Genomic DNA, 115,343 nt, shown 5'->3' with positions numbered 1-115,343 from the left:
GGCGGCGTCGGGGTCCACGGCGCCGTCCGCGATGACCTTGATGGCGACGCGCCGGCCGAGCCGCGCGTCGTGGGCCCGGTAGACGCAGCCCATCCCCCCCTGCCCGATGGCTGCCTCGATCGTGTAGCGCTCGAACGAATCGCCCGGCTTCAGCATGGCCGGCGCCGAGCGTAATGGATCCGCGAGGGCCTGGACAGGCAGCCAGGGCCGCGGTCGGCCCGGGGGCGCGCGCCGCCGACGGAAGAGGGGGTGAGCCGGCCGAAGCGGGCGCGCGGCGGCCGAGGAGGGCGCGAGCGGCGGGGCGTGAACTCCGCGGCTCACGGCGCCGCGGCTTGTGTAAGGTGGCGCCATGTCATCGCATCGAACGATGCTGCTCGGGGTCGCGGTCGGCGCAGCGGGCGGACTGACGGCGAACGCGGTCGCGGCGGGCTCCCCGGCGCTCACCTGGATCGTCGATCACATCACCTATCCGGTGGGCCAGATCTTCCTGCGCCTGCTGTTCATGCTCGTGCTCCCGATCCTGTTCTCGGCGCTCGTCATGGGCATCTGCGAGCTCGATCTGAAGCACGTCGGCCGGCTCGGCCTGCGGACGCTGGGCTACACGGCCGTCGTGTCGACCATCGCGGTGCTGATCGGCCTGGTCCTGGTGAACCTGATCCGCCCGGGCGACGGCCTGCCCGAGGCGGTCCGGGGCCTCGCGCACAGCGGGGTCAAGGCGGCGACCGCCCCGGTCGACACCTCGCCGGTGGGGATGATCATCGCGATGGTACCCGACAACGTCGTCAAGGCGGCGGCCGCGGGCGACGTGCTCGCCGTGATCACGTTCTCGCTGCTCTTCGGCCTCGCCCTGTCGCTCACCCCGACCGAGGGGGCGACGCGGCTCCGGGAGTGCATCCAGGGGCTGTTCGACGTCTCGATGCGGCTCATCGAGGGGGTGCTCCGGTTCGCGGCGATCGGCGTGGGCGCGCTGCTCTTCACGATCACGTCGCGCATGGGCATCGGCATCATGCAGCAGCTGGCGGCGTACGTGCTCACGGTGCTGCTCGGCCTCGGGCTGCACATGTTCGTCGTGTACTCGCTCTCGGTGCGCTTCCTCGGCGGGATGTCGCCGGTCGCCTTCTTCCGCGGGAGCCGGACGGCGATCGTGACGGCGTTCTCGACGGCCTCGTCGAACGCGACGCTGCCGACCTCGCTGAAGGTGGCCGAGGAGGAGCTGAAGCTGCCGTCGTCCGTGGCGCGCTTCGTGCTGACCGCCGGGGCCGCGATGAACCAGAACGGGACGGCGCTCTTCGAGGGGGTGACCGTGCTGTTCCTTGCGCAGGTCTACGGCGTCTCGCTGACCTTGGGGCAGCAGGCGATCGTGATGCTCATCTCGGTGCTCGGGGGGATTGGCACCGCGGGCATCCCTGCCGGCTCGCTCCCCGTGATCGCGATGATCCTGGGGATGCTCGGCATACCGCCCGAGGGGCTCGGCCTGGTCCTCGGGGTGGATCGTTTCCTCGACATGTGCCGGACCGTGATCAACGTCGTGGGCGACCTGGCAGCGGCGGTGTACGTGTCGCGGGATCAGCACCCGAAGCCGCAGGAAGAGGCCCGTGCGTGATCGGGCAGGGCCGGCGCCCGCGCGCAACGCTCGAGCCACCACCCCGTCACGTCCGAGCTTCGGGAAACAAAAAGGCGCGCGGCCGAGGCGCTGCCCCGGCCGGCGCGCCGATTCGCGAGGAACGCTCACGCGATCCTCAGGAGAACGACCCGTGTTCCGACCGATAACGACCGCTGGCCGTTGTCGTGGCGTAGGCCGAACGGTAGTCGGTGACGAGCCAGACCAGGCCGACGGCCACACCGGACACGAGATAGAAGTTCCTCGCCGCGGACACCGCATCGAAGTTGAACAGCCAGGGCGCCGCGACGAGGAACACGGCGACCGCGGCCTCGAGCGCTCCGTGGACCGGGAACGGGATGATCTTGGCGGCGCCCAGCGGATACGCGGTGAGCAGCGTCATGCCGACGTGCACGGCACCCAGGATGTAGCAGAGCGTCTCGGGGAGCCCGCCGAAGCCGAACAGCGAAGGGGCCAGCAGGAACAGAGCCGCAACAGCGTAATCGATATACCCATGAACTCGAGGCGACAGGATCTTCATGACCGACTCCTTGCAAACCACACGTTGTTTTGAGTGCCTTCGTCGGCCTGTGGAGTTGCAAGGCGCATGCCGCAGAGCGGCCCGGCGCAGAGGGAAGTCCTCCGCAGCGAGCTCAGCGGCCATTTCATCATTCCATCGCGCAGAGAGAAATTGTCAGCCGGCCTGTGCTCGTGCGCTGCGGCGGCGCTGGGCACAGCCCGCTCCGGGACACCCGGACGTCGCTGCCGCCTCATGGCTCGTCACCACGAGATCTCTTCGTGTGGCACATTGCCCCGACATGCGCCCACCCGCCACATGACACGGTGTCTCTGGGCGCTTCGTGTCCTCGGCGGAGAAGGCGTGGCGCCTCCGCGGAGGATCGGCGCGCGTCACCGGCAGGCCGGGACGCCGGCCGTCACTTCGCCGTCGGGGGCAGGAGCTCGGGATCGACGCGCGTCTCGAAGAGGTTCATGCGCCAGTCGAGGTGCGCTCCGTTCGTGCGGCCGGTCATGCCGACGGTCGCGACGACCTGCCCCTGCTTGACCTCGTCGTTCACCTTCGCGGCGAAGCCGTGAAGATGGATGAACGTGGAGGTCAGTCCGTGGCCGTGATCGATGATCAGGGTGTGACCGCTCAGCGGAAGGTTCTTCTCGACGAGCACGACCTTGCCGCAGGCGGGCGCGCGCACCGGCGTTCCGACGGGAGCCGCGATGTCCACGCCCCAGTGGATCCCGCCGTCGGTGCCGTTGAGCAGGCGCGGCTGGCCGTACCGCGAGGTGATCGGCCCCTTCGACGGCCAGATGAAGCCGCTCTTGTAGCAGTTCTTCTTCGTGTACTTGCTCCGGACGGCGTCGAGCTTCTTCTCGGCCTGCGTGAGCTTCACGCGGGTCGCCATGTCGAGCTTGACCGTGTTCTCCGGCAGGTTGTCGACCTTGTCGACCTCGAACGTGCGCTGTTCCACGTCGAAGACCTTCTCGAGCACCTGCCCGTCGTCGAACGTGATGGTCAGCTTCTCCTGCGCCGGCGCGTTGCGCGAGAAGGCGATCAGGAACTCCCCCTCGTCACTGACGGTCACGCGATGGCCGGGGAACGCCATCCGGCGCAGCTTGCCGTTCAGCTTGGCGCGCAGGAGCCCTCCCTGGACGGCGCGCCCCTCGACCGCGAGCCGGCTTTCGTCGGCCGCGGCTGGCCCGGCGTCGGCCGCACCCGCGCTCTCCGCCGGGGCCGCTCCCGTACCGCCGTCGACCGCGGCGGGCGCGGCCCCGGCATCGGCCGTCGGGGCCGGCGCGCTGGCCGAGGCGAGCGGGGCGGCGGCGGCGTCCGCTGCCGGATCGGCGGAAGCCTGGGCCCCCGCGGCGGGCGAGCTCGATGGAGCGCCGCGATCACAGGCGGCGATAGTGAGCAAGCTCACGACAAGAGCGGGAACGCGCATGGGCGCGATCGTGCCAGAGTTTGCGTACCTCGACGAAAAAATGTGGAGGTTGGCCATGCCGGCATGCGCCGGTGCGAACAACCGGAGGGCCGCCGCCCGGCGCCCTCGCTCGCGTCGGCGAGCGTGAGGAGCGGGGCCTGCGGCGGCCTCGCGAGGCCGCTCAGGGCGAGCGTGACGCGGCGGATCGGTGGGGGGCGGCGGGGATCAGTTGTCCACGCGAGGGGTTGTATCGTGGCGCGGCTGCGGTCGCGCCTGGGGGCGCGGCTGCCCCTGCGGCTGCCCCTGCGGCCGGCCCTGCGCCTGGGGGCGGGCGTGCCCCTGCGGCTGCGGCCGGCCCTGCCCCTGAGGCCGACCCTGCGGCCGGCCCTGCCCCTGCGGCCGACCCTGCCCCTGCGGCCGGCCCTGCGCCTGAGGCCGGCCCTGCCCCTGCGGCAGCGACGCGGGCCTGGGATCGGGCTGGAGGCCGGGGAGTCCGGGGATGGAGAGGAGCGGGAGGCGCTTCTGGATGAGGCGCTCGATGTCGGCGAGGAACGGGCGCTCCTCGCTGTCGCAGAACGAGAGCGCCACCCCCGACGCCCCGGCGCGCGCCGTGCGGCCGATGCGGTGCACGTAGCTCTCGGGGATGTTCGGGAGGTCGTAGTTGATCACGTGCGAGATGTCGTCGATGTCGATGCCACGCGCCGCGATGTCGGTCGCGACGAGCACGCTCGTCGTCCCCTGCTTGAAGCTCGCGAGCGCCCGCTCGCGGGCCCCCTGCGACTTGTTCCCGTGGATGGCGACGGCCTCGATGCGCGCGCGGCTGAGCTGCTGGACCACGCGGTTGGCGCCGTGCTTGGTGCGGGTGAACACGATCGCCCGGCGGAGCTCGGGATCCTTGAGCAGGTGCTCCAGCATCGCCCGCTTGTCGGACCGCTCGACGAAGACCACCCGCTGGTCGATGTTCTCGGCCGTCGTGGCGATCCGCGCGACCTCGACCCGCACCGGGCGGTTCAGGATGCTGTCGGCGAGCTTCTGGATGTCCGGCGGCATCGTCGCCGAGAACAGCAGCGTCTGCCGGCGCGCGGGCAGCATCGCGAGCACGCGCCGGATGTCGTGGATGAACCCCATGTCGAGCATCCGATCGGCCTCGTCGAGCACGAGCATCTCGAGCCGCCCGAACGGGGCGACGCCCTGCGAGCAGAGGTCGAGCAGCCGGCCCGGCGTCGCCACGACGACGTCGACGCCGCGGCGCAGCGCCTCCATCTGGGGGCGCTGCCCCACCCCGCCGAAGATGACCGCGGTCCGCAGGCCGAGGTGCTTGCCGTACGTGGTGAAGCTCTCGGCGATCTGCGCGGCGAGCTCCCGCGTCGGGGTGAGCACGAGCACGCGGAGCCCGCGCTGGGTCGGCGTGCCGGCCTGCGCGAGGCGCTGCAAGATCGGCAGGGCGAACGCGGCGGTCTTGCCCGTCCCGGTCTGCGCGCACCCGAGGACGTCGTTGCCCTCGAGGATGGGCGGGATGGCCTGCTGCTGGATGGGGGTCGGGGTGCTGTACCCCTCGGCCTCGACGGCGCGGAGCAGCGGTTCGATGAGCTTGAGATCGAGAAATTGCATGGACATCGGGCTCGTGGAGAGCCCCTCCTGAGCAAGGGCTGAGAGCGCCGCGGCACCGCGCCCTCCTTTGCAGAGGGTTCGATCACGGAGAGCTGCCGCCTTGCGCCCCCATGAAAGGAGGCTGCGAGGCCCACATGACAGCGACCGAGCACCGCGACCCGTGCCAGGTCAGTCCGAGGCCGCGACTCTAGTACGGTGTGGTGAGGAAGTCGAGGGCGACCGCGAGCCCAGCAGCGGGTCTTTGCGGCGTGCGACGCGGCCGGCGCGGCCGACGTGACGACCGGCCCCGCGCGCGCGGATCGGCGCCGCGCTGTGCGCGGAGCGGGTTCCGTGCGCTCGGCGCATCGTGCTACACCGTCGCCCGAGCCGGGGGACGGCAGCTCGCGTGCGCCCGCGTCGCCTCGCATCTTTCCTCCCTTTCGCAGCACCGCAGCACGCCAGCAGCACTCCATGGCCGAAACCGCCGAAGCCTCGAAATCGCCGGCCCAGGCCGGGCACTCCGCTCCGCGGCACCCCGGCGTTCCGCAACGCCGCTCGCGGCTGCGGCGCTGGGTCCTCGGCACCGTCGCCGTCTCGGCGCTCGCCGGCGTCGGGATGTGGATCGCGGTGCACCGCATCCCGTGGATGGGCCCGCTCGTCGCGAACGGCCTGCGCTCCGTGATCGGGGCCGAGAACGTGACCGCGCTCGAGGAGACGGCCTACAGCGCCGAGGATCGCGTCCACCGGCTCCTTCGCAGCAACGAGCCGCCGAAGACGTACTGGGAGGTGCCCGAGCAGGCGCCTGCCGCCCCCGCCGCCTCGGCGCACGCCGCCGTCGCCTCGGCGGTCGCTCCGACGGTCGTGGCGGCGGTGTTCCGGCCGAAGGACGTCGGCCCGTCGCACGCGGCCTGGCCGGCTCCCGGGGATGGACGGTGGGTGCCCATCGAGGATCGCGCTCGCCCGGGCGATCCGCCGCGCCTCTACAAGACGCTGATCCACCCGGATCCGCACCGCTCCTGGGCGGAGCTGTTCGTCGTGGCGGTCGATCTCGCGGGGGTCGACGTCCACCTCATGGCCGGCTCGCGGGAGCCGGCGGCGACGACCGAGGAGGGCAAGACCTACGAGCGGCTCGCGAAGATCCCGGAAGCGCACCACGAGCGGCTGCTCGCGGCGTTCAACGGCGGCTTCATGACCGAGCACGGCCAGTGGGGGATGCGGGTCGATGACGTGACCCTGGTGCGCCCCCGGGACAAGGGCTGCACCCTCGCGCTCCACCGCGACGGGCGGATGCAGATCGCGCCGTGGCCCCGGATGGCCGCCGACGAGGGCGGCATGCGGTGGTGGCGCCAGACGCCGAGCTGCATGGTCGACGAGGGCGAGCTCCACCCGCTGCTCCGCGCGCCCGAGGTCCGCAACTGGGGCGCCACGCTGGACGGCAACACGGTGATCCGCCGCTCCGCGGTGGGGCTCGACCGCGACGGCAAGGTCCTCTTCGTCGCCATCAGCAACCACACGACGGCGGCCGCCATCGGGCTCGGGCTGCGCCATGCCGGCGCCTCGGCCGTGGCGCAGCTCGACGTGAACTGGTCGTACCCGAAGTTCCTGAGCTACGAGCCCGGCGAGGGCGGGGCCCTCGCGCCGGTCGCGCTGGCGAGCGGCTTCGAGTTCTCGGAAGACGAGTACATCCGCAAGCGCTCCCTGCGCGACTTCTTCTACCTGACCCGCAAGGCCCCCGCGCCCCCCGCCGCGACGCCGTGACCCCTCGCGGCGCGCGGCGGTCCCCTCCGGACCGGGCCTCGCGCTGACGAGCACGGCCGGCCGGAGCTCGCGGGGCCCAGCCCCGCGGCGGCCAACCTGCCTGTGCCGAGCTCCTTCCAGGCGAGCTCCCCGAGGCTCATTGCGTCGAGCGCTCGACTTTTGCCACACGACAAGCCTCTTTACGAAGCGTGACTCTTTACGTTCAACGCGCCTCATTTTCCGGACGAACTTCGACAAAAGCAGCGGTATCCGCGATTGACAGCGCCAGGGAGTTCGATAGGTAACGACGCCTCACGGCGGACCCTATGCGTTTCTATGCAGACCTTCATGTGCACTCGAAGTATTCCCGCGCGACGAGCAGCGACTGCGATCTTGCGCATCTGAGCTACTGGGCTCAGCGCAAGGGCATCACGGTGATCGGCACGGGGGATTTCACGCATCCGGTGTGGATGGCCGAGCTCCGCGAGCGCCTCGTGCCCGCGGAGCCCGGGCTGTTTCGCCTGCGGGACGACCTCGAGCGCGCGGTCTCGGAGCGGCTCCCCGGCGCGTGCCGCGGGCCGACCCGCTTCCTCCTCTCGGTGGAGATCTCGACGATCTACAAGAAGGGAGATCGGACGCGCAAAATCCATCATCTCCTCTATGCGCCCGACTTCGAGGCGGCGGACCGGATCGTCCGCGCGCTCTCGAAGATCGGCAACCTGACGGCCGACGGGCGGCCGATCCTGGGGCTCGATTCGCGCCACCTGCTCGAGATCGTGCTGGAGTCGGGCGAGGGCTCGTACCTCGTGCCGGCGCACATCTGGACTCCCTGGTTCTCGGTGCTGGGCTCCAAGGCCGGCTTCGACGCGGTCGAGGAGTGCTATGGCGATCTCGCGCCGCACATCTTCGCGCTCGAGACCGGGCTCTCGTCCGATCCTGCGATGAACTGGCGCATCTCCGGGCTCGATCGCTACCGGCTCGTCTCCAGCTCGGACGCGCACTCGCCCGCGAAGCTCGGCCGCGAAGCCACGGCGTTCGACGCGCCGCTCGATTACTTCGCGATCCGGCGCGCCCTGGAGACCGGCCAGGGCTTCGGCGGCACGGTGGAGTTCTTCCCGGAGGAGGGCAAATACCACCTCGACGGCCACCGGAAGTGCAATGTCGTGCTCTCGCCGGCGGAGACGCGCGCGCTCTCCCTCGTATGCCCCGTGTGCGGGCACCCGGTCACCGTGGGCGTGCTGCACCGGGTCGAGGAGCTCGCCGACCGCGAGGAGGGCGTGCGACCCGAGGGCGCGAGCGCGTTCCGCAACCTGGTGCCGCTGCCCGAGGTGCTGGCCGAGCTGCACGGCCTGGGCGCCTCCAGCAAGGCGGTGCAGCGGAGCTACGACCGGGTGCTATCGCGGCTCGGCCCCGAGCTGTTCCTCCTCGGCGACGCCCCGCTCGACGAGATCGAGCGCGCCGGGACGCCGCTCCTCTCCGAGGCGATCGGACGGATGCGCGAGGGGCGCGTGATCCGCGACGCGGGCTACGACGGCGAGTACGGCGCGATCCGGGTCTTCCAGCCCGAGGAGCTCGCGCAGCGCCGCGGGGGCGGGCTCCTCTTCCAGCCCGAGCTCCAGCCCGAGCCCGCCGCGCCGGAGCCACCTCCGGCAGGGACGCGCCCTGCCGCCGGGGCGCGCGCGTCCGAGGCGCCGCGGCCGGGCCCGCGCCACGGCCGGGCCCCCGCCGAGCCGCGCCAGGGGCCAGCCAGCGAGGCCTCCCTCGGCGCGCCGCTCGAGGCGCCTGCGCCGGGCGGCGCGCCGCTGCTCGACGCGCTCGACCCGGAGCAGCGGGCCGCGGCGGAGCTCACCGAGGGCGCGGTGCTCCTCCTCGCGGGGCCGGGCACGGGCAAGACCCGCACGCTCACGCACCGGATCGCGCACCTCGTCCTGGATCTCGGGGTGCCGCCGGAGCAGTGCCTCGCGATCACGTTCACCCGCCGGGCTGCCGACGAGATGCGGGAGCGGCTCGGCGCGCTGCTCGGCGAGTCCGGCGGCCGCGTGCGCGCCATGACCTTCCACGCGCTCGGCCTCTCGCTGCTCCGCGAGAACGCGCAGGGCCCAGGCGGCGGTGCGCCGCCCCGGATCGCCGGCGAGCGCGAGCGGACGGCGCTGCTCGCCGCGGCGCTCGGCGTCCCGGAGCGGCGGGCGGCCCGGCTGCTCGCCGACATCGCCGCGCTGAAGCGGCGCACCCCGCGCCACGCCGACGCGCACCGGCCCCAGGAGGGCGCGCCGGCCGCCGGCGGCGAGGCGTGCGGCGAGATCGACCGCCACGTCGACCGCGCGTGGAAGGTGTACGAGGACGAGCTCGCCGCGCGCGGGCTCCTCGACCTCGACGACCTGATCGGCCACGCGGTCGTCCTCCTGGAGGAGCAGGGCGACGCGCTCGCCGCCGCGCGCGCGCGGGCCCGGTATCTCTCCATCGACGAGTACCAGGACATCGACGAGCGCCAGTACCGGCTCGTGCGCGCGCTGGTCCCTCCCGGCGGGAACGTCTGCGCCATCGGGGATCCGGACCAGGCGATCTACGGCTTCCGCGGCGCAGACGTGGGCTTCTTTTTCCGTTTTCAGCAGGATTTTCCAGCGGCGCACGTTGTGCGCCTGAGGCGGAATTACCGCTCGTCGCGTCCCATCGTCGAGGCGGCGCTCCAGGTGATCGCGCCCTCGCCGACGCTCGGTGCGCGGGAGCTCCTGCCGAGCGCGCCGGGCGCTGGGAGCGTGGAGCTCGTGGCGGTTCACGAGTCGCCCACGGAGGCGGCCGAGGCCGAGCGCGTGGTCCACACCGTCGAGCAGATGCTCGGTGGGTCCACGTTCTTCTCGATGGATAGCGGGCGCGTGGCCTCGCCTGCGCCGGGCGGCGAGTATTCCTTCTCGGATTTCGCGGTCCTCTACCGGACCGAGGCGCAGTCCGAGGCGCTCCGCGAGGCGTTTGCCCGCTCCGGCATGCCGTTCCAGCGGCGGTCCGAGCGCCGCGTCGCCGAGCGCGCGGCCTCCGAGGCGCTCGCGCGGGCGCTCGCCGACGCTCCGCCGGGGCCGCTCGCGGCGCGCCTCAAGGTGGCCGCGGCGGGGCTCCGGGAGGAGGTCGCGCAGCCGTGCCCGGGCGGCGCAACGCCCGAGGGGGCGGCCGCGGAGGGAGCGGCGGGCGCAGCGCGCCTCGGCGAGGCCGACGTCGATGCCGCGCTGGAGCTGCTCTTGCCGCTCGCGGAGCGCTGCGGAGAGGACCTCGCTCGCTTCTTGATCGAGCTCGCTGTGTGCGCCGAGATCGATACGTGGGATCCGCGGGCCGATCGCATCTCGCTCCTCACGCTGCATGCGGCCAAGGGGCTCGAGTTCCGGGTGGTCTTCCTGGTGGGGTGCGAGGACGGCCTGCTCCCGCTGCGATTCCCTGGCAGGGAGGAGACGGACGTCGCCGAGGAGCGCCGGCTCTTCTATGTCGGCATGACGCGGGCGCGAGAGCGGCTGTTCCTCACCCGCGCCATGCAGCGCGCGCGGCACGGCAAGGTGATGGAGACCGAGGTCTCGCCGTTCGTTCGCGAGGTCGAGGAGCGGCTGCTCCTGCGCGTCGGTCCGTCGCCGGAGGCGCAGAGAAAGCCGCGCGCGGGCGCCGACCGCCAGATGAAGCTGTTCTAGCCTGGCGCCGCGCCTACTTGGTCCCGCCGCCGAGCCGCTTCAGGCTCGCGCACGCCGCCTTGTCCTGGGTCCGCGTGCACTGGTCCGCGTAGAACGACCGCGCGCGCTCCTTGTCCTTGCGCTCCAGGAGCGGGCCGAGCGCATCGCACGCCCTCTTTTCTCCCCACTGCGTGCACGCCTTCTCGTAAAGCGAGAACGCCCGCGCCGGGTCGGCCGTCACCCCGTCGCCGCGCTGCCAGATCTCGGCGGCCCGCAGGCAGCCGCCCGAGCCGCACGCCCTCTCGTAGAGCGCCGCGGCGCGCGCCATGTCCTTCGGGATGCCGGTCCCCCTCTCGTACATCCCGGCGAGGCTCATGCACGCGTCGGCGCCGAAGCCCTTCTCCGGACAGCCCTTCTCGAAGAATGAATACGCCTTCGCGACGTCCCTCGGAACGCCGTCGCCCTCTCCGTAGACCGAGCCCGCGGCGTTGCACGCGCGCATGTCCCCGAGGTTGCAGCCGCGCTGGTACGCCGCGATCGCCTTCACCCCGTCCTTCGGCGCGCCCTGCCCCTTGCGGAGGATGTCGCCGAGATCGACGCAGTCCTCGGTCTCGCCCCCCTCGCACGCGCGCTGGAGCACGCCCACGGCCACCGCCACGTCCTTCGCCGCGAGCTTGCCCTCGACGAGCATCTTGCCCAGCGCGCTGCAGCTCGGCCCGTACCCGAGATCGCAGCCGCGCCGGAGGAAGGCGACCGCGCGCGTCGGGTCCTTCGGCAGCACCGCCTGCGGACCCTCGCTGAGGTACCACTCGGCCGCGCTGAAGCACGCCCAGCCGTCACCCAGCTCGCACGCCTTGTCGGCGAACTCGCGCACCTTCGCGCGCCCCGCGCCGTCCGGGGACACCTTGCCGCTCTGGATGTCGCGCAGCTGCTGCTTCGCCCGCGCGTAGCAGGCCTGCGCGATGCCGGCGCCGCAGGACTTCTCGAACAGGTCGGCCGCCCTCGCGTCGTCGCGCGGGAGGTCCTTGCCGCTCAGGTAGTGAATCCCGAGGTGATAGCAGCTGCCGACATCGCCCTTCCCGCACTGCGCCGCGCACGCGCGCGAGTCCGCGGGCTCGCAGAGGTGCGCGGGCGCGAGCGCCGGCGAGGAGCACTTCGCCCCGCTCAGCACCGTCCCGGTCAGGCATGGGCTCGACAGCTTCGGGAGCTCCTCCTCCGCCGCCTTCGCCGCCGGCTCGACCGTCGCTGCCTTCTTCGCGGCCAGCGGGACGAGCTCCAGGCGCAGCGGCGCATGGCAGCGCTCCGTGGGCGCCTGCGCGTTGGGCTTCGCGCCCCGGCACGCCTCGACCTCCCCTTCCCGGCTCGCGGTGCCGCCCTGGCTCGACGCCGTCGCAGGCCCGACCGCCGCGAAGACCTGCTCGACCGTCCGCGCCGCGCCCCGGCTGCCCGGCGCCATCGCGAAGGCCCCGAGGAGCGCGGTCCGCACGAAGTGCGTCGCGCCCTCGCAGCTGCCCGAGAGGTCCTGCGCCGTGGCCGCGATCACCGTGGTCGCCATCTTCCCCGAGGGCACGAGCGCCACGTCGATCGCCGCCGTGCCGCTGCCCTCGATCGCGGTGCTCAACGCCGGGGCGCCGAACGGGACATTCGCCTGCATCTCCGCAGGATTTGTTAACTGTATTACTTTCTCATTCCGGGTCACGCCGGCGTAGGAGTAGGTCCCTGGGAGCTTGCAGTGGGCGAGGAGGTTCAGCGTCGTGCAGTCGTAGGCGACGACGGCGACGCCTTCTTTCATCGCGAGTCCGAGATCCGAGCGGCGGGTCGTGAGCCAGTCGACGATGAGCGGCTCGGTGTGGCCGATGGCCGGACACCCGCCGCTGCTCGCGCTGTCGCTGCTCGCCGGCGAGGCGGTGGGCCGGGGAGGGTGCACCACCACCTCGGGTTCCAGGCCCGGTCCACAGGCCGTCGCTGCGAGCGAGAGCCCAACCACGCACAAGTCGAAGGCGCGCTTCATCGAGCCGACAGAACCATGAGCCGTGGGGTCCGGTCAATATGGCGAGCGCGGCCGCGCTCGCGACCACCGGTCACGCCTGCCACGCCGGGCTATGCTCCGCGCGCGTCGCCCTCGCCCGGAGCCTCCAAGAGCACGTCGAGGTCCCAGGAAGACCACAAGGACGACAAGAGAGCCTGAGCCTTGTAACTCCCCTGCTCAAGGAGCAACACCGGCAATCCCACGGTGGCGCTCATGCACCGCCGCTCTAGATGTCGAAGTCGAGGATGCTGGGCTCCAGCTCGGAGTCGCCGACGGCGGGCGAGCCCTGGGGCGGCGAGGCGACGCGCAGCCTGGGCGCCTCGATCGCCACGCGCTGGCCGCCGGCGACGCTCTTCGTCAGGAACACCGAGCCGCCCACCACGCTCCCCTGCCCCAGCACCGTCTTGCCGCCGAGCACGGTGGCGTTCGCGTAGATGGTGACGTCGTCCTCCACCGTGGGGTGGCGCTTCTGGCCGCGCGCGCCCCGCGAGTGCTGGGGCAAGGACAGGGCGCCGAGCGTGACGCCCTGGTAGAGCTTGACGTGCGCGCCGATGTCGGTCGTCTCGCCGATGACGACGCCGGTGGCGTGATCGATGAAGAAGCTGTCACCGATGTTGGCGCCCGGGTGGATGTCAGCGCCCGTCCTCGTGTGCGCCCACTCGCTCATGATCCGGGGCATGAGCGGGACGCCGAGCAGGTACAGCTCGTGCGCGACCCGGTGCACCGTCACGGCGAGCAGGCCCGGATACGCCAGGATGATCTCGTCCATCGAGGCCGCCGCCGGGTCGCCGTCGTAAGCCGCCTGCACGTCGAGCAGGAGGCGCCGCCGGACGTCCGGCAGCCTGCTCACGAACACGCGCGCCACGTTGTGCCCCCGCTGCCTGCACTTCGGGACGTCGAGGCGGCCCGCGTCCGTGGTCTCGTCCTGGAAGCACAGGCAGCGCTCGATCTGCCGCTCGAGCTTGTCCCGCAGCGTCGAGACCAGCGTGCCCACGTGGTAGAGCAGGTCCTCGTCCGACAGGTCCTGCCGCCCGTGGTAGCCCGGGTAGAAGATCTGGAGCAGGAGATCGATGACCTCCGTGATCTCCTGGCGCGACGGGGTGAAGCGCTTGTTGATGTGATGCCCGCGCGCGTCCTCCCGGTAGCTCGCGATCAGCGCATCGACGATGCCGTGCAGGTCGCCCGACGCCTGGGCAGGGGCAGGGGCAGGGGCAGCATCGCAGGTCTTGCTCACGTCGCCCTCACGAGGCCTTCATGGTCTCGATATCGGTGAACATGCCTTCGAAGAGGGGCCCCGAGAGGTACCGCTCGCCCGCGTCCGGCAGGATGACCACGATGGTCTTGCCTTCCCACTTGGGATCCCGCGCCAGGCGGCCCGCCGCGACCATCGCCGCGCCGCAGGAGACGCCGCAGAGGATGCCTTCCTCGCGCGCCAGGCGCCGCGACATGGCGATCGCCTCTTCGCTGGAGACCGCCTCGACCTGGTCCACGAAGGAGAGGTCGAGGTTCTTGGGGACGAAGCCGGCGCCGATGCCCTGGATCTTGTGCGGCGACGGGGTGAGCGGCTGGCCGGCGAGCGTCTGCGCGATGACCGGCGAGCTGACCGGCTCCACCGCCACGGTGTGGAGCGCGCGGCTCCGGACGCGCTCGAAGTAGCGGCTGACGCCGGTCAGCGTGCCGCCGGTGCCCACGCCCGAGACGAAGACGTCGACGTTGCCACCGGTGTCGTCCCAGATCTCCGGGCCGGTGGTGGTCTCGTGGATGGAGGGGTTGGCGGGGTTCTCGAACTGCCGCATCAGGACGTAGCGGCCGGGGTCCGAGGCGGCCAGCGCCTCGGCCTTGGCGATGGCGCCGTTCATCCCCTGGGGGCCCGGCGTCAGGAGGAGCTTGGCCCCGAGGGCCACGAGCACCTTGCGTCGCTCCATGCTCATCGTCTCGGGCATGCTGAGCACGCACTCGATCCCGCGCGAGGCGGCGGCGAAGGCGAGCGCGATGCCGGTGTTGCCGCTGGTCGCCTCGACGATCGCCTTGCCGGGGCCGAGCACGCCCCGCTGCTCGGCGTCCCAGACCATGGCCGCGCCGATGCGGCACTTGACCGAGTAGGCCGGGTTCCGCCCCTCGATCTTCGCCAGGACGGTGGCGCGGGCGCCGTCGGTTACCCGGCGGACGCGAACGAGCGGCGTGCGGCCGATGCTCTGGGTATTGTCTTCGTAGACGCGGGGGAAGTTGGTCATGGGGGCCGTGCTGGTGAGAGGGAGCAAGAGGAGACCCAGAGGCGCCCCGCGCTGTCAAGGTCCACGTGCGCCCCGCCTCCGTCGCGCCGTATTTCCAGAGCAAGGCGCGGCGTCACCGGCCGGCGCCCGGCGCGCCCCAGCGTCCGCTCGCCCGGCCGGCGCGCCGCGCTGAGCGCGATCCCTCGGCGGACCGTTGGACCCGCAACGGACCCGTTGGACGTCCAAGGGGCCGCTCGACCGGTGGACGTCAATCCGTTCATGGACAATTGGCATCGTGACGTGGAAGTGACGTGGAAGTGACGTGGAAGTGACGTGGACGACGCGAAGTGGCGTGGTCGCCTGAGCAAGTAAGGTGATTTCCTGAGGACTCGGTTAGCCATCTCCATGGGACCACGTCAGACCAGGTCCACCTTCTTGACGGGCGTGAATGCGAGCTTATCTTGGTCAATTTGGCTCTTGCCCTCCGTGGCATAGGCCTCGCATCATGCTTGACCATGTTCCCCGCTGAGCCCCCCCGCGCGGAGGTCCAACTGCTCGACGATGATGAACCCACTCTAATTTTCCGCCGTCCACCCAGGTCGTTTTCGGGCATGGCGATGCCGATCGGGGCGCCGGCTCCGGTCGTGGCCGCTCCGACGCGGCGTTCCACATCGCGCCTGATCGCGCTGAGCGCGGGGGCGGGCCTGGGCTTCGCGGCGGTGCTTGGCGCGGTCGTCTCGATGCAGCTCGGCGCGGCGGGCATCGATCTTCGCGCGGGGGCGGCGCTCCAGCCCGCCGCGGCCGCGGCGGCTGTCCTGCGCTCGACGGGGGCGGCGGCGCGGGTCGAGGCGAGGGCGGAAGCGGCTGCGCCGGTCCAGGCGAAGCTGGAAGCGGTTGCGCCGACCATCGATCTCGACGCTCGCGCCGACGCGACGCTGGATCGCGCGGGGGTGATCCCGATCCCTGACGGGATCATCACCCTCCCCGCGTCCTTCTCCTCGGCGGATGGGGCTTACGACCTGGTGGTCCATTTCCACGGGATCAACGATGTTGTCCACGCGGGGTACGAGCGCGCCGGGCTCAACGCGGTCGTGATGATCATCAACATGGGCATCAGCTCGGGGGCGTACGAGACCCGGTTCTCGATCCGCTCCTACCTGCCGGCGCTCCTCGCGAAGGCGCAGGCCGCGCTCGAGGCGCGCGGGCTGCGCGACGCCCGGCTCCGGCGCGTCGCGCTCTCGGCGTTCAGCGCGGGGTACGCCGCGGTCCGCGGGCTCCTGAACCAGCCCGGGTTCGCCGACAAGGTGGACGCCGTTCTCCTCCTCGACGGCATTCATACCGGCTACATGCCGCTCGACCACAGCCTGGACATGGAGCGTCTCAAGCCGTTCGGGCTCTTCGCCGAGCAGGCGGCCTCCGGCAACAAGCTCATGTCGATCACCCATTCGGAGATCACCCCGAACGGCGATTACGCCGGCACGCACGAGAGCACCGACGCGCTCCTCAAGCTCACGGGCGCGCAGCGCTCTCCGGGCGCCGGCGCCGATGCGCAGGCGGTCTACGACTTGACCGGGACGGCAGGCGAGGCGAAACCCCGGTTCGACCCGCTCTCCGAGGCGCACCGGGGTGCGTTCCACGTGCGCGGCTATCCCGGCACCCAGAAGCCAGACCACGTGAGACACCTGACCCGCATGGCGGAGACGGCCGTGCCCGATCTCGTCCGCCACTGGAGCGAGTCTCCCGCGCGGTGACGGGCGGAGAGCGTGTATTGAGCCCTCGACGAGCTCGGCCGCTGGCAGGATTGCAATCCGCGCGCCGGGTGCGAGGCAGCAAAGATGCGAGCGTGGCAGATCGCCTCATTCTGAGGCGCTCAGGCCGAGCTCAGCGGGACGTTCGGCGCCAGGGCGCAGACTGCATTCCGGTATCGAAGTTGCTTTGCCACCAAAAAAGGTGGTGGCGCGACGATGATCGAACAGAGACAGGCGCGAAGCGCGGCGCGGCGGACTCAGGACGAGCGACCCGTACCCCTGACGGCCCGCCGTAGACGCGGCGCGACCTCGGCGGACGTGGACAGCCAGCTCCTGTCCGCTGCGAAGGGGCAGGCGGACGGCGCCGCAGCGACGTCGCGCGGGACGCTCACCTACGCGGATGCGCTGGAGGGCGCCCGGAAAGGGCCCTTCCCGGACGAGGTCGAACCCCAGCTCGCGACCCTGGTCACGGGGCCGCCACCCGGCGAAGGGTGGCTCTACGAGGTGAAGCTCGACGGCTACCGCTTTCTCGCGCAGCTCCGCGGCGGCCGCGTGACGCTCGTGACCCGCGGCGGCCAGGACTGGACCGAGCGGTTCGCAGGCGTGCGCGATGACCTCACCCGGCTGCCAGCCCGGGAAGCCGTGCTGGACGGTGAGATCGTCGTCGTCGGGCGAGACGGCGTGACCGATTTCCAGGCGTTGCAGAACGCGCTCGGCGACGGGAATGACGGGCGCGACGGGCGCCTGATGTACTTCCTGTTCGACCTGCTCTACCTCGACGGCCGCGATCTCCGCGGCTGCACGCAGGTCACCCGCAAGCGCGCGCTCAAGGCGCTGCTCGCGGAAGCGCCGGAGGAAGGGACCCTGCGCTACACGGAGCACCTCGAGGAGGATGGCGCCGCGGTATTCCAGCACGCGTGCAAGCTCGGGATCGAGGGTGTCATCGCGAAGCGCCCGGAGGCCCCCTACCAGAGCGGGCGCGGGGACAGCTGGCTCAAGGTGAAATGCGGCAAGCGCCAGGAGTTCGTGATCGTCGGATTCACCGAGCCGACCGGCGCTCGCCAGGGGCTCGGCGCCCTCCTCGTCGGCGTGAACAGATCAGGCAAGCTCACCTACGCCGGCAAGGTCGGCACGGGCTTCACGAGCAAGACGCTCACGACCCTGCGCAGCCGTCTCGCGCCGCTCGAGCGCGCCAAGCCGGCCTTTCCAGGGGCGCCGCGCATGCGCGGCGTGCACTGGGTCGAGCCCAGGCTCATCGCAGAGGTGCACTTTGCAGCGTGGACACGCGACAGGCGGCTCCGGCACCCGTCGTTCGAAGGCCTCCGCGAGGACCGCACGCCGGAGTCGGTCATCGTCGAGCGCGAGCAGCCGCCGCCCGGCAAGGCGGCCGGCAGCGCGTCGAGCACGGCGGCGAGCGCGGCCAAGGGCCATGGGACGCGCACGGCGGGCGGCAGGGCGGCGAGCGCGGCGCCGGGCAAGGCCCCTCGCGCGGGCCGGGGCGGTGGCGCGGAGAGGATCGAGGTCGCCGGGACGCGGCTGACGAACCCCGACAAGGTGCTCTATCCGGCGCAGGGCATCACGAAGCTCGCCCTCGCCCGGTATTACGCGCAGATCGCCGAGCACATGCTGCCCTATGTCGCAAAGCGCCTGCTCACGCTGGTCCGCTGCCCCGCGGGCCAGGGTAAACCATGCTTCTTCCAGAGGCACGAGGCCGAGGGGCTCTCCGAGGCCATCCGGCGGGCGACCGTCGAGGAGGAGGACGGAAATCGCACGTATCTCTACGTCGAGAGCGCCGAAGGGCTCGTATCGCTCGTGCAGATGGGGGCGCTCGAGATGCACATCTGGGGGAGCCGCGTGGACCGGATCGAGCAGCCGGACATGATGGTCTTCGATCTCGATCCGGCGCCGGACCTCCCGTGGGAGCGCGTGGCGGACGCCGCGAGGACCGTGCGGCGCCTCCTGGAGACGCTGGGGCTGCGGAGCTTCGTCAAGACGACCGGCGGCAAAGGGCTCCACGTGGTGGTCCCGATCGAGGCGCAGCGGAGCTGGGCCGAGGTGAAGCCGTTCACGAAGGCGGTCGCCGACGCGCTCGTGCGCTTCGAGCCGGCGCGGTACATCGCGACGCTCTCGAAGGCCAAGCGCACCGGCAAGGTCTTCGTCGACTACCTGCGGAACGGGCGCGGCGCGACCGCCGTGGCGCCGTACTCGACCCGGGCGCGCCCCGGCGCAGCCGTCGCGACCCCGCTCTCGTGGGACGAGCTCGACGCGCCGCTCGATCCTGCCTCGTTCACCACCGAGACCGTGCCGCAGCGGCTCGCGTCCATCGCAGATCCATGGGCAGAGCTCGCGACCGTGCGCCAGTCCATCACCGGCGCCATGATGAAGAAGATCGGTATCTGACCTCCTCCCGACGTCCCCGACAAACCCAGGAGCCGGTGAGCACACCGAAGAAGAAAGACACAAGCGACACAGGGAATGTACATTCACTGATGTTCCGTTCAGCGGGGTCGTTCTATCGCAGCAAGGTGGCCTGCGCTTGGTTGACGGGGCCGCGAGCGCGCTGCATCGTCCCCTGGGTCTGCCATGGCCAAGAATCGGAACTCCAGCGCTCTGGCGGAAATTGCCGAGCGACTCCACCAGTTCGACGGTGAACCGCTGCGGGTGGCGTTCCTGGCGCGCGGCATCGATGCGCTCACCCAGGTGGCCGAGCGGCTCGATCAGAGCGAGCTTGGCGAGGTCGTCGCGTCGCCCAGCAACGCGGACGCGCTCGTGACAGCGCTCACGCAGCCGAGCGCCGTCGGCCTGTTCTTCGCCGCGGATCCGCTCACGCCGGCCCGCCTCCGCGGCCTCCAGGCGAGGGACGCGCTCCTCGCCGCCGAAGGGGGCACGCTCACGGCGGAGGAGCTCGGCGAAGGGCTTCACCTCTCGCCGCAGGCGATCGAGGCGCGACGCGCAGCCGGACGGCTGCTGGCCGTGGACATCGGCCGTCGTGGGCACCTCTACCCCGCATGGCAATTCGCGGACGAGGGCGTGCTGCCGGGAATGGAGGAGATCCTGGCCCTCCTCGACGAGCACCCCCCGCTGGCGAAGGTCCGGTTCTTCCTCTCCGGCAACCACCGCCTCGACGGCGATCGGCCGCTCGACCGGCTCCGCCGCGGCGACCTGGACCCGGTGCGGCTCGCCGCGCGCACGTTCGGAGAGCAAGGCGCGGCCTGAGAGCGCCGCCGTGCCGACATGACGACGACGCTCGGGCCGCATCCGGACCCGCCCCTCGACTTCGCGGCAAGGCCGCTTCCCGTCACGACCTTCCGGCGGTGCTGGTTCCGGATTCACTGGCTCGCGCGCGATCCGCTGCACTTCGGCCGCTCGGGCGACAACCGCTTCGACGCCCCTGCCGGCGAGTTCGGGGTGCTGTACGCCGGGAAAGACGAGCGTTGCTCCTTCATCGAGGTGTTCGGCCACGCGACAGGCGTGCGCCTCGTGGAGCAACGCGAGCTCGCCGCGCGCGGGCTCGCGTGCATCTCGCCGAGGCGTCCGCTGCGGCTCGTGAACCTCACCGGAGAGGGGCTCGCGCGCCTCGGGGCCGACGCCCGCCTGACCTCGGGCGAGTCCTACGGGGCCGCTCACCGGTGGGCGCTCGCCATCCACGACCACCCGAGGAGACCCGACGGCATCGCCTACGCCGCGCGCCACGACCCGAGCCGCGTCTGCGCCGCCCTCTTCGAGCGCGTCCGCGCGGAGCTGGAGGTGACCCGGCTCGGCTCCCTCGCGGATCCGGCGCAGGCGGCGCTCCTCGCCAGGATCCTGGGTGCGTACAAGTTCGGGCTCGTCTGAGCCTCGACGAGCGGACGGCGGCGCGGGGTCCCGGGGCGCGCTGCCGAGCGCGATGGCGGCGCCGGGCGCGGGGGCCACGCGCGCGTGCGCACCGAGCGCGCGTGCGCGCCGGCACAGCCGGTGCTTCCCAAGAAGGCAGGCGCGCTGCGGCGGCGTCGCGGCGGGCGGTGGCCACGGCGCGCGCGGCCGAGCGGCGGGGGGTCCGATGAAAATCAAGAATCTGCGGCTGGAAACAGGCTATCTCGTGGAGCCCATTCCACTCCAGAAGGGGATCGCGATTCACCAGATCCAGATCGCGACGATCGGCGAAGAGGGGTCGTGCCGGGTCCAGCTCTCGCTCGATTCCAACCGCTGCACGATCGACAGCTTCGGCGAGGCCAAGGCGTGCGTGCGGGTGGCGCCGACCCACCTGGAGGCGGACGTGGAGCTCCTCGAGGAGTGCGATGAGAAGCAGCTGCTCGCCCTCAAGTTCGAGGGAGGCAACGGGCCGGCGCTCCGGCTCGCGCTCCTGCCCCTCTGCAGCGCGGGCAAGCAGGCGATCATCGCGCGGCTCCTGGTCTTCGGGGAGACCGGCGAGATCAAGGCCATCCTGCCCATGCAGGGAACGTCGGCGGGCTGCGTGGTGGTCTGAGCGCGAGCGCGCGGCCATGGGGCGCGGCCGGCGCCCGGGGGAGGACGCCGTTCAGGAGCCGCGCCGGCCGCCGCCGGGCCCGAAAGGACCCGCCGGCCCTCCGGAGCTGCCGTCGGGACCAGCGCCGTACGGGCCGGGGGCGCCCGGCGGCGCGCCGTAGGCGCCCGCGGGAGCGCCGTAAGCGCCCGCGGGCGCTCCGTGGGCGCCGGGGGGAGCTCCGTGGGCGCCGGGGGGAGCTCCAGGGAAGGCGCCGTAAGCGCCCGCGGGAGCGCCGTAGGCGCCAGGGGGAGCCGCGGGGGGAGCGCCGTAAGCGCCGGGAGGAGCCCCGTAAGCGCCCGCGGGAGCGCCGTAAGCGCCAGGGGGAGCCCCGGGCGGCGCCCCGTAAGCGCCAGGGGGAGCCCCAGGCGGCGCCCCGTAAGCGCCGGGCGGCGCCCCGTAAGCGCCAGGGGGAGCCCCGGGCGGCGCGCCGTAAGCGCCGGGCGGCGCCCCATAGGCCCCCGCGGGAACGCCGTAAGCGCCGGGCTGAGGCCCTGGCGCCCCGTGAGCCCCCGGCGGGGGATAGCCCCCGAGCGCCGCCGCAGCGGCGGCCGGCCCCTGTCCGGGCGGGTACGCCGCCTCCATCGCGACACGGCGGGGATTGGCCGGGTCGTAGCGCACCGTGACGATGCACCCCGGCTGGATACGGGGGGCCGCCAGCACCGATACGAGCGCGACCGTCTCCACCTGATACGGCGGCATGCCCGGTGGCATCACCTCGAGGAGCAGCTTGAGGCTGTAGGAGTCCTGGGCGCCCATCGACACCTTCATGCCGGTCTCCTGGTACTGCAGCACACGCGCCGCGCACGGCACGCCGATTCGAAGCAGCTGCTGCTGCTCCCGCTGCTGGGCCCGGAGCGGTCCGAGGACCTTCTTCCAGACCCCCCAGAGGACCACCGCAGTGATCCCGAGCGGTACAACGACGCTGAACACAATGATCAGCAGGGTGGACGTCATCGGGTCAGCGTACCAGGCCGGCGCCCTTCCGCACCAGGGCGTCGACGCCCGTCACCGCGGGTCGCACGACCCGCGGCGGGGCATCCCGCGGAGCTCAGATGCAGCGGCGGTACGTGAGGGCATAGTCGATCCGGACCTGGACGTCTGTGGTGTCGTTCGTCAGCACCCCGGAGCCCGCCTGCGCCAGGCGGTTCGTGACATAAAGGCTCGTCTTGATGTTGAGCGGCCGCACGGTGCCGCAGTCGGACCAGACCGTGGTCGCGAACGTGTCCGTGCGCGAGAAATCGTTCGTGAACGGCCCGATCATGCTCCAGGTGAGCGGCCCCGAGGTGAGCGGCGAGCCCGAGAAATAATACGATGTCTCATGGAGCCCATGGACCCCCGGCTCCAGGTCGGCAAAGCCCCGGTACGTGGCGTCGAAGAGCGCCACCTGCCATCCCGGATCGAACCGAAGATCCACGGCCAGCTGGCAGAACGCGCGGTTCGCGGCGCGGGCGGTGCCCGGGCCGGCCTGCGCCTCGAACTGGTCGAAGATGACGGTCAACGCCCTCTGATCAGGCGAGATCACCCCCGCAGCGGAGCCGACGGGACATCCGCTGCCGGCATACGTGAACGACTCGATCCGCGCATTCTGCGCGAGCGCAGGAAAGGCGAAGAGAAACGCCGAAGAAAAGCCGAACGCCCATCGCAGCAACATGCTTGCCCCCCTTTTCATCTTCAGACGACATCGCGTCGCCGTCCGTCGGCACCCGCGCGCGCATCACCGCTGTCGCAGGCCAGCCGACATGTGTTGACGAGCATGCGATGAGGGCGCGCTCCGCGCAACCTGCGCGGGGCGCCCTCGCGCGGCGCCCGCGCCGCGGATTGACCGGAATCCATCGAGCGCCGTGAGGTCCGCGGGACGCGCGGACATTCGATGAGAACCCGGAGCGCAGGCGAAAGGTGGATAGACGATTCACTGTATTTCGAAGCCCGGGAGCGGCGAGGCAACGACGTTGAACACCGGGACGAAGAGCGCCGGGGTCGCGGCGAGGGCACCGGGCGCCATGGCGCCGTCGAGCAGCCCGCGGAGGAGCGCGGTGCGGGGGCGAAACATCGCGGGAGTCGACCAAATTCCGCGCAGAGCGGCAAGGCGTGCTCTCTGGGGCCAGGGCGGGCTAAGCTGCGACGCGGATGAGCGCGCTCCCTTCCCGCCGTGCGCTGGCCGTCGGAGCGGCGCTGATCGGCGGCGCGGCGCTCCTCACGCCGCTCGGCATCGCCTCGCTGCGCAGCGATCCGGCGGGGCGGGCCGATGCAGCGGCGGGCCCGGCAGCCGCGGCGCCCGGACCCACGGGCGCGGCGATGGCGCTCGCGGACGGCGGGGCCGGTCCTCTGGACGGCGACGCCGGCGCCCCGGCGGACGGTGGGGCCGGCCCTCTGGACGACGGCGGCGGGGACGCGGGCAGCGCGCCGTTCGAGAAGCCCGTGTGGTCCGCGACGTCGCGCGCGGCCACGTACGGAGGGCTCTCGAGCGACGCCTGCGACCGGGAGATGAAGCGCCGCGGGATCCCGCACGCCCCGGCGGCGCGCGGCGCCCCGCTCGTCGACCGGCCGGTCCGAATCACCGGCGCGCTGCACGGGGTCACGTTCCGCGGCGACGGGGTGGCGAAATCCAGGTCGATCTCCCCCTTCGACATCGCCGATTGCCGGCTGGTCCTCGCGCTCGACGATCTCGCCGCCTTCCTCGCGACGCGCGGGATCATCGAGGTGGTGCACGTCAGCATGCACCGGCCCGCTCCCGCCGGCACGGCCGCGCCGAAGCCGAAGCCGAAGCCGAAGCCGAAGAAGGCGCAGAAGGCGCCCGCGAAGTCGCCGGCTGGCAAGAAGGCCCCGAAGGGCGCTGCCAGGGCGGCGAAGCCGGGCGCGCGCGCCCCGGAGAAGCCGGCGGCCGCGCCCGCGCGGCCCAGTCAGCACGCCCTCGGGCTCGCCATCGACGTGGCGGCGTTCATGAAGGCCGACGGCGCGCGGCTCGACGTGAAGACCGACTGGCACGGCGCCATCGGCGCGCCGCCGTGCGGCCCCGGGTCGGAGCCGAAGGAGCCGAGCCCTCATGCCATCGAGCTGCGGGAGATCCTCTGCGCCGTTCACACGAGCGGGCTGTTCAACGTCGTGCTCACCCCCAACGCGAACGAGGCGCACGCGGACCACTTTCACTTCGATATCAAGCGCGAGGCACACTACTTCCTGCTGGAGTGAGCCGCGCTGCGCGGGGGCGGCGCCGTTGCCAGGAGAGCCAGGACGTCGTCTCTTCCGGCTCGGCGCTCACACCGTTGCCTCTCCAGAGGCCGTGGAGAGCCCTCAGTACTGCGGATGGAGCGCTATCAGCTCCGCGATCTCGTCGAGCTCCGGATCGCCGCTCGGGTTCGCCGCGAGCACCTGATCGCGCGCGGCGCGCAGCACCTCGCTCGAGTTGCTCTTGAGCGCCTCGGCGTAGGCCACGATGGCCTTGCCCTTGACGAGCTGCTCCTTGCTGCCGGCGGTGAGCTCCGCGAGCGTCGCCTGGCGGCTCGCCTCCTTCGGCTCATGGGTGAGCGGCGTCTGCCAGCGCGCGCGCACGGTGAGGGCATCGGCGTCGTTGATCACGCCGGGATCGCACCCGCGCACGAGCTGGTTGAAGATCATCGCGTCGCCCGGCGCGAGGTGCTGCGGCTCGATCTCCTCGGGGTTTGTCGAGTACTCCTCGCCGTAGAACTTCTCCATCTTGAAGTACCACGGCAAGGTGAGCTCCACCTGCACGCCGCGGGCGGCCACCTCCATCACCTCGTCGAACCGATCCCGGAACATGTGGAACGCCTCGTCCACGTCATCGAGGTAGACATAGGCGCCGCGACCCTTGTCGGTCACGGTATCCATGAGCCGATCGTTGTAACCCGGCGCCGGCCCCGCCCCCACGCCGACGAGGTAGATCGCCTCCTTGTCGGCGTCCTCCGCGTGCCGCGCGATGAGATCCGCTGAGGTGACCCCCACGTTGGCGCCGCCGTCGCTGACCAGGATCACCCGGTTGATCCGGTCAGCCTCGTAGTGCTCCTGCGCGAGCCCATACCCCACCCGGAGGCCACTCTCGAGATCCGTGCCGCCGCTGGCGGCGAGCTCGTCGGCCGCCTCGAGCAGCGCCGGATCGTCCGGGCCGCTCACCACGTGACCGCTCAAGATCACCGAGTTCTCGGTGTTCCATGTGACCATGTTCACGACGTCGCCCTCGGACGGAGTCGTCGGCCGACACGTACAGGACCACGGGCTGGCTCGAGTCGAGCCCCTCGCAGGTGAACGCCGGGGGCGCGCCGGCGTCCTCGCCCGGCAATGGCTCCGGGGGCGGCTCGGCCTGGGCTCCATCAGCGGAAGAGCCGCCGCCCGCGCCCGCGCCCGCGGTCGCGAAGCCGGTGCCGGTGCTGGTGCCGGCACCGGCGCCGGCGCTGGTGCCGGCGCCGGCGCTCGCGACGCCGTCGCTGCGGGGCGGCTCCGGGGCGGGCTCTTGGTTGCCCAGGATCCCCCCCGAGTCGGCGGCATCCTCCCCGCTGCAGGCGGCGAGGCCTGCGCCGCCGAGGAGGGCCGCCGACACGGCATGAAGACAGAGAGATATCGCAGCGGGAACGGTTCGCACAGGCATCCTCCTCCGCGATGCGACCGCACCGCGCGCGGGGCGACCCGCTGAGCAACCTGGATGCCGCACGCGCGGCGCCGTCCCGACGACGCCCCGCTCCGGAACGCCGCCCGCCCCAACGCGCCGGATCGCACGGGCCACGCAGCCCAACCACGGTCACCAGCGCTCGGTCACCAGCGCTCCGATGGCACAAATACCATGACAGCGTTGTCCGGTTCGCGTCCCAGCATGGCGCACGCTGGCGTCATCGGACCCACACCGAACGCGAAATGGGCTTCGCGGGGCGCCATGCGGCCGCCCACAACGAAGTTGTGACCGGTGTGCAATCTGGACAGACGCGGCGCTTCGTGCGAATTCTTGAAGAAGAACATGTCGATCAGGTGTCGCAGCCATGTTCGCGTCTTGTCCGCAGGCGAGGTCCACTGGGAGGAGTGGAGCGCTGCCCGGAACGGCGGCGCGGGCAAGCGCCCCGTGGTCCTCGTACACGGCCTGTCGGATAGCTGTCGGACCTGGAACCGCCTCGCGCCCGCGCTTGCGGCCGGCGGGCGCCGCGTCATTGCGGTCGACCTGCCCGGCCACGGGCACTCGGCCCGCCCGGACGCTCCCTACACCGTCGCCTGGTATGCGGGCGTGGTCGCGGAATGGATCCGCGCCCTCGGGCTCGGCGATTTCGATCTGATCGGGCACTCGTTCGGCGGCAGCATCGCCATGTGCGTGGCCGTCGAGCGGCCGGGGCGCGTGCACCGCCTCGGGCTTGTCGCCGCGGGCGGCATCGGGAGCGAGGTCGCGCTGCCGCTGCGCTTCGCCGCGGTGACAGGGCTGCTGGAGCTGGCCGTGCCGGTGCTGATGGGGGTCGGCACCCACGCGGGGATGCTCGTGCTCGGTGGCAACTTCAACGCGGACGAGCGCAGGCACCTCGCCCGGGTGAACGCGCGGCCCGGCACGGCGCGCGCCCTGTCGCGCACGCTCCGCCACGCGATCGATCTGCGCGGCCAGCGCGAGCACCTCATGGACATCGCGCACCGGATCCCGGAGATACCGCCTCTCGCCGTCTACTGGGGCGACCGCGACCCCGTGCTCCCGGTGCGCCACGCGGCGGACATCGACCGCTACCTGGAGGGCGTGGCGGTGCGTCGCTACGCGAAGGCGGGGCACTACCCGCACCGGGAAGCGGTGGCCGACCTCACCCCCGATCTCCTGCGCTTCCTCGACGAGCCTCGGCCTGCGCCGCGCCTGCGCGCCGGGGCACGCGCGCCCCGCGCGGCGGTCGCGCCGCAGGCCAGCCCGCGGTGGCAGCCGTGGGCGGACGCCCCGGTCCGGCAATGGGCGACGCGGACGCTCTCACCGCTGCTCCGGCAAACACCGCAGCAGGACGCCGCCCACTCGGCCTCTCCCGCCGACCTCGGGAGCCGCCCGCCGCCCGTCCCCTGCTGACGCCGCGCGACCCCGCCGGCGCGGCGACGGCGGCGCGACCCCGCCGGCGCGGCGACGGCGGCGCGCCCCTGCCGGCGCGGCGACGGCGGCGCGCCCCTGCCGGCGCGGCGACGCCCCTTCCCTGTTGACGCACCGCCCTCCGGTGCGGTTCTCTCGGGCGCAGGTGCAACTCGAATGTGAGACCTGCGGCGCCTCGCTGCGCGTCGAAGCGGACCAGCGGACCGCGGTGTGCCCCTACTGCGCCTCGCCGGCGGTGGTGGAGCGCGCGCCGTCGAACGACCGGCCGTCGCCGCACTTCGTCCTCGGGTTCGCCATGACCCGGGAGAGCGCGCAGGGCGCCGTCACGGCGTGGCTCGGGAAGCGGAGCCTCTTCGCGCAGTCGAGCGTCAAGAGGGGGACGATCGACGCGATCCGCGGCGTCTACACGCCCGCGTACCTGTACTCGGCGATGGCGCAGACGCGCTACGCGGCGCAGATCGGCGAGAACTACCAGGAGACCGAGACGTACACGACGACCGACGACAAGGGGAACAGCGTCACCCGCACCCGCGTCGTCACGAGGACCGAGCACCGGCACCTCGAAGGCCAGCACGCCACCTACGTCATGGATGTGCTCGTCGTCGCGTCCCGCGCCGTCCAGAACGCCGAGCTCGAGGCGATCGAGCCGTTCGACCTCCGCACGATGCGGCGCTACACGCCCGCGGTGCTCAGCGGCTGGGTCGCCGAGGAGCCGACCATGACGCAGCCGGAGTGCTACGCCCTGGCGCGACGGGAGGCGCTCGAGAAGATCGGCCGCGACCTCGCGGGCTTCATGCCCGGGGACAGCCACCACGGCCTCACCCACGAGACGCGCCTCGACCAGGAGACGCTCGAGCTCCTCTACGTACCGCTCTGGGTGCTCGCGATCCGGCACGACCCGCGCGAGCCGCCGTTCCGGGTCCTCATCAACGGCCAGACCGGCGCGATCCACGGCAAGGCGCCGCTCTCCTGGGTCAAGATCGTCCTCGCCGTGCTGCTCGTGATCCTGCTCATCGCGGCGCCGTTCGTCCTGGCCGCGGCCCGCGACCGCGACCCGGCCGAGCGGCGCGGCGTCACGAGGCCGCCGGCCCTCATCACCGCGCCCACGCCCGCGCCCGCGCCGACCGAGCGCGTCCGCCCCGGCGGGAGCAGGCCCACCCCGACCGGAGGGACGCGATGAGCATGAGCATGGGCGTCTCGACGGCCGTGGCGCGGTGCTGCGCCCGCTGCCAGGGGCCGCTGGAGCCGGGCGACCTGCGCTGCGCCGTCTGCGGGCTCGCCGCGCCGCAGGGGAGCGGCCCGGCCCCGCCGCCGGTGCAGGTGCTGCGGTGCACCGAGTGCGGCGCGGCGGTCGCGTACTCGGCCGAGGCGCAGGCGCCGAAGTGCCGCTTTTGCGGCGCGATCACGCGGCTGGAGCAGCCGGTCGATCCGATCGAGCAGGCCGACTGGCTGCTCCCGTTCGGGGTGCCCCCCGCGCAGGCCGACAAGGCGCTGCGGCAGTGGATGTCGACCCTCGGCTTCTTCCGGCCGTCGGACCTCTCGCAGGCGGCGACCGTGGAGGGGCTGCGCCCGATCTGGTGGGCGGGCTGGCTCGTCAACGCGGACGCGGTGGTGAGCTGGACGGCGGACTCGAACGCGGGCGCCCTGCGGAGCGCCTGGGCCCCGCACGCCGGACAGACGCAGCTGCCGTTCCGCGGCCTGCTCGTGTCCGCGTCGCGCGGGCTGTCGCTCGATGAGTCCCGGGAGCTCGCGCCGTATTTCCGGTTCGATCAGGCGGTGCCGGCCGCGCACCGGACCCAGCAGCAGCTCGGCCCGGCGGACGCGGTGCTGGAGCAGTTCGACGCGCAGCGCTCGGCGGCGCGGAAGATCCTGAGCGAGCGGATCGCCGCGACCGCGGAGGACACCCTGAAGCAGGGCGTGATCCCCGGGTCGACCTTCCGGAACGTGCACGTGGCGGTGCTCCTGCGCGCGCTCGAGGCGCGCCGGGTGGCGCTGCCGTCGTACGTGCTCGCCTACCGCTACAAGGGGCGCAGCTACCGCGCCATCGTGCACGGCCAGGACGCGAGCCGCGTCACGGGCACGGCGCCGATCGCGTGGGGCAAGGTGGCGCTGGTGATCGCAGGCGCGCTCGCGCTTGTCGCGCTCGTCGTCGCGGTGTTCGCGCTCACCCGCACAGGGTAGCTCGCGGGCGCCGCGCGAACCCCCGCCTCCGCTCCTCCGGGCGGCGGCTCGCACGCGCGAGGATCCGCGCCGGAGGCTGTGGCGGAATGCCTCGAATGCGCGCCCGGTGCGGCACGGCAGAGCCGTTCCTCTCGCGGTCTCGCGCGTGAGCCGGCCATGGTCCGGATCTCGCAACTACCGCCGGGACTACGGAGGACACCATGGAAACTGGGTCACGAGAAAAGCTGCTGGAGATCCTCAAGAAGTTCCGGAATGCCATGCTCGTCACGCAGGCGAGCCACGGGGCGCTGCGGGCGCGTCCGATGGCGCTCACGAAGGTCGACGACGGCACCGGGGACATCTGGTTCATGACGAGCATCGACTCGGGCAAGATCGACGAGATCGAGTCGCACCCGGAGGTGAACGTCACCCTCCAGGAGGAGCACCGCTTCCTGTCGCTCTCGGGGCGCGCCTCGATCGTGCGGAGCCGGGCGAAGATCGAGGAGCTGTGGTCGGAAGAGGCGAAGGTCTTCTTCCCGAAGGGCAAGGACGATCCCCACCTCGCGCTCATCCACGTGAGCCCGCGCGAGGGCGAGTACTGGGACAACCAGGGTGCGGCCGGGCTCAGGTTCCTTGTCGAGGCGGTCAAGGCCTACGTCACCGGGACGACCCCGAAGACCGACGCCGCCCAGCACGCCGCGGTGCCGCTGAACGGCGGGCCCACGGGCGACGGCCGGGTGTCCGCGCGGTAGCGATCTCCGCGGGGGCGCGGCGCCAGATCGCCGCGGCGCATCGCGCCGATGCGGTCCATGCGGGCCGATGCAGCCCACGCGGCCGACGTGGCGCGGCGCCGCATGCGACATCGCGCCCCACCGCCCTTCGCGGTGCTCCTGAGTCTGTCCCCTTCCCTTCAGCGTCCAGGCCAGCGCGTCGCAGATCGCACCGCTGCGCGCACGCTGGCCCCACATCCATGCTCCCCCACGATGACCGAGCGCCTCGCGCAGCGCGGCGAGCTCGCGAATACCGCCGATGCCGCACGGTAGCACGCGCCGCGCGCCGCGGATCCAGCGGGACGGAGCGTGGCGCACCCCTTGCTATTCATGGAATCACGGAATCGCGGAATCACGTTACGCCGTGCTCCCTCCTCTGGGATGGCGTGACGCGGGAACCCGGCAGCAACGAGGTCAGGCATGGGGATCTTCACGATGTCTCGTCGAGCTCAGATGATCATGGTCGCGGCGGCCACGGTCGTCGTCATCGTGGGGCTGCGCTACGCGGAGCCGTTCCTCGTGCCGGTGCTCTTCGGGATCGCGCTCGCGGCCATCTCCTCGCCGATCGCGAGCTGGGTCACCCGGCGGGGGCTCCCCCCGGCCATCGGGGCGCTGGCCGCGCTCGTTGTCGACCTCGCGATCCTTGTCTTCGTGGGGGCGGTGGTCACCATCGCCGGGGTGGAGCTGGAGGAGAAGGTGCCGGCCTACCTGGCCCGCGCCTCCAGCATGACCGTGGCGCTCGCGGCGACGCTCACCGAGCGCGGGCTGCCGGTGAACCCGGAGTTCCTGTCGCGGACGCTGCACACGGCGTCCCTGGTGCCGCTGCTCGGCGGGGCCGCGGTGACGGTCGCCAGCGCGGCGTCGAACCTGGGGGTCGTGCTCCTCGTGGTCTTCTTCGCCCTCTGCGAGTTCGCGGGGGCCGGCGCGAAGATCCGGGCGATCATCACGGACCCGGGGCGCGGGCTCGAGCACGTCGAGCGCATCGTGCGAGAGGTCAAGAAGTATCTCGTCGTGAAGACGATGACGAGCCTGCTCGTCGCCGTGCTCGCCTACGTGATGCTGGTCCTGCTGGACGTGGATCTGGCGCTCCTCCTGGCGTCGAGCCTGTTCGTCCTGCACTTCATCCCCAACATCGGCGCGGCGGTCGCGACGATCCCGGCCGTCCTCGCCGCGCTGGCGAGCCAGGGACCCGGCACCGCGGCGATCGTGGCCACCGGGTATCTCCTGATCAACCTGCTGGTGGGCAACGTCCTGGAGCCGCGGGTCCTCGGGCGGACGCTGGGGCTGTCCCCGCTCGCCGTCCTCCTCGGGATGCTCTTCTGGGGCTGGCTCTGGGGGCCGTCGGGGGCGCTGCTGTCGGTCCCGATCATGATGGTCGCGAAGATCACGCTGGAGAACGTGGAGGGGCTCTCGTGGATCGCGCGCATCATGGAGCCGGCGCCGGAGGAGCATGCGCACGAGGCAGCGCAGGCGAGCGAGGAGCCGCCGCCATCGCTGCTGCGGCCGAGCGTCGCGGGGGCGCGGCGGTCCGGGTAGCAGGGGTTCTGCCGGCCTAACCTGGCACGTCCGCGGCCGAGAGGCTCTCCAGCTTGCGCAGGATCTCCCTTGCTTCAGGAAGATTCGAGCCGCCGAGCTCTTTAAAGATGCCAACCCCCTCTCGCACGAGCGCCAAGCCGTGCTTGAGTCGCCCTTGCACGGCTTCGAGCCGGCCAAGCGAGACAAGCGCTCCTGCCTGGATTTCCTTGGCCCCAAGCGCCTCGCTGATCTTTAGCGATTCGCGCCACAGCTCTCTCGCTTCAGCGGGATTGCCTTCACGCCACTCGACGGTGGCCCGCGCGTGAAGCGCCGCCGAGCGATACATTGCATTTCCCATCTCCTCGCTGAGCTCAAGCGCCTCGCGCAGTCGTTCTCGCGCCTCCACGTAGTTGCCCTGATGGATTGCAAGCGTCGCAAGATGGTACAGTGACACGAATTGTCCATTCCGGTCCTCGAGCATGTCGCTGATCCTGAGGGACTCGAGCACGAGCTCTCGCGCTTTCGCGTGATTGCCGTTGCGTTTCTCGATGTTCGACAGATTATACAGCGATCTGGACCGCCCTACCTGATCTCCGAGCTCCTCGCTGAGCTTCAGTGCCTCTCGTGCCAGCTGCAGTGCTTTCTCGTCATTGCCCAGGCCTAGCTCGATGGTGGACAGCTGGGACATCGATGCCGCCCGGTTCCTCTGGTCTCCTAGCTGCTCGAACAGCTCGAGCGCCTGTTGTGCGAGGTGACTTGCGGCGGTGAAATCGCCTTGGGTCATGCGGACATGAGCGATCTCCTCGAGGAGCGCCGCGATCGTAGGTCGATCGCCGTCTCCGTGGCAGAGCTCCAGCGCCGCGTGAAAACGCGTGAGCGCCTCGTCCAGGTGACCGCGTATCCCCAGCAGCAACCCGTCCATGTGCACGCGTCGAGCATCTTGGGTTCGAGCGTCTGGATGCTTCATGTCGTACTGCGCGAGCAAGTCCGCTGCCTGATCGACATGCCCGAGAACAACGGCCTCATGCGCGAGCGACAGCAGATCCTTCGGCGTCATCGTCACGTCTGGACTGAGACGGACGGTTGACCCGGAAGACGCCGCCGGCGCGTGGAGGGCCTGCTCCAGCAGCGGCTCCGCTCCCTCATCCGGCTCCTCGGGGAGCCAGAGCCCGGCGAAATCGCAGAAGTCCGGCGCATCACGCTGCAGGGCCAGCGCCGCTGCGGGATGGACCACCAGCACCCAGGGCACAGCGAACCGGCGCGCGAGCTCGTCCCGGTGCACGTTGAGCTCGGCGCAGATCCTGCCGGCATCGTGGGACTCCTCGAGGTGCGTGAGCATGAGCATCGAGACCTCCGCTGGAGACGGACACACCTCCTCGAGGAGAGTGCGAATCGATCGTGCACCAACGGAAGCGAGCCTCGCGATGCACAGCCTCGGCACGACCGCGCCCGTCGCCTCGGCGAGCGCTTCACGTTGCGCAGGCCGCCTGATCTCCACGACGGCGAGCGTGAAGCCCTCTCCGACAGACCAGTCGATAAAGCGCCGGTAGGCGGCCCCGCGCTCCGATCCGACGATGCGCTCGAAGCTACCGGCCTCCGCGCGCGCCGCTTCACCGCTCGGCCCGGCGGGCGGCTCTGCTGCGCTAGCGGCGGAGGATGTCGAGGCGCGCATTCACGAACTCCGGGATCTCGGCCACGAGCGGGTGGACGTCGTACCAGCCATCGCCGTTGTACTTGAAGGCGAGCCGGTGGAAGAGCACGTCCATGCACGCCTTGTCAGGGAAGATCTGCTTGTCCCGGGCGAGCTTGACGAGCGCGTCAAGCCAACCGTTCGCATTGATGAGATCGCGCATTCGCTGCCTGCGCAACGCCACCGCCCGCTCGACGTCGGCCCTGGTGATGGCCGCGCCGCGCGCCATGTAGGCAGCCTGGCTGACGAGGTCGAGCAGCTCCCGTACCGCCCCGCCGCTCGCTGCGATCAGGCGATCGCGAGCTTCCCGCTCCGGGATCACCGTGTCGAGGTCCATCCGGAGGGAGAGCGCCTGCTCCATCAGATCCCGTCCAGGGGCAGCCCCGTCTTGAGCTCCATCCCCGCCGCAGCCTCGGCGTTGAAGTTCTGCGCCCACTTGGTCGTGCGGACGACCTCATCGAACCATCCGGTCACGCGCTTCAGCAGCTCCGCGGGCAGCGGCGTCCCCCGCTCGCGCATCCTCTGCTCGACGGCCAGCGCCATGTTGAGCAGCAGATCCTCCGCCTCGATGCGGAAGGGATCCATCTCGACCGTCGCCTCGATGTACACCGGCTCGTACGCTTCGCTCAGCCGCTCGGTGAGCCGGAGGATCTCGGTGCTCTTGCCCGCCCCCCCGGTGGCTCACGAAGGTGGCGTGGACGAACCGGTCGTCGGGCCGCCACTCGAGCTCCTTCTCGAGCGCCTCCATCGACTGATCGCCGCGTGCCAGCGAGAAATCCTGCCAGCGCGGATCGTCGTTCGGGAGCGGCACGTCCGGGTCGCAGTTGCGCACGACGTCCTTGAGCGTCTTCGCGTAGGCAAGAGGGGACGCAGGACGGCGGACGAGGTTGGACATGAGGTGCCAGGGCTCCAGGCGCCAGGGTAGTCCAAGATGCCGGCGGAGGCACAAGAGCGACGCGGCGCCGCCCCCCCGAGTCCGTCAGGGCCCCGCTGGAGGCGCGATCCCGAAGACGCGCTCGTGGCGGGCGCTCACGTGACATCCCATGCACGACGCGACCCGGCCGGCGGAGGTCACCTCGCCCCCGGGCGTGACCGTGCCATAGACCCAGCCGGCGTCGGTGCCGGGTGTCTCGGGCGCGACCTTGAGCACCACGTAGGCGCCGGCGAAGCGCGACGCGCGGTAGACGCGATCGCCGTCGCGCAGGTAAGGATCGAAATGATCCGGTGTGCCGGAGGCGCCGTCCGGCGCCGAGGGCGGATGCGGCGGGAGCTCGGGAGCCCCCTCCTCGACGAGCTCGGGGTGGTAGCTCTCCTTGACGAGCACTTGCCCGACCGGCTGGGACACGGGCGCCTCGCCCTGCACCAGCGGATAACGATCGCGGTGCCTGGCGAACACCGAGTACAGCTTGCGGGCGTGGCCGCCGTCCTCGGCGGCGCTCATGCGGGCACGGCCGGGCAGCGGCAGGCGGCAGAGCCAGGGCGCCCAGCGGAGCTCGTCGTCGACGCGACCCCAGGCCTTGTAGTCGCGAAAGGCCGACGCGACGAGCGGGGCGAAACGGGCGTCCATCTCGGCGGCCCCATCCGCAGGCGCCGCCGGGGGCGCAGCGGACGGAGAGATAGACGCGCCGCCGGAGGGAGAGGCCCTCTCGCTCTCGGCATCCGGAGAGATGGGCTCGTCCAGGGGATGGCTGCATGCAGGCGCAAACACGAGGAGAAGGAGCAGGGGGAAGCGGGCGGTGAGCATGAGGCCGATCGTACGCTCGATCCGCCGCAAAGGTCTGCCGGGCGAGACAGGCGCGCGCCGCGCGAGCCCCGGGAGCGCTGGCGCTGGCCGCCGGCGGCCGTGGTCACGGCGCGGGAGGCGCAGATCCAGCCGGCGGCGCAGCTCCGTCCGCCGGCGCTGGCTCCGTCGCGGCGCGGGCCGGCTGGCAACGGGGACAGAAGTACGTCGACCGCATCATGGTCCCCTGCCGGCGCATCTGGACCGCGGCGCCGCAGTCGTAACAGGCGCGCCCCTCGCGGCCGTAGACGCCGACAGGCCGCCTGCCGCGATCGAAGCCGGTGCGCGTCGTGCGCGTGTGGAGGTAGTGCGCGGTGGGGCCGCGGTACGCGCCGGAGGCGTCCCGCGGCTCGACGTTGGCCTGCAGGAGGCGGCGGCCGAGGTCGAGCATCGCGGAGAGCTCCTCGTCCGAGTACGCCCGGACCGGGGCGAACGGGTCGAGCCGCCTCCGGAAGAGGAGCTCGCTCTTGTAGACGTTGCCAATGCCGGCGACGACGCGCTGGTCCATGATCGCGACCCCGAGGGGCACGTCGTCGAGCGCGCGGAGGCGGCGGAGCGCCTCCGCGGCGTCGAAGCCGTCGCCGAGCAGGTCCGGTCCGAGGCCGCCGAGCAGACGGTCGCCGCGCACGGCGCTCGCGCGGAGCAGGCGCACGATCGGCGCACGGAAGCAGACGGCGACGTAGCCCGGGACCGCGAGGATGGCCGAGGCCGTCGCCTCGGACCGCCTCCAGCGCTCCCCCTCGCGGTAGAGGTGCCACGCGCCGCTCATGCGCAGGTGCGTGTGGAGGACGGTGCCGTCGTCGAAGAAGATCAAGAGGTTCTTGCCGCGCGCCTCCACGCGCTCGACCCGGCGGCCGACGAGCTGGTCGCACCGCCGGTCGCTCCGGGGCAGCTCCAGGGCGATGACGCGCGCGCCCTCCAGCACGGGACCCAGGGCAGCGGCGATCCGGAAGAGGGTGTCGCCTTCAGGCATGAGCGGCTCCCGGTGGCTCTGGTGCAGACCGGCCGGATCGCAAGGGGCACGAGCGCGGAGGAGGTAAGGTGCTCCACCGCCGGATGCGCATGCGCGCTGTGGGCGCGTCGCTCGATGTCGCCGCGCAGGAGACAGGCGCCGAGCGCGTCAGGCGCCGAGCGGCCGCCGGTCGCATGGATGCCGGACGAGCTGGGGTTCAGTCTCTCCGACGGGTCGAACCACCCCTCCGGCGGGGCGAGGAAGCTCCGTCTCCGGTACGCGCCGCTCCCCGTGCCCGTCGCCGGGGATGGCCGCGAGTGCGTGCTCGTCAGCGTCGGCCGGACGCCCTCGGACAACCACGCGATCCCGGGGACCCAGGCGAACGGCTTTCTCCTCAAGGCGCAGGGAGTCGGCGGTCTGGTTCCCCGTGGTCGCCGGCAAGGTTCCCGTCGCGCAGATGCTGTCGTCCACCATGATGAAGATCTGGGTCGACATCCGGGACGCGAGCGGCAGCTCGGAGATCTTCGCGGTGACCGCCCGCGGCCCGACGCGCGTGGGCGACATCAAGGCGCTCTGCGGGCTCCCCCCGGCGCGATGGAATGCCGAGATCCTCCCCCGGCCGAGCAAGGTGGACCCGTCGAGCGCGGACGATCTGCTGGTGACGCCGACGTCGATCGTCGTCCTCTCGCCCCGGCGCTAGGCGCCCACGGCTCGAGGGAGCCGTCTTCGCTCCACAGCCTGCGGGGCGAGCACCTCGAGACCGCGCTGCGCCGTGTGAAGCGATCCATGGCATACTTGCGCCATGAGCTCTCACGAACGCGACTACGTGGCGATCAACCTCGCGAACTGGAACAGCCGCGTTCCGTTTCACGAACAAGGCTATGAGCTCCACAGGTTCCTCGAGGACCCGCGGCATCTCTCGGGTGTTGTCGACTTCGATCGCGCCCGGCTCGGCGACGTGCGCGGCCTCGACGTCGTCCATTTGCAGTGCCACATCGGCACGGACACGCTGTCGCTCGCTCGCCTCGGAGCGCGCATGACCGGCCTCGATTTCTCCGAGCCGGCGCTGGCCGTGGCGCGGCGGCTGGCCGCGGGTTGCGGCGCCGAGATCGAGTACGTGTGCAGCAATCTTTACGACGCGGTCGCGGCGCTGGGGACCGAGCGCTTCGACGTGGTGTACACGGGCGTCGGCGCGCTGTGCTGGCTTGACAGCATCCAGCGCTGGGCCACCACGGTGGCGGCGCTGCTGAAGCCGGGGGGTCGCCTGTTCATGCGCGAGGGGCATCCGATGCTATGGTCGCTCGCCGATCCGCGCCCCGACGGCCTCCTGGTCGTGGAGTATCCTTACTTCGAGGTCGAGGGCGGCACGCTGTTCCACGAGAAGCAGACCTACGTGTCCCACGAGGGAGAGCTCGCCGCGCCCGACACCATCGCTTTCAATCACGGCCTCGGCGAGATCATCTCCGCGCTCTTCGCGGCGAACCTGCGGCTGACCGAGCTCACCGAGCACGACTCGGTCCCCTGGAATCCGCTCGGAGCGGGCATGGTGGACGACGGGCGCGGCGAATGGCGGCTCCGCGAAAAGCCAGAGCGGCTGGCGGCGAGCTATACCTTGCAGGCCGTCAAGGGCTGAATTGGCAGATAGCCGCATGGGGCGCTCCGGCCGGAGCGCTTGCTCGAGCCGGACAATCGGTTTAAGGTGTCCCGCATAGAGACGGAGGCCGCGCAGGCCTCCATCGCAAAAGGAGCTTCCATGCGTCGGTTCGGCCCTGCTACCCGATTGCGGTTCTTCATCGCTGCCCTGACGGCAGGCGCGGCGATGCTGGGGACCACCGCCCTCCTGGCCCCCTCGAGCGAGGCGGCGCCCGGGGCAAACTGCACCTACTACAGCGACGAGAGCCACACGACGGTCGTCGGCCAGTACGGCCGCGACTGCTGCAACAACCCGATCGCGTGGGGCACCAAGACGCCGCACCACGAGTGCGGCGGGTGCTTCCTCTGCACCCCGCCTCCTCCCTGAGGGAAAGCGCGCCACCCGACCGCGACGTGACGCCGGGCGCGTGCTCTCCGGCGCATGCGGATGCCACTCGGCTTTCCCGCTCCAAGAGTCACAGATCAAGATCTTCCTGCTTGCGGGGGTTGGCATGAACAAGGACCCTTCTTCTCGATGGCTGTACGGCACGATCTCGATCGCGCTCGGGATCGCGGCCCTCTCCGGCTGCTCTGGCAGGGTGGACACGGCGGACGCTGGCCCGGGCGGCTCATCGAGCGCGGGCGGCGCGATGGGAGCGGGGGGCCTTGGCGGCGGCGCCGGCGCAACCGGCGCAGGCGGAGCCGGCACGGGCAGCACGGGTGCGCTGGGCTCCGGTGCGGGCGGCTCCGGCGACGGCGGCGCAGGAGCCTCTGGAACGAGCGGCTCCGGGGCCGGCGGCTCCGGCGACGGGTCGGGGGGTTCGGGCAGCCCGAGCCCCCGCAAGTTCGTCGGCAACATCACGACGAACGGCGCCCTGCGCGACGACTTCATCCAGTACTGGGACCAGATCACGCCCGAGCTCGAGGGCAGGTGGACCTCCATCGAGAGGTCCCACGGCGTTCGCGACTGGAGCAGGCTCGACGCGGTCTACAGGTACGCGCAGGACAACGACATCCCCTTCACGCAGTACAACTTCGTCTGGGGTGCCACGCCGCCGTCCTGGCTCGGGAGGCTCACCGCGGAGGAGCAGCGGCAGGCCGTGCGGGGCTGGATGCAGGCGTTCTGCGAGCGGTACCCCGACACGGAGTACATCATCGTCGTGAACGAGCCGCCGCCCCACACCACGCCAGTCTTCAAGAACGCCATCGGGGGCGACGGCGAGAGCGGCCATGACTGGATCGTCAACTCCTTCAAGTGGGCTCGCGAGCTCTGCCCGGGCTCGACCTTGATCCTCAATGACTACAACAACATCGAGTACGAGAGCGAGCACGAGCGCTTCGTCGAGCTCGTGGAGACGCTGCTGGACGCAGGCGCTCCCATAGACGCCCTCGGCGCGGAGGCCCACGACGCGTACAAGTTCGAGACCAGCACCGTGAAGGGCTACATCGACGGGCTCGCCGCGACGGGCCTGCCCGTGTACATCACCGAGTACGACGTCGGCCTCTCGGACGACGACGCGCAGCGCCAGGTGATGGAGGAGCAGCTCACGATGTTCTACAACCACAGCGCCGTCAAAGGCATCACCCTCTGGGGCTACGTCGTCGGCTCCACCTGGCGGGACAACACGGGCCTCCTGCACCCGGACGGCACCCTGCGGCCGGCCATGGCCTGGCTGATGGACTTCCTCGATCGCGGCGAGTGATCCCTCGCCCCGCCGCCCGGACGGCGCGGCGACCGGCGTCGAGCTTCCTCTGCCGACAACAAAGCTTCCGTGTTGCAAATGGCCGATGAGCCGTTCAGGATGATGGCGTTCACCTCATCCCCACAAGATTCGATGCGAACTTCCCAGGGCTTCTCCGCAATCACCCTCATGGGCTCGACCTGATGCGTGGCGGGAGGATGGCCGGGTGAGGAGCAGCCGCCGCTCGCAGGTGCCGCCCTTCGCGGTCATGGAGGTGCTCGCCGCCGCCAACGCGCGGCGCGCGGCGGGCGAGCCGGTCATCAGCCTGTGCGCGGGCCAGCCGGGTTCAGGGGCGCCCGCCGTCGTGCGCGCGCGGGCGGCCGCGCTCCTCGCGGACGGGGACCTCGGGTACACCGAGGCGCTGGGCATCCCGGCGCTGCGGCTGGCGCTCGCGGAGCACTACGGCCGCTGGTACGACGTGGACCTCGACCCGTCGCGCGTCGCCCTCACCACCGGGTCGTCGGGCGGGTTCCTGCTCGCGTTCCTCGCGGCGTTCGAGCCGGGTGACCGCGTGGCGCTCGCTCGCCCGGGCTACCCGGCGTACCGGAACATCCTCCGCTCCCTCGGGGTGGAGGTGGTCGAGCTGCCGTGCGGCCCGGGGAGCCGCTTCCAGCCGACAACGTCACAGCTCATGGCCGCCTACGACGGCGGAAAGCTCGACGGTCTGATCCTGGCGAGCCCGGCGAACCCGACGGGGACGATGGTCGACGCCGCGGAGCTCGAGGCGATCGCGCGCTGGTGCGCGGAGCATGACGTCCGGCTGGTGAGCGACGAGATCTATCATGGCCTCACGTACGGCGCGTGGGCCGGGCGCCAGGCGACGGCGGCGCGCTACGGCGACGCGGGCGCCGTCGTCGTCTCGAGCTTCTCGAAGTACTGGGCCATGACGGGCTGGCGCCTGGGGTGGCTCGTGCTGCCGCCGGAGCTCGTCCCGCCGGTCGACGCGCTGGCGGGGAACCTCGCGCTGTGCCCGCCCGCCCTGGCGCAGCACGCGGCGCTCGCGGCCCTGACCCCGGAGGCGTACGCCGAGGCGGATCGGCTGGTGGAGGGCTACGCGGCCGCGCGCGACCTGCTGCTGCGGCGGCTGCCCGAGCTCGGCTGGGAGGTCGCCCCGCCCGACGGCGCCTTCTACCTGTATGCCGACGTCGGTACGGACGACTCGGTCGCGTGGTGCGAGCGGCTGCTCGCCGACACGGGCGTCGCGCTCACGCCGGGCACCGACTTCGACGGCGAAGACGGCGCGCGGTACGTCCGGCTGTCCTTCGCGGCCCCGGTCGAGCAGGTCGACGAGGCGGTGACGCGGATCGTCGCCTGGCAGCGCGCGCGGTGACCGGCGAGCGGTCACCACCGGCTGCCTCCCACTCCCTCCTCCCCCGGGTGTGAGAACGCCTTGCGTCCCAGCCCCGCGCCGCCCGGGGTGGTTTACATTGGCGGTTCCAACAGCAGGAGAGACCGCATGACCGATTTGTCGTCCTTCCCCGTCGCGCGCAAGTGGCCCGCGCGGCATCCCGACCGCATCCAGCTCTACTCGCTGCCCACGCCCAACGGCGTGAAGGTGTCGATCGCGCTCGAGGAGATGGCCCTGCCCTACGAGGCGCACCTTGTCTCCTTCGACACAAACGACCAGCTCTCGCCCGAGTTCCTCTCGCTCAACCCGAACAACAAAATCCCGGCGATCCTCGACCCGCAGGGCCCGGGCGGCAAGCCGCTCGCGCTGTTCGAGTCCGGAGCGATCCTGCTGTACCTGGCGGAAAAGAGCGGGCAGCTGCTGCCGCAGGAGGCGGCGCGCCGCTACCAGACGATCCAGTGGGTGATGTTCCAGATGGGCGGCATCGGCCCCATGTTCGGCCAGCTCGGCTTCTTCCATAAATTCGCCGGCAAGGACTACGAGGACAAGCGGCCGCGCGACCGCTACGTGGCGGAATCGAAGCGGCTGCTGGGCGTCCTCGACGGCCACCTGCGCGGCCGCGCGTGGATGATGGGCGATGACTACACCCTCGCCGACATCGCGATCTTCCCGTGGGTGCGCAGCCTCGTGGGCTTCTACGGCGCGGGCGAGCTGGTGGGGTTCGACGACTTCAAGGAGGTGAAGCGCGTGCTCGACGCCTTCGTCGCGCGGCCGGCGGTGGTGCGCGGGCTGGACATTCCGTCGCGCAACGCCTGACCGCCGGCCTGCCCCCTCGGACGGCCCGCGGATCCCCGTGAGGAGGGCGCGGGCGGCGAGGGAGGCGCGCTCGCTCCTACAAGCGCTCGATGATGAAGGTTCGGGTCTTGTCGTCGAAGCCGTGGGGAGCGAGGTTCGCGTCTGCCGTGAGGACGCGCGACTCCGTCGAAGTCCAGAAATACCCATCGAAGAGCGTCAGCTCGAAGCCGGGGGGGACGCGGACGGAGCTGATCCGGAGGTCCCATGGGCCACCGAAAAGGTAGCCGCCGGAGACGCTGTACACGAACGATGCGCCCGAGAAGTTGGCGTGCTCGTAGAAGGTGACCACGTCCAGCTGCGGGTCCGAGGCGTGCGAGACGACGAGGCTCGAGAGGGTGTTGTCGAAGCCCGCGGTCGCGAGGTTCGTGTCCGAGGTGAAGACGTACGCCAACCCCTCGAAGTTGTGGTGGTAGAAGACCGTGACCCGGAGCCCGGCAGGGACCTTGATCGAGCTCGCGCGGTCGTTGCCGATGATCGCCAGGTCCGCGACGTTGTAGCGGCCGATCCCGAAGCCCTGCGAGATGCCGGAGAAGTTCGAGAGGTCGTGGAGCACGACCTCGTCGGCGGGGTGGACGGTGGGGCCGCCGGCGACCGTGGCGTCGATCCAGGCGCGGTGGCGCGCGACGTCGACGCCGAGGAGGCTCGCGTGCAGGTTCGTGCCGTTCTGCCCGCTCGAGGCCGAGAACACGGCGACCTGGCGCCCGTCGACGAACCACGGGCCGCCGGAGTCGCCGCTCCAGCCCGAGCCCGTCACGCCGGTCGCCAGGAGCTCCTCGTCGGAGTACCAGCCGTCGATGTGGAGGGTCGCCTTCTTGAGCGACGGCGCCATGACCAGCGGCGTGCCCTCGCTCCCCCAGCCGTAGGCCGTCGCGTCGCTGCCGGTCGCGACCGACGTCGCCTCGGCCAGCTGGACGAACGGTCCATCGGCGTCCTCGGTCAGGTGGAGCAGCGCGATGTCGGCGCTGGCCGAGGGCACCTCGACGGCGTCGACCGCGATGCGCTGGCCCTGGCCGTACGTGTTGCTGCCGACGCGCACCGCCGACGTCTCGCCCTCGTCCGCGATGCAGTGTTGCGCGGTGAGCACCCAGCGCGGCGCGACGAGGGTGCCGGTGCACTGGTAGAAGTCGCCGGTGCTCCCGCGCACGTCGAAGACCTGGACGGCCCAGGGGCTCGCCTCGGCGACCTCGCCGCCGACGATCTCGGACGACTGCGAATCAAGTGGATCGAGCGGCTCGTCCGACGCGCCTTCGATCGAGCAGCCCGCGGAGAGGCCGAGCGCGGCGCCGGCGCAGACCACGAGACCCAACTTATGAACAAGCTCTCTCTTCTTCATTGTGTCTCCACATCATCTTCCTGTTCCGACGAACGTTCGCGCCGAGGCAGTCCGCCTCTGCCAGGCGGCTGCCAGCGCCATCGAGGTTGAGCCAACCTCCGTCAGCAAGCAGACTGACGGGCCCCGTGATCACGGCGGGCCCGGCTCGGCGCCGGCGCCTCCCAGCAGACCCATGCGCGCGCGGGTCGACTACCGTGGGGGAAACGTCGGAGCGGGAGGCCCGGAGCCGGGCGTACGAAGCCCGCCCTGCAAGCGCTCAAGAATCACGTCCGGAGTATGCGGTCTTACCCGGAGCGACGCCAGGCAGCGATCTGAAACGGCCGCGTTCGAGGCGTGGAACAATGCGCCATCCCGCTGTTCGCATCGAGCTGGAACTTTATGATTGGCGCGTCGACCCAAACGGCCCTGAGGCGCGCCGCCCCCCGCGCCGGCCACGCCGCCCAGAGGGCTACCGGGGCACCAGCACCGAGACGCTGTGGGCCGGCATCGCGTACGTGAAGGCGTTCGTGGCGCCCGGGGCGATCGGATCCGCAGGCGCGAGATCCGCCTCGTCGCCCGTCAGCCGCCACACGTCGACGGCCGTGTAGCTCCCGTAGGCGGCGAGGGTCACCGCGGCCGTGAGCGGGGCCGTGGTCTTGTTGATGGCGACGAGGACCATGCGGCTCGGGTCGTCGTCATCGATGCTCGCGTACACGGTGGCCCTGGCGACGTCGCTCGTCTCGGCGTGGATGGACGTGTCGCCGAAGCGCGCGCCTTGCCCGTCGTAGCTCGTGAAGGCGCGCACGCCGGCGCGGAGCATCGAGACCTCGTCGCCGGGGTCCCAGATCGTCGCGACGAACACGCCCTCTCGGCCGAAGACGCCGAGGGCGTCGGCCTGGGCGATCGCGCCGGAGATGTGGTTGCCGCCCCCGAAATTGTACTCGGTGAAGCCGAGGGCGGTGCCCGGGTAATGGGCGTCGATCAGGCCGCGGAGCCACGGGAGGAGCATGATCGGGCCGCCCACGACGTCGTTCGCGATCCAGCTGTCCTCCACGAAGGTGGGATCCCAGAGCGAGCGCGGCGCCTGGACGCGGGCCTCGACGGACTCCGGAGAGGCATCCTCGCCCGTGATGCGCTCGCCGTTCGCGTAGATCTCGGTGTACCAGTGCAGGTCGAGCACGTCGACAAGCCGGCGACCCTCGCTCGCCTCGGCGGCCTTCATGGCGTCGAGGTAATGCTCGATGAAGTTGCCGTCCGCGTCCGGCGCGCCCTGCAAGCTGACATAACCGGAGTATCCATACGAGACGAAGCCGGTGACGAGCGCGTTCGGCGCGACCTCCTTGATCGCGGACGCGAACTCGATGTTCTTGTCGACGAGCTCGGCGTAGAGCACCGGCTCCGGGTGGATGCGCTCGTGGGTGTGATTCCAGAGGTCGGGCTCGTTGTCGAGCGAGAACAGGACGTTCGCGACATCGCCCTGGAAGGCGTCGGGGAAAGCTTGCTTCATCCAGGCGACGAACTCGTCCTGGTACACGGCGTTGTCGTCGAGATCGGGCGACGAGGAGAAGGGGGCGCCCTTGCGCGCGATCGTGGGGTGGAAGCGGGTATCGAGGTAATCCGGGGTCTGGTTGACGTCGCCGTCGCCGTCCTTGTCGGCCGCTACATGACCGCAGATAGGGACGGTCGCGATGAAGGCGGCGCCGTGCGCCAGCGCGTCCTCGGCCAGCACGCGCACCGCCTCGCCAGGGACATCGCCGCTCTGGCTGTTCCCGACGAGGTGGGCATCGTTCTGGTGCATGTAGTCCGAGCCTGCGTTGGAGGCGTTGTTCTCCCAGTTGTACGCGGTCATGCGGTTACCGCCCATGCGCACGACGGTCGTGCCGCGCTGCTCGCCGTCCAGGTCCTCCGCCCAGTTGACCCCGTAAATGAGCGGGCTGATGGGGCGCACCCCCTGATCGGCGCGCACCGTGAAGGCGACATCGCCCGGCCCGGGATCGCCGGGCTCGACGAGGCCCGCGGGAGGATGGCCGCCCGACCCGCCCTGGCCGCTGCCGGCCGTGCCGGTGCCGCCGCCCGAAGCGGCAGTGCCGCCGCCCGAAGCGCCGGCACCTCCGCCCGAAGCGCCGGCGCCTCCGCTGCCGTTCGAGGAACTGGCACCGTCATCGCCGCAGCCAAGGAAGGCGGCAGACGCGACGAGGGCAAGCAGAGCGTGGAGGATGGGAGCGCGTCGAGAGGGCGCGGGGCGATGGTGCCCCCGGTTCGGCGGCGTCGCCGCTCCTCCTGGCGTGCGCTGGCCAGAGCCGGCGGTCGCGACAAGGCCGGGGCATCTCATGCCATGGGCTCGCGAGCGCCCTCCCCTACCGAAAAGTGACAACGCCTCGCCCTCAGAGGCGAGCGCACCCGATGTAGAAGCACTCATTACAATGATCTCCTGCCGGCCATCATTTCCCGACCGACAGTAAGTTATGTGTATTTATTAATGCTCTCTGCTCCTGTTCGGCATCGACGCACCGCGCGAGCCGGCGTCGCCGTGCGTCGCAAAGACGCGACGCGTTGACGCTCTGCTCGATCCACCGGGGGTCGGCGCCGTGTGGAACGGCTGGTCCTCTCCCCCTTTCGCGCGCAGCCAGGGGAAACGAGCATCTGGCTCGAAGCGAGCTACCGGCGGATCAGCGCCGGATCCATCGGGTCCACGGCGTCGCCGGGAGGCGGCTCGGCGGCAGGGCGTGAGCGCTCGACAGCGGGCGCCGCAGGGGGGCTGTGCTGGGCCGGCGGCGCGGCGGGCCGGGCGCGGGCGCTGGACGGCGGGCGCGCCGGCGGGCTCGGCGACGGCGCCCCGGCCACCGGCCCTGCGCGCTGCGAAGGCGGCGCGCCGTTCGAGGGCCCGGCGCCCCGCGAAGGCGGCGCGCCCGCCGAGGCCTCGGCGTCCGGAGTCGGCGCCGCCGCGGGCGGCGAGGGCGCGGCTGCAGCCGCAGCTGCGCCGCCCTGGAGGGCCTGGCTCGGGCTCGGCGTCACCTCGGCCGACGGCGCCGCCGGCGCGACGGAGGCCGACGCCGCGGGCATGCCGTCCGCGACCCCCGGCGCGCGCTGCGTGGCGAGCAGCACCGCGCCGAGCGCGAGCGCCGCGCCCACGCCCAGGACGAGCGCGCCGCGCCGCCCCCTGGGAGCGGCCGGCGCACCCCAGGTGCGCGCGGTGATCGCCCGCTCCGAGGCGACGACCTCCGGGCGCGCGGCCGGCTCGTCAGCGACCGCGGCGCCGGCCCCGGCGACGCGGGTGATGCGCTCCACCGAGAGCCGAGACCCCTCCGGCGCGTGCGGCCCGAGCGCCTGCGCGAGCTCGGCGATGCTCTGAAAGCGCCGCGCCGGATCCTTCTCCAGGCAGCGGAGCACCACCGCCGCGAGGCCCTCCGGCGCCTCCGGGCAGCCGTCGCGGAGCCTCACCGGAGCGCCGGCGGCGATCTTCGCGCCCATGGCCATGAAGCTCTCCGCCTCGAACGGCGGACGGCCGGTGAGGAGCTCCTGCAGCACGACGCCGAGCGACCAGATGTCGGCGCGGGCGTCGACGCGCTTCGTGCTCTCGAGCTGCTCGGGCGACATGTAGAGCGGAGAGCCCATGACCGCGTCCGGCGCCGTGATGCTCGCGTCGACAGGGGGCGTCTCGGAGCGCGCAGCGTCGCTCGCGCGCGACATCTTCGAGATGCCGAAATCGAGCACCTTGACGAGCGGCGAGCCGTCCCTCCGGGTGGTGAGGAACAGGTTCGAGGGCTTCAGATCCCGGTGGACGATGCCGAGCGCGTGCGCCTCGGCGATCGCCTCCCCCGCCTGGAGCACATAGTCCACGGCCACCCCGACCGGCAGCCGCTTTCTGTCGTGCAGGACCTGCCCGAGGTCCTTGCCGCTCAGGAACTCCATCACGATGAACGGCGTGTCGTCGTCGAGCGTGCCGACGTCCATCACCCGCGTGGCGTGCTCGCTCTCGAGCCGCGACGTCGCCCGCGCCTCGCGGAGGAAGCGCGCCACGTCCCCGCCGCTCTTCCTGCCGCGCAGGAGCTTCAGCGCCACGTTCCGGTCGAGCGGCTCGTGCCACGCGAGCAGCACGACGCCCATCCCGCCGCTGCCCAGCGTCCGGATCACCCGGTACTTTCCCGCGATCAGCGTCCCCGGCGCCGTGGGCTCTGCCGGATCGCCGGCCGCCGCGGCCGGGGCGGCGTCGAGGCCCTCGTCGGCGAGGAGGGCGGCGAGCTCGCGCGCGACCTCGGCGGCGCTCGCCGGGCGGCCGCCGGGGTCCTTGGAGAGCATCCGCGCGATGAGCGCCTCGAACGCCGGCGGGGCGAGCGGACAGAGCTCCCGCACCGCGGGAGGCCGCTCGACGAGGACCTTCACAAGCACCGCCTCGGTGTCCGCGCCCGTGAACGGCGCCCGGCCGGTCAGGCACTCGAAGAGCACCGCGCCCAGCGCGAACAGGTCGGTGCGCGCGTCGGGGGTCGCCGCGCCGCGCACCTGCTCGGGCGCCATGTAGCTCGGCGTGCCGACGAGCGTCCCGGGGCCCGTGACCGCCGGCGCGTTGTCCTTCCCGCGCGCGAGCCCGAAATCGAGGAGCTTGACCCGATCGGCGGCGCCGTCCTGCAGGAAGACGTTGCTCGGCTTGATGTCCCGGTGGACGAGCCCCTTCTCGTGCGCGGCGGCGAGGGCGTCCGCGACGCCGTGCCCGACGCGCGCCGCGTCGCGGACGCCGAGCGGGCCCTCGACGAGCCGCTCCGCGAGCGTCACGCCGGCGAGCCGCTCCATCGCGAGGTACCGCTCGCCCAGCGCGGTGCTGCCGTGGGCGACGTAGCCGACGATCCCCGGGTGGGAGAGCGCGGCGAGCGCCTCGGCCTCCCTGTCGAAGCGCGCGCTCGTCGCCTCGTCGACGTCGCGCAGGAGCTTGAGCGCCACGCTGCGGTGCCCCTCGCGGTCCCACGCCTCGAAGACGACGCCCATGCCGCCCTCGCCGAGCAGCGTGTCGATCTCGAACCTGCCCGCGACGACCTCGGGCTCGGCCGCCAGCGAGACGAGGCGTCCGACGCGCGCGTCGTCGAGGAAGGTCATCGGACGCCCCCGAGCAAGGCGCGGGACTCCGCCTCGAACTCGGCCTCGGAGCCGGTGATCTCCCGCAGCTTCTCGAGGAGCAGACCGCGGAACTCGCGCCGCGCGAAGGCGAGGTAGTTGGTCACGTCGGTGACCTTGATCCCGAGCTCCGCGGCGAGCTCAGCATAGGTGGGGCGGTCCTCCGCGCCGTCGTCGAGCACGTAGCGCTCGAAGACGCGGAAGGTGAGCTGCTTGCCGCCCCGCTCGCAGCGCTCGCGGAGGGCATCGACCGCCGTCCCGACCAGGTGCCGCGTCCACTCCCGGTCGAAGTACGTGTCGAGCGAGTCGGGCGCTGGCACGGCGAGCACATCAATCTCCCGCTCGGCAGAGGGGAAGTCGAGGCTGAGCGTCACGGCATGTCCGCCGCGCTTCTGTCGCCCGCTGCTCTCGGCCTCCTTCATGACGAAGCGGTCCAGGCACATCTTCAGATAGGTGCGGAACAGGGCCAGCGAGGGGTCGTACGCGGAGAACGTGCGCTGCTCGATCGCTCGAGCGAAGAAGCCCTGCGTCAGATCGGTCGCGCGCTCGCCTTCGAGGCGCCAGCGGACGCGGAGGTGCTTGTACACCGGCTTCCAGTAGGCGCGCACGAGGATCTCGAACGAGCGCGCCCGCTCCGCCGGGTCGTCGCTGCCGACCGCGACGACGGCCGACCTGTGGGTCGTCGGAAACCTGCCTCGCGGGGCCCCGCGCGAGAAATCGTCGTCCATGTCTAAAGGAACGTGGGGGGCGCGCGGAATAGGATCATCGACGAGGCGAAGCTACCACAGGCCGCCCCCGGGCGGGAGCTCCGGCGGGCCGCCGGCCCAGGACGCATCACGGGCCTGCCGGCGCTCCGAGCCCTGGCGCTGCGGGCGCTCGTCGCGGCCACGCCGTGGCGCGGCCTCGGGGGCGCTCGACGCTGGATCCAACCTTCCGTGAAGAAGAGGAGAACAGAACATGAAAAAGGCATCTCTCTTGGCCCTCGCCCTGCTGCTCACCGCGTGTGAAGAAGAAGGAAGGATGGCATTCGGGATCGACGTCCAGGCGTACGATCCCGAGTTTTCGGCATCTCACTGCGCTTTTGCAGGGGAGACCGAGACCATCGGCAGTCTCACGGTCTTCGACGACGCACAGCAGCCGCCGCGGCCCCATTACAAGTTCGAGACCGAGTCGGACTCCGACGAGCAGGTCTACCATGTGCGGGTGTCCGACGCGACTGCGGTCGACGAGGAGGCGAGGTGGCCCGTCCTCGCGGAGCGGACCTACGACAGCGCGTTCGGGGAGTCCGGCGGCCAGGACTCGTTTGTTGTCGACTTGAAAGGGGAGCAGGTTACCTTCACGGTGCTGGGCATTCCGGCCGAGGGCGGGTGCCCGCAGAGCGGCCTCCCGGACCCGAGCGACGCTCCGACCCCCTCCGACCGCTAGCGCCCCCGAGGACAACGTGAACCCGCTCCGGAGGACAACGTGAACCCGCTCCGTCCGTTTCGCCGCACGCTCTGGGCGCCCCTCTCGGCTGCGCTCCTCGGCGCCTCGGCGCTGCTCTGGGGCCGGCAGGTCGCCGCCGAGGAGAGCGCCGCCGAGAAGCTGTTCCGGGAGGGCCGCGCGCTCCTCGTCGAGCAGCGCTTCGCCGAGGCCTGCCCCAAGCTCGAGGAGAGCCAGCGGCTGGAGCCGAGCCTGGGAACGAAGCTCAATGTGGCCTACTGCCATGAGCGGCTCGGCGCCGTGGCCACGGCCTGGGTCGGCTTCCAGGAAGCGTTGACCACGGCGCGCACCGAGGGCGACGCGGCGCGGGAGGCGTTCGCCAGGAGCCGGATCGAGGCGATCGCGCCGCGCGTGCCCTGGCTCCGGGTGCGCGTTTCGGCGGGCGACGCCGGCGCGGACCAGCTGGCGATCCTGATCGACGGCGCGGCGCTCGATCCGGTCGCGTGGGACAAGGAGCTGCCGGTGGATCCGGGCGAGCACGTCGTGGCCGCCGCGCACCGCGGCGAGGTGTTCTGGCAGACGACGGTGACGCTGAGGGAGTCGGAGCGCGCGGACGTCGCCGTCCCGCCGGCCGCGCCGGTGGAGCCGGCCTCGGCCCCCGCGGCCGTGTCGAGGCCGGAGCAGCGGCCCGCGGCGCGGCGCGATGGAGCGCGCGAGGCGAGGAGCGCGCGCGCCGCCGCGCCGGGGGCAGCGGGCCGCTTCGTCTATGAGGCGGGCGTGCTCGTCGGCTTTCTCTGGCTGGAAGCAGGCAAGATCGATGGCTGCATCACCAGGTACGGGACGTGCTCCTTCAATGCCGAGACCGATACCTTCCTCGCAGGGGCGACGGGGTTCGTCGGATATACGGCGATGGAGCGCCTCGATCTCGGCCTTCGCGCCCAGATCGGCCTTCACTCGAGCGAGGGCATTCTCTTCGCGCTCGGCCCCTCGGCGTCGTACCTGCTCGGTGAGCGCTTCAGGGTGGGCTCAACACTGCTCTTCGGCACGGCGACGCATACCGCGGAGGTCTACGAGCAGGGTGGGTATCTACCGGCTGGGTCCGGCGCCGGTTACGGCGATGAGGGCCCGGTCGAGACCGATTTGCCTCTCGGATTTTCTCTGGGCCTCGGCGCCGAGCTCGGCATGAAGCTCATGGACAGCCCGGCGGGCTCGCTCTTCTTGCAGGCCACGCCGCTGTTCCTCGTCGGCGCGGACGGCGTGGCGGCGTCTCTGCCGCTCGGCGTGGCCTACCGCTGGAACTGACGGAACTGACAGAACTGACGTCGAGCGCAAGAAGCTTGCTTGTGTGCGTTCACCGATCGGACTGGCTGCTCCAGAATACCATGGCGCGATAGTTCGTTTGCTTGCGTGAAGCCACGACGAGAGCAGGCGTGCGCTGCGCGCAGACGAGCGATACGCTGGCGACGGAGCCCTATGCAGTCGGCGCGTCGCTTGCGACGCAAGGGGTTCGAGCTTGCTCGGATGATCCCGTCGACGACCCCTTCGAAACGCGACGCTAGCACCGTGGCGCAGCCCCTGCTGGCCGCCGAATGGCCGGTCCGGGAGCTGAACGTCCTGATGGTATCAGCACGGAACGTAGAAAAATTCACACTGACCGAGCGCCGACAGCGCTCGGGATCCTAGGGTAGACCGCTGTTGCGCCCGGCCGCCCGCCTCGTCTACGCTGCTGACGCTTTGATTGGAGAGCGCTTCGGCGAAAAGTACCGGGTTATCCGCCTGCTCGGACAAGGGGGGATGGGCGCGGTCTACGAGGCCGAGCACGTCGAGACCGGCGAGCGCGTCGCGCTGAAGTGCATCGACGGAGCCCACGTCGTTCCAGGCAAGAACAGCCTCCTGCGCTTCCAGCGCGAGGTGAAGGCGATGGGCGCGATCGACACCGAGCACATGGTCCGGGTGCTCGATGCGGGGACGGATCCCGAGCGCAAGGTCCCCTACATGGTGATGGAGCTCCTGGAAGGAGAGGACCTCCAGCACCTGCTCGACCGGGTCGAGTGCCTGGAACCCGACACCGCCCTCCGGATCGCGGCGCAGGTCTGCCTCGGCCTGCAGAAGGCGCACGAGGCGCGCGTCGTGCACCGGGACATCAAGCCCGCCAACCTGTTCCTCGCCCGGCGCGGGGACGGCGAGATCGTCGTCAAGATCCTCGATTTCGGGATCGCCAAGATCAAGCCGGAGCCGAGCCAGGGCGGCCCGACCACGGGCCTCACCCGCACCGGAGGGATCCTCGGTTCGCCGATCTACATGTCGCCCGAGCAGGCCCGGGGCCTCAGCGACATCGACTACCGCACCGACATCTGGTCGCTCGGCATGGTGCTCTACGCCGCGCTCGCGGGGGCGCTCCCGCACGGGCACATTGCCGCCTTCGGCGACCTGATCATGGCGATTTGCGCGCAGACGCCACGCTCGGTCCAGACGTTCGCGCCCTGGGTCGAGCCGGAGGTGGCAGCCGTGGTGCACGGCGCGCTCGGGCTCGACACCGGCGAGCGATTCCCCACCGCGGCGGCGATGCTCGACACGATCCGCCCGCTCCTGCTCGGTGGATTTGCCCTCCGGGAGGAGCTCCTGGTCCCCGTCAGCCCGGAGACCCGTGCCAAGGTCGCGGCGAGGCTCTCGCTGGTCCACGCTGCGGACGACGCGCACCGGCGGATCGCGCGCATCGTCGTGCAAGGGGGGATCAGCGGCGGGGACACGACGGTGACCGTGGAGGCGCCTGGGACCGTGGCGAAGCCCGGGACGACGCGCGGACCGACCGACCGTGCGCTGAACACGACGACGGCGGAGTCGAGCATCAGCACGAGCACCACCCGCGACCGCGAGACGAGCCCGCGGGCGAGGGACACGAGCGCCCCTCCAGCGCGCTGGCCAGGGAGGGCGTCCGCGGCGGCGGGGCTCGTGGCGGCCGCCGGAATCGTCGCCTTCGTCCTGTCCAGATCGTCGCGCCAGGAGGAGAGCTTGCCAGTCAGCGGTCTCGCGGCGAGCGCGGCCGCTGCGGTCGTGCTGCCGCCCGCGCCGCCCGCGAGTACGCCTCTGCCCGCCGTCCAGCGAGGGAAGCTGTTCGTCGTGCCAGCCGATGCGTCGGTCGAGATCGACGGGAGACCGGCGGAGGTCCGGGGCGGCGAGGTGACGATCGAAGGCGCGCCGGGGAGCAGGCATCAAGTCCGGCTTGTCAAGGGAAAGGACGAGCTCAGGGCCGAGGTGATCATGACCGATACCGGCCCCTCCCCTGCCTCACTGCGGCTCGATCCGGAGAAGCCCGGCCCCGCGGCGCCTCCGGGCGCAAAAGCGTCGCCGGGCGCAAAAGCGTCGCCGGGCGCGAAGGCAGCGGGAGCGCCGAGCGTGACGGAGCGTCCGGCGCCCCCGACGACCGCCACTCCGAAAGACGATCTGATCCCCGACGATTTCAAATAACACCGCTCGGGCACGCGCCATGCAACCGCGATGACGGTCGCGAGGAAGTCCGACGATGCGTTCTGGCAGGACAGCAGCGCTGGCGATGCTGATCTTCACCGTGCTCCTCCCGTGGGGGAACGCGCTCGCCCAGCCCGCGCCGGCTGCCGGCGAGGGCGCAGGGGACAGGTGGAGCGAGGCGAAGTCTCGCTTCGTGAAGGGCAAGACGCTCTACAACGCGGGTGCCCTCAGCGCGGCGCTCGCGGAGTTCAAGGCGTCGAGGGAGCTCTACCCCACCGAGAGCGCCACGAGATTCGCGGCCATCTGCCTCGAGCGTCTCCATCGCTTCGACGAGGCGCTCGACCTGTTCGAGGCCGCGCTGCGCGACTTTTCAGACACCCTGGACGCCAAGACCAAGGACGCCCTCCAGCGCAGGGTGGTCGAGCTGCGCGGCCTCGTCGGCACCGTCGACATCCAGGGCGCCGAGGCCGGCGCGGCGATCACCGTCGATGGGCAGAGCCGGGGTGAGTTCCCGCTGCTCGAGCCGCTCCGGCTCGCGGCGGGCAGCCACGGCGTGCGCGTCTACAAGGAGGGGTTCGAGCCGTTCGAGGCGCGCGTCGAGGTCGCGGGCGGGCAGACCGCGCGCGTCTCGGCAACCCTGCGCCGGCTGCGGCAGACGGGGACGCTCCAGGTCGCCGAGGTGCGCGGCCGGGAGCTGGAGGTGGTCGTCGACGGCGCCCGCGTGGGCAAGACCTCCGCGGCGCCGCTCTCGCTGCCGCTCGCGCCGGGCAGGCACGTGGTGCTCCTGCGCGGCGAGGGGCGCCTGGGCACCGTGCCAGCGAACGTGACGGTTCGCGTGAACGAGGTCGAGCAGCTGCGGCTCGAGGCCGAGGTGCTCGACGCCACGCTGCGCGTCGCGCCCCTGCCCGTCGACGCGCGGGTGTCGATCGATGCCGTGGAGCTCGGCCGTGGTCTCTGGGAAGGCCAGGTCCGGGCGGGCCAGCATACGGTCGAGGTGACGGCCGAGGGGTTTCTGCCCGAGCGGCGCGAGGTGTCGCTCCGGCGCGATGAGCGCAAGGCGCTGACCGTGCCGCTCTCGCGCGACCCCAGGTCGCCTTTCTGGCGCAAGCCGCCGCCGCCGCCGCACTTCCTCGTGGAGCTCAGCACGGCGGCGCTGTTCGTGCCGGACTTCCAGGGGGACATCGCGGGCAACTGTCCTGGGGAGTGCCGCCGTGGCGCCGGCGTCGGGAGGTACGGGGTGCTGCGCGGCGGGTACGAGCAGAGCTCTGGCTTCAGCTTCGGTGTGGCGATCGGCGCGCTCTCGGCAACGCAAAAAATCAGCGGCCGGAGCACATCGCTGAACATCGTCAGTGAGCCTCCGAAAGAGGTCGACGTCGACGTCGACGACGTGCTCAGGCTCGGCGGTCTCTTCCTGGGCGGGTGGCTCGGCTATACGCTCGACGCGGGCCTGCCGATCCGCTTCCGGCTCGGCGCTGGCGGCCTGTTCGGGTCGATGTCGGACGCGCGGCGAGGCGACTTCACCGCGCGCGACCAGGTGCGCCGTGAGGTGGGCACCATTGTGCAGATCCAGCCTGCCCGCTTCGTCTTCGTCACGCCCGAGGTGCGCGTGGGCCTGCCGCTCGGCCGGCATGTCGAGCTGAACGTCGGCCTGGAGCTGCCCGCGCACGTCGCCGTGTCGCTGCCGAAGTGGAGCGATGAGAAAGATGTCAGCGGGGTCAACGCCGGGCCCGACGGCTATGGGTGGTTCAACGGCGATGCGCTGGTGGGCGGCGTGTTCTTCAGCGTGGCGCCGACGGTGGGCGCTCGCTTCGATTTTTGACGTTTTCCGGGAGGGATCATGCATTCACGGTGCTTGTCGCGGGGCGTGATGCTCCTCTCGTTCGTCCTGCTGCTGCTGCCGCTGCTCGGCGCGCTCGCCGGATGCAACTCCGGGAGCGAGCTTGTGCCGGGATCGAGCGAGGCGCTTCGCGCTCGCTTCCCCGGGCAGGTGACGCAGGTGCTCGAGGCGGGGGCGGGGTTCGCCGCCACCGACGAGGGGTTTGTCAGCCGGTCGCGGCGGGGAGCGACCGGCGGCTTCCGGCCCGTCGGTGAGGCGATCGAGGCGGTGCTGCCCGCGAGAGGCGAGGATGGGCTGCGCTTCCGGGGGCAGACGGGGTTTGCGTTCACGATGCGCGAGCTCGGCGCGGCGGGCGAAGCGACGCTCGAGGGCAGCGCGGTGACGTACGCGCGGGCGGGAGGCAGGTCGTACTGGACAGCGAACGTGGATGGGGGCGCCGAGGAGTGGTTGCTGCTGGAGGCGGAGGCGGTATCGAGCGATGCGCCCGTTGCCGTGTGGGAGGTGCAAGCGGCAGCGCTGCGGCAGCAGGGCGAGGCGGTGGAGGTGGTCGACGCATCCGGCAGAGCACGGCTCCGCGTGACGGCGCCGCGGGCGTATGCCGAAGGGGGGCGGCCTATCGAGGCGCGGCTCGTGGCGAGCGGGGCGCGGCTCGAGCTGTGGGTGGTGGCGAGCGGGGAGGCGTTGCTGGTGGACCCCGTGTGGCTGCCGGCCGCCGAGTTGAGCGCCGCCCGCTGGGAGCACACCGCGACGCTGCTGCCGAGTGGGCGGGTGCTGATGGCGGGCGGCCACGGCCCCAGCGGTCCCAGCGGTTTTCTCGTGAGCGCGGAGCTGTACGATCCGGCGACCGACCGTTGGCTGTCCGCCGGCGCGATGGGCGCCGCCCGCTCAGGGCATGCCGCGACGTTGCTGCCGAGCGGGCAGGTGCTTGTCGTGGGCGGCAACGGCCCCAGCGGCCCCAGCGGTTTTCTCGCGAGCGCGGAGCTGTACGATCCGGCGACCGACCGTTGGCTGTCCGCCGGCGCGATGAGCGCCGCCCGCTCAGGGCATACCGCGACGTTGCTGCCGAGCGGGCAGGTGCTTGTCGCGGGCGGCAATGGCCTCAACGATGTTCCTCTCGCGAGCGCGGAGCTGTACGATCCGGCGACCGACCGCTGGCTGCCCGCCGGCGAGATGAACGCCGCCCGCTCAGGGCATACCGCGACGCTGCTGCCGAGCGGGCAAGTGCTTGTCGCGGGCGGCTACGACATCAGCGTCCCTCTCGCGAGCGCGGAGCTGTACGACCCGGCGATCCGCAGCTGGCTGCCAGCCGGCGAGATGAGCGCCGCCCGCGACGAGCATACCGCGACGCGGCTGCCGAGCGGGCAGGTGCTCGTCGCGGGCGGCTACGACACCAGCGGTCCTCTCGCGAGCGCGGAGCTGTACGATCCGGAGACCCGCAGCTGGCTGCCAGCCGGCGCGATGAGCACCGCCCGCATAGAGCACCTCGCGATGCTGCTGCCGAGCGGGCAGGTGCTCGTCGCGGGCGGCTACGAATTTCATTATGGTGCTCTCGCGAGCCTGGAGCTGTACGATCCGGCGACCCGCAATTGGATGCAAGCTGGTTCGATGAGCGCCGCCCGCGCGGAACAGACCGCGACGCTGCTGCCGAGCGGGCGGGTGCTGGTCGCGGGCGGCGGCTATTATTTAGATTTTGGCGATCGCGCGAGCGCGGAGCTGTACGACCCGGCGACCGACCGTTGGCTGCAAGCTGGCACGATGAGCGTCGTCCGCTCAGGGCATACCGCGACGCTGCTGCCGAGCGGGCAGGTGCTCGTCGCGGGCGGCGACGTTCCTAATACTGGCTTTCTCGCGAGCGCGGAGCTGTACGACCCGGCGACCCGCAGCTGGCTGCCAGCCGGCGAGATGAGCGCCGCCCGCTGGAAGCACACCGCGACGCTGCTGCCAAGCGGGCAGGTGCTCGTCGCGGGCGGCGACGTTTCTGGTCCTGCCTTTCTCGCGAGCGCGGAGCTGTACGACCCGGCGACCCGCAGCTGGCTGCCAGCCGGCGAGATGAGCGCCGCCCGCTCATGGCACAGCGCGACGCTGCTGCCGAGCGGGCAGGTGCTCGTCGCGGGCGGCTACGATTCTGATACTGGCGTTCTCGCGAGCGCGGAGCTGTACGACCCGGCGACCCGCAGCTGGCTGCCAGCCGGAGAGATGAGCGCCGCCCGCAGCAACCACACCGCGACGCTGCTGCCGAGCGGGCAGGTGCTCGTCGCGGGCGGCTACGATTCTGATACTGGCGTTCTCGCGAGCGCGGAGCTGTACGACCCGGCGACCCGCAGCTGGCTGCCAGCCGGAGAGATGAGCGCCGCCCGCAGCGGGCACCCCGCGACGCGGCTGCCGAGCGGGCAGGTGCTTGTCGCGGGCGGCGGCGATCTTGGTGTTGGCGCTCTCGCGAGCGCGGAGCTGTACGACCCGGCGACCCGCAGCTGGCTGCCAGCCGGCGAGATGAGCGCCGCCCGCAGCGAGCACACCGCGACGCTGCTGCCGGGCGGGCAGGTGCTCGTCGCGGGCGGCCGCGCTCCTGGTGTTGGCGTTCTCGCGAGCGCGGAGCTGTACGACCCGGCGACCCGCAGCTGGCTGCCAGTCGGCGAGGTGAGCGTCGCCCTCAATCACGCCGCGACGCTGCTGCCGAGCGGGCACACCGCGACGCTGCTGCCGAGCGGGCAGGTGCTCGTCGCGGGCGGCCGCGGTCCTGGTGTTGGTGCTCTCGCGAGCGCGGAGCTGTACGACCCGGCGACCCGCAGCTGGCTGCCAGCCGGAGAGATGAGCGCCGCCCGCTCAGGGCACACCGCGACGCTGCTGCCGAGCGGGCAGGTGCTCGTCGCGGGCGGCCGCGGTCCTGGTGTTGGCGTTCTCGCGAGCGCGGAGCTGTACGACCCGGCGACCCATAGTTGGCTGCCAGCCGGAGAGATGAGCGCCGCCCGCAGCGACCACACCGCGACGCTGCTGCCGAGCGGGCAGGTGCTCGTCGCGGGCGGCTACGATTCTGATACTGGCTTTCTCGCGAGCGCGGAGCTGTACGACCCGGCGACCCGCAGCTGGCTGCCAGCCGGCGAGATGAGCGCCGCCCGCTGGAAGCACACCGCGACGCTGCTGCTGAGCGGACATGTGCTCGTCGCGGGCGGCTACGATTCTGATACTGGCTATTATCTCGCGAGCACGGAGCTGTACGACCCGGCGACCCGCAGCTGGCTGCCAGCCGGCGCGATGAGCGTCGTCCGCTCAGGGCATACCGCGACGCTGCTGCCGAGCGGGCAGGTGCTCGTCGCGGGCGGCTACGATTCTGATACTGGCTATTATCTCGCGAGCACGGAGCTGTACGACCCGGCGACCCATAGTTGGCTGCCAGCCGGAGAGATGAGCGCCGCCCGCTCATGGCACACCGCGACGCTGCTGCCGAGCGGGCAGGTGCTCGTCGCGGGCGGCTACGATTCTGATACTGGCGTTCTCGCGAGCGCGGAGCTGTACGACCCGGCGACCCGCAGCTGGCTGCCAGCCGGAGAGATGAGCGCCGCCCGCAGCAACCACACCGCGACGCTGCTGCCGAGCGGGCAGGTGCTCGTCGCGGGCGGCGGCGATCTTGGTGTTGGCGTTCTCGCGAGCGCGGAGCTGTACGACCCGGCGACCCGCAGCTGGCTGCCAGCCGAAGAGATGAGCGCCGCCCGCTCAAGGCACACCGCGACGCTGCTGCCGAGCGGGCAGGTGCTCGTCGCGGGCGCCGGCGATCTTGGTGTTGGCGATCGCGCGAGCGCGGAGCTGTACGACCCAGCTGGCCGTTGGGCGGGCAGTGCTTCGCTGAGCCAAGGCCGTGCACACGCTACCGCGACGCTGCTGTCCAACAACGACGTGCTGGTCACCGGAGGCCTCAGCGCCGCCGGCTACGAGGCGAGCGTGGAGCTCTATGCTCCGGCGACGGAAATCTGGCGCCCCATCAACCCGATGGGCACCGCCCGCGGGTATCACACGGCGACGCTGCTGCCATCCAGTGGGCAGGTGCTGGTCGCTGGCGGCGCTAGTCCCGGTGGTCCTCTCGCGAGCGTGGAGCTTTTCGACCCGGTGACCCATAGCTGGGGCCCGGCCGACGCGATGAACGTTGCCCGGGTCGATCACGCGGCTGTCACGCTCGACGATGAACGCGTGCTCGTCGTCGGAGGTTGGGGGGACAGCGGCGCTCGCAACGACGCAGAGGTGTACGACCCGACCAGCGACCGATGGGCGCCCAGCAGCGACATGCACGTCCCCCGCTGGCAATTTACCGCCACGCTGCTATCGAGCGGCCATGTGCTGGTCGTTGGGGGTTGGGGGGATAGCCCGGAGAAGAGCGGTGCTCGCCGTGATGCCGAGGTGTACGACCCGACCCAGGATCAATGGACGGCCATCAAAGCAGGGATGATCTTCGCCCGCACCGGCCACACCGCCACTCGTCTGCCGAGCGGTCGAGTCCTCGTCGCCGGCGGCGCGGGCAGCAGCGGCCCCCTCGCCCAGGCCGAGCTGTTCGATCCGGAGACCATGCGCTTTGCACCTGCGGCCCCGATGCTCCAGGCGCGCACAGGCCACGTCGCCCTGTTGATGCCCGACGGTCGGGTGCTGGTCGCGGGTGGCGCCGACACCGGCGGTCCGCTCGCCAGCGCCGAGGTGTACGATCCGGACAAGAATGCCTGGCTGCAGGTCCGGCCGTTGGCAATCCCCCGGAGCGAACCCATGGGGACCTTGCTCGCCGATGGGACGATGCTCGTGCTCGGCGGCGTCGGTGAAGGCGGTGTTCCCCTGGCGACCGCCGAGCTGTTCAAGCCTCTCGAAAACGGCACGCTGTGCACCCAGGCGACCGACTGCCAGAGCGGCTTCTGCGTCGACGGCGTCTGCTGCGACAACGCCTGCGACGCCGGCCCCTGCGATGTCTGCTCGGTCCGCACGGAGATCACCTTCCCCTTCGGCGCCGAACAGCCCGGCAGGTGCAAGCTCTTGACGGGTCCGACGTGCGATGACGGCGACGCGTGCACCCGGACGGACTCCTGCCAGGCAGGACTTTGCACCGGCGAGGCCCCGGTCGAGTGCCCGGCCGAGGAGGCGTGCCGGGAAGCGAGCCAGTGCGACAAGCTCGGCGGGGGCTGCCTTGCCGGAGCGTTCAAGCTCGACAGAACCCCATGCGATGACGGCGATGCGTGCACCGCGGAGAAGTCGTGCAACGCGGGCGTCTGCGTCGGCGCGAAGGAGGCCAACTGCGCTTGTCCTGAGTGCGTGCCTTACGTCTGCTTTGGGGTCTCGAGGTCCTGCAGGACGACATGCGACTCGGTCGACGACTGCGCCCCCGGGTACGTCTGTGACCGGGACCACGCCTGCGTCGACCCACCGCGCCCCAGGTACAAGCTGGACGACACCGGCTGCGCGCTCGCCCCTCCCGGCGCACCGGGAGGCTCGCCCTGGCCTCCCGCGGCGCTCTCGCTGCTCGGCCTCGGCGCGCTCGGCGTCCGGCGCCGCAGCGCGCGGCCCCGCGTCTGCCTGACCGTCACGCGCGTGCCGTGATCTCGAGCACATCAACTCAAGAAAGACAACGGGCTTGAGGAGGTCGCGTCCTGGTTCCACCTGGATGCGTCGAGGTCGCCGGCGTCCCGAGACGCTGCAGTTCCTGGCTAGCCGGTGCGCGGCGCGCCCTCGGGCGCCACCACCGGTGCCGCCGGCGCCCCCGCGCCGTTCGGTGCTGCGGCGGGCGCTGCGCTGGCGACCGACGCCGCGCCGGCTGCCGGCGCTGACGCGGCCGCCACGGGCGGCGCGTCGGTGTCTTCCGGCTCGGGCGCGGCGTCGCTGGACGCCGCCCCGCGGCCGCCGCGGCCCTTGTAGAGCGACGGCGCGACCGTCTCGGCGTCTCCCTCGTTCCAGCGCAGGTAGGCCACGGCGCGGCGGGTCTGGTCGTAGGCGTGCGCGAGCAGCGCGAACGCGCGCGCCCGCTTGTCCGCGGCCTCGGTCGGTCCGGGCCCCTTGCCGTGCTCCCGCACGCCGAGGGCGGCGAGGAGCTGCGGCCCGATCTCCCCGGCGCGCTTCGCCTCGTCCTCGGTCGCCGCCGTCTTGCCGGCGATGTCGGACCAGCTCCCGCCGAAGAGCGCCGAGAGCGCCACGAGGTCGTTGGCCGTGTCGATGTGCCCGTGGCCCGCGCGGATCTCCGCGACAGCGTCCGCGTCGAGCAGCCCGCGACGGGCGAGCGCCTCGGCGTCGCCCAGCAGGTTCTCGCGCAGCGCGGCCGCCTCGGCGAGCAGCGGCTTCAGCGCGTTCTCGGCGCCTCCGCTGGACAGCCATTGAAGGTGCGCGTACCAGGCGGCGAGCGCGTAGCTCTCGAGACGGTCGAGCGCCGCGACATCGTGCTGCCGCAGGTGCTCGACGATGGCGGGGCGCAGCGCGTGCAGGCCTGGCAGCACGCCGAGCACCTGCGAGACGGCGCGAGGAATGTCGATCTTGATGGAGATGAGCCGATCCGGGCTCAGCGCCTCGATCTCGGGGAGGATCCTGTCGAACGCCGCCGCCGCCTTGGGCGGCGCCGCGGGCTTCGTGGGAGCTGGCTTCTTCTTGTTGACCGGAATGGAAGGCTTGGCCATGAGGGGAACACCTCTCGTTGATGCCCTTCGCCGGGCGGCGGAGGAACATGACCCCCTGCCCCCGGCGCTGGACGCATTGTGAGCGTCCGGCCCCCGCCGGACGTTCCGGGCAGGTTTAAGCACCTGTCCCGTACGGTCAACGGGCCTGGCAAGATCCCGACGGCAGATCGCCGGACGCCGTGAGGGTGCGCCTGGGAAGACCGTCTCCGATGCCGGAGGAAAGCTCAGCTGCCCCGCCAGGACCGTCTCCGATGCCGGAGGAAAGCTCGGCTGCCCCGGCGGGACCGTCTCCGATGCCGGAGGAAAGCTCAGCTGCCCCGGCTGGGCCGCCTCCGATGTCCGAGGAAAGCTCAGCTGCCCCGGCAGGACCGCCTCCGATGTCCGAGGAAAGCTCAGCTGCCCCGGCAGGACCGTCTCCGATGCCCGAGGAAAGCCCAGCTGCCCCGGCAGGACCGTCTCCGATGCCGGAGGCAAGCCCAGCTACTCCGGCAGGACCGTCTCCGATGCCGGAGGCAAGCCCAGCTGCCCCGGCGGCGACCGGGAGCGCCTCCGTCTCGCGGCCTCGGTGGCGCTCGTGCTGAGGTTCGACCGCAACGATCCGCGGCCGGCCGACCCGCTGGAGGTGCTCTGCGCCGGCGGCGGCGCGGGGCCGGCGGCGCAGAGCGGGCGGATGATCTGGATGGGCTCAGCTCGCGGTCACGACGGTGATCTCGCCGGTCGTGTACAGCGCCGACGTGTCCCAGGCGAGCCCTGGGGCGAGCGGCAAGGCGATATTCACGGCAGCGAACGTCCCCGTGAGGTCACCGAGCCAACCGAGCAGAACGACGGTGTCCCCGGCCTCGAACGACACGGCGCCGCCGGCCGGCCGGACCTCCAGCGCCCCGTCGAGATCGAGATCCCCATCCACCTGGAGGAGCGGCAAGGCGCCCGAGCCCGCGACCGCGATGCGGAGGGCGGCGCCCGGCCCCTGGCTGTAGCTGCCGGCGACGTCGGTCGAAGGGTGAACCGCTCCGACGGAGAGCTCGCCGCCCTGCATGTTGGCGAGATCGCCCGCGAAGCTGCCGATCTCGAGGCGCCCGCCGGCGAAGTCGAAATCGCCCTCCGCGACCTCCATCGCGCCCGCGATGAGGTCGCCGTCCGCGAGACGCACGGAGGGCCCCAGGTAGGGATAGACGTAGGGGACGCTGGCCGGCTGCGCAGTCCGGAGGAGGCCGCCGATGCTCACGAAGGCGCCCTTGTCGACGAGGATCGATGGAGAGTGATTGCCGACGGCAAAGACCGTGACGTCGCCGCTGTTGAGCCACGATGCATAGACGTCGTTCGCCTTGATGAAGCCCCCGGCGAGCTCGGAGTGAATCTCTGTGTCTTCCGTCACGAGGGTCCCATAAGCCCCGACGGTGAGCGTGCCGTAGCCACGATTCGCCCCCACGCGCAGGAGCCCCTGGTTGGTCCACGTGCCGCCCCAGCCGCTCACGCTCGCGTGGCTGTTCCGGAAGTCATCGCCGTCGATGCGCGCGCCCACGGTGAAGAGCTGGCCGCGCTGGATGTTCAGCAAGCTGCCGGTCTTCACGCCCAGGATGAACTCCCCCGTGCTCACCCACGTCGTCGCGGAACCCGTGATGGCGACTTCACCCCCGCAGATCGTGCAGCCGCCGACTCCGCCGATATAGACGTCATGCGAGAAGAGGCTCGCTCCCTGCTTGAGCTCGACGTGGCCTTGCCCAGTGTAGCCGATGGAGAGGTTCGTCCGGCTCGTCAGGGTGGCGTCGTACCCCTCGACGAGCACAAAAGCGTCACCCAGCGAGCCTCTGGCGCCCACCGTGAGATCATCGGTGGTCACCTCGGCGCCGCTCCGGACGACGAGCCAGCTCTCATTATAGTTTCTGCCGAGCACGATGGATCCATTGTTGACCCAGGTTGAGCCATACCCGTCGACCTGGATGATACCGAACCCGGCACCCCCCCCATCCACGGACGCGCCGGGGCTGATCAACGTCCCGCCATGGGTCACCTCGACCGTCCCAGCTCTCACGACGAGCTGGTTCAGCCCGAGGTCCCAAGGATCGGATGGGTTCTGGGGCGATACGTCGCCCCCAAGGGTCACGTCAGCATTGGCCGGTCCTGCCACGCTCACCGACGTGGCGATGGACAGCGCCGAGAGAGCGTATCGAATTTGGTGGTTCATGATTCTGATCCCTCCACGAGAAGTTCCAGTGCCCATGGGAGACCCCTATCGCCCTGATGCCTCGGCAACGCCGGAGCACCACGCGAACGTGGTCTCCCATGATGGAACGCATACGTGGGTCAGCCCACCGTTGCAACGCATTTCGTTAGCTGCGCCACCGCGGTCTGGAGGTGGAGCGACCGCTCAGGCGGCAAAAATCAGATCGCACAATACGTGGCAAGCTGATCTCGGATCGTCGACCCCCGCGCTCCCGCCGCTCTCCTCGCTGACCCGCTCGGATCGCTGACCCGCTCGGACCAAGCGAAGCGCCCGCTCCCGCGCGCCTTCACGCTCGCAGGCGCCTCTCCCCTCCAGGCGAACCGGTCGCCGCCCGAGGTCTCGTCGACCTCGACGTCGTCGTCCTCCCTCACGATGTCATCGTAGACGCCGCCCCGGTCTCCGAGCGCGAACGGCCCGAAGCTGTGGCAGTCCGAGCCCGCGTCGAGGTCCCCGATGTCGTGGTACTGGGCGTCGATCGCGCTGTAGACATTGCCGCCAATCTCCTTCGAGTACTTGAACCCGTTCGCAAGGGCCGTGTACTTGAGACCACTGCTGACCTTCCTCGACTGGAGGAGGTTCTGCTCGGTCACCTTCTTCCACGTCCTGACGGCGAGGATCGTGTCCTTCGCCGACGCAGTCGCTGTACGGGATCTCGTCGTCGTGCAGGACCTCCTCCCGCCCCGGGGCGTCGAGCTCGCACCGCCCGTTGTGGATCCGGTACGTGCGCTTCATGACCCAGGCGATCCATCGGCGCCCGTCGGGCTCGCCCTGGAGCAGCAGCTCGGTCCTGCGGCGCGGTCGCTGCGCGGGCGCGAGGCTCGACGCGCAGGTGATGGAGGTGCCGAGCGGCGTCGACTGGTCGTACTTCCAGTGCGCTCCGCGGGACCCGTGGGTCAGCGCGCTGCAGGGCGACGCGGTCGTCGTGCTCGAGGGCTTCCACGCGGAGCGCCCGCGCATCCAGAGCGCGCTGCCGGACGCGCGCGTCGCCGGGGCGGTGTACGGCCTCGACGACGCCGATCCCGACGCGCCGAGGCGGCTCGCGTTCCATGCCGACGGCCTCCACGTGGACGCCGACCGCCTGGCTGCGCACGATCACCTGGCGCGCCCACGTCGATCTGCGCGACCTCGCGCAGCGCGAGCGCCTGATGGTGGTCGCCGGCATGAGCATCAGGAGCGCTCCGGCGGTGGTGGCCCGGGCGCCCTCACCGCCGGCCGCAGCGCCGTCGCTGCCCGTCGCGGCGCCCATGCCGCCCGTAGCTCCAGCGCCTGCCGCAGCGCCGTCGCCGTCCGTCGCGGCAGGCGCAGCGCCCCTCGAGGAGCCGGTCCCGATCGAGCGCTACGCCGCCGTCGTCGCGGAGATCGCCGACAAGGGCGCGCTGCGCAGCAAGGTGCTCTCTGAAGCGCGGCGTGGGAGCGCTGCCAACGAGCATTCGCGACGTGAACCGCACGCACCGATCGGCCCCCCGTCGATCCCCTGGAAGCGAAGCGAGATCGTCCGCGACCGGCCGCGCGAGTCATCGCTTGCTCGCGACGTCCTGGACATCGCGCGTATGCCTTGGCGAGCTCGATGCGCTCGCTCGCGACGCCCGGCCGGCCATGTACACGGATTCATCGAAGAACGACAGCCCTTCCTGTATCCTCCTGCCTCCTTCTTGAGACAGAAGCGAACCACCACCAGATGTCCCTGTAGAGCAAGAACCTATGATCGCAACACTTCATCGTTCAAGGACAATCCGTCCCAGCCTCGCCCAACTTATTTCCGCGACGGTACTATCCCAAGCCGGATGCACGATCTTCGACGAAAGACCAACACCGACGTGCATGGATCCATCCCCCACGTGCGCAGCGCTGTGTGCACCAGCAGATACATGGGCTCAACTAAGCGGCTGCTCAAGAACTACACCGCTGCAGAACCAATTCGTGAACACGGTAAACGCGAAGACATGCCAACATTGGCGCGAATTATTACAACCCGTCAGCGGCATCAATCTAGAGATCACACCTCAAAAAATTGGAATAATGCCGATCAAGAAGGATCCCTGCCACTTCTAGCTCATACTACCATGGATGCCCATTCCCACCACACCGACTGACATTTAAACAACGATCGCTGACGCCACCACGCAAACATTCGACACATGGGAACATCACCGAAGCCGACAATATGGATTGGATTAGGTACCATCGCGGTCGCCGCCTTGGCGGCGGCATACAATCTGGGAAGAGCCTCGGCAGAGAGCGGCAGCCGTCCTCAACGGCACCAGGATGCCGCCAGCAAGGACGATCCCGATCTTCGGTCGGCTCTGAGCGCCGCCCAGAAGAGGTTGACCAGCTGCGAAAAGACCGTCCAGCGTCACGACCAGCATCTTCAGAAGAGAGATGAAACGCTCTACACCAACGAAGACAACCCCACACCTTCACCTGAGCCAGCGCTTCCGAAGCAATGCATCATCGCGTCGCAGGTGAAGGATCTGCATATGCTCGCCGCGAACTGCAGGAGCCTCAGGAGACATTTCGACGCATACAAGACAATACTGGGCAGCAGCACGATCCACTGCGAAATCGTCTTGGACATTGTATCCATGGCCCACGGACAGTCCTCCTTCTGTGCCGCCATCATAAGAACCATCGAGGGCACCACCTACCAAGATGCCATGAGCGACCCGCTCGCCATTGCCGCGGCGGAAGACGCCTATGCGATCAGGAACGAATACGGCAACCCCGGCGACATTAAAGCGCTTGTGAAAAACCCAGAGTGCATAGCCCAGATGCGGACCGAATGAATCGAACCCATTGTGCGCCGCCGTTCATCTCGCGGGGAGCCATCGCCCCGCTGGTCGGACAGGCCAGGGTCGCCATTCTCACGCACGCACCAGGACTTTAACCCGTAACGCTCGACACATGGGAACATCACCAAAACCGACAACATGGATTGGATTGGGGGCCATCGCGATCGCGGCGCTGGCGGCGGCATACAATCTAGGAAAAATCTCTGCAGAGAGCAACGAACAGCCTCAAGCACGCCAGGACGCCGCCAGCAAGAACGACCCCGATCTTCGGTCGACCCTGAGCGTCACCCGGAAACGGTTGGCCAGCTGTGAGAAGACCCTCCAGCGTCGCGATCACCATCGTCAGAAGAGAGAGGAACATCCCCACACCAACGAAGACAAGCGCATACCTTCGCCTAAGCCAGAGTTCTCGGAGCAATGCAGAATCGAATTGCAAGCGATCGAGCTAGAGAGGCTGGCGATGAACTGCAGGAACTTTAGTGGAACGTTCGGCGCATACAAGGCAATACTCAGCAGTAGCACGATCGACTGCGAAGCCGTATTGAGCATTCGAGATCTAGCTCGGGACCAATACTCAGAATGTTCCGACGTCATAAGATCTTTTGAGGACGCGTCGCAGCCGAATGTCGCGAGCGATCGTCGCGGCATCGACGCGATGGAAAGCGCTTATATGTTCAAGAGCTACTACGGCGACGTCGACATCGATGAGCTGGTGAAGAATCCAGCGTGCATAGACCACATGCAGGCCGAATGACTCAAACATACTTCACGCCGCCGTTCATCTCGTGGGAGCCATCAACCCGCCGTTCGAGCAGGCCATGGCAGCCATTGTTGCGCGCGCTGTCAGGGCTTGGAGTATTCACTTTGGCTGCTCCGGCATCAGCGCAAGAGCAACGGCCCCCAGAGAAATTCCATTGGGACGGCCTCCGTCTCAACGGCATCGTTCAGACGAAGCTCCCCCATCTCGCGAGACTCGGAGTCACTTACGGCGGCGGAACAGCTCCGGGGGCTGTCCATACGGTCATGGTGAGCTTCGGACAGACCGCGAGCCCCACCCAGGAGCTCAACATCGGGTATCTCATAGGCGTTGGAGTGGGCAAGGAGAACATGTCGACGATAGAAGACAAGGAATTGGGGGTTCATGCCACGTTCGAAGCCGGACCGTTCCGGGCGAGCGCGGCCACGAGCTTTCAACTCTATCAAGTGATCGGAGCCGTTCTTCCCATGTTCACCACGACCTTGAGGCCGCAGGGGACCCTTGTCCGGACCACGCACGTCGATCTGTTCCTCGGCGGAGACGTCTATTCCCGCAACCTGAACGTCCAGCTCGGCTTCACGTGCGGATTACGATTCAGGGACATAAGAATCTTCGATCGAAGCATGGACGGGCTCTTGTCGATCACGGAAATGAACGCTTGGACCAGCGTTCCGACGCATGGAACCCTCTGGGCGGCCTACGTCGAATCGCGCCTCGGGATCGTCGTCGATCTGGAGCCCGACAAGGGAGACAAGGGAGAACAGCGCGACCGGATCCGTGAGTATGGGCAGCTCTGATCGGTCGCGCCAGGGACGCCGCTCGCCTCGTCGCTCGCGCTCAGGCGGGTTGCGACGCGATGCTCAGGGCGCCTCGCCCTCTTCACCTTCCATCGCGTCGTCCGCGATCGCCTCCGGCTCCTCCTCCAGCACCTCCTCGACGGCTTGCGCCGAGGAGGCCCGCGAGAGCAGGCGCTGCGTGGCCACGCCATGCCCCTCGTCTCGCAGTCCATCGTGGGTGCCAGCCCACACCGAAGTTCAACAGGACAGCCTGGTCTGCCTGATTTTTTGCTTCCGGCCGCGCTCCCGGAGCCACGTCTGTCTACTTTCTCACGCCTGGATGCGGCCCGGCGGGCCCCGGTGCACGGCCGTCCCTGTCGGGTGGCTCTCGGCGCACCGTCGTGTGCAAGGCGACCTACCCGCGCACCCCCGGCGCGGCTAGAACAACGATCAGGTTGATTATGTGAGAATTTCTGGCGCTTCGATGGAAGGATCGACGGTCTCGCCGGGCCATGATCTCGTCCGCGTCTGGAGGTGCACGGATGGAACGATGGTCGCCGCCGGTAGAGCTGTCGCGGCAGGAACAGGCGCTGATGAAGCGGTTGACACGCGTGAGAGCACTGTTCGGCTTTCTCAGGCTGCACCGGCACGAGCTGTTCGATGAGACGTTCCAGGAGCAGTTGGGGAGCATGTACCGGACGACGGGCGCAGGCGAGCCGCCGCATCCGCCGGCGCTGATGTGCATGGTCACGCTGCTGCAGGGCTACGTCGGCGCATCGGATGCCGAGGCGGTGGAGCTGACCGTCGTCGACCTGCGCTGGCAGATGGTGCTCGGCTGTCTGGGGACGGTCACGCCCGCGTTCTCGCAGGGTGCACTGCAGGCGTTCCGGGAGCGGATGGTCGCGAACGAGATGGATCGGGTGCTGCTGGAGCGAACCGTGGCACTCGTTCAGTCCGGCGCCATGACGGAGGGCGAGAGGCGTGCGGTATCCAAAGCGCTGCGCGTGGCCATTGATAGCCGCCCTTTAGCGGGGGCCGGGCGGGTTGAGGACACGATCAACCTGCTCGGCCACGCTGCGCGCAGCATCGTCCGCGTCGTGTCGAAGATCACCGACCGTCGGCCCGAGGAAATCTGCCGCAAGGCGGGCATCCCGCTGCTTTTGGCGCCCAGCATCAAAGCCGGGCTCGACCTCGACTGGAGCGACCCGAAACAGAAGGCAGCGGCAATTCAGATCCTGGAGCAGCAGGTCTCGTCGCTGCAGCAATGGGTCGACCGCCATCTGGACGACGTCGTCGAGCAGCCGCTGCGCACCTATCTGGATGCGCTCACTCAGGTTCGAGACCAGGACCTGGAAATCGCCGAGGATGGGACCGTCCGCATCCGGCAAGGCGTTGCGCCTGACCGCCGCGTCTCGATTGAGGACGCTGAGATGCGCCATGGCCGCAAGAGCCGCTCGAAGAGGTTCGACGGCTACAAGGAACATATCGCGCGCGACCTTGACCTTCCCGTCATCGTCGCCTGCGCAGTCACACCAGCAAATCGGCCCGAAGAAGAGGGGGCCGCGCCGATCGCCAAGGACATCCAGCATCAGGGGCTACGCCTCGTTGAGCTGCACATCGATCGCGCCTACGTGAACAGCCCCGTCGTGGAGGACGTGATCCGCGATGACGGCCAGGTGTTCTCGAAGCCGTGGGGGCAGCGGGCTCGCAGACCTGACATGTTCAGCAAGCGCGACTTCAAGATCGACCTGCGCGCCAAGACAATCACGTGTCCCGCGGGACAGGTCGAAGTGTTCGAGCCGGGCGACACGGTCGAATTTGACCCCGAGGAGTGTGGTGCGTGCCCCCTCCGAGCCAATTGCACCCAAGCCGCGTCGGGACGAGGGCGGACCGTATCCATCGCCGAGGACGAAGCCTTGCAGAGCAAGTTCCGGAAGCTGCAGCAGACCGGGCCAGGACGCGCCGTCCTCCGGCAGCGGATCCCTGTGGAGCATGCCCTCGCACACATCGCGGCGCGCAAAGGACACAGCGCGCGCTACATCGGCGCCCGGAGAAACCTGTTTGACCTCCGGCGCGCAGCAGCGATCCAGAATCTCGAGTCTGCCCAGCGGCTCATGCAGGCTGCGGCGTAACCCATTGAAATGAGACAATTTTCAATGTGATTGGCGCTCTAGGCTGGCCGCTCCAGACCAACCCGAGCTGCGCTGCCCATGAACCCCACCCTCGATCTCGATGACCTCGATGTATCCTATGCTTACACGACCACTATCGGGCTCCTCAGCCTGGACAGAGTAACGCCTTTCTGGCCCGAGCTCGGGCTCCGGATCGACGGCGTCGAGGAGGTGAAGACGGCCGCGCGCCGCTGCTTCCGGGCGGAGATCGAGCTCGAGGCGCTGGAGGACGATGAGCGGGACGATGACGGCATGCTCGCGGGGCACATCGCGGCGTTCCTCACCGACGTGGAGCGCACCCAGGGCACGACGGCGGCGGCGCAGCTTCGCGCGTGGATCGAGGAGCGCGTGTTCGTCCTCGGACTGGAGCCGGAGTGGCAGATGATGTGGCACGTGCTCGTCGCGTGGCTGCCGCGCCGCAAGGAGCACCGCGTCGCGAGCTTCGGCCTGCCGCTCGGCAAGGTCGCCAAGCTCTTCGAGATCGCCCGAGCGTGGGCGGAGACGGCGGACGCGCTGGATCGGCGCATCGCCGAGACGGAAGCGCTCCCGCTGGAGGGATGGGACGCCGAGGCCTACGCGGCTTACCGGGGCGACGAGCCCGACCTGACCCCCCTCACCGGGCTATCGCAGCACCTGGCCGCGCTCGCGTTCGAGCGCACCTGGGGTGCGATTCAGCGGCTGCTCGGCCCGGCGGAGATGGACGCGCTCGAGCGCTGGGGTCAGGCGGAGGTCCTGGCCCACATGGATTCGATCTCGCACCACTCGGCGCGGATCCCGCCAGAAAGCCGCAGCCTGTCATGAGCACAACCTAAGAGCGCCTCTCAAAACTAAGCGCGCGCCGCTGGCCGGAAGCGGGCGAGCAAGGAAAGGGGCACGTCGGGCAGCGGCGGAGGCACGGCCTCGCCGAGCGCGAGGAGATTCAGCGTCTCCTCGGTGAAGTGCCCCGCGAGCTGGCGCCGCCGCGCGGTCAGCCACGCGTCGATGGAGGCGGCGCCCTCTTCGCGCGCCGCCTGGATGTCGGCGAGCTCGTCGGCATCGAGGGACGTCGTGGCGATGAAGTCCTGCACCGTCTCGAGGACCTCGTGGAACCGCGCGAGCTCGGTCTGGATGCCCTCCGCGACGAGGGCAGCCCACGTGGCCTGATACGAGGGGACCGGCACCTCGGCGAGGTGCTCGATGCGCTGGACGCAGGCCTTGGCGCGCCACGTCCGGCTCGGCCGCTCGATGGATGCGCCGAGGTAGTCCTCGAGCTCGCCGCGGTCGTCGACGTCAGGCACCTCGGCGGCGGCCGAGAGCGCCCGCGGTCGCCACCGGCTCACGAACCGGTCGAGATCCGCCACGAGGTCGGGCAGGTCGGGGTCGCGCGGAGGCCGCAACGACCGCCATTGACGCCACTCCCCGAACGAGCGCTCCCCCCCAACGACGCTCGCGTGATAGACGCCTTCGGCATGAATCTCCGGCGTGTACCCCGCGAGGAGCGCGCGCGTCTGGACCTCCGGGAGACCCACGACGTAGAGGAACGCGCAGACGCGCCTGAGCTGCTCGTGCGCCGGCGGGCTGAGCGCGGGCAATGCAAGATCGCGGAGCAGGGTATTCGGCGCGGGCAAGGAGGCCATGATCCTGTAAAAAAGATACATGGGGCTCACACCCCGCCGCAACCGCCATCGCGACATCGTCGCTTGTGCGGGCGCTCCGGTCTCGTCTCTCGTCTCTCGTCTCGGATGGCCCGCCCCGAGGGCCCGACTCAGCGGCGCAGCAGCGTCTCCGTCCCCGCCAGCGTGCCACCCAGGCTCGCCCATCGCCCGGTGAGCTGTCTGCCCTCGATCGCATAGCTCACCACCCCGACCTGCTGGCCCGGCGACCAGCCCACGACGAGCTGGTCGCCCGAGCGGAGGCCCACCCCCTTCAGCATGCCGCCGGTGCTCAGCGTCCAGGTCACCGCGTACGTGTCGCCCGTGCGCGCGATCACGACCGTGCCGCTCCGGGGACCCTCGACGATGCTGTAGCTGCCGGTCAGCCCCTCGGGCCCCTGCAGCGTCTCGACCTCGATCCGGCCCGGCCGATCCGTGGAGATCCACTGCCCGCGGAGGCGATCGCCGTCGATGCGGTAGGCGGCCGCGCCGTACGGGCCGCCGCTCGCCCAGCCCACGGCGACGGTCTGCCCCTGCACGAGCGCGATCCCCTCGTAACCGGCGCCCTTCGTGATGATCCAGGCGATGCGGTACGTGTCGCCGCTCCTCGACAGGAGGACGTTGCCCGCATAGCTGCCCTGCCCGCCCGGGTTGCGCGACGACGTGATGTCGTAGGTGCCGGCCAGGTGGATGTCGCTGGCCGTGGCGGCGCTCGATGGGCTGAGCGGCGCCGTCGGAACGCTGCCGGGGGTCGCGCCGGCGCTGCCGGCGCTGCCGGCGCTGCCGGCGCTGCCGTACAGCGGCGGGAGGGCGACGGGCTCGGTCGCGCGCAGGCGCTCCACGACCACGATGCCGCCGACGACGAGGGCGGCGACGGCGAGCAGCCCGCCGCCGGCGATCGCGAGCAGCAGGCCCCAGGGCGCCTTGCGCACAGGTCGGGCCTGGACGAGCGCCAGGGTGCCGCCGGACATGCCGCCGACGTCGGTGCCGGCCATCGTCGGGTACGTCGGGCCCGTGTACGCCGGCGGCGAGCCCGTGGTGGCCGGCGGGGCCGGCGCGAACGGCCCCGCCGGCGGGGCCGCGCCCCGGGGGACGGCCGCGGCGAGCACAGGATCGAGCGCCGACATGGCCTGCGCCGCGTCGCCGAAGCGAGCGCGGACGTCGCGCGCGACGCACGCGGCGAACCAGGCGTCGAAGCCCGCGGGGATCAGGTGCTGGCAGCCGTGGCGCGCGGCGCGGGCGGACGCCGGCTCCAGCGGGACGAACAGCACCTCGCGCATGAGCGACATGACCGAGGCGCTCGGCCCGCGGGTCGGCTCGAGCCAGTACATGCGCCCGGTGAGCAGGGTGAAGGCCAGCAGCCCGAGCGCCCAGACGTCCGACGCCGGGGTGACATGCTGGCCAGCCTCGGTCTGCTCGGGCGCCATCCAGAGCGGCGTCCCGACCGACGCGGTCACCGCCGTGGTGGCCCGCGCCTCGGCCACGATCTTCGCGACGCCGAAGTCGAGCACCTTGACCTTGAAGCGGACGTTCTGCTGCCGCGGCCGCGCGATGAAGATGTTCTCGGGCTTGAGATCGCGGTGCACGACGCCCGCGCGATGCGCCGCCGCGAGCGCGTGGCACAGCTGCCCCATCAGCTCGCGGACCTCGTCGGGCGGCAGCGCGCCGCGCTGCGCCACCACGGCCGACAGGTCGGCGCCGTCGAGCAGCTCCATCGCCAGCCAGGGGGTCTGCGTCGCCGGATCGACCCCGGCCGCGACAACCTCCACGACGTGGTCGCTCTCGATGCGCGCCCCCACCCTCGCCTCCTGCTCGAAGCGCTCGCGGAAGCGCGGGTCCTGCGCGAGCTGCGCGTGCATCAGCTTCACGGCGCGCGGCTTGCCGGTGGAGAGCTGCTCGGCCACGAGCACGGCGCCCATGCCGCCCTGGCTCAGGGGACGAACGATGCGGAAATCGCCCCCGAGGACGGTGCCGGGGGCGAACGGTGCGGCTGTCGTGAAGTCGGCCATGGCGAGAGGGAACCCTTCGGGCGACGTCGCTGGCGACGCGCCCCGGTAGCGTACCCCCGGACGCGCGATCCAGGGGCGCCGCAAAGCGCCCGGCGCCGCCGCCTCGGCCAGGCTCGGGTCCCCGTCGCGCCGGGCGCGGTCAGCCCCCGTCTCGCTCGATCTGCACAACGATCTGGTTCGTCGCGCTCAGACGGACCGGATAGGTCTTGAGCCCAGGCCCGCCGTTCAGGGCCTCTCCCGTCTGCAGGTTGAACTTCTGCGCGTGCAGCGGACACACGAGCGTGCAGCCGCCGAGCAGCCCGTCGACGAGCGGGCCGCCGCGGTGCGGGCAGGCCGCCTGCGTGGCGAACACGCGGCCGTCCCGCGCGAGGAAGACCGCGATGCGCTCGGAGCCCACGTCGAACGCGCGCCCCTCGCCCGGCGGGATCGTCGAGAGAGGGCCCAGGGTGATCTCCATGTCGCGCCCCTTCATTGCGTGATCGGCAGGACCGACCGGAACTGGTTCGGCGTCGCCGGGGAGTACGCCTCTCTCCACGGATCGCGGTACGCCTCGACCGTCTTCTGCATCTCCGCGTCGAGGCGCGCGGCGATGCCCTCGCTGTCGTCCACGACCACGGCGCGGATCTTCTGGATCCCGAGGCGCTCGACGAAGCCGTACGTCCTCTCGAGGTACCTGGCGTTCTCGCGGTAGTACTGGATGAAGCGGCCCATGAGCCGGAGCACGTCGGCGTGCGCGTCGGCAACGCAGAGCACGTCGCCCTTGCGCACGTGCGCGCCCGCCGCGCCGCCGACGTAGATCTCCCACTTGCCGCCCTCCACCGCGACGGCGCCGACGTCCTTCACCATCGCCTCCGAGCAGTTGCGCGGGCAGCCCGCCGTCGCGAGCTTCAGCTTCGCCGGCGTGTCCATGCCGCGGAAGCGATCCTCGATCTTCACCGCGAGGTCGATGCTGTCGCCGAGGCCGAACCGGCAGAAGTCGGTCCCGACGCAGCTCTTGCACGTGCGGTACGACTTTCCGTAAGCGAACCCCGAGGGCATGTCGAGGTCGCGCCACACGCCCGGCAGGTCCTCCTTCTTCACGCCGAGGAGGTCGATGCGCTGGCCGCCGGTCAGCTTGACGAGCGGCACGCGGTACCTGTCGACAACGTCCGCGATCTTCCGGAGCTGCGCCGCCGACGTGATGCCCCCCGGGATCTGCGGGATCACGCTGAAGGTGCCGTCCTTCTGGATGTTCGCGTGCACGCGGTCGTTGATGAAGCGCGCGTCGCGCTCGTCCTCGTACTCGTGGTGCCACACCGTCCGGAGCAGCGACGCGAGCCCCGGCTTGCTGCCCGGGTCCTCGACCCCGCCCGCGAGCTCCCGGAAGACGGCGGACACCGACCGGAGCCCGCGCTCGCGGACGGCCTGGAGGAGCTCCGGCTTGCTCAGCGGGACGCCGGGCACGTAGTAGCTCGCCGCGGGGTCCTGCTCCGCCGCGCCGCCGCACGCCCACGCCACGATCTCCGAGACGAGCTGCTTGCAGGCGCCGCAGCCCATCCCCGCGCGCGTCGCGTCCATGATGGCCCGGGAGCTCCGCTTGCCGGAGCGCACGCACGCGACGATGCCCTCCTTGCTGACGCCGTTGCAGTTGCAGACCTGCATCTCGGGCGGCATCTCCTCGAGGGTCGCCTTCGTCGAGGGCGCGCCGAGGTCGAACAGCAGCGACAGCCGCTCGTCCGGGAGCGGGGTATTCTTGTCGAAGGCCTGCATCAGGTACGCGGCCTTGCTGACGTCGCCGAGGAGGATGCCGCCGAGCAGCCGCCCGTCGCGGATGATGAGCTTCTTGTACGTGCCCCTCTTCGGCTCGATGAACTGCACGATCTCGTCCCGATCGTCGGCCGGCTCGGTGATGCCCATCGAGGCGAGCTGGATGCCCATGACCTTCAGCTTCGTGGCGACCTTCGAGCCCGAGTAGGTCGCCTTCTCGTTGCGCTTCGTGATGTGGTCGGCCAGCACCTTGCCCTGCTCCCAGAGCGGCGCCACGAGCCCGTAGACGTGCCCGCGGTGCTGCGCGCACTCGCCGACGGCGTAGATCCTCGGGTCGTCGGGCGAGCGCATGTGGTTGTCCACCACGATCCCGCGCTCGACGGTGACGCCGGCGCGCAGCGCGAGGTCCACGTTCGGCCGGATGCCCGCCGAGATCACCACGAGATCGCAGTCGAGCACCTCGTCGTCGGCGAAGCGGAGCCCGGTCACGCGGTCGTCGCCGAGCACCTCTTTCGTGCTCCTGTTGAGGTGCACCGTCACGCCGAGCTGCTCGAGCGTGGTCCTGAGGATGGCGCCCGCCGTGGCGTCGAGCTGCTGCCCCATCAGGTGGCCGCTGATGTGGACCACGTGGACGTCGATCCCGAAGTTCTGCAGCCCGCGCGCCGCCTCGAGCCCGAGGAGCCCGCCGCCGATGACCGCGGCGCGCCGCTTCCCCTTCGCGTAGGCGGCGATCCGGTGGCAGTCGTCCAGGGTGCGGAACACGAACACGCCCGGCTTCTCGCGGCCGCCCTCGAGCCGCACCCCCTGGATCGGCGGGATGTAGGGCGAGCTGCCCGTCGCGATGATCAGGTTGTCGTACGACGCGACGATCTCGTGCTCGCCGGTGACCTGGCGCGAGTGCCGGTGGATGGCCCGCGCGCGCACGCCCGCGTGGAGCTGGATGCGATTCTCCCGGTACCAGGCGAGGGGGTTCAGGAAGATCTCGCTCGCGTCCTGGGAGCCGTTCAGCACCTCGGAGAGCAGGATACGGTTGTAGTTGCCATACGGCTCGTCGCCGAAGATGGTGATCTCGAACTGCTCTGCGCCGCCGCGCGCGAGGATCTCCTCGACGGTGCGGACGCCGGCCATCCCGTTGCCGATCACCACGAGCTTGCGCTTCTTCTGCATGGCTCAGATCTCCGCCAGGCCGATGTCGATCGTCGCGAGGCCGCGCACGCCCTCGGGCGCGCCCACGGACAGCTCCAGCGCGCTCTCGGGGTGGATGTCCTCGATGATGACGAGCGGCACGTGGATGGCGCCTCTGGCGCCGATCGGGAAGTAGCGCATCGGCTGGCCGTCGCGCTTGAGGAGCAGGTAGATGAGCTCGGACGTGGAGTTGCCCGCGCGCAGGTAGATGAGCTGCGCGCGCTTGTCTCGCGGGACGGTGTACCCGATCGCGGGACGAAGGGGGACCGGCTGCTCCAGGCCCTGCCCCTCGAACGCGTAGACACCCTGTATGAACCTCGGTGTTTCCAATGTGGCCTCCCGGGCGAATGGGCAGACGGGCGCGCTCCGCCGTCGGGTCGGCGCGCGCCGCGTGGGACGCGATGCAACTGCACGACAGTCCTACAACGCACCCAGTTTCGAGGGCACGTTGCCGGGCGACGCGATCCCGTGTAGGTCGAGTTTCCAAGGTGTTTCGAACGTCGTTGTCCTCTTCGTCCCGCCCTGGCAGCGCCGCAGAGCTCGTCGTGGTCGGGGCCGGCTCGGCGGGCGCCGTGATCGCGGCGCGCGTCACGGAGCGCGCGGATCGCGAGGTCCTGCTGCTCGAGGCGGGCCCGGACTACCCGGACCCGGCGGACCTGCCCGCCGACCTGCGGGACGGCACCCGCAACTCGTGGCTCGCGCACGACTGGGGCTACCGCCACCGGCCGACGCCCGGGCAGATCATGTTCCTCTTCCCGCGCGGCAAGGTGGTCGGCGGCTCGTCGGCCGTGAACACGTGCATCGCGCTCCGCGGCCAGCCGTACGACTACGACGAGTGGGCCGCGCTCGGCCTGCCCGAGTGGGGCTTCGACGCTTGCCTCCCCTATTTCAAGCGCCTCGAGGACGACCGCGACCTCGGCGAGCCCTGGCACGGCCAGGGCGGCCCGGTGCCGATCCGCCGCGCGCGGCGCGAGGAGCTCGTGCCGTGGCAGGCGGCGTTCGTCGACGGGTGCAAGGAGCTCGGCCACCCGGAGTGCGCGGACACGAACGATCCGCGCGCGCCCGGCGGCGTCGGGCCGCACGCGATGAACAAGATCGACGGCCAGCGCATGAGCGCGGCGCGCTGCTACCTGACCGCCGAGGTGCGCCGGCGGGAGAACCTGCGGCTCCGGCCGCGCACGACGGTGCGGCGGGTGCTTGTGCGGAACCGCCGGGTCGAGGGGGTCGAGATCGAGACCGACGGGCGCGTCGAGGTCGTCGCGACGCGGAAGGTGGTGCTGAGCGCGGGCGCGATCGCGACGCCCGGGATCCTCCTGCGCAGCGGGATCGGGCCGCGGGCAGAGCTCGCGCGCCTCGGGGTCACGCCCGTGTCCGACGTGCCCGCGGTGGGGGCGCGGCTGCTCGATCATCCGGGGGCGGCCATCGGCCTGTGGCCGCGCCGCCGCGGGCTGATCGACGTCCTGCGCCAGCCGCTCGTCCAGACGGTGCTCCGCTACACGTCGCGCGGCAGCCCGTACCCGAACGACATGCAGCTCCAGCCGGGCTCCTTCTTCCCGCTGCACCCGCGCTTCACGATCCCGGCGTTCGCCATCGCGTGCTGCATCGGCAAGCCGCGCGGCGTCGGCCGCATCGAGCACCTGAGCGCCGATCCCCACGCGCGGCCGCGCATCGTCTCGAACATGCTCGTCGACCGCGACGACCTGGCGCGCGCGGTCGACGCGATGCAGCTCGCGTACGAGGTCGCCCGCACCGCGCCGATGCGCGAGCTCGGCTGGTTTCTCTGGCCGACGGAGCGCACGCTGATGCGGCGCGAGGCGCTCGAGCGGTGGATCTACCGGAGCTGCGGCTCGGGCTACCACCCGTGCGGGACGGCCCCGATGGGGCCCGAGGGGGACCCGGCGGCGGCGGTCGACGGGCGCGGGCGCGTCCGCGGCGTCGAGGGGCTGATCGTCGCGGACGCGAGCATCATGCCGACCATCCCGAGCGTGAACACGAACCTGACCGCGCTGATGATCGGCGAGCGGTTCGGCGAGTGGCTCCGCGAAGGCGCTGTGTAGCCTGTCGTCCTCGGCCAGGTGACCATCGAGCTTGCGCGAGCGCGTCAGCTGCAGTTCGGCTACCGGAGGGTGGGATCATTTGAACATGAAGGCGGGAAGGCGGGAAGAAAATCGTCAATGATCTTCCCGCCTTCCCGCCTTCATGTTCAATTTTGAGCATTACCGACGCAGGACCCGGCGTCTCCCCTCCAGGAAGAGGAATCCCGGCGGCGCAGAGGACTCGGCGAGAATCGCAGAGAGCCTCTGTGCTCTCCTTGCCCTCTGTGCTCTCTGTGCCTCCGCGGCTCGGATCTCGGGCTTTGGAGCCGACCTGTGCTCCAGGCATCTCCAGAGGGCCCGGGGCTTGCTCTCTCCAGCGCAGGTGCGTTTCATGGCACCGGGAGGGGCTCATGCGGACTTCGAAGATGGGGAGAAACAGCTGTAGGTCAACTGGAGGGAGAGGCGTCGTCGCGGGGCTCGCCGGGCTTCTCGGGCTCGGCGTCTGTCTCGGCATCTCCAGCGCTTCCGCGGGCGACGCCATACAGGTCGTCTCGCCTCAGGCCTCGGCGCAAGGCCGCCTCGGGCCGCAGCGGGCCGCGATCACCACACAGCAGAGCGCCGCCGCCACCACCTACGTCGCGAATCCCGAGAGGAGGCGCTGGATCATCGCGGGTGCGTCCACGCTGGGCGGCTTCTGGACCGCGTCGGCCCTCTACGGCGCCGCCCTCTCGCTCGAGCGGCGGGAGGCCCGCCTCGTCCCCCAGTGCACCAAGTGCGCCTGCTCCCTCGTCCCGCAACGCGGCAGGATCGCGCCCAGCCCCACCTCGCTGCTCATCCCCGTGGCCGGCCCCTGGATCCACCTCGGCACGGGGCGGCACTCGGCGGCCGGCGCGGTCGGCCTCTCCGTCCTGGGCGCCGGTCAGGCCGTCGGTCTCGGGATGCTGCTCGGCGGCGTCGCCTTGCCGCGGCAGGTGCGCGTGCCGGTGCAGCGCGGCCGCGTGCTCCAGATGGGCGCAGCGCCGATCGTCACCGCCGACGGGCTCGGGCTCTCGATCTACGGCTCGATGTAGCCACGGCTCGATGGCGCCAGAGGGCCCGATCGCGGGACGCACCTCGCCGCGCCGGACTCGCGCCGCACAGGCGCGCGGGTCACGGCGCGGCGCCCAGGATCGCCCGCACGCGCAGCCGCTCCTCCGGCGTGAACGCGCGCGCGAGCAGCGCCTCCTCGGCGGCGCGCCGCGCTTCCGGATCGGCCTCGGTCGCCGCGATCGCCGCGCGCGCGTCGGCGAACGCGTCGAGGCGCTGCTGCCACGCCGCCCGCTGCCGGTCGAGCTCCGCGAGCCGGTCGGCGGCCTCGGGGCCCACGGTCGCGACCCGGTGCGCGTGCAGCTCCTCGTCCGAGGCGCCCGCGTCGCGGAGCGCCTGCTCCTCGGCCTGCTGGACGAGCGGGCGCACCGCCGCCTCCCGCGCCTCGCGGAGGTGCTCGGGCAGCGCCGCCTCGACCTCCGCGATCCGCGCGTCGCGCTCCTCGGGTGAGAGCGTCGCGTCCGCGAGGAGGCGGGACGTATCGATCGCCGCCTCCCCCTCCCGCTCCTCGTCGCCGAACAGCTGCGCCGCGACCTCCGCGCCGAGCTGCTCTCGCCGGATCTCGCGCAGCGCGGCGAGCCGCTCCGCCGGGTCGGCCGCCTGCGCGACGCGCGCCGCGCCGGCCGCCTCGCGGTAGCCGAGGTACCGGTCGAGCAGCGCGATCGCCTGCTCCGCCGCGCGGCCCGTGGCGCGCTCCCGGATCGCCGCCACGATGCGGGCCTTGATCGCCGCCGCCGGCTCCTCGCCGGTCGCGCTCAGGAAGTAGTCGAACAGCGAAAGGAGCTCGGGGCCGACGATCAGATCGCCGTTCGCGTCGACGAGCACCGCGCCGTCGACGTCGGTGCCGCGAAGCGAGGGCGCTGCGGCCCGCCGCGGCGCCACGGCGGGCGGCGCGACCGACAGCGCCTGCCGGAGGCGCGCGGGGGCCGGCGCCGTCGACAGCGCCGGCAGCGCTTCCGTCCGCCAGCGGCGCGCGGCCAGCCCGCTCGATCGGGCGCTCGGCGCGGACGGCCTGGGCCGCTCCCGCGAGGCGAGCTGCCCGGCGCCGAGCAGCGCGGCGAGCGCCATCGCCGCGAGGAGAATGTTCCTTCCACGACGCTCCATGAGGGCCCTCGCCGGCTCAGAGACCGACGTTCTTCAGGCGGCTCGCGTGCGCCCGGAACACGGATTTCGGGTTCGGGCCAGAGATGTTGATGAACCCGAAGAGCTGATTCACCTCGTCGAGGTGGTTCATCCCGTAGTCGTCGCGGACCACCTCTCCCAGGTGGGAGCTGCACCTGCCCACCATCCCGTCGTTCGACTCCGAGTACAGCTTGGAGATGAGCCCGAGCGACAGGTCGGTCGGATCGAGGAGGCTCGTGACGATCCCCGTCCCGGACCACGAGAAGAAGCGCACGCCGTTCTCCTCGGCGGGGCCCTCGCCGCACCGGCCGTCGGGCAGCCCGGCCGGATAAAGCGCGTTGAACTCGCGCATCCCCTCCGCGGAGAGCGACCTCACGGCGGCGATCGAGTCCTGCGGCGTCGAGCGCCCGGTGAGCAGGCTGAGCACCGAGCCGAGGCTGTTGGCGAGGAACGAGAGCGCCCCCTGGGCGAGCCCGCCGTCGCGCAGGTTCTCCTGGAGATAGCTGGCGAGCTCGGCCCCCTGGTGCGGCGCCCCGATCGTGGTCACCGAGGCGACGAGATCCGGCCGCACCGCGGCGACATACCGGACGTCGAGCCCTCCATGGCTGTGCCCGATCAGGTTCACCTTCCCGCTCCCGGTGCGCGCGGCGATATCCTCGACCTGCGCGAGCAGCGCCTCCCCGCGCGCCTCGGTGCTGTCGAACTGCGGCACCGCGGTGGCATACACCTCCGCCCCGCCGGAGCGCAGCGTCGAGGCGACCCCACCGAAGTAGTCGACCACACCGAACATCGCCTTGAAGCCGGCCATCCCGTGACAGAGCACGATCGGATACTGCGTCTTTGCATAGCTCTTCAACGCCAGCGCCGCCTCGCCGACCTCGGCGCGCTCCGCGTCAATCGCCTCATCCATCGACGCGACGCATCCTTGCGAGAGCAGCACAACGGCAGCTCCCGCCGTACAGCGCAATGCGTCAATCCACATTCGGCACCCAACCCCTCGTTTTCTCTCGACTCTCTGCTGATTTCGAGCAGGTGTGACGGTGGTAGGTAGTACAGCGCGCGTGTTGGAGGAATGAGCTCGTCTGATCACCTGTCACCTCTGATAGAGTATTTTTTTAATTCGAATCAAGAAGAACTCACAGGCTTTCAGCGCAACAAGCACCTCGCTCATCCTGGACAATCGGCAGGCCGGTGACCTCCCTCGCAGGGCTCACGTTGGTCCAGGCGGCGCGACAGGCCATCAGCGCGGCGGCGTCAAACCGTCCCTGTCGCGCCGAGTCGCCCGGGAAGCGGCTGCGCACGGGCGGGCGAGGCGGAGGCGGCATGCACCCCTCGGGCCGGCCAGCTCGCTGCGGCGCCCAGGACTACGTCGCTGCGGCGCCCAGGACGATGCGCGCGTTCTCCGGCACCGCGGTCAGGAACCGCTCGCGCCGCCGTGGGTCTGCGATCCGCCGGGCCCGCGCGAGCAGGCTCTCCCTGGCCTCGGCGAGCACGGCGGCCGCCTCGCCGTGGGCGCCGGACGCCGCGAGCGCCTCGGCGTACGCGAGCCGCACGAGCGACTCGCCCTCTTCCAGGGAGCCGAGCGCCGCGAGCTCGCCGAACGCCTCCCGCGCCGCGTCGAGCGCCGCCGCGACCTTTCCGCCGGCGAGCAGCGCGCGCGCGCGCACCGCCACGGCGGGCGCGCGCAGCCGCGGGGCCACGTGCAGCGCCGCCTCGGCGGCGCTCGCCTCCCGCTCGGCCGTCGCGGCGTCGCCCGAGAGCAGCGCGATCTTCGCGAGGTAGGTCCGCGCCACGCCCTCCATGCGGAGGTCGCCCCGCAGCTGGAACGCCTCCACCGCGCGCCGCTCGACGAAGAGCGCCTCATCGAGCCTGCCGAGCTGCCCGAGCACGTGGCCGAGGTTGTGCAACGCCACGGTGGCGAGCTCGCGCAGCCCCATCCGATCGGCGGCCTCCTGGGCGGCGCGCAGGACGGACTCGGCCGCCCCGAGCTCGCCGAGCTCCGCGTAGATGAAGCCGAGGTTCGCGCCGATCACGCACGCGCTGCGCCTGTCCCCGGCCTGCTCGAAGGCCGCGAGCGCCGCCTCCAGGCCCTCGAGGCACGCCTCGGGGTCGCCGCCGGCCGAGGCGCGGATCGCGCGGAGCTGCTGCGCCATCGCGACGAGCTCGGCGTCCGGCGGCGGGAGCGCGCGGAGGTCCTCGTCGATGCGCGCGAGCAGGGCGTCGGCCTCGGCGTAGCGGCCGCCGAAGACGAGCTGCGCGCCGCACTCGCAGAAGCACGCGATCCGCGCGCGCCGCAGCGCGGCCGCGCCGGAGGGCGGCGACGCGGAGGGCGGCGACGCGAGCGCGCTGGGGGGCGGCGAGGCGAGCGCGCTGGAGGGCGGCGACGCGGCCGGATTGCTCGCCACGGACAGCCCCTCGGCGACGGCGGCCCACCCCGCCACGCGGTCGACGGCGCCGAGCTTCCCCGCCGCGGCGGCGATCTGGGTGACGGCCCGGAACCACCCGGGGGAGCCGGCGGGGAGCAGCTCGGCCGCGGACGCGCCCAGCGCCTCGGCGGCGGCGAGGTCGCCCTCCCAGACCTTGACCTCCGCCGCGACAAGCCGGAGCGCGCCGAGGTCCTCGCCCTCGGCGCCGCACGCCTCGCCCCAGTTGGCGCGCTCGAGCGCGGCGCGCAGGTCGTTCGCCTCGAGCGACTGCTCGGCCGCGCGCCGGTACCAGCGCACCGCGCGGCCGGGCTCTCCGCCCCGGCGGAAGTGCTCGGCCACGACCCTCGGATCCGCGGAGGCGCCCCGCTCGATCCACGCGCCCGCGAGCCGGTGGCCGAGCGCGCGATCGGGCTCCGTCAGCATGGCGTAGGCGGCCTCACGGACGAGCGTGTGGCGGAAGACGTAGTCGGCGGCGTCGGTGAGGCTCCCCGACCCGGAGGCCGGCGCGACGAGCTCGCGGTCGGCGAGCGCCCTGAGCCAGGCCTCCACGTCGGCGAGGTGCCCCTCGCCGCCGAGCAGCGCCGCGACGCCGCGCTTCGAGAAGCGATCGCCGAAGATGCTGGCCGCCCGGAGCACGCGCTTGCCCTCGTTGCCCTCGGCGTCGAGCCGCGCCTCGACCGTGCCGAGCACCGAGTCGGGCAGGAGCTCGCCCTTGCCGCTCGCGACCGCCCGGATGAGCTCTTCCAGGTAGAACGGGTTGCCGCCGGCGCGCTCGACGAGGTGCGCCACCACGCCCTCGGCCACGGACGCGCCGAGCGCGGCGCGCACGAGCTCCGCGCTCGCGCGGCGCGCCAGCGGGCCGAGCTTGATCGTCTGCACCTCGCGCTCGGCCCACAGGCTCGGGAACTGCCGGTGGACGTCGGGGCGCGCGAGCGCGAGCAGCATGAGCGGCAGCTCGCGGAGGTTCCGGAGGGTCGCGTCGAGCAGGCGCACGGTGGCGGCGTCGCCCCAGTGCAGGTCCTCCAGCGCGACGAGCACCGGGCGCGCGGCGCACTCGGCCGCGAGCCAGTCCTCCCACGCGGCCCCCACGCCGTCGCTCACGCCGGCCGCGCTCTGACGCGCGACGCGCAGCAACCGGGCGTGCTCCGGCGACGGCGCGCCGGCGATCTCGCCGAGGAACGCCGCCGCGCGCTCGAGCGTCGGGCCGCCGAGGTGGCGCCCGAGCCGCTGCTTCAGCTTGCGGTGCCGCGCCGACGCCGGGTCGCGCGCGCGGAGACCGGCGGCCCGGCAGAGCACGTCGGCGACCATGCCGAACGGCGAGCCGGGGGAGCCCGAGTCGGCGCGGCCCCAGAGGATCTCGACCGGCTCGTCGCGCTGCCGCAGGGCGGCGAAGAGCTCCAGGCGGAGCCGGGATTTGCCGGCGCCGGGCGGCCCGAGGACGAGCACGGCGCTCGCGAGCGACTCGGAGATGCAGCCGGAGAGCACGCCGTGGAGCATGGAGAGCTCGCGGGCGCGGCCGACGCAGGGCGTGCGCTTCCCGAGCAGCGCGGGGGCGATCTCGTCGACGGCGCGCTCGCCGGAGAGGACGAGCGGCTCGCCCGGTGCCGAGGGGGCGGGGGTCGTCGAGTGGACCCCGCGCGCGACGACGAAGCGCGGCCCGAGCATGTCGGCGGTCGCGCTGTCGAGGCGCACGGCGCCGGTGGGCGCGGCGCGGAGCTCGGCGAGGCCGCGGTCGATGGCGTCGCCCTCGGCGAGGCCCGCGGAGAAGACGCCCCGCCCCGTGATGACGCAGAGCGGTGCGTCGGGCAGCTCGGCGCGGAGGGCGAGCGCGCACTGGGCGGCGCGCTCGGCGCGATCCACCGCGCTGCCGGGGCCTGACATCATGACGAGGTCGACGCCCGGGACGAGCTGCGTGAGCCGGCCGCCGTGGAGGTCGACGAGCGCGCGGAGCTCGGCGGCGCGCGAGGTGGACGCGGGCGGCGGCGAGCTGGTCGACGCGGGCGGCGGCGAGCCGGCCGAGCGGGGCGGCGGCGAGCCCGGGACCTCCGCGGCCAGCCGCGGCGCCAGGGCCGCGCCGTGGTCGGCCTCGCCGAGGAAGATGAGGCTCACGACGCGCTGCTCGTCCAGCGTGAGGGCGACGCGCTCGCGCGGGCCGGGGCCGCGGGCCGGCGCGCTCCCCCCCGCGAGCGTCGACGCGCCGGGCGGCTCGCTCCCCGAGAGCGTCGGCGCGTCGGGCGGCGCGGTCCACGCGCCATCCATCGCGACGATCCGGTCGAGCTCCGCCGCGACCTCGGCGCCGTCGCGCGGGCGATCGCCGGGCAGCCTGGACAGCATGCGCGCGACGAGCTCGTCGAGCGGCGCGGGCGCGTCCGCGCGCAGATCGCGGAGGCGGGGCGGATCCAGGAGGAGCATCTTGCTGAGCGCGGCCATCGGGCTCGCGCCTGCGAAGGCGGGCTGGCCGGTGAGGCACTCGAACAGGACGCACCCGAGGGAGAACACGTCGCTGCGCGGATCGGGCGCGCCCCTGGCCTCGACCTGCTCCGGGGCCATGTACCCGGGCGTGCCGAGGACGCCGCCGGTGACGGTCACGCGCCCCGCGTCGGCGCTGGGCCGCGCGATGCCGAAGTCGACGAGCTTGACCCGCCCGGCGTCGCCCCCGGGGAGGAAGAGGTTGCTCGGCTTGATGTCGCGGTGGACGATACCGCGCGCGTGCGCGAACGCGAGGGCGTCGGCGGCCCGACGCACGAGCGAGAGCCCCTCGCTCGCGGGCAGGAAGCGGCGGGTGAGGCGCGCGGCGAGGTCCTCGCCGTCGAGCCATTCCATGGCGAGGTAGCGGTCGCCTTCCGGCGTGCTGCCGTGCGCGATGTAGCGCACGATGCCCGGATGGACGAGGGCGGCGAGGAGGGCGGCCTCCCGCTCGAACCGCTCGACCTGGATCGCGCTCCTCAGGCGGACGATCTTGAGGGCGACCGAAGCGCCGCCGAGGCGGTCGTGCGCCTTGTAGACGGTGCCCATCCCGCCCGCGGCGGCCTCTCCTTCGATGACGAAGCGCCCCGCGATGATCTCCGCGTGGCCCACGTCAGCGCAGGAACGCGGTGACCGAGCCCGGGTGCGGCATCTTCTCGACGATGAGCTTGCCCGAGCGGCCGCGGACCTTGCCGCGGCAGTTCGGGAAGCTGCCGTCGCCCCTCGGCGTGTCGCACAGGCTGTCGCACGAGCCGGCGACCTCGATCGCGCATGTCTCGAGCGACGGCCCGCAGACGCGGGGGATGGCGGAGGCCTCCGGCGGAAGGCATGCGTGGTAGCGGGGCACCTCCGCGAAGATGTCGCCGTAGTACGTCGCCTCCCGCCTGGGGTACGCGGAGCGCTCGACCTTGTCGGCGCGGAGCTCCGCGCGATCGCCGCGGAGGGAGAGGCTCACCTTCTGTCCGAGGTAGTTGACGCGGGCGAGGACGCAGCCGCTGACCCAGGTCCGGCACGCGCCGTCGCAGGAGCCGCCCTCCTGGCCCCAGCCCGGCGCGAGGCCGAGCTCTCCCGGGAAGGAGAGCTCGTCGTCGTCGAGCGCGACGGTGAGGCGCTCGCCTGCTGGCAGCGCGCAGCTCGCGATGTACCGCAGCACGGTGCGTGCGGACGGGTCGCGGAGCGCCTCGGCCGTGAGCGGGTTGTCCGAGAGCGCCTGGCCCGTGAGCGCGTTCGACGTCAGCGCGTTCGATGTCAGCGCCTCGGTCGTGAGCGCGTTCGACGTCAGCGCGTTCGACGTCAGCGCGTTGTGCGACCGGACGGGCTGGGACGCGGCGTCGTCCGCGGCCTCGGCCTCCGGGTCGAGCGGGGCCGCGCATGCGCCTGTGAACAGCGCGGCGACGGCCAGGACAAGTGAAGCCAGCTTCGGCGAATGCTCCATGGTGAATGCCCCCCTGGGATGCCCATGAGCTCGTCGCCCGTGAGCTCCCGAAACGACCGGCGCCGCGACGCGGGCCACGGGTGCTCGCATCGAACGCCGGTACGTAGATCTTGTTTCAGTGCACGAGCCGCGAAGAAGCCAACAAGGCCGGAGCGGCCGATGTCGGTCATCTCCGCTACAGCAACGCATGGAAAGATGTCATTGATGAATCGCGCGGCAAAGACCGACGCGCACGCAATATGCTCTTTTTTTGTGTCGCGGCGCGATCGCTCTGTCGGCGCTGTCGGCGCGAGACTCCCGCTCTGTCCACGGTATCAAGAACAGCGATGCTGGTACCGGGGACGGAGGCGCGAGGGGCGACGTAGCCGCGATGAGCGGCGCGGCGGCGTCCTGTCGCTGACAGCCACCCTCCTGCCGGGCGGCGTACGGGGGTGTTCGCCGCGCTGGCGTCGTCGGGGGTCGATAGCGGCTCTCTGCCGGCCCGGGGGGTCGGCCGGGAGGGCCGCGCGGTCGGCCCGCCGGGTTGCGGGGTCGGTCGGGAGGGCCGCGCTGAGCTCGTCCGGGCCGGGGCGCGCGCTGCTCTCTGCGGCGTTTGCCCGATGGAGGGGCGGTGGGGACGAACGGCGGCTGGACGGACTGCTCGGCGCGGTGCGTCGCTGCGCCCTTGACGCCGCTGCGCCTTGATCATTACATGCCGCAGACCATGAAGGGCCATGCGCGCAATCTGATGACCGAGCGCGTGATCGCTCTGGAGCAGGGCACGCCGGTCACCGACATGCTGCAGCTGTTCGCGAAGCATCACCTGAGCGGCGCGCCGGTCATCGACGAGGGCCACCGCATCGTCGGGTTCGTCAGCGAGACGGATCTCCTGGGCGTGCTTCTGCGCAAGGAGTACGAGGGCATGACGGCCGCGGACGTGATGAGCACCCCGCCCATCTGCGTGGACGAGTTCATGCCCACCGACGAGGTGATGACCCTGCTGCGCGAGAACCGGATCCACCATCTGCCGGTCGTGCGCGAGGGGCGGCTCGTCGGGATCATCACGCCACAGGACATCCTGCGCTACCTCGTGGAGCGGGTGCTGCCGCTCCCGCCGGCCTCCGCCTGACGCTGGGCGCGTTGCCGGAGCCGCCGCGGACCCCAGAGCCTGGGTCAACATCTCCGGCGACGCGCATCCCCAGGCGACGACCTCGCCAGCGAGTTGCGCGAGCTTCGGGCCTTGTGGCAGGTCGAAGAGTCGCGCGACCTCTCGCGGACGCCGCTTCTTCAGGCTCAAGAGCTCCAGCGATGTGCCGCGAATGCGCTCAAGTGTGCTCCTCTCGCGTCGAGAGAGCCGTCGGAGCATGGGTGCGAAGGCTTCGATGTCTTCGGGAGCGATGGCGACGATGTGCTGGCCCTCGAGCGCCGCGCTGTGCGTCTCGATCATCAGCTTGATCTCGCGGCCAGCCTTCCGGCTCTCCAGGAGGGCGCCGACGATCATGTCGGCGAGCCTCGCCTGATGTGCCGGGTGCAGGTGTAGCTCGGGCTGCTCGATCGCGAGCATGGTTGTCGGCACGTCTCCAGCGCCCTGTCCCCGAAAGCAGGCAGACCAGAGCGTCGCGGTGAGCGGCAGGATCTCGGAGTAGCCGAACCCCGCATCCACAAGGTTGACGAAGCGGTCGGCGCCGCTCTCCTTGATGAGGATCTCGGCGTGGAGGCGCTCGGTGCGCACCATGGAGGTAAGACCGGCGGAACGCGGCGAAGCTCCTCTCCTCCTCGGAGGAGAGCGACATGAGGAACATCGGGAGGTTCTGACCCTGTGGATCGATCTCCTGCACCGCGAGCTGAAGGTGACGATGCTCCCGCAAGGCCACGGAGCATCCGGGGCGCTACGCGTGGGTCCAGGGGAGCCAGCCGTGCGGGTTCCGCTACTTGGTACGGGGTGCCTGGTGGTTGGTCCCGGGCGGAGCTGCCGCTCGTCGTCACCAGCGAGCTCGACCACAAGCCGCCGCGCCCCGTTGGCGACCCGCCGGCAGCACGAAATGGACGCGCACGCCATCGAAGGGAAGACGCGGCGAGCCGCTGAGGCTCACCAGGAGCCCGCCCTGCCAACGGTGAGACACACGTAGTGTCATTTTGGAGGCCCTCCTGTAAACGGCGGGACACACGTAGTGTCATTTTGGAGACCCTCGTGTAAACGACGGGACACACGTAGTGTCATTTTGGAGGCCCTCCTGCCTACGGCAGAGCACGCGCCGCGCTCCGCCGCACGGAGGCGCATCGATCCCCCATGCCAGGGTCGTCCGTCGGTGAGCCGCTCAGCACATTTTGACCGTACGCAGCGGTCTGTCTGCTAGTACGCCGGCAGTGGTGGGGGATCGCACCGACGTCATCGACTTCCGGATCGAGCGAGAACGGCACGAGCAGTTCTTCGCGCGCGAGGACGTGCTCGCGGAGATCGACCGGCAGATGCTGGGCGGTGGAGCGGCGCGGAGATGGCTGCTCATCACGGGCGGGCCCGGCATGGGCAAGAGCGCGCTCCTGGCGCGCTGGCTCGATCGCCAGGAGCGTCTCGGCAAAAAGGCCCCTCATCATTTCCTGCGCCGCGGGGTCTCCGACTGGGATCGGCCGGAGGTGGTCGCGCAGTCGTTGTCAGCCCAGATCGAGGCGATGCACCCGGCGCAGGCCGACTCCAGGGCCCGACCGGAGGGGCGTCTGCTCGGGCTGCTCGACAGGGTGTCGCGCGAGGTGCTGGCGCCGACGGGGACGCGGCTCGCGGTGGTCGTAGACGGCCTCGACGAGGCCATGACCGAGGCGATCGACATGAACCCGTTGCCTCGGTTCCTGCCGCACACGCTGCCTCCCGGCGTCTTTGTCCTCTGCGCGTCTCGCCCGACGTATCCGCACCTCGACTGGCTCGAGGCACGCGATCATCTCCGGCGCATCGACCTCGATGCACCCGTCTGGTCTGCGTCCAACGCGGAAGCGTGCAGCGCGTTCTGGGCCTACCACGGGCCGCGCTTCATCCCACCGCTCGGGCCAGAGCTCACCGGGGACGCGGTCGCGTCAGCTCAGGGGAACTTCCTGCACGCCGTGAAGCTCCGCGAGTGGCTGGCCGAGCAGCCAGTCGGGGCGCGGCGGGCGTGGCATCTCCCCAAAGGACTCAAAGGGTTTCTGGGGCGGATCTGGGAAGAGCTCCGCCGGCTCCCGCGGGAGCAGTTCGATGTCGTGGTCGCTGGCCTGGGCCTGCTGGCCGCAGCGCGGGAAGCGCTCCCGCTCACGTCGCTGGAGGAGGCCGCGGGGTGGACAGGCATCGACCCGAAAGAGAGCTTTCTGACTGCCGCGCGCCCGTTCCTCCACGAAGAGCTGGAATCGTGGAGCGCTGAGCCTTCCTACCGCACCTACCACGAATCCTTCCGCGACTACATCGCCGGGAAGCTGGGGCCGAGGGCCATGCGAGAGCATCATGCACGTCTGCTGGAGACAGTCGCTCGCTGGCCGCAGCAAAGAGGCGGCGCGCCCGGCACCCGTCGCTATGCGCTGCGACACGCGATCGAGCACGCCATCGCGGCGGACCGTCGCGACAAGGTGGAGGCGCTGTGTCGCGACGTCGGCTTTCTCGTTGCGAAGTCCCGAGAGCACGGGGCCCTCGCGGTCGAAGAGGACCTGCGGCACGCGGCCTCGATGGTCGGGGATCACGAGATCGATACGCTGTACCGAGCGATCCGAGCGGAATCGCACTGGCTGCGCGAGGCGCCGGAGGCGCTGCCCGGCCTCCTCTACAACCGCCTGAGGAGCAGCGGTTGGTCCCAGGAGCAGATCGAGCACCAGCTACGTTTCGCGGGGCAGCTCCCCGCGCTGCGGCTCCGGCATCCGGTACGGATGGCCGAGGCCGTGGAGCGCACGTTCGTCGGGCATGCCGACGGAGTGACGGCCTGCGCGGTGACACCGGACGGCCGGCGAGTGCTGTCCGCATCCGAGGACAGGACGCTCAAGCTCTGGGATCTCATGACAGGCCGGGACCTGCTCTCGCTGGTCGGGCATGAGCATGTCGTGACGACGTGCGCCGTGGCGCCCGATGGCAAGCGGGCCGTCTCCGGATCGTACCGGGCGCTGAAGGTCTGGGATCTCGTGACAGGCAAGGAGCTGCTCACCCTGACCGGCCATTCCGCCTGGGTGAGAGCGTGCGCGGTGACGCCGAACGGGCGGCGCGCCGTCTCCGCCTCCGAGGACAGGACGCTCAAGGTGTGGGACCTCGACAGCGGCACCGAGCTCGCCACGCTCGCGGGCCACATGGAGGGCGTCCGCGCCTGCGCCGTGATGCCGGACGGACGACGCGTCGTCTCCGCCTCCGAGGACGGCACCCTCAAGCTATGGGACATGACGACCGGCGCCGAGCTCGCCACGCTCTCCGGACACGACAGCGCGATCTGGGCCTGCGCGGTGACGCCGGACGGCGCGCGGATCGTCTCCGGGGCGGAAGACAGGACGCTCAGGGTGTGGGATGCCGCGACCGGCCACGTGGTCGTCGTCCTCTCAGGCCATGACGCCGGCGTCAACGCGTGCGCCATGACACCTGATGGCCAGTGCGTTGTCTCGGCATCCGAAGACAGAACGCTCCGGCTATGGGATCTCACCACAGGCCGAGAGCTCACCGTCCTCACGGGGCACGCGAGCTGGGTGAGCGCGTGTGCCATCACCCCCGACGGCCGGCGCCTGGTCGCCGCATACCTCGACCGGCTCCTCAAGGTTTGGGATCTCACGGTCGCCATGCAAGCGTCGCGTCCTGCCGGCCACGAGAGCTGGATCTGGGCGTGCGCCGCCACGCCGGAGGGGCAACGCATGGTCACCGCGTCCGACGACAGGACGCTGAGGGTCTGGGATGCGGAGACCGGGAGCGAGCTGTTGCGCCTCACCGGACATACTGACGCCGCGACATCTTGCGCCATCACACGCGACGCGCAGCGGATCCTCTCGATGTCGCGGGACCGGATGCTGCGGGCCTGGGACGTCTCGACGGGGGCAGCGTCCCCCGCGCATCGGCTCGGGCACGGCGGCTGGATGCTGGCGTGCGTCGCCGACGAGGATCGCGACCTCGTGCTCGTGAGTGGCCTGGCGGCCCTCGAGCTCGTGGATGTCGCGTCGGGAAGAACGGTCGGCGTGCTCGCGGGGCACAGCGCTCCGGTCGTGGCCTGCGCGGCGACGCCGGACGGCAAGCGCGCCATCTCCGCGTCGCTCGACAGGACATTGAAGATCTGGGATCTTGCGACGCGCAGCGAGCTCGCCACCCTGAGGGGCCACACCGGCGAGGTCGTCGCGTGCGCGGTGACGCCTGACGGTGCGCGTGTCCTCTCTGCATCCTTCGATATGACGCTAATCTTGTGGGATATCGCGGAACGCCGCGAGGTCCTCCGCTTGAGGGGGCATACCGACCGGGTCTGGGCCTGCGCGGTGCTGCCGGACGGCAAGCGCGCCGTCTCTGCGTCGCTCGACAAGAGCCTGAGGCTCTGGGACCTCACGACCGGAGCGTGTGTGGGCACGACCTACGGTGGCAATGCGTTTCTGTGCGTGACCGCCGCGAGAGACCTGCTGTTCGCAGGCGACAAGAATGGAAACTTGTGGACACTGGAGGTCTCCGCGCGGGAGCCTGCCGAGCGTTCATCGGCTCCGGTCAAGCTGTTCTGCAGCTGTGCGCCCGAAGACGAGCCCCTGCTCGACGCGCTGGAGAAGCATCTTTCCATCCTGCAGCGGCAGGGCAGCATCATGAGCTGGTGCAGCCGTCTCGTCTCCCCCGGTCAGGAGATCGCCGCGGAGGTGCAGCGCCAGATGGATGCAGCCGAGATCGTCCTCCTGCTGCTGAGCCCCGCCCTGTTTGCCTCGGAGTTGCGCCACCGCGAGGTCGTGGCAGCGCTCGAGCGGCAGCGTACCGGGCGCGCGCACGTCCTCCCGATCCTCATCCGGCCTGTGGACCTGTACGGCTCACCGCTTCTCGATCTGCAGATTTACCCTTGCGACCACCGAGCGGTGACGCAGTGGGCGAACCAGGACGAGGCGTGGCTCGACGTCGTGCAGGGCATCCGTGCCGCCGCCGGGGCGGTGCAGGCCCGCAGGACGAAGGACATCTGACCTCACGGGACGCTGCAGGCGCCGAACGGGCTCGCTGCCCTGGAGGCGCTCTTGCGCTATCTTGTGGCCACGCACGCGCGCTTCAGCGTGCGGAAGATCGGGCGGCTCTTGGAGAAGGCGGCGGGCCCGCGGGCCCAGGAGGCCATCGTGACGACGCTGGACGAGATCGAACGCAGGGGCGAGCGCAGGGGGCGCGCTCAGGGGCGCGCTCAGGGGCGCGCTCAGACCCTCCTGGAGCTGCTCACGGCCCGGTTCGGCGCCGTGTCGGCCGAGGTGAGCGCCGGGATCCTGGCCGCGGACGAGGCGGCGCTCGTCGCATGGACGACGCGGGTGCTCACCGCCCGGACGCCGGAGGACGTCCTCGTCGAGGATGACAAGCGCCCCGCCCCGGCGCGGCGCCCTGCGGCACGCAAGCGTGCTCGGCGGATCTGACCTGAGCAACGCCGCCACCGCCCGACCGGAGGCGGCCACCCGCTCGGCCGGCGGTGAAGCGCCGGTGAACGCGCCTACCGCCGCTCGAACTGGTACCGCGCCCGCTCGGCGCCCTCGATCTCGACAACGATGCGCTTCGGGCCGAGCCGCACGACGGCATGCGCGGCGGCGGGGCGGCCCGGCGCGTCGTCGTCGAGGTTCTCGATCAGGCTCTGGAGCGTCACGTACGGGATACCGCGGATCACGTCGAGGTGGTTCCAGTGCAGGTGGCCGTTGAAGACGGCGAGGACGCCGTGCTCCTCGAAGAGCTTCCGCATCGCCCGTCGCTCGCGCACGAGGCAGATGTGCGGGCTCCCCTCGAACCAGCGGTTGCCCCGGAGGTCCTGATCGGCCGCGCTGTGGTGCATCAGCACGACCTTGGGCAGCGAGGACGCCGCGAGGTCCTCGGCGAGCCAGGCGAGCTGCTCGGACCCCACCGACACATCGTGATCCTTGCGCTCGCGCGTGTGCAGGACCGTGAAGTGGAACCCGCCGCGGTCGAACGCGTAGTGGAGCCGGGTCACCTCGGGCCTGCCCCAGGCGGACAGCAGATCGGCCTCGCTCAGGTGGACGACGTCGTGGTTGCCGGCGACGTGGAAGAGCTCGGCCCGCACGCCGCGGAGCGCGGCGATGCACTCGCCGTAGCGCGCCCGATCGGCCTCGGGCCCCTCGTCCTCGATGTCGTCGCCCAGGTTCACGACGAGCTCGGGCCGCGTGACCTCGTTCATCCGCTCCACGAAGGCGCGCGTGAGCGCGGGCGCATCGCCCGTGAGCTTGCGCAGCTTGCCCCCGAACGACGCCTGCGGGCCGAAGTGCAGGTCCGAGACGAGCGCGACGACGAGCTCCATGCGCGGCTCGCCGCTCAGCTCGACTTCGCGCCGGAGCCCGGCGACGCCTTGGAGCCGCCCAGGCACGCGGGAGAGCGGAAATCCGCGCCGCCCTGTCGCTCCCACTCGTCCGGCGTCATCGCGCGGATCGTCAGGGCGTGCAGCCCGGCGCCGAACTCCTCGCGCACGACGTCGTTGACGCGCCGGTGGCGCTCGAGGGGGCTCATGCCCCGGAACGCCTCGCTCACCACGAGCACCTTGAAGTGGGTCTCCGAGCCCGCCGGCACGCTGTGCATGCGGCTCTCGTTCTCCACCTCGAGGTGCGCGGGATCGAGCGCGCGAGCGAGCTTGCTCTGGATCGACTCCTGCCTGGTCGCTGTCGTCATGGCCGCGCGAAGCTTAGCCTCGGCCGCCCCACCGGTCACCGGGTGAGCGCGTCGCCGGGAAGGCGGAGGCGCGTCCGCCCGCCGGGGCCCAGGCGGAGCGCGGTCCGCCGGGCCCGAGCGGCGATCGCTCCGCGGCCGCCGGGGCGCGGCGCCGTCCCCGCAGAACGCCCGCGGGTGCCCGCGGGGCCCTCGATGCCCGCGGGTGCCCGCGGGGCCCTCGATGGTGCCTGCAACGGCCCCTGGCGGCGCCGCGGGGCGCCTGGCGGTGCCTGCGGGGGCCCTCTGCGGGCCACGGGCGCGGCCGTTCGCGGACGAAGGGATTGCCCGGCGCCACGCCAACGGATAAACCGCGCGGCATGGCATCCCCGATCGTTGCGCGGCTCGCGCTCGTCCTCGTCGCCGGGCTCTCCGGCGCTTCCGGCTGCGGCGACGACGGGACGCCGAGCGCCCCCGGCCCGACCGGAACGCCCCAGATCGAGATCGTGAGCCCGAAGGACGGCGCATGCGTCGCGATCGGGGAGCGCTCGACCGCCTCTTCCGACGACGGGCCGACGATTCCGATCCGCGTCACGGTCTCGGAGCTCCTCCTCCGCCCTCCCGGCACTTGCTTGACGTACCGGCAGTGCGGGCACCTGGAGCTCAGCGTCAACGGCGAGGAGAACAACGCCGCGGCCGGCCGTGTGATCGACGTGCGTCTCGACAAGCTCGATCCCGAGGAACGCTACGGCGAGCTCGCGATCACCCTCACCGCCGTGAGCGACACGGGCGAACCGCTCCTCGGCGGCGAGGGCAAGCAGGAGCCGCTCACCCGGAGCCTGTCGCTGACCATCGCGGAGTCGTGTGAAGACGGCAGCGGCGAGGGCGGCTCGGGCGGCGAAGGTGGTTCCGGCGGCTCGGGCGGCGAAGGCGGCTCCGGCGGCGAAAACGGCTCCGGCGGCGAAGGTGGTTCCGGCGGCTCGGGTGGCCAAGACGGCTCCGGCGGCGAAGGCGGCGCCGACGGCACAGGTGGCTCGGCTGGCGCAGGTGGCTCAGGCGGCGGCTGAAGCGAACGCTCGGAGACCTGTCACTTCGCCTGCGGATCGGCGCGCGGCAGGCCTCGCTCATCGAACAGCAGAGCGATGTCGACGTGGAACTGAGCTCTGCGGGAGGACGGCGGCGCCCGGTGTGAGCTCGGCGGCGGCGTGGGGTGACCGCCGCAGGACTCACCTTCCTGCGCGCCCGGCGCGAGCGTCTCTCGCTGAGGCGATGCCGCTCCCGGCTGCGATCCCAGAGTCTCCGGCCGCGGGTGCCCCGCCCCCCGCTGCGACGCCGGCGCCGGCATCTCCCGCCGAGGAGGCGCCCCCGCAGGCTGCGTCTCCCGCCGCGAGCTCGGCGCTGCCGCTTGCGAGCCCGCCACCGGCGTGTCCCGCCGGGGGGGCGCCCCGGCAGGCTGCCGCGAGCTCGGCGCCGCCGGCTGCGACAGCGGCGCCGGCGTGTCTCGCCGCGCGTACGCCGCGGCCGGCTGTACCTCTCGCCGCGGGTACACCGCAGCCGGCTGCGACAGCGGCGCCGGCGTGTCCCGCCGCGCATACGCGGCGGCCGGCTGCGTCGCCCCCCGCGAATACATCGCGGCCTCCTGCGAGCCCGCCACCGGCGTGTCCCGCCGCGGGTACCCTCCCGGCAGCGGCGCCTCCCGCCGCGCGTACCCACCCGCCGGCTGCGAACCCGGCAGCGGCGTCTCCCGCCGCGCGTACCCACCCGCCGGCTGCGAGCCCGGCAGCGGCGTCTCCCGCCGCGCGTACGTGCCCCCTCTGGCCGCGGGGGGCACCGACCCCTCCAGGCGCGCAACCACCACGCCGGCCGGCGCCGGCGGCGACGAGGGCACCTCACGGCGCCCGCGCGAAGAGGACGGCGCCAGCGTCATGACGCCCAGACGCTCCGAGCGCGGCGCAGCCGGATCGAGCGGCCGGTACGCCGCCTCCCCGGACGCCCCGGCACCCGAGCGCTCCGGTCGGTGCGCGGCCACGGCAGCCGCCACGCGCTCGCGGGACGCAAGCTCGTGCGCGCCCGCGCTCCGCGGCCCGGAGCGCGGCAGCGGCGTCGACTCGGCGTCGCGCCGCGACGACGCATCCGCCGTCATCACCCCGAGCGTCCAGCGCTCCGAGCGCGGCGCCGAGGACCCATCGTCCCCAGGCGTCAGCGAGTAGCGCCCCGGCGTGAGCTGCCACGAGCGCTGCTTGCGGCTCTCGCGCGCCGCCGTGCCGAGCATCGCCCCGAGCTCGTCGTCCTTCAGCGCCTCGTCGACCCGCACGAGCGTGCTCACCACCTCGCGCGCGATCTCCTCGAACGCCTCGGGAGCCAGCGCGTAGGTCGACGACGTGACCACGATGACCACCGGCCGGCGCTCCTCCGCCAGCGCCGCAGCCATCGAGACAGGACACGCCTTGACAACGATCCCCACGTCCATCGCCGCCGCCTGGCAGCGCTCCAGCAGCGCCTGATCGCCGCCGATGAGAAGGGCCGTCGGGATCTGGGCGCGAAGCGTGGCGTCAGAAATTCGCGGCATCGGTCCCAGAATCCTAACCTCCCCGGCCCAAGCAGAGGTCAGGAAAATCCTGTCATCGGACATTCCCCGTCATGTCTGGAGAGCGAGCTCAACCGATGTCGGGAACTGCTGTCGGGAACTGCGCGCGGCTGGATCACCCTCACGGATGCGTAGGTACCGTGGGTAACTCGGTGAGGTGGCAAGCAGCCCAGTGACCAGGACGGCGCTCCTCCAGCGGAGGCGCCTCGATGCTGCAGCGCTCCATCGCGTAGGGACAGCGGGTGTGGAAATGGCAACCGGACGGCGGGTTCAGCGGACTCGGCACCTCGCCGACGAGCGTCAGGCGACGCCGTTTGCGCTCCACGTCGGGATCGGGGATCGGGATCGCCGACAGCAGCGCCTGCGTATACGGATGCTGCGGTGAACGGAATAATGCATCTGGACGAGCGCGCTCGACGATCCGGCCGAGGTACATCACCGCGATCTCGCTTGACAGATGGCGAACCACCGCGAGGTCGTGCGCCACGAACACGTACGTGAGCGACAGCTCGCGCTGGAGCGAGGCGAGCAGGTTGACGATCTGCGCCTGGATGCTCACGTCGAGCGCGCTGACCGGCTCGTCCGCGATCACGAGCTTCGGCCTCAGGGCGAGCGCGCGGGCGATGCCGATCCGCTGCCGCTGGCCGCCGGAGAACTCGTGCGGATAGCGCCGCATGTACGAGGGCGAGAGCCCCACGAGCTCCATCAGGCGCGCCACCTCGCGGAGCGACTCGTCGCGCGACGAGACGAGGCCGTGGGTGGAGAGCGGCTCGGCGATGAGGTCGTGGACCGTCATGCGCGGGTTCAGGCTCGCGTACGGGTCCTGGAAGATCATCTGCATCTCGCGGCGCGCCTTGCGCAGCGCGCGCGGGTCGAGCGTCAGGACCTCCCGGCCGTCGATCTTCACGCTCCCCGACGTCGGCGCGACGAGGCGGAGGATCCCCCGCCCCGTCGTCGATTTGCCGCAGCCGGACTCGCCGACGAGGCCCAGCGTCGCGCCGCGCTCGACGTCGAAGGAGACGCCGTCGACCGCGCGCACCGTGCCGACCTGCCGCTGGAGCAGGCCGCGCCGCACCGGGAAGTGGACCTTGAGATCGCGCACCGAGAGCAGCGGCGGGGGTGTGGCGGGTGTGGTCATGGCGCTCGTCCGGCGACGTCCTCGACGTGGCACCGCACGACGTGCAGCGCCCTCCTGTCCCCCTCGCCCGAGACGACCCGCGGCGGCGGCGCCTCCTCCTGGCACACGGAGACCGCGTGCGCGCAGCGCGGGTGGAACGGGCAGCCCGGCGGCAGCCGCGCGAGCGACGGCGGCATCCCCGGGATGGGGACGAGGTCGTCGCCGCGCGCGCCGTCGAGCCGCGGGATCGACCGCGACAGGCCGATCGTGTACGGGTGCCGCGGGGCGTGGAAGATGGCGCCGACCGGGCCCTCCTCGACGATGCGCCCGGCGTACATGACCGCGACGCGATCGGCCATCTTCGCGACGACGCCGAGGTCGTGCGTGATGAGCAGGACCGCCGCGCCGAGCGCCTCCTTCCGCTCCTGGATGAGGTCCAGGATCTGCGCCTGGATCGTGACGTCGAGCGCCGTCGTCGGCTCGTCGGCGATGAGCAGGTCCGGGTCGCAGAGCAGCGCCATCGCGATCATCACGCGCTGCCGCATCCCGCCCGACAGCTGGTGCGGGTAGTCGTCGATCCGCGACGCCGCCGCGGGGATGCCCACCGCCTGCAGCATCTCGACGCTGCGCCGGCGGGCCTCGGCGCGCCGCATACCGCGGTGCAGCTCCAGCACCTCGATGAGCTGCTCGCTCACCCGGAGATAGGGGTTCAGCGACGTCATCGAGTCCTGGAAGATCATCGCGATGCGGTCGCCGCGGATGCGCTCCATCCGCGCCTCGCTCGCCTCCGCGAGGTCCTCGACGAGGCCCCCCTCGGACTCGAGCAGGATCTGGCCGCCGACGATCCTGCCCGGCGGGTCGGGGATGAGCCGGAGCAACGAGAGGCTCGTCACGCTCTTGCCCGAGCCGGACTCGCCGACGATCCCGAGGACCTCGCCGCGATCGAGGCTGAAGGAGATGTCGTCGACCGCGCGCACCACCCCTTCCTCGGTGAAGAAGTGGGTCTTCAGGTTCTTGACCTCGAGCAGCATGGTCCGTGCGGGCGCGCGCCGTGGGAGCGGCGTCCCTTCAGTCCTTTCGGATGCGTGGATCGAGGGCGTCGCGGAGCCCGTCGCCGAGGAAGTTGAAGCAGATCAGCGTGAGCGCGAGCATCAGCGCCGGGAAGATGAGCTGCCAGGGGAAGAGGTCCATCGCGTCGGCGCCCGTGGACGCGAGCAGGCCCCAGCTCGACAGCGGCTCCTGCGTGCCGAGGCCGAGGAAGCTCAGGAACGCCTCGGTCATCATCACCTCGGGGATGGTGAGCGTCGTGTAGACGATGATCGGGCCGAGCGCGTTCGGCACGAGGTGCCGGAAGATCAGCGCGGCGTGGCCGACGCCGATCGAGCGCGCCGACTCGATGAACGGCTGGCTGCGCAGCGCGATCACCTGGCCGCGGACGATGCGGGCCATCGTGAGCCAGGAGATGCCGCCGAGGGCCGCGAAGACGACGACGATCTGGAAGATGGGGAAGTAGCTGGGATCCGAGGGATCCTGGACGAACAGGCCGAGCGCGACCTTCCAGGCGCGGTAGAGGGCCGTCTGGTCGTTCGCGAAGAAGACCATGAGCAGGATGACGAGGATGAGGAACGGGAACGTGTAGAGCACGTCCACGATGCGCATCATGATCGCGTCGACCTTGCCGCCGAAGTAGCCGGCGACGCCGCCCCAGCTCACGCCGATGACGAAGCTGACGAGCGTCGCGACGATGCCGACGGCGAACGAGATGCGCCCGCCGAAGAACACGCGGGCCATGAGATCGCGGCCGAAGTAGTCGGTGCCCATCCAGTGCGCGAGCGACGGCGGCTGCGCGCCGAGCTTGAGGTCGGCCTTGTCGTACTGGTAGCTCGACAGCTCGGGGACGAGGATGCAGGCGAGGATCATCGCGACGAGCACGACGCCGCAGGCGACCGCCGCGCGGTTCTTGCGGAGCCTCCGCCACGCGTCGCGCCCGAGGCTCGACCCCTGCTCGAGCGCGTCGAGCCGCAGCGGGGCGGCCGGGCGCGGCGCCGCGCCGCCGGGGACGGCGGGCAGGTCGGCGGGCGAGGCGCCGGCGGGCGCTGCGGCGTGCGGCGAGGGGGCGGCGGGCATGGTCAGCGCAGCTCCACCCGCGGGTCGATGAAGGCGTACGCCACGTCGACGATCGCGTTGAAGAGCATGAGCAGGAAGCCGTAGACGAGCATGACCCCCATCACGAGGTTGTAGTCGCGGTTCGTGGCCGCCTCGACGAAGTAGCGGCCCATGCCGGGGATGTTGAAGATCTTCTCGACGACGAGGGAGCCGACGAGCAGGCCGCTGAAGCCGGGGCCGAGGAAGCTCACGACCGGGAGCAGCCCGCCCCGGAGCGCGTGCTTCAGGACGACCTTGCGCTCGGAGAGCCCCTTGGCGCGCGCGGTGCGGATGAAGTCGGAGCGGATCACCTCGAGCATCCCGCCGCGCGTCAGCCGGGCGATGTAGGCGGCCACCGGGAGCCCGGAGCAGATGATCGGGAGCACCATGTGCCGCCACGTCTCCCAGCGGGCGACCGGGAACCAGTAGAGCTTGAGCGAGAAGACGAGCATGAGCAGCGGCGCGAGCACGTACCGCGGCACGCTGAGGCCGACCATGGCGACCGCCATGGCCGCCGTGTCCTTCCAGGTGTTCTGGCGGATCGCCCCGATGATTCCGAGGGGGATGCCCATCGCGAGGGCGAAGAGCATCGCCCAGAACCCGAGCTGCATCGACACGGGCAGGCTGAGGGCGATGATCTCGTTGACGGTGCGGTTCGGGTACTTGAACGTCGGGCCCAGGTCGCCTTTCGTGACGAGCGCAAGGAGCCAGTCGCCATACTGCTTCAGCACCGGATCGTTCAGGTGGTACTTGGCGTCGAGCTGCCGCTGGACCTCGACGGGCACGGCCCGCTCCTGGTCGAACGGGCCGCCCGGCACGATGCGCACCAGGATGAACACAAGGGTGGCGACGAGGAAGAGCGTGGGAATGATGGAGAGCAGCCGCTTGATGGCGTAGGTGCTCACGGCGCGCCGCCTCCCGGCCGTCGAGCCGCGCCGCTCCCCTCGTCATCCCGCCGTCTTCCGTGGATCCCGAGCGATGTCACGAGGTGCCTCCGAGCTGCCGTCCTTCAGCGCGGCGACGGCCGCGAGGGCGCGCCGCGCCTTCCCGCATATCACGGAATCGCCGGCCGGCGCGGCGTTTCGCGCGTCGCGCCGCGGTCGAGGCGGCCTGCGCGCTGGCCCGCCGCCGCGCGCGCGTTCTGTGCCCGACGTTCAGCCGCGCATCGTCACGACTGCGCCTTGAGCTTGCCCTGGTCGCGGAGCTTCACGAGGTCGCTGTGGCCACCTTCGAGGACCCCGTCGACGAACACCATCGGGAACGTCGGGAAGCCGGCCCAGAGCTTGAGAGCGAGCCGCTCCTTCCACTTGGAGAGGTAACTCCCGTACTCCAGGTACGTATATTTCACGCCCTCTCCATCGAGCAGCTGCCGCGCCTTCTTCACGATGGGATTCTGGGCCATCCCGACGACGACCACCCGGTCGCGGCTCACCGCGGCCGCGACCTCGTCGACGACGGCGCGATGGAAGCTGGCGAGCTGCGACTTCACCGCCTCGGAGACCTTCTCGGGCACAAGCGTGGGACGTTCAATCATGAGATGTGCACCTCTGCGGCGGCAGCGTACTGGCGCGGAGGACGCGCGGTCAACATCGGAGCCGGACGGCGCTACCGCGCTTCGCGGTCCAGCTCGAGCGCGCCGCATTCCCACGCGATCTCGCCGCGGACCCTCGTGCCCATGCCACGCCAAATCGCCTATCGTCTTCTTGCGCCCTGGCGCCTTGGCGTTTGAATCTTCTTCTGGCCTCGTGGCGGCCAGATCTCCTTACTCCTCCCGGCGCCCTGGCAGCTCGTCCCCTGCCTGCGCGCTACGGAAGGAGCAGCACCTTCCCCGTCGTCGCCCGCCCGGCGAGCGCGCGGTGCGCCTCGGCCGCCTCGGCGAGCGGGTACGTGGCGCCGACGGAGATCGTGAGCTCGCCGCGCGCGATCGCGCCGAGCACGTCGGCGGCGCGCTGGAGCAGCTCCTCGCGCGTCGCGGTGTAGTGCGCGAGGCTCGGTCGCGTGAGGTACAGCGACCCCTTCTGGTTCAGGATCTGCGGGTCGAACGAGGACACCGGCCCGCTCGACTGGCCGAAGAGCACCATCATGCCGCGCGGGCGGAGCGCGCCCAGGCTCTTCGCGAACGTGTCGTGCCCGACCCCGTCGTAGACAACGTCGACGCCGGCGCCGCCCGTGAGCCGGCGCGCCTCGGCCTCGAAATCGGCCTGCGTGTACAGGATCACCTCGTCGGCGCCGGCGCCGCGCGCGAGCCGCGCCTTCTCCTCGGTCGAGACGGTGCCGATCACGCGCGCGCCGAGCCGCTTCGCCATCTGGCAGAGGAGCAGGCCGACCCCGCCCGCGGCCGCGTGGACCAGGCACGTGTGGCCGGGCCCGAGCGGGAACGTGGAGCGCGCGAGGTACTGCGCGGTGATGCCCTGGAGCATCGCGGCCGCCGCGCGCCTCGCGCCGACGCCTGCGGGCACGGGGACGAGCCTCGCGACCGGGATGCGGACGTGCGTGGCGTACGAGCCGGGGCCGCCGGTCCACGCGACCTCATCCCCTTCCCTCACCTCGGTGACGGAGGGCCCCACCGCCTCGACGCGCCCCGCGCCCTCGAGCCCGAGCGGGATCGGCGGATCGAGCTTGTACTGGCCGCTCCGCTGGTAGATGTCGATGAAGTTCACCCCCGCTGCCTCGACGCGGACCACGGCCTCACCCGGGCCGGGCGCGGGAGTCGGGTGCTCCTCGAGCTGCATCACCTCGGGGCCGCCGGCGGCCATGGGACGGATCGCGAGCATGTCGCCCATGTTGTCGACCCGGAGCGGGCCGTCAAGCAACCGGCGCAGGCACGACCCCATTGCTGCCCACCGGGCGCTGTGGATGATGCGTCCCCATGTCTGCTTCCACGCCTTCCGAGCCGCTCCCCCAGAACAACGCCTCTGGAGCCGCGTCCGCCCCGTCCGCTGCGGCGGCGGCGCCACCCGTCGCCGCAGCCTCGTCCACCTCCGCGCCCGCGTCGCCGCCCCCCTCGGCCGGCGCGGACCCGGCAGGCGCGACGGCCGCGCCGTTCCCCGCGGGCTTCCTGTGGGGCTCGGCCACCGCGGCCTACCAGATCGAAGGCGCCGCCACCGAGGACGGCCGCGGCCCCTCCGTGTGGGACGTCTTCTCGAACACCCCCGGCAAGGTCTTCGAAGGGCACACAGGCAACGTCGCGTGCGACCACTACCACCGCTACAAGGAGGACCTCGGGCTGCTCGCCGAGCTCGGCGCCAAGAGCTACCGCTTCAGCGTCTCATGGACACGGGTCCTCCCGGAGGGCACGGGCAAGGTCAACCCGAAGGGGCTCGACTTCTACGACCGGCTCGTCGACGAGCTCCTCCGCCTCGGCATCACGCCGATGTGCACGCTGTTCCACTGGGACTTCCCCCAGGCGCTCCAGGACCGCGGCGGGTTCCTCCAGCGCGACGTCGCCGACTGGTTCGCCGACTACACGACGGTCGTCGCCAGGCGGCTCGGGGATCGCGTGCCGTGGTGGGTGACGCAGAACGAGCCGCAGGCCTTCATCGGCAACGCGCTCCTCGAGGGGCACTTCGCCCCCGGGCTCAAGCTCCCGTACCGGGAGTACCTGACCGCCGCCCACAACCAGATGCGGGCCCACGGCAAGCAGGTGGACGCCCTGCGGGCCGCGGTCAAAGCCGCGAAGATCGGCTACGTGCTCGCGACCCAGGTGCAGCGCCCCGCGACGGAGGACCCGGGCGACGTCGAGGCGGCGCGCGAGGCGATTTTCTCGGTCTACGAGCGGCACCCGTGGAACAACGCCTGGTGGATCGCGCCGGTGCTCGAGGGGCGGTATCCGGAGAGCGGCCTCAGGCTCTTCGGCGACGACATGCCCGACTTCCCGGCCAGCGACTTCGACCAGATCAAGCGGCCCATCGACTACCTCGGGCTCAACATGTACTCGGCGGGCACGTGGCGGCAAGGCAAGGACGGCAAGCCCGAGCGCGTCGCCTCCCCGCCCGGCTACCCGCGCGCGACGCTCGACTGGCTGCAGGTGGTGCCCAGCACCCTGTACTGGGGATCGAGGTACTTCTGGGAGCGATACAAGCTGCCGATCGGGATCACCGAGCACGGCACCTCGACGAGGGACCAGGTCTTCCTCGACGGCAAGGTGCACGACCCGCAGCGCATCGACCTCATGCACCGGTACCTGCTCGGCCTCGCACGGGCGGTGAAAGAGGGCGTCCCCGTCATCGGGTACTGGGCCTGGTCGCTCCTCGACAACTTCGAGTGGGCCGAGGGCTACAAGGAGCGCTTCGGGCTCGTCTACGTCGATTACCAGACCCAGCGCCGGATCCCGAAGGACTCCTTCTCCTGGTACAAGGAGGTCATCGCGACCAACGGGCGCTCGCTCCTCGGGCCGACCGCCGTCGCCTGGGAGAACGTGACCGGCTGATCCCGGAGGCCCGCGGCCCGATCTCGCTCGGGCCGCGCGGCGGGCCCTCTCCTGCGCCCTGCTCCTCGTCACGCCCGTGGCCCCGAGCGCGGCCCTCGGGCGCACCGGCGCCGCGGGGCACAGCGGCGCCGGGACGGGCGGCGGCGCCGCCGTCTTCCACCTCGCGAACGGCGCCCTCGCGGTGGTGAGGCGCTGAAGCCCATGGGTCGACCGCGCGACCGCGCGACCGCGCGACCGCGCGACCGCGGGAGAGCCGGGCGTCGACCGTCACACGAGCGCTGCTGTCCACCGTCCCGGAGAACACCTTGGCTCGGCAGATTCGCAATGCGAGGCCAGCCGCGAGAGGCCGGGCTCAAGCTTGCAAAGATGTTTGAAGGCTCTGCGGATCGGGCGCGGATGAGCTACTCTCTGCGCCTTTACCTGGGTGCGTGTGAACACACAGGTGCTCACAAGGAATACAAGGATATGGCTCTACGCAACGTTGTAGTCACGCTCACCGCGGCAGGTGGGATGTTCCTCGCCGCGTGCGATCCCGGCGACCCGCCCTCTTCCGGCGCTGGCGGTGCGGGCGGGGCTTCCGGCTCGGGAGGCTCGGGCGGCACGGTCGAGCCGGGGTGTCGCGCGTCCTCCGGCGGCCCAACGGTCCACGAGGGCGATCTGAGCGAGAGCGAGACCTGGACCGCGGACGGGAGCCCGCACATCGTGAGCTTCCCTGTCCGCCTCCGCGCCGGCGTGACCCTCACGATCGAGCCGTGCGCCGAGGTGCTGCTCGAGGAGGACACGGGCATCTCCGCGATGGACGAGGGCGCCGAGCTGAAGGCCGAGGGCACCGAGGCGCAGCCCATCGCGTTTCGCGGCAGCGAGGGCGCGCGGTGGAACGACGTCCACGTCGCGTGGCCGGCCAGGGCGACCCTCCGGCACGTGATCCTCGAGGGGGGCGGCGGCGATCGCTTCCACGCGAACGCGACGCTCTCCGCGTACGGGGCGTCCGTGACCCCGGCGGCGCCGGCTCTCCTCGTCGATCACGTGACGGTGCGCGGATCGCTCGGCGCCGGGGTGCTCCTCCTGCGGGCGTCGTCGTTCGCCGAGGGCTCCACGGACCTCGTGATCACGGAGAGCGGCAGTGAGGAGCACCCGTATCCGCTGGAGCTCGGGGAGCAGGCGATCGGCTCGATCCCTGTCGGCGAGTACACCGGCAATCGAAGGGACGAGATCCTGATCCAGGACGAGGGCGCCAATCAGACCTCCGGGCTGCAGCAGGACACGACCCTGCGCGACCGGGGCGTGCCCTATCACTTCGGCGACTGGCGCGACGCCCGCTTCAACATTGGCGCGGGCGGCGACGGCGCGCCGCTCACGACGCTCACCATCGAGCCCGGCGTCACCATCCGGTTCGAGCCCGGCAATTTCATGCAGATGGAGCGCTTCACCGGCGAGTTCGCGGCGAGCGGCGCCCTCCGCGCGCTGGGCACGCCGGAGAGGCCCATCGTCTTCACCTCGGCCGCCGAGAGCCCGGCGCCCGGCGACTGGGGCGGGCTCTGGTTCGGCGGCATCCCGCGCGAGGAGAACGTCCTGGAGAACGTCATCATCGAGTACGCGGGCTACGATTGCGGCTGCATCCTGCTCAGCTGCAACGACCTCACGACGTTCAACGGCGCCGTCATCTTCAGCGAGGCGCCGGGCAGCGCGTTCATCCAGGGATCGACGTTCCGCCACGTCGCTGGCCATGGCGTCACCCGCGGGTGGGTCGGCACGGCGGGGCCCGATTTCGTCGCCGGGAACACGTTCGATGACGTGAGCGGCTGCAAGCAGACGCGCCCCTGGATCGAGGGTCAATCGTGCCCTGACCCGAAGCCCACCTGCCCGGAAGACTAGGGCCGTCCCCGCCTCGCGACGAGGATATCGTCGCCGCCGCCGACCCGCCTTTCGCGTGCGACGCGCGGACCGCCGTTGGTTCCATTCTCGCCGACGCTGGACAGCGTGTAACCGTGGCCGTCCGGGCTCCTGCGGTACACGAGAGGGCCTGTCCCACAAGGATCCTGCGCGAGGTCGGGGAGCGCCTCCGGATATCGGCCGTCCGAATACGCTCGCTCTACCTGGATGGCCGTGCGCGCCACGAGATACGACGCCCGCAGGGCGCAATCTTGCCCCGCGAAGTGCGATAGCGACTCGGGGTTCAGCAGGGTGCTGTCCCAAGTGGCCTCGACCGCGAGCGAGTCGGCGGCGACCTCTCGCAGTCGCGCCGTCTGGGAGGGATCCCGCTGCGCGTCGCGCGCGATCCGCTCCGCGGTGCGCAGCCGCGCGTCCAGCAGGGGGAGGGCCTGGCCGAACATCGCCTCCGTCGGGAGCACCAGGGTGAGCGCGCGGGCGCCGAAAGACTGCGTGGCAGGAGGGATCTCCTCGGGGAGGGCGCGCCCGTCGCTCAGGCGCATGGCTACCTCCCGGAGCGCCAGGCGCTCTTTCCGGATCACGTCGGGCAAGGACGGCAGGTGGCGCTCCCGCTCCGCGAGCGCCTGGTCGAGCTCGGCGAGCTCCGCGGCAGGCAGCCTGGGCACGCCGGCGACGACGTCGGCGACCCCGAGGTACCCGTGCGCCGCGGCCTGAGCGCCGATCCTGGCCGCGAGGCTCGACCCCGCCGCCATGTCTGCGCCGATCTTGGCCAGGGTGAGGTAACGATCGAGGGCGCCGCGCGCGTCCCCCTTGGCCGCGAGCCCGTGCCCCTCGACCAGGAGCAGCCTGTTCGCCTTCCATACCGGGAGCAGGTCGCCGTGGTCGACCCACGCGCTGCCCTCCGCCGGCTCGTGATGGGAGCATCGCGCCGCCTGACGTAGGGCGTCGAGCTCCGGGCGATATCGCTCGACCAGGGCGAGGACCTCGGGGGAGAGCGGCACGCCGGGCCCGGCGTCGATCGCTCGCCACGCGGGGCCGAGATCGGCGTCCCGCGGGATCCTCGCCATCGTTGCATAGCTCGCCCCGCAGCCCGCCTCCGCGGCGGCTTCGCCCGCGGGCTGCGAGCGCTCGCGGAGCCGCGCGCGCTCGGCGTTCCAGTCGGCCTCGGAGGAATCTCGGTAATCCCGGAGGCGGAATTGACCCCAGGCGGACGCGCCTGCCCGGAAAAGCACGAAGACGGCGGCTGTCGCCGCGAGTCCAAACCCCAAACGCCTGAGCCTCCCGCGGAGGCGCCCCTCGCTGTTCGTCATCGGACAGGAGAAAGCCCGGGCAAGCAGGGCTATTCCGTGCCTATTTGTCAAACGATCGCGCGGCGCGACCCGGCGTGGACCGCGACGATCCCATCGTGTCGTCAGGGGCAGCGCAGATCTCGTGCCGGTCCCACCCCCGGGCGACCGCATCGCTCGACGCGCAGAGCGCATGAACCGAGGAGCGTCGCGTGGTACACAGGCGGCGACTCGCCCTGCTCGGGGCATTGCCGCGTTTCCATCAAGGAGGTCTCAAGATGAGCTCATTCGTCAAGCGTCATCGATTCGCGTTCTCGGTGCTCCTTCTCTGCGTCCCCGCGCTCACCGGCGCCGACGAGAGCGGCTGCGGCCGCCCTGCCCCCGCGCTCGACGAGCTCCGGGCGCCCGGCGTCGAGGAGGCCGCCGGCCCCGTGCGTCCCGGCCGATGCGTCGTCACCGGCTGTAGCGGGCAGGTCTGCGCCAGCAAGCACGTGGCCACCACGTGCGAGTGGCGCGAGGAGTACGCCTGCTATGGCGAGCACGGCGTCTGCGAGCGCGACGCGTCCGGACAGTGCGGCTGGCGCGAGACGCCGGAGCTCGAGGCGTGCCTCGACGGCGGCGGGGCCCTCCGCGGCGCGGCGGCGGGCGGCGGGCCCACGGCCTGCGTCGTGACCGGCTGCAGCGGGCAGGTCTGCGCCAGCGAGCACGTGGCCACCACGTGCGAGTGGCGCGAGGAGTACGCCTGCTATGGCGAGCACGGCGTCTGCGAGCGCGACGCGTCCGGACAGTGCGGCTGGCGCGAGACGCCGGAGCTCGACGCCTGCATCGTGTCGGCCTCGGGCAGCTGACCGGCGAGACGCAGGCTCGCATCCCCCGCCGGCGCGCGCCGGCGCGCGCCGGCCGGGATCACCTCGGCTTGAGCTCGGTCAGGACGAGCAGGTACTCCGGCGGGTTGTTTGGCGAGAGCTTGGCGTACGGGTTCTCCTTGGTGGGGAAGCCCGTGAAGCGCTTCGTGTTGTACTCGCCCCAGGACGGATTCTTGAAGAGCGGTATCACCGGCGCGTTCTGCGCGTAGAGCATCTGCACCTCGTCGAGGATGCGCTTCTGCTCGGCGAACTCCGTCGCTGCCTCGAACTGCTGGAGCAGCTTGTCGGCCCCCTTGTCGCCGTAGCGGTGCCAGTTGCGCGCGCTCGCCTCGCCGACGGGCTTCACGAGCTCCGCGGACATGAGCTCGCGGTAGTAGTTGTAGGGCGTGGGCTCGACGACCGTCCACCCCATCGACATGTCGAACGTGCCCTTCTGGAGCGCCTCGAAGAACGCGCTGAAATCGTAGGTCTTGAGCGAGGCGTCGATGCCGAGCTGCTTGAGGTTCTGCGTGATGATCTGGACCGCGCGGACCCAGTCGGACCAGCCGGTGACGACGTTGATCTCGAAGCGCATCGGCTTGCCGTCCTTCACCCGGATCCCGTCCGGACCCGCGGTGTACCCGGCCTCGTCGAGGAGCGCTTTCGCCCTCGCCACGTCGAGCTTCACCCAGTCGCCCGCCTCCGCGGCCTTCGGGTTGCGCCAGCGCTCGTAGGCGTCGTCGAGCCCGGTCGCGTCCGCCGGCCTTGTGTAGTTGTTGGACGCGATCTTCACGATCTGCTCGCGATCGAGGCCCATGCTGATCGCCTTGCGCACGCGCACGTCGTCGAACGGCTTCTTCGTGCTGTTCGGGTAGAGCGTGGCCATGCCGCCGACGAGCGGGAACCAGAAATGGTGGTTCGCCGGGTCCTTGGCGACGTAGACCTTCTCGATCTCGGGCACGAACGCGCCTGCCCAGTCGACCTCGCCGTTCATGATCGCCAGGCTGATCTGGTCGTTGCCCGGGTACGCCGGGAAGCGGAGCCCGTCGACGGCCGGCTTCCCCTGCTGCCAGTAGTTCGGGTTCTTGCCGAGCTCGTACACCTGGTTCTGGAAGACCTTGACCTCGGTGAACGGCCCTGTCGCCACGGGGTTCTCGTTCGAGTACGTGACCGGATCGGCCACGTCCTTCCATTTGTGCTCCGGCACGATCGGCTGGTGGCCGATGTAGCTGAGCCCCGGGACGTACGCCCGCTTCAGCGCGAACTCGACCGTCGTGTCGTCCGTCGCCTTGACGGACTCGACGAACTTCCACACCCCCGAGAGGTCGAGCGCGGCGTGCTTCTTCAGGAGCTCGAACGTGAACGCGACGTCCTTCGCCGAGAATGCCTGTCCATCCGACCATTTGACGCCGGAGCGGATCGTGAAGGTGAGCTTCTTGTTCCCGTCGCTCCACGCGTACTTCGTCGCGAGCCACGGCGTGTACTCGCCCTTCATCGTGTTGAAGACGAGCATCGGCTCGTAGATGCCGGCGACCGTGGGAAAGCGGACGCTGCCCTCGGCGAGCAGCGGGTTGAAGTTGCGCACCCAGGAGGCCTGCTGCTCCCTGGAGATCGTGACGAACGCCGCGCCCTTCTTCGCGGGCGCCGCGCCGCTCTGCGCGGCCGCCGAGGCGCTGGCGCCGGGCGAGGGCTGCGCCTCTTGCTTGGAAGGACAGCCCGCCGTGACGCCGGCGGACAGGACCAGCGCCGCCGCCGCGAACGCGCGGCGCGTCATGGATCGACTCTTCATCAGCATGCTCCACGCGGGCGATCAGGACCCGCGACAGTCCACTTCAGCCCCAGCACGCCGCACCGCCGCCCCGTACGGCGGAAAACGCGACATCGGGACCGCCCGGTCGCGCCGGACGCGGCACATCAGGGTGCGAACTTTACCGGTTCACCTGGGAGCATGTCAACGTGCAGCGTGAACGCGCGCAGGTCAGCGCGGGCGTCCTTCGCCCGGCAACCGGAGGGGCTCGGGCCGCTCGAGGCGCTCTTCGTCAGCCAGCGCCCGAGGCGCCGGCGCGCCTCACCTCGGCACGTCGACGGGCACGAAGCAGGAGATGTTCGTCTCGATGTGGAAGTTCGACCCGTCGGTGTGGCGCTCGGCGTGGAAGATATCCATCGTGTAGCTGTTGCCCGGAGTGATGCCCAGGGAGGCGGCCTGCGCATCGAAGTCGATGACACCCGACTCGGGCCCGTGCATGCTGCCGAGATCGAGGGCGAGCTTGCCGTTGATGAAGATCCACATGTCGTCGTCGCCCCGGAAGCTGAACTCCTGGCCGGCGACGTAGCCGAACTTCAGGTGGATCTCGGTGGTGAAGAGGAAGTTCTGGTTCTTGTGGTTCTGAGGGGTGATCCCGAACCCCTCCTCCGGCGCCAGCGGGAAGAAATCCATGCTGTCGAAGACGTACTGACCCGAGCCGGGCGGCGACTCCTCGAGCTCGAGCTGCTTCGGGAAGGTCATGTTCACGCCCGGCACGTCCCGGTACCACTGGTCGAACGACGCCTTGCTGTTGATGACGACCTGATTGGGGGTCCCACCCCCGCAGGCGAGCGGGGTCTGCAGGTCCGCCTGGCAGCCGATCGAGTCGAGGAACACCGGCTTCCCGTCGCTGTCGAGCGCCGGCTCGACGAGCTCGCGGCGAACCACGTCACCCCTGAAGTCCATCTCGAAGTCGGGGTGCGTGTCGTTGAAGTCGCGGTAAAGGACCTCGAGCGTGCTCTTGCACTCGCCCCCCCCGGCGCCGCCGGCGCCGACCGTCGGGTTGCCCCCCGCCATGCTCCCGAATTCGTCGCCGCTCGAGCTGCTATCGCCCCCCGAAGGCGTCCCGCCGGTGCCGCCGGTGGTCGTCCCGCTGCTGCCGCCGGAGCCGGAGGTCAAATTGCCGTTCTCGCCGGGCCCCGAAGAGCACGCCAGGGCAGCGACTGCGAAGGTGACAAGAAAGAAGGATCGAGGGGACATAGAGTACTCCAGTGAGAAGGTAGGACAACCACATTTGGTGGAAGTTGTCAACCGCGTCCCATGGACGCTGTACGCAAGATCGCGTGGCACTGTCCGCCGGATCTCGTGATGATCGTTTAATTCAGTCCAGCTGCAGCCCGCGGAACGTGCCCTGTTCGACGGGACAGAGGCGTAATGCGGTGCGTCGCTCTCGCGCAGGCGGCTCAGGGCGAGGTGGGTCGGTCCGCCGCTGAAGACAAGCCAGCTCGGGGAGCTCGCTTGTGCTGAGCTCCCGCCTTGCTGTTGCGCCGCCTTGCGCCTCTGCGCCTTCCGGGTCAGGACGCCCGCAGCTCGATCCGCTGCCAGTCGGCCGCGACCTCGATCTCGACGACCCCTTCCAGGACGCGGTGCGACATGGCCCCGGCGACGGCGCGCGGCGGGGGCACGCCGTAGATCCGGATCGTCTCCACCTCGCGCGCGGGTGGCAGCTCGCCCTCGACGCGGCGCTCCAGCGTGAACGTCGCCCCGTCGAATCCGCCCGAGAGCCGCGTCGTGCGCGACGGACCGTGCCCGTCGCCCTCGTCCTCGTAGAGGCGGCCGCTCACCCGCTCCGCGGCGTGCACGTGCCACGTGATCTCCTCCCAGCGCGCGCTCGTCGTGTGCATCCGCGGCGCGGTGAGCGCCACAGCGCCCCCGGCGCGCAGCCACACGGGGACGACCCCGAGCGGCGCATCGGCGATGACGTGGCGCCCGCCCTCCTCGACCTTGCCCGCGCGCTCCAGGTTGGCGAAGTCCATCCATGCGCCGGCGGGCAGGTACGAGAGCCGCTTCGATTGCCCCGGCCGCACCACCGGCGCGACGAGCAGGCCGTCGCCGAAGAGGAGCTGATCGTAGGCATGGAGCGCCTCGGGATCCTCCGGCGCCAGGAAGGACAGCGGCCGCATGACCGGCAGGCCCGTCTCCGCCGCCTCGCGCATCAGCGTGTACAGGGTCGGCAGGAGCCGGTAGCGCCGCTCGAGCACCGCGCGCGCGAGGCCGAGGTACGGCTCGCCGAAGCGCCACGGCTCCTGCGCCGGCCTGCCCCTCGCCGCGTGGTTGCGCATCAGCGGATAGAACAGCCCCGCCTGCATCCAGCGCACGAGCAGCTCGCCGTTCGCGCGGCCGGCAAAGCCAGGGATGTCCGCGCCGACGAACGGCACGCCCGAGAGGCCGAGGCCGACGAGCATCGGGATCGATGCCTCCAGGTGCGTGAAATTGCTGGCAAAATCGCCGGTCCACACAGCGGCGTAGCGCTGGATGCCGGCGAAGGCCGCGCGCGTGAGCACGAAGGGGCGCCGGTCGGGCGCGTGGCGGGCGAGCCCCTCGTAGGCGGCCCGCGACATGCCGAGCCCGTAGACGTTGTGGACCTCGAGGTGCCGCCGGGCGCCGTGGCGCGCGTCGTAGGGTAGCGTGCTGCCCTCGATCGTGCCGAGCCCCGAGGTGCGCCCGCCGTCCGGCGCGGGCAGGCCGCGGTCGGGCCGGACGGAGAAGCACGCCGGCTCGTTCATGTCGTTCCAGATGCCGGCGATGCCGGCGTCGACGAAGGACTTCTGGAGATCGCCCCACCAGCGCTGCACGTCCTCGCGCGTCAGATCCGGGAAGACGGCGGGATCGGGCCAGACCTCTCCCACGAGGGTGTCGCCGCGCGACAGCCGGACGAGGAAGTCTCGCGCGCGCGCCTCCTCGTAGACGGCATAGCCCACGTCCGCCTTGATCCCCGGGTCGACGATCGTCACGAGCTTGACCCCCTCGGCCGCGAGGTCTCGCGCGAGCCGCGCCGGGTCCGGGAAGCGCGAGCGGTCCCAGGTCCACACCCGGTAAGCGTCCATGTAATCGATATCGAGGTGGACCGCGTCGAGGGGGAGGCCGCGCGATCGATAGCCGCGGACGACGCCGCGCACGTCGTCCTCGGTCTCGTAACCCCAGCGCGACTGGTGCGCGCCGAGGCTCCAGAGGGGCGGCATCGCCGGGCGCCCGGTGAGCGCGGCGTAGCGCCGGAGGACGTCGGCCGGGTGCGGGCCGGCCATGAGGTAGACGTCGAGCTCGGGCCCGCGCGACTCCCATTCGATGCGATCCGGGTCGCTCAGGGCGATATCGACCTCCGAGCGCCACGGCTCGTCGAGGAAGAGGCCCCAGGCGACGCCGCTGCGGAGGGCCACGAAGAAGGGAATCGAGGCATAGAGCGGGTCGGATTCGACGTGCGGCGGGAAAGCGTCGGTGTTCCAGAAGGTGAAGCGCAGGCCGCGCTTGTCGAGCGGGCCGACCTTCTCGCCGAAGCCGAGGTAGGCCTCGCCCGGCGGCGCCGCGAGCGAGAGCCGTGCGCGGAATTCGTCCACCGGGAAGGCCGGCCGGACCTCCCCGGAGACCCCCTCGCTGCGCGCGAGGGCGCGGCCCTGTCCGTCGCCGAAGGTCCATGTGCCCGAGGCGAGCGAGACATCGAGAGAGGCGCCCTCGGTGGTCACGTGGAGCGTGTCCCCCTCCCGGCGCGCGGAGAGCGGCAGCGCGCCCTCGGCGACCACGGCGAAGGAGCGCTTGGGGGGGAGATCGGGGTGCGTGAAGCCCGTCACGGCGGACGAAGGGGCGTGACGCACGCGCAGCACGCCGGGACCTGGACAGCGGATCTCGATCGCGGCGCGGGCGCCCGAGAGGAGCACGTGAGTCGCGCCGAGCGAGGCGTCGGTGAGGTGCATGGCGCGAGTCTAGCCGGCGCTGACGGCTCCCGCCATGAGCGCACGTCGGGCGGAGATGCGCCGCGGGCTATTGCCACGGTTCCCGATGCCCTCCTCGGGCGAGGGGTTTCGTGTCGCGGCGACGGCTGCGCGGGCTCCGAAAGCCCGCAGCTCCCAGCGCCGCCCGTACAGCGGGTCCCGTCAGGCCGGCACAGATTGCCGAGGACCGCCGGGCTCTTGCTCCTCATAGGGGAGCGTCGTCATGCACAGGGCCGAGGTAATCGGCGCGGCCATCTCGGAGATCATCCGTCGAACGAGCTCGAAGACAGCGACGGGCGCGCCGCCCTGGGGGAAGCACCGGCTCTCCCGGGATTCGAGCTCGAAATGCGCGCGTGCGCCCTCTGCGACTCGGCCGGTGACGAGGAGTTGATCTTTCTGAGCGAGCGACTCCAGGTAGGCCGCG

General features: G+C 71.2%; 90 protein-coding genes and 2 pseudogenes (2 of these 92 cut by a window edge). 43 read left to right on the top strand and 49 right to left on the bottom strand.

Going from position 1 to position 115,343, the window contains the following annotated elements; genetic code table 11:
- Positions 1-156 carry the beginning of a protein kinase domain-containing protein gene (locus WME75_RS18555; protein ID WP_437492645.1) on the bottom strand. The gene continues 1,449 nt to the left of window position 1, outside the view, so only the first 156 of its 1,605 coding nucleotides appear in the window; it begins with the start codon at positions 154-156; the stop codon falls past the left edge of the window.
- Positions 157-349: 193 nt separating this feature from the next.
- Here WME75_RS18555 and WME75_RS18550 point away from each other — a divergent pair, with 193 nt between their 5' ends.
- Positions 350-1,603: a dicarboxylate/amino acid:cation symporter gene (locus WME75_RS18550; RefSeq protein WP_437492643.1), complete on the top strand. Its 1,254-nt coding sequence runs from the start codon at positions 350-352 to the stop codon at positions 1,601-1,603.
- Positions 1,604-1,739: 136 nt separating this feature from the next.
- Here the strand turns inward: WME75_RS18550 and WME75_RS18545 are convergent, their stop codons facing one another.
- The 3 genes from WME75_RS18545 to WME75_RS18535 all read right to left on the bottom strand — a co-directional run bounded on the left by WME75_RS18545 (position 1,740) and on the right by WME75_RS18535 (position 5,148).
- Positions 1,740-2,141, bottom strand: coding sequence for an SPW repeat domain-containing protein (locus WME75_RS18545; RefSeq protein WP_437492641.1), 402 nt, complete (start codon positions 2,139-2,141; stop codon positions 1,740-1,742).
- Positions 2,142-2,535: 394 nt separating this feature from the next.
- Positions 2,536-3,531: a M23 family metallopeptidase gene (locus WME75_RS18540; RefSeq protein ID WP_437492640.1), complete on the bottom strand. Its 996-nt coding sequence runs from the start codon at positions 3,529-3,531 to the stop codon at positions 2,536-2,538.
- Between the two features lie 225 nt (positions 3,532-3,756).
- Positions 3,757-5,148, bottom strand: a complete 1,392-nt coding sequence (locus WME75_RS18535; RefSeq protein ID WP_437492638.1) for a DEAD/DEAH box helicase — start codon at positions 5,146-5,148, stop codon at positions 3,757-3,759.
- Between the two features lie 444 nt (positions 5,149-5,592).
- Here WME75_RS18535 and WME75_RS18530 point away from each other — a divergent pair, with 444 nt between their 5' ends.
- Together WME75_RS18530 and WME75_RS18525 are read left to right on the top strand one after the other, a co-directional pair.
- On the top strand, positions 5,593-6,879 hold the full coding sequence (locus WME75_RS18530; protein ID WP_437492636.1) for a hypothetical protein: 1,287 nt from the start codon (positions 5,593-5,595) through the stop codon (positions 6,877-6,879).
- A 305-nt stretch (positions 6,880-7,184) separates the two neighbouring features.
- Complete coding sequence (locus WME75_RS18525; RefSeq protein ID WP_437492634.1) at positions 7,185-10,526, top strand: UvrD-helicase domain-containing protein; 3,342 nt, start codon at positions 7,185-7,187, stop codon at positions 10,524-10,526.
- Positions 10,527-10,539: 13 nt separating this feature from the next.
- Here WME75_RS18525 and WME75_RS18520 read toward each other — a convergent pair whose 3' ends face one another.
- Positions 10,540-12,159, bottom strand: coding sequence for an SEL1-like repeat protein (locus WME75_RS18520; RefSeq protein ID WP_437492632.1), 1,620 nt, complete (start codon positions 12,157-12,159; stop codon positions 10,540-10,542).
- 166 nt (positions 12,160-12,325) lie between these two features.
- On the opposite strand from WME75_RS18520, the gene WME75_RS18515 reads away from it, so the two are divergent.
- Positions 12,326-12,535 (top strand): hypothetical protein, encoded by a 210-nt coding sequence (locus WME75_RS18515; protein ID WP_437492630.1) that lies wholly within the window; start codon positions 12,326-12,328, stop codon positions 12,533-12,535.
- A gap of 225 nt (positions 12,536-12,760) precedes the next feature.
- Here the strand turns inward: WME75_RS18515 and WME75_RS18510 are convergent, their stop codons facing one another.
- Together WME75_RS18510 and cysK are read right to left on the bottom strand one after the other, a co-directional pair.
- On the bottom strand, positions 12,761-13,768 hold the full coding sequence (locus WME75_RS18510; RefSeq protein WP_437492628.1) for a serine O-acetyltransferase: 1,008 nt from the start codon (positions 13,766-13,768) through the stop codon (positions 12,761-12,763).
- 7 nt (positions 13,769-13,775) lie between these two features.
- Positions 13,776-14,768, bottom strand: coding sequence for a cysteine synthase A (cysK, locus tag WME75_RS18505; protein WP_437492626.1), 993 nt, complete (start codon positions 14,766-14,768; stop codon positions 13,776-13,778).
- A 494-nt stretch (positions 14,769-15,262) separates the two neighbouring features.
- Between cysK and WME75_RS18500 the strand changes: the two genes are divergently transcribed.
- From WME75_RS18500 to WME75_RS18480, 5 genes are all read left to right on the top strand, one after another.
- Positions 15,263-16,498: a hypothetical protein gene (locus WME75_RS18500; protein ID WP_437492625.1), complete on the top strand. Its 1,236-nt coding sequence runs from the start codon at positions 15,263-15,265 to the stop codon at positions 16,496-16,498.
- A 315-nt stretch (positions 16,499-16,813) separates the two neighbouring features.
- Positions 16,814-18,895, top strand: coding sequence for a DNA ligase D (gene ligD, locus WME75_RS18495; protein WP_437492623.1), 2,082 nt, complete (start codon positions 16,814-16,816; stop codon positions 18,893-18,895).
- Between the two features lie 183 nt (positions 18,896-19,078).
- Positions 19,079-19,711 carry a hypothetical protein gene (locus WME75_RS18490; RefSeq protein ID WP_437492621.1) on the top strand — a complete coding sequence of 211 codons (633 nt, stop codon included), beginning with the start codon at positions 19,079-19,081 and terminating at the stop codon, positions 19,709-19,711.
- Between the two features lie 18 nt (positions 19,712-19,729).
- Positions 19,730-20,329 carry an RES family NAD+ phosphorylase gene (locus tag WME75_RS18485; RefSeq protein WP_437492619.1) on the top strand — a complete coding sequence of 200 codons (600 nt, stop codon included), beginning with the start codon at positions 19,730-19,732 and terminating at the stop codon, positions 20,327-20,329.
- Positions 20,330-20,534: 205 nt separating this feature from the next.
- Positions 20,535-20,960 carry a hypothetical protein gene (locus WME75_RS18480; protein ID WP_437492618.1) on the top strand — a complete coding sequence of 142 codons (426 nt, stop codon included), beginning with the start codon at positions 20,535-20,537 and terminating at the stop codon, positions 20,958-20,960.
- A 51-nt stretch (positions 20,961-21,011) separates the two neighbouring features.
- Here WME75_RS18480 and WME75_RS18475 read toward each other — a convergent pair whose 3' ends face one another.
- From WME75_RS18475 to WME75_RS18465, 3 genes are all read right to left on the bottom strand, one after another.
- The gene (locus WME75_RS18475) at positions 21,012-21,953 is read right to left on the bottom strand and encodes a hypothetical protein (protein ID WP_437492615.1); all 942 of its coding nucleotides are present in this window, start codon (positions 21,951-21,953) and stop codon (positions 21,012-21,014) included.
- A 94-nt stretch (positions 21,954-22,047) separates the two neighbouring features.
- Positions 22,048-22,650 carry a DUF4360 domain-containing protein gene (locus tag WME75_RS18470; protein ID WP_437492613.1) on the bottom strand — a complete coding sequence of 201 codons (603 nt, stop codon included), beginning with the start codon at positions 22,648-22,650 and terminating at the stop codon, positions 22,048-22,050.
- A gap of 258 nt (positions 22,651-22,908) precedes the next feature.
- Complete coding sequence (locus WME75_RS18465; protein WP_437492610.1) at positions 22,909-23,049, bottom strand: hypothetical protein; 141 nt, start codon at positions 23,047-23,049, stop codon at positions 22,909-22,911.
- A gap of 77 nt (positions 23,050-23,126) precedes the next feature.
- On the opposite strand from WME75_RS18465, the gene WME75_RS18460 reads away from it, so the two are divergent.
- Positions 23,127-24,188 (top strand): extensin family protein, encoded by a 1,062-nt coding sequence (locus WME75_RS18460; RefSeq protein ID WP_437492608.1) that lies wholly within the window; start codon positions 23,127-23,129, stop codon positions 24,186-24,188.
- Between the two features lie 102 nt (positions 24,189-24,290).
- Here the strand turns inward: WME75_RS18460 and WME75_RS18455 are convergent, their stop codons facing one another.
- Both WME75_RS18455 and WME75_RS18450 read right to left on the bottom strand, forming a co-directional pair.
- Positions 24,291-25,181 (bottom strand): vWA domain-containing protein, encoded by an 891-nt coding sequence (locus WME75_RS18455; RefSeq protein WP_437492606.1) that lies wholly within the window; start codon positions 25,179-25,181, stop codon positions 24,291-24,293.
- Positions 25,182-25,763: 582 nt separating this feature from the next.
- Entirely contained in the window at positions 25,764-25,964 is a 201-nt protein-coding gene (locus WME75_RS18450; RefSeq protein ID WP_437492603.1) for a hypothetical protein, read from the bottom strand.
- Positions 25,965-25,995: 31 nt separating this feature from the next.
- On the opposite strand from WME75_RS18450, the gene WME75_RS18445 reads away from it, so the two are divergent.
- The 5 genes from WME75_RS18445 (at position 25,996) to WME75_RS18425 (ending at position 31,511) form a co-directional block, all read left to right on the top strand.
- Positions 25,996-27,027, top strand: a complete 1,032-nt coding sequence (locus tag WME75_RS18445; protein WP_437492601.1) for an alpha/beta fold hydrolase — start codon at positions 25,996-25,998, stop codon at positions 27,025-27,027.
- A 124-nt stretch (positions 27,028-27,151) separates the two neighbouring features.
- A complete protein-coding gene (locus WME75_RS18440) occupies positions 27,152-28,225 on the top strand; it encodes a hypothetical protein (RefSeq protein WP_437492598.1) in 1,074 nt (357 codons plus the stop codon).
- Positions 28,222-29,226, top strand: coding sequence for a zinc ribbon domain-containing protein (locus WME75_RS18435; protein ID WP_437492595.1), 1,005 nt, complete (start codon positions 28,222-28,224; stop codon positions 29,224-29,226). The genes WME75_RS18440 and WME75_RS18435 overlap by 4 nt, the downstream gene beginning before the upstream one ends.
- Positions 29,227-29,426: 200 nt before the next feature.
- Complete coding sequence (locus WME75_RS18430) at positions 29,427-29,957, top strand: pyridoxamine 5'-phosphate oxidase family protein (protein WP_437492592.1); 531 nt, start codon at positions 29,427-29,429, stop codon at positions 29,955-29,957.
- A 453-nt stretch (positions 29,958-30,410) separates the two neighbouring features.
- Positions 30,411-31,511, top strand: a complete 1,101-nt coding sequence (locus WME75_RS18425; RefSeq protein ID WP_437492589.1) for an AI-2E family transporter — start codon at positions 30,411-30,413, stop codon at positions 31,509-31,511.
- A gap of 16 nt (positions 31,512-31,527) precedes the next feature.
- On the opposite strand, the gene WME75_RS18420 is transcribed toward WME75_RS18425, so the two are convergent.
- The 5 genes from WME75_RS18420 to WME75_RS18400 form a co-directional block, all read right to left on the bottom strand.
- Entirely contained in the window at positions 31,528-33,162 is a 1,635-nt protein-coding gene (locus WME75_RS18420; RefSeq protein ID WP_437492586.1) for a tetratricopeptide repeat protein, read from the bottom strand.
- Positions 33,134-33,541, bottom strand: a complete 408-nt coding sequence (locus WME75_RS18415) for a hypothetical protein (protein ID WP_437492583.1) — start codon at positions 33,539-33,541, stop codon at positions 33,134-33,136. The genes WME75_RS18420 and WME75_RS18415 overlap by 29 nt, the downstream gene beginning before the upstream one ends.
- Complete coding sequence (locus tag WME75_RS18410; RefSeq protein ID WP_437492580.1) at positions 33,541-33,789, bottom strand: hypothetical protein; 249 nt, start codon at positions 33,787-33,789, stop codon at positions 33,541-33,543. Before WME75_RS18410 ends, WME75_RS18415 begins: the two co-directional genes overlap by 1 nt.
- Positions 33,790-34,159: 370 nt before the next feature.
- Entirely contained in the window at positions 34,160-34,747 is a 588-nt protein-coding gene (locus WME75_RS18405; RefSeq protein ID WP_437492577.1) for a hypothetical protein, read from the bottom strand.
- Between the two features lie 280 nt (positions 34,748-35,027).
- The gene (locus WME75_RS18400; RefSeq protein WP_437492574.1) at positions 35,028-35,933 is read right to left on the bottom strand and encodes a DNA-formamidopyrimidine glycosylase family protein; all 906 of its coding nucleotides are present in this window, start codon (positions 35,931-35,933) and stop codon (positions 35,028-35,030) included.
- 436 nt (positions 35,934-36,369) lie between these two features.
- On the opposite strand from WME75_RS18400, the gene WME75_RS18395 reads away from it, so the two are divergent.
- The 6 genes from WME75_RS18395 to WME75_RS18370 all read left to right on the top strand — a co-directional run bounded on the left by WME75_RS18395 (position 36,370) and on the right by WME75_RS18370 (position 41,450).
- Positions 36,370-36,612, top strand: coding sequence for a hypothetical protein (locus tag WME75_RS18395; protein WP_437492571.1), 243 nt, complete (start codon positions 36,370-36,372; stop codon positions 36,610-36,612).
- Positions 36,613-36,714: 102 nt separating this feature from the next.
- Entirely contained in the window at positions 36,715-37,545 is an 831-nt protein-coding gene (locus WME75_RS18390) for a class I SAM-dependent methyltransferase (RefSeq protein WP_437492569.1), read from the top strand.
- 120 nt (positions 37,546-37,665) lie between these two features.
- Positions 37,666-37,932 (top strand): DUF6289 family protein, encoded by a 267-nt coding sequence (locus WME75_RS18385; RefSeq protein WP_437492566.1) that lies wholly within the window; start codon positions 37,666-37,668, stop codon positions 37,930-37,932.
- A gap of 124 nt (positions 37,933-38,056) precedes the next feature.
- Complete coding sequence (locus WME75_RS18380; protein WP_437492563.1) at positions 38,057-39,247, top strand: endo-1,4-beta-xylanase; 1,191 nt, start codon at positions 38,057-38,059, stop codon at positions 39,245-39,247.
- A gap of 205 nt (positions 39,248-39,452) precedes the next feature.
- On the top strand, positions 39,453-40,616 hold the full coding sequence (locus WME75_RS18375) for a pyridoxal phosphate-dependent aminotransferase (protein ID WP_437492560.1): 1,164 nt from the start codon (positions 39,453-39,455) through the stop codon (positions 40,614-40,616).
- A gap of 126 nt (positions 40,617-40,742) precedes the next feature.
- Positions 40,743-41,450, top strand: coding sequence for a glutathione S-transferase N-terminal domain-containing protein (locus WME75_RS18370; protein ID WP_437492558.1), 708 nt, complete (start codon positions 40,743-40,745; stop codon positions 41,448-41,450).
- Between the two features lie 76 nt (positions 41,451-41,526).
- Here the strand turns inward: WME75_RS18370 and WME75_RS18365 are convergent, their stop codons facing one another.
- From WME75_RS18365 to WME75_RS18350, 4 genes are all read right to left on the bottom strand, one after another.
- A complete protein-coding gene (locus WME75_RS18365; protein ID WP_437492555.1) occupies positions 41,527-42,822 on the bottom strand; it encodes a trypsin-like serine protease in 1,296 nt (431 codons plus the stop codon).
- Positions 42,823-43,270: 448 nt separating this feature from the next.
- On the bottom strand, positions 43,271-44,767 hold the full coding sequence (locus WME75_RS18360) for a glycoside hydrolase family 44 protein (protein WP_437492552.1): 1,497 nt from the start codon (positions 44,765-44,767) through the stop codon (positions 43,271-43,273).
- Positions 44,768-45,459: 692 nt separating this feature from the next.
- Complete coding sequence (locus WME75_RS18355; protein WP_437492549.1) at positions 45,460-47,889, bottom strand: serine/threonine-protein kinase; 2,430 nt, start codon at positions 47,887-47,889, stop codon at positions 45,460-45,462.
- Entirely contained in the window at positions 47,886-48,635 is a 750-nt protein-coding gene (locus WME75_RS18350) for an RNA polymerase sigma factor (protein ID WP_437492546.1), read from the bottom strand. Before WME75_RS18350 ends, WME75_RS18355 begins: the two co-directional genes overlap by 4 nt.
- A gap of 229 nt (positions 48,636-48,864) precedes the next feature.
- Between WME75_RS18350 and WME75_RS18345 the strand changes: the two genes are divergently transcribed.
- From WME75_RS18345 to WME75_RS18325, 5 genes are all read left to right on the top strand, one after another.
- Entirely contained in the window at positions 48,865-49,332 is a 468-nt protein-coding gene (locus WME75_RS18345; RefSeq protein ID WP_437492543.1) for a hypothetical protein, read from the top strand.
- Between the two features lie 39 nt (positions 49,333-49,371).
- A complete protein-coding gene (locus WME75_RS18340; RefSeq protein WP_437492541.1) occupies positions 49,372-50,631 on the top strand; it encodes a hypothetical protein in 1,260 nt (419 codons plus the stop codon).
- A 393-nt stretch (positions 50,632-51,024) separates the two neighbouring features.
- A complete protein-coding gene (locus WME75_RS18335; protein ID WP_437492538.1) occupies positions 51,025-52,797 on the top strand; it encodes a protein kinase domain-containing protein in 1,773 nt (590 codons plus the stop codon).
- Between the two features lie 55 nt (positions 52,798-52,852).
- Positions 52,853-54,616 (top strand): PEGA domain-containing protein, encoded by a 1,764-nt coding sequence (locus WME75_RS18330; RefSeq protein WP_437492535.1) that lies wholly within the window; start codon positions 52,853-52,855, stop codon positions 54,614-54,616.
- 48 nt (positions 54,617-54,664) lie between these two features.
- On the top strand, positions 54,665-60,202 hold the full coding sequence (locus tag WME75_RS18325; RefSeq protein WP_437494864.1) for a kelch repeat-containing protein: 5,538 nt from the start codon (positions 54,665-54,667) through the stop codon (positions 60,200-60,202).
- A gap of 107 nt (positions 60,203-60,309) precedes the next feature.
- On the opposite strand, the gene WME75_RS18320 is transcribed toward WME75_RS18325, so the two are convergent.
- The 3 genes from WME75_RS18320 to WME75_RS18310 form a co-directional block, all read right to left on the bottom strand.
- A complete protein-coding gene (locus WME75_RS18320; RefSeq protein WP_437492532.1) occupies positions 60,310-61,266 on the bottom strand; it encodes a hypothetical protein in 957 nt (318 codons plus the stop codon).
- Positions 61,267-61,951: 685 nt separating this feature from the next.
- Positions 61,952-63,451, bottom strand: a complete 1,500-nt coding sequence (locus WME75_RS18315) for a hypothetical protein (protein WP_437492529.1) — start codon at positions 63,449-63,451, stop codon at positions 61,952-61,954.
- 197 nt (positions 63,452-63,648) lie between these two features.
- Positions 63,649-64,080, bottom strand: coding sequence for a hypothetical protein (locus tag WME75_RS18310; RefSeq protein WP_437492527.1), 432 nt, complete (start codon positions 64,078-64,080; stop codon positions 63,649-63,651).
- Between the two features lie 140 nt (positions 64,081-64,220).
- On the opposite strand from WME75_RS18310, the pseudogene WME75_RS18305 reads away from it, so the two are divergent.
- The 5 genes and pseudogenes from WME75_RS18305 to WME75_RS18285 form a co-directional block, all read left to right on the top strand.
- Positions 64,221-64,508 (top strand): annotated as a pseudogene (locus WME75_RS18305) (DUF2169 domain-containing protein); the annotation flags it as partial.
- Positions 64,509-64,536: 28 nt separating this feature from the next.
- Positions 64,537-65,583 carry a hypothetical protein gene (locus tag WME75_RS18300; protein WP_437495124.1) on the top strand — a complete coding sequence of 349 codons (1,047 nt, stop codon included), beginning with the start codon at positions 64,537-64,539 and terminating at the stop codon, positions 65,581-65,583.
- Positions 65,584-65,628: 45 nt separating this feature from the next.
- Positions 65,629-66,273, top strand: coding sequence for a hypothetical protein (locus tag WME75_RS18295; protein WP_437492524.1), 645 nt, complete (start codon positions 65,629-65,631; stop codon positions 66,271-66,273).
- Between the two features lie 118 nt (positions 66,274-66,391).
- Entirely contained in the window at positions 66,392-67,033 is a 642-nt protein-coding gene (locus tag WME75_RS18290; RefSeq protein WP_437492522.1) for a hypothetical protein, read from the top strand.
- Positions 67,034-67,302: 269 nt separating this feature from the next.
- On the top strand, positions 67,303-67,833 hold the full coding sequence (locus tag WME75_RS18285; RefSeq protein ID WP_437492519.1) for a hypothetical protein: 531 nt from the start codon (positions 67,303-67,305) through the stop codon (positions 67,831-67,833).
- 63 nt (positions 67,834-67,896) lie between these two features.
- On the opposite strand, the gene WME75_RS18280 is transcribed toward WME75_RS18285, so the two are convergent.
- The gene (locus tag WME75_RS18280) at positions 67,897-68,019 is read right to left on the bottom strand and encodes a hypothetical protein (RefSeq protein WP_437492516.1); all 123 of its coding nucleotides are present in this window, start codon (positions 68,017-68,019) and stop codon (positions 67,897-67,899) included.
- 335 nt (positions 68,020-68,354) lie between these two features.
- On the opposite strand from WME75_RS18280, the gene WME75_RS18275 reads away from it, so the two are divergent.
- A complete protein-coding gene (locus tag WME75_RS18275) occupies positions 68,355-69,944 on the top strand; it encodes an IS1182 family transposase (protein WP_437492513.1) in 1,590 nt (529 codons plus the stop codon).
- A gap of 78 nt (positions 69,945-70,022) precedes the next feature.
- The gene (locus WME75_RS18270) at positions 70,023-70,784 is read left to right on the top strand and encodes a hypothetical protein (protein WP_437492510.1); all 762 of its coding nucleotides are present in this window, start codon (positions 70,023-70,025) and stop codon (positions 70,782-70,784) included.
- Positions 70,785-70,810: 26 nt separating this feature from the next.
- Here WME75_RS18270 and WME75_RS18265 read toward each other — a convergent pair whose 3' ends face one another.
- The 5 genes from WME75_RS18265 to WME75_RS18245 all read right to left on the bottom strand — a co-directional run bounded on the left by WME75_RS18265 (position 70,811) and on the right by WME75_RS18245 (position 76,884).
- The gene (locus WME75_RS18265; protein WP_437492507.1) at positions 70,811-71,599 is read right to left on the bottom strand and encodes a hypothetical protein; all 789 of its coding nucleotides are present in this window, start codon (positions 71,597-71,599) and stop codon (positions 70,811-70,813) included.
- 128 nt (positions 71,600-71,727) lie between these two features.
- Positions 71,728-73,623 (bottom strand): protein kinase domain-containing protein, encoded by a 1,896-nt coding sequence (locus WME75_RS18260; protein ID WP_437492505.1) that lies wholly within the window; start codon positions 73,621-73,623, stop codon positions 71,728-71,730.
- 139 nt (positions 73,624-73,762) lie between these two features.
- Entirely contained in the window at positions 73,763-74,080 is a 318-nt protein-coding gene (locus WME75_RS18255) for a Rieske (2Fe-2S) protein (RefSeq protein WP_437492502.1), read from the bottom strand.
- A gap of 11 nt (positions 74,081-74,091) precedes the next feature.
- Positions 74,092-76,536 (bottom strand): nitrite reductase large subunit NirB, encoded by a 2,445-nt coding sequence (gene nirB / locus WME75_RS18250; RefSeq protein ID WP_437492499.1) that lies wholly within the window; start codon positions 76,534-76,536, stop codon positions 74,092-74,094.
- A 3-nt stretch (positions 76,537-76,539) separates the two neighbouring features.
- The gene (locus WME75_RS18245; protein WP_437492497.1) at positions 76,540-76,884 is read right to left on the bottom strand and encodes a molybdopterin oxidoreductase; all 345 of its coding nucleotides are present in this window, start codon (positions 76,882-76,884) and stop codon (positions 76,540-76,542) included.
- Positions 76,885-77,057: 173 nt separating this feature from the next.
- Between WME75_RS18245 and WME75_RS18240 the strand changes: the two genes are divergently transcribed.
- Together WME75_RS18240 and WME75_RS18235 are read left to right on the top strand one after the other, a co-directional pair.
- Positions 77,058-78,611, top strand: coding sequence for a GMC family oxidoreductase (locus WME75_RS18240; RefSeq protein WP_437492494.1), 1,554 nt, complete (start codon positions 77,058-77,060; stop codon positions 78,609-78,611).
- A gap of 389 nt (positions 78,612-79,000) precedes the next feature.
- Positions 79,001-79,660, top strand: a complete 660-nt coding sequence (locus WME75_RS18235) for a hypothetical protein (RefSeq protein ID WP_437492491.1) — start codon at positions 79,001-79,003, stop codon at positions 79,658-79,660.
- 79 nt (positions 79,661-79,739) lie between these two features.
- Here the strand turns inward: WME75_RS18235 and WME75_RS18230 are convergent, their stop codons facing one another.
- The 4 genes from WME75_RS18230 to WME75_RS18215 form a co-directional block, all read right to left on the bottom strand.
- Positions 79,740-80,780: a lipase secretion chaperone gene (locus WME75_RS18230; protein ID WP_437492488.1), complete on the bottom strand. Its 1,041-nt coding sequence runs from the start codon at positions 80,778-80,780 to the stop codon at positions 79,740-79,742.
- A gap of 16 nt (positions 80,781-80,796) precedes the next feature.
- Positions 80,797-81,708, bottom strand: coding sequence for an esterase/lipase family protein (locus tag WME75_RS18225; protein WP_437492485.1), 912 nt, complete (start codon positions 81,706-81,708; stop codon positions 80,797-80,799).
- Positions 81,709-82,162: 454 nt separating this feature from the next.
- Complete coding sequence (locus tag WME75_RS18220) at positions 82,163-86,302, bottom strand: serine/threonine-protein kinase (RefSeq protein ID WP_437492482.1); 4,140 nt, start codon at positions 86,300-86,302, stop codon at positions 82,163-82,165.
- A gap of 1 nt (position 86,303) precedes the next feature.
- Entirely contained in the window at positions 86,304-87,125 is an 822-nt protein-coding gene (locus tag WME75_RS18215) for a hypothetical protein (protein ID WP_437492479.1), read from the bottom strand.
- Positions 87,126-87,735: 610 nt separating this feature from the next.
- Here WME75_RS18215 and WME75_RS18210 point away from each other — a divergent pair.
- Positions 87,736-88,233, top strand: coding sequence for a CBS domain-containing protein (locus tag WME75_RS18210; RefSeq protein ID WP_437492477.1), 498 nt, complete (start codon positions 87,736-87,738; stop codon positions 88,231-88,233).
- Between the two features lie 111 nt (positions 88,234-88,344).
- Positions 88,345-88,644 (top strand): hypothetical protein, encoded by a 300-nt coding sequence (locus tag WME75_RS18205; RefSeq protein ID WP_437492474.1) that lies wholly within the window; start codon positions 88,345-88,347, stop codon positions 88,642-88,644.
- On the opposite strand, the pseudogene WME75_RS18200 reads toward WME75_RS18205, so the two are convergent.
- Positions 88,585-88,839: pseudogene (locus WME75_RS18200) on the bottom strand (AAA family ATPase); the annotation flags it as partial. The gene WME75_RS18205 and the pseudogene WME75_RS18200 sit on opposite strands and share 60 nt — an antisense overlap.
- Positions 88,840-89,432: 593 nt before the next feature.
- Between WME75_RS18200 and WME75_RS18195 the strand changes: the two are divergent.
- Positions 89,433-93,230 (top strand): TIR domain-containing protein, encoded by a 3,798-nt coding sequence (locus WME75_RS18195; protein WP_437492471.1) that lies wholly within the window; start codon positions 89,433-89,435, stop codon positions 93,228-93,230.
- 51 nt (positions 93,231-93,281) lie between these two features.
- Entirely contained in the window at positions 93,282-93,662 is a 381-nt protein-coding gene (locus tag WME75_RS18190) for a hypothetical protein (protein WP_437492469.1), read from the top strand.
- A 74-nt stretch (positions 93,663-93,736) separates the two neighbouring features.
- On the opposite strand, the gene WME75_RS18185 is transcribed toward WME75_RS18190, so the two are convergent.
- Positions 93,737-94,549: a metallophosphoesterase family protein gene (locus tag WME75_RS18185; RefSeq protein WP_437492466.1), complete on the bottom strand. Its 813-nt coding sequence runs from the start codon at positions 94,547-94,549 to the stop codon at positions 93,737-93,739.
- 14 nt (positions 94,550-94,563) lie between these two features.
- The gene (locus tag WME75_RS18180) at positions 94,564-94,914 is read right to left on the bottom strand and encodes a BolA family protein (protein ID WP_437492463.1); all 351 of its coding nucleotides are present in this window, start codon (positions 94,912-94,914) and stop codon (positions 94,564-94,566) included.
- 356 nt (positions 94,915-95,270) lie between these two features.
- On the opposite strand from WME75_RS18180, the gene WME75_RS18175 reads away from it, so the two are divergent.
- A complete protein-coding gene (locus tag WME75_RS18175) occupies positions 95,271-95,957 on the top strand; it encodes a hypothetical protein (protein ID WP_437492460.1) in 687 nt (228 codons plus the stop codon).
- Positions 95,958-95,977: 20 nt separating this feature from the next.
- Here the strand turns inward: WME75_RS18175 and WME75_RS18170 are convergent, their stop codons facing one another.
- From WME75_RS18170 to WME75_RS18140, 7 genes are all read right to left on the bottom strand, one after another.
- Complete coding sequence (locus WME75_RS18170; RefSeq protein ID WP_437492457.1) at positions 95,978-97,459, bottom strand: hypothetical protein; 1,482 nt, start codon at positions 97,457-97,459, stop codon at positions 95,978-95,980.
- A gap of 139 nt (positions 97,460-97,598) precedes the next feature.
- Entirely contained in the window at positions 97,599-98,615 is a 1,017-nt protein-coding gene (locus WME75_RS18165) for an ABC transporter ATP-binding protein (RefSeq protein ID WP_437492455.1), read from the bottom strand.
- On the bottom strand, positions 98,612-99,625 hold the full coding sequence (locus WME75_RS18160) for an ABC transporter ATP-binding protein (RefSeq protein ID WP_437492453.1): 1,014 nt from the start codon (positions 99,623-99,625) through the stop codon (positions 98,612-98,614). The genes WME75_RS18165 and WME75_RS18160 overlap by 4 nt, the downstream gene beginning before the upstream one ends.
- A 37-nt stretch (positions 99,626-99,662) precedes the next feature.
- Entirely contained in the window at positions 99,663-100,721 is a 1,059-nt protein-coding gene (locus WME75_RS18155; RefSeq protein WP_437492451.1) for an ABC transporter permease, read from the bottom strand.
- A gap of 2 nt (positions 100,722-100,723) precedes the next feature.
- The gene (locus WME75_RS18150) at positions 100,724-101,644 is read right to left on the bottom strand and encodes an ABC transporter permease (protein ID WP_437492450.1); all 921 of its coding nucleotides are present in this window, start codon (positions 101,642-101,644) and stop codon (positions 100,724-100,726) included.
- A 263-nt stretch (positions 101,645-101,907) separates the two neighbouring features.
- Entirely contained in the window at positions 101,908-102,273 is a 366-nt protein-coding gene (locus tag WME75_RS18145; protein WP_437492448.1) for a glutaredoxin domain-containing protein, read from the bottom strand.
- 271 nt (positions 102,274-102,544) lie between these two features.
- Entirely contained in the window at positions 102,545-103,513 is a 969-nt protein-coding gene (locus tag WME75_RS18140) for a quinone oxidoreductase family protein (RefSeq protein ID WP_437494862.1), read from the bottom strand.
- A 95-nt stretch (positions 103,514-103,608) separates the two neighbouring features.
- On the opposite strand from WME75_RS18140, the gene WME75_RS18135 reads away from it, so the two are divergent.
- Positions 103,609-105,168 carry a GH1 family beta-glucosidase gene (locus tag WME75_RS18135; RefSeq protein ID WP_437492446.1) on the top strand — a complete coding sequence of 520 codons (1,560 nt, stop codon included), beginning with the start codon at positions 103,609-103,611 and terminating at the stop codon, positions 105,166-105,168.
- A 465-nt stretch (positions 105,169-105,633) separates the two neighbouring features.
- Complete coding sequence (locus WME75_RS18130; protein WP_437492444.1) at positions 105,634-107,043, top strand: hypothetical protein; 1,410 nt, start codon at positions 105,634-105,636, stop codon at positions 107,041-107,043.
- Here the strand turns inward: WME75_RS18130 and WME75_RS18125 are convergent.
- Complete coding sequence (locus tag WME75_RS18125) at positions 107,040-108,326, bottom strand: hypothetical protein (protein ID WP_437492443.1); 1,287 nt, start codon at positions 108,324-108,326, stop codon at positions 107,040-107,042. The genes WME75_RS18130 and WME75_RS18125 overlap by 4 nt on opposite strands.
- A 296-nt stretch (positions 108,327-108,622) precedes the next feature.
- On the opposite strand from WME75_RS18125, the gene WME75_RS18120 reads away from it, so the two are divergent.
- Positions 108,623-109,192 carry a hypothetical protein gene (locus WME75_RS18120; RefSeq protein ID WP_437492441.1) on the top strand — a complete coding sequence of 190 codons (570 nt, stop codon included), beginning with the start codon at positions 108,623-108,625 and terminating at the stop codon, positions 109,190-109,192.
- 58 nt (positions 109,193-109,250) lie between these two features.
- On the opposite strand, the gene WME75_RS18115 is transcribed toward WME75_RS18120, so the two are convergent.
- The 4 genes from WME75_RS18115 to WME75_RS18100 form a co-directional block, all read right to left on the bottom strand.
- On the bottom strand, positions 109,251-110,978 hold the full coding sequence (locus tag WME75_RS18115) for an ABC transporter substrate-binding protein (RefSeq protein WP_437492439.1): 1,728 nt from the start codon (positions 110,976-110,978) through the stop codon (positions 109,251-109,253).
- A 279-nt stretch (positions 110,979-111,257) separates the two neighbouring features.
- The gene (locus WME75_RS18110) at positions 111,258-112,193 is read right to left on the bottom strand and encodes a fibro-slime domain-containing protein (RefSeq protein WP_437492437.1); all 936 of its coding nucleotides are present in this window, start codon (positions 112,191-112,193) and stop codon (positions 111,258-111,260) included.
- Positions 112,194-112,507: 314 nt separating this feature from the next.
- Positions 112,508-114,901, bottom strand: a complete 2,394-nt coding sequence (locus tag WME75_RS18105; protein ID WP_437492435.1) for a glycoside hydrolase family 31 protein — start codon at positions 114,899-114,901, stop codon at positions 112,508-112,510.
- A 180-nt stretch (positions 114,902-115,081) separates the two neighbouring features.
- On the bottom strand, positions 115,082-115,343 hold the 3' portion of the coding sequence (locus tag WME75_RS18100; RefSeq protein WP_437492434.1) for a protein kinase domain-containing protein. Its footprint extends 1,721 nt past the window's final position; only the last 262 of its 1,983 coding nucleotides appear in the window; its start codon lies off the right edge, out of view — the gene reads right to left on this strand; the stop codon is at positions 115,082-115,084.

The sequence above is a fragment of the Sorangium sp. So ce1014 genome, from assembly GCF_051521505.1.
In the GTDB taxonomy this organism is placed as follows: domain Bacteria; phylum Myxococcota_A; class Polyangia; order Polyangiales; family Polyangiaceae; genus Sorangium.
The sequence above is the reverse complement of the archived record's forward strand: the minus strand, read 5'-3'. Positions and strand labels throughout refer to the sequence as shown.

Bases quoted from the DNA above. Each gene is read 5' to 3' on its own strand.
- WME75_RS18550 (WP_437492643.1), top strand. From the start codon at position 350: ATGTCATCGCATCGAACGATGCTGCTCGGGGTCGCGGTCGGCGCAGCG.
- WME75_RS18545 (WP_437492641.1), bottom strand. From the start codon at position 2,141: ATGAAGATCCTGTCGCCTCGAGTTCATGGGTATATCGATTACGCTGTT.
- WME75_RS18535 (WP_437492638.1), bottom strand. From the start codon at position 5,148: ATGTCCATGCAATTTCTCGATCTCAAGCTCATCGAACCGCTGCTCCGC.
- WME75_RS18530 (WP_437492636.1), top strand. From the start codon at position 5,593: ATGGCCGAAACCGCCGAAGCCTCGAAATCGCCGGCCCAGGCCGGGCAC.
- WME75_RS18525 (WP_437492634.1), top strand. From the start codon at position 7,185: ATGCGTTTCTATGCAGACCTTCATGTGCACTCGAAGTATTCCCGCGCG.
- WME75_RS18520 (WP_437492632.1), bottom strand. From the start codon at position 12,159: ATGCAGGCGAATGTCCCGTTCGGCGCCCCGGCGTTGAGCACCGCGATC.
- cysK (WP_437492626.1), bottom strand. From the start codon at position 14,768: ATGACCAACTTCCCCCGCGTCTACGAAGACAATACCCAGAGCATCGGC.
- WME75_RS18500 (WP_437492625.1), top strand. From the start codon at position 15,263: ATGTTCCCCGCTGAGCCCCCCCGCGCGGAGGTCCAACTGCTCGACGAT.
- WME75_RS18490 (WP_437492621.1), top strand. From the start codon at position 19,079: ATGGCCAAGAATCGGAACTCCAGCGCTCTGGCGGAAATTGCCGAGCGA.
- WME75_RS18485 (WP_437492619.1), top strand. From the start codon at position 19,730: ATGACGACGACGCTCGGGCCGCATCCGGACCCGCCCCTCGACTTCGCG.
- WME75_RS18480 (WP_437492618.1), top strand. From the start codon at position 20,535: ATGAAAATCAAGAATCTGCGGCTGGAAACAGGCTATCTCGTGGAGCCC.
- WME75_RS18475 (WP_437492615.1), bottom strand. From the start codon at position 21,953: ATGACGTCCACCCTGCTGATCATTGTGTTCAGCGTCGTTGTACCGCTC.
- WME75_RS18470 (WP_437492613.1), bottom strand. From the start codon at position 22,650: ATGTTGCTGCGATGGGCGTTCGGCTTTTCTTCGGCGTTTCTCTTCGCC.
- WME75_RS18465 (WP_437492610.1), bottom strand. From the start codon at position 23,049: ATGTTTCGCCCCCGCACCGCGCTCCTCCGCGGGCTGCTCGACGGCGCC.
- WME75_RS18460 (WP_437492608.1), top strand. From the start codon at position 23,127: ATGAGCGCGCTCCCTTCCCGCCGTGCGCTGGCCGTCGGAGCGGCGCTG.
- WME75_RS18450 (WP_437492603.1), bottom strand. From the start codon at position 25,964: ATGTTCTTCTTCAAGAATTCGCACGAAGCGCCGCGTCTGTCCAGATTG.
- WME75_RS18435 (WP_437492595.1), top strand. From the start codon at position 28,222: ATGAGCATGAGCATGGGCGTCTCGACGGCCGTGGCGCGGTGCTGCGCC.
- WME75_RS18430 (WP_437492592.1), top strand. From the start codon at position 29,427: ATGGAAACTGGGTCACGAGAAAAGCTGCTGGAGATCCTCAAGAAGTTC.
- WME75_RS18425 (WP_437492589.1), top strand. From the start codon at position 30,411: ATGTCTCGTCGAGCTCAGATGATCATGGTCGCGGCGGCCACGGTCGTC.
- WME75_RS18420 (WP_437492586.1), bottom strand. From the start codon at position 33,162: ATGCGCGCCTCGACATCCTCCGCCGCTAGCGCAGCAGAGCCGCCCGCC.
- WME75_RS18415 (WP_437492583.1), bottom strand. From the start codon at position 33,541: ATGGAGCAGGCGCTCTCCCTCCGGATGGACCTCGACACGGTGATCCCG.
- WME75_RS18405 (WP_437492577.1), bottom strand. From the start codon at position 34,747: ATGGACGCCCGTTTCGCCCCGCTCGTCGCGTCGGCCTTTCGCGACTAC.
- WME75_RS18400 (WP_437492574.1), bottom strand. From the start codon at position 35,933: ATGCCTGAAGGCGACACCCTCTTCCGGATCGCCGCTGCCCTGGGTCCC.
- WME75_RS18395 (WP_437492571.1), top strand. From the start codon at position 36,370: ATGCTGTCGTCCACCATGATGAAGATCTGGGTCGACATCCGGGACGCG.
- WME75_RS18390 (WP_437492569.1), top strand. From the start codon at position 36,715: ATGAGCTCTCACGAACGCGACTACGTGGCGATCAACCTCGCGAACTGG.
- WME75_RS18385 (WP_437492566.1), top strand. From the start codon at position 37,666: ATGCGTCGGTTCGGCCCTGCTACCCGATTGCGGTTCTTCATCGCTGCC.
- WME75_RS18380 (WP_437492563.1), top strand. From the start codon at position 38,057: ATGAACAAGGACCCTTCTTCTCGATGGCTGTACGGCACGATCTCGATC.
- WME75_RS18370 (WP_437492558.1), top strand. From the start codon at position 40,743: ATGACCGATTTGTCGTCCTTCCCCGTCGCGCGCAAGTGGCCCGCGCGG.
- WME75_RS18365 (WP_437492555.1), bottom strand. From the start codon at position 42,822: ATGAAGAAGAGAGAGCTTGTTCATAAGTTGGGTCTCGTGGTCTGCGCC.
- WME75_RS18355 (WP_437492549.1), bottom strand. From the start codon at position 47,889: ATGACCTTCCTCGACGACGCGCGCGTCGGACGCCTCGTCTCGCTGGCG.
- WME75_RS18350 (WP_437492546.1), bottom strand. From the start codon at position 48,635: ATGGACGACGATTTCTCGCGCGGGGCCCCGCGAGGCAGGTTTCCGACG.
- WME75_RS18345 (WP_437492543.1), top strand. From the start codon at position 48,865: ATGAAAAAGGCATCTCTCTTGGCCCTCGCCCTGCTGCTCACCGCGTGT.
- WME75_RS18330 (WP_437492535.1), top strand. From the start codon at position 52,853: ATGCGTTCTGGCAGGACAGCAGCGCTGGCGATGCTGATCTTCACCGTG.
- WME75_RS18325 (WP_437494864.1), top strand. From the start codon at position 54,665: ATGCTCCTCTCGTTCGTCCTGCTGCTGCTGCCGCTGCTCGGCGCGCTC.
- WME75_RS18320 (WP_437492532.1), bottom strand. From the start codon at position 61,266: ATGGCCAAGCCTTCCATTCCGGTCAACAAGAAGAAGCCAGCTCCCACG.
- WME75_RS18315 (WP_437492529.1), bottom strand. From the start codon at position 63,451: ATGAACCACCAAATTCGATACGCTCTCTCGGCGCTGTCCATCGCCACG.
- WME75_RS18300 (WP_437495124.1), top strand. From the start codon at position 64,537: ATGCCGACGGCCTCCACGTGGACGCCGACCGCCTGGCTGCGCACGATC.
- WME75_RS18295 (WP_437492524.1), top strand. From the start codon at position 65,629: ATGGGAACATCACCGAAGCCGACAATATGGATTGGATTAGGTACCATC.
- WME75_RS18290 (WP_437492522.1), top strand. From the start codon at position 66,392: ATGGGAACATCACCAAAACCGACAACATGGATTGGATTGGGGGCCATC.
- WME75_RS18285 (WP_437492519.1), top strand. From the start codon at position 67,303: ATGGTGAGCTTCGGACAGACCGCGAGCCCCACCCAGGAGCTCAACATC.
- WME75_RS18275 (WP_437492513.1), top strand. From the start codon at position 68,355: ATGGAACGATGGTCGCCGCCGGTAGAGCTGTCGCGGCAGGAACAGGCG.
- WME75_RS18270 (WP_437492510.1), top strand. From the start codon at position 70,023: ATGAACCCCACCCTCGATCTCGATGACCTCGATGTATCCTATGCTTAC.
- WME75_RS18265 (WP_437492507.1), bottom strand. From the start codon at position 71,599: ATGGCCTCCTTGCCCGCGCCGAATACCCTGCTCCGCGATCTTGCATTG.
- WME75_RS18260 (WP_437492505.1), bottom strand. From the start codon at position 73,623: ATGGCCGACTTCACGACAGCCGCACCGTTCGCCCCCGGCACCGTCCTC.
- WME75_RS18255 (WP_437492502.1), bottom strand. From the start codon at position 74,080: ATGGAGATCACCCTGGGCCCTCTCTCGACGATCCCGCCGGGCGAGGGG.
- nirB (WP_437492499.1), bottom strand. From the start codon at position 76,536: ATGCAGAAGAAGCGCAAGCTCGTGGTGATCGGCAACGGGATGGCCGGC.
- WME75_RS18235 (WP_437492491.1), top strand. From the start codon at position 79,001: ATGCGGACTTCGAAGATGGGGAGAAACAGCTGTAGGTCAACTGGAGGG.
- WME75_RS18230 (WP_437492488.1), bottom strand. From the start codon at position 80,780: ATGGAGCGTCGTGGAAGGAACATTCTCCTCGCGGCGATGGCGCTCGCC.
- WME75_RS18225 (WP_437492485.1), bottom strand. From the start codon at position 81,708: ATGGATGAGGCGATTGACGCGGAGCGCGCCGAGGTCGGCGAGGCGGCG.
- WME75_RS18215 (WP_437492479.1), bottom strand. From the start codon at position 87,125: ATGGAGCATTCGCCGAAGCTGGCTTCACTTGTCCTGGCCGTCGCCGCG.
- WME75_RS18185 (WP_437492466.1), bottom strand. From the start codon at position 94,549: ATGGAGCTCGTCGTCGCGCTCGTCTCGGACCTGCACTTCGGCCCGCAG.
- WME75_RS18180 (WP_437492463.1), bottom strand. From the start codon at position 94,914: ATGACGACAGCGACCAGGCAGGAGTCGATCCAGAGCAAGCTCGCTCGC.
- WME75_RS18175 (WP_437492460.1), top strand. From the start codon at position 95,271: ATGGCATCCCCGATCGTTGCGCGGCTCGCGCTCGTCCTCGTCGCCGGG.
- WME75_RS18170 (WP_437492457.1), bottom strand. From the start codon at position 97,459: ATGCCGCGAATTTCTGACGCCACGCTTCGCGCCCAGATCCCGACGGCC.
- WME75_RS18165 (WP_437492455.1), bottom strand. From the start codon at position 98,615: ATGACCACACCCGCCACACCCCCGCCGCTGCTCTCGGTGCGCGATCTC.
- WME75_RS18160 (WP_437492453.1), bottom strand. From the start codon at position 99,625: ATGCTGCTCGAGGTCAAGAACCTGAAGACCCACTTCTTCACCGAGGAA.
- WME75_RS18155 (WP_437492451.1), bottom strand. From the start codon at position 100,721: ATGCCCGCCGCCCCCTCGCCGCACGCCGCAGCGCCCGCCGGCGCCTCG.
- WME75_RS18145 (WP_437492448.1), bottom strand. From the start codon at position 102,273: ATGATTGAACGTCCCACGCTTGTGCCCGAGAAGGTCTCCGAGGCGGTG.
- WME75_RS18140 (WP_437494862.1), bottom strand. From the start codon at position 103,513: ATGCTCGCGATCCGTCCCATGGCCGCCGGCGGCCCCGAGGTGATGCAG.
- WME75_RS18135 (WP_437492446.1), top strand. From the start codon at position 103,609: ATGTCTGCTTCCACGCCTTCCGAGCCGCTCCCCCAGAACAACGCCTCT.
- WME75_RS18130 (WP_437492444.1), top strand. From the start codon at position 105,634: ATGGCTCTACGCAACGTTGTAGTCACGCTCACCGCGGCAGGTGGGATG.
- WME75_RS18120 (WP_437492441.1), top strand. From the start codon at position 108,623: ATGAGCTCATTCGTCAAGCGTCATCGATTCGCGTTCTCGGTGCTCCTT.
- WME75_RS18115 (WP_437492439.1), bottom strand. From the start codon at position 110,978: ATGAAGAGTCGATCCATGACGCGCCGCGCGTTCGCGGCGGCGGCGCTG.
- WME75_RS18110 (WP_437492437.1), bottom strand. From the start codon at position 112,193: ATGTCCCCTCGATCCTTCTTTCTTGTCACCTTCGCAGTCGCTGCCCTG.
- WME75_RS18105 (WP_437492435.1), bottom strand. From the start codon at position 114,901: ATGCACCTCACCGACGCCTCGCTCGGCGCGACTCACGTGCTCCTCTCG.